Genomic DNA, 113391 nt, shown 5'->3' on the forward strand with positions numbered 1-113391 from the left:
CGCCATGGGATACCGCGAGCGTGCACTTGCCCTATGGGGTCGCCGTGCGTCGTTTTGGCGATGGGAAAAGGTTGCGTTCAATCCGGACGAACTAGCGGCGCGCTGAGGTGGGGGATTTGTCGGCGGGCAGGGCCGAGGCTGACACCCGCGCCCGCCGCCGATCCAGATATGCGGCAGGGAATGGCAAAAGAGGCCAAGCCAATCCGAGTGTAAAAATGACCGCGATGATCGACAGGAGGAACCAGCCAATGCCAAATCGCAGGAAATATAATGGGCCAAGGATCAACTGCGTAAAGGTGATCGGAGGCTGATTTTCTGGGACGTAGCCGGTCGCCGCAAGCGCGATCAGTCGCTGGACCTCGACATAGAGGGTGGGAAATTCGTCACTGGCGACCGTGCAGACCATTTCGGAGCCTTCGGTCGTCCTGATAGTCACCGCCGTCCTGCCCCGCCGCCCGGCGATTGATCCGACGATTGCCCCGGCTGCGCCGAATGTCATTGCGCCGAGCGCGGCACCCCCAAGAGAACCGGCCGGATCGGTCGCACCTCCGTCAAGGCGATCCATCGATACCGGCAGGTGCAACCTGCCACGGTATCGGATGCCTTTCTTTTGCACAGTCGCGATCCGAACTTTGTTGTGGCCCTCGATGACATGAAGTGTAAGCATTCGCCCTCCGATAGAGACTATAGTCTCTATTCATAGGCAGATAATTGCTCGAAGCGAACAGCAAAAGCGCTGACTCCCCGGCATGAGGCAAACTTCATGATGGGGACTATAGTCCCTCGTCGATTGAGTCCGGCGCGGGTTCATGCTCTCCAATGGATTGGAATCAGATCGTTGGTGATAACGTGCGGAGGTTGCGGGGTAAGCGCGGCCTTACCCAAGAGCAGCTTGCCCATGACGCCGAGATTGATGTGACCTACCTTCGGGGGATAGAAAGCCGCCGTCGCAACCCGTCCGTTGCAGTGATCGGAAAAATTGCTGCCGCCCTCGGTGCTCATCCGCGCGATCTCTTTGAAAAATAATTGTATTTTATGCGAATTTTGCATGTTCAGCTCGATTAAAGACTTATCGAGGCCGTGCGTTCTCGCTGACGATCGAAATAGACCTCGCCTAGTGCTGCAAAACTTTCATTTTTGACGTTCTCCTTCATATATTTGCAGCGCGACCTTGTCGTCGCACCTTGTCAGTCGCAAGGCGTTGAGGATAGATAGCGGGAGGGGGAATCGTGTCCGCATTCTATAATTTCATTTCAGCGCTCGACTGGCGCCAAATCCTTTTTGGCGGCGCCATCGGAGCGCTGACGCTTGGATTTCGAACAGTGATCCAAGCGCCGATTAAGGCGCTTACACAGCATGCACTTGCGATCCGATACTTAGGCTGGCTATCTCCTCAGGAGCCTTTTAGCGGCCGGTGGGAAGTTGCCTGGCACGTTGACAGTAGCCGTTTTCCAAATATTAATATCGATACGGTCCGTATCCATTGTTTGTTTGGAAGTGTGACATTCACGACATCCACCAAACTACGTGACGGCACACCGGAAACATGCGTCTTTGTGGGTAAACTTATCGACCGAACGTTAACCGGTCGTTGGTACGATCCTAAGGACCAGGAGCGCGGCTACTATGGCGTTTTTCAGGTCCGGCTTCATGGCGGGCTCCGAGAAGGCCAGGGCGCGTGGTCGGGATGGACGAGCGAGGGAACTGTGCAATCCGATTCCATGACGTTGCGCAAAATCGAAGGGTAAGGACTACTAATATGACCGAGCCTATCGCTTATGCGGACGCGAATGCCAGTCGAGCATTTTTTGTGCAGATGCTGACCCGAGACATTACGCTCGAAGATTGCGTACTCGACCTGCTCGACAATAGCGTGGACGGCGCATGGCGATCCATTGGGCATATCGCGCCAACCCTGGATGATGGTGCTGATCTCAGTCCCTTCTGCATCGATATTCGAGCCGATGAGGGCGGCTTTTGGATGAGCGATAATTGTGGTGGAATGGACCTGCAACGAGCTGAGAACCATGCCTTCACATTCGGTCGAAAGGATGATGACGACGAAGACCGTACCGGAGATTACCGTATCGGTGTTTATGGTATCGGAATGAAGAGAGCCATCTTCAAGCTTGGGTGGAAGGTTAAAATAAACAGCACTTACTGCGATAACGGAATTGCAAAAGCTTTCTTCGTTCCAATCGATGTTAGGGCTTGGATGGCCCAAGCTGATACGGACTGGAAATTTGAAATATTCAACGCCGAACCTGCGAAATCGCAGGGGGTGGCGATCGAAGTGACGGATCTTACGCGCGGGACAAAGAGCGCCTTCGGAAATCCCTCGTTCCAGCAGAACCTGCGGCGTGTCATCGCTAGGGACTACGCGCTTCACCTACACCGTGGTCTTACGATTGTCCTGAACGGTGTGGCAGTCGATGCTTCTCTAATAACGCTGCTCGAAAGCGCTGAGTTCGCCCCTCTCCGGAAGAGTTGGGACGTCGCTGCCGAAGGTGGATCGGTGCACATCGAGATACTTGCCGGCGCCTCTGCTGCTCCACCGGATGACGAGGCTCCCGACGAGGACGACCGGGGAGAAGAGCGCTACGGGTGGTATGTCGCTTGCAATGGGCGGATCGTTCTTGCCGGAGATAAGTCCACGACCTCAATTTGGGGGCTCGAAGGGTTTCCGATTTGGCACCGGCAATATCGAGGTTTCATAGGTTTGATTCTGTTTACCTCGGATGAAACTGAACTACTCCCCCTTACTACCACAAAGCGGAGTGTCGATCTATCTTCTGAGGTGTTCCGCAGCGCTCGGCCAACCATGCGTGAGGTAACGCGTGCGTGGATCGACTACACCGGAGCAAGGAAGCAGGCTCGTGAAGTGGCGAAGGTTGCTGAGCAAGCTGCAAAGTCTGTCTCGCTTTTTTCAATCGCACAGAATCCGGTAATCGTCACGCCGACACTTCCGGCAAAGCCGAAGATAAAGACTAGCACAATCCAATATTCAATGGCGGTGACTAGGATACGTGCCTTGGCTACTGAATTTGGAAATGTAAACCTCTCTGCGAGAGAGGTTGGAATGCGGTCATTCGATTATGCTTATGATGACATGGTTGGAGAGGAGTAGTGCCCTCATTCGACGCTGTAAATTATAGCTTGAGGCCAAATAAAACTATTCAGCGCGCGATAGTTTTTGAAGGACTTCGGTCATTGTCATATGCGCTCGATTGGTCGAGCGCTGCATACATCGGATTTGGGTCAATTTGGTTCGCTGATTTTGTGATGGCTCATAAGCGATTAGGTATCGAGCGAATGATATCTATTGAATCCGACCAAATCGGTTTCCGACGCGCTGAATACAATAGGCCATTTCGTACAGTCACCGTCCTGAATGGACTATCTTATGAAATTATACCCGAGTTTTATGACGATCCCGTGATGATGTCTCAGCCTTGGGTTATATGGTTAGATTACGACTCCGAGCTTTCGGATGATGCGACGCACGAGCTACGCGGGGTCGTCGAGCGAGCACCTGCGAACAGCGCTTTAATGGTTACAGTCAATGCCTCAGGGAAAAAATACGGTGCCGATCCATCGCAAAAGCGCGAGCGTTTACGCGTCCTGCTTGGCGATGTCGTTCCTGATGCGCTTACTCGGGAACAATTGCGGGACCCTGACGCATTTGCGCTGACGATGGCAGACCTTCTTCAGCAATTTTTACAGGCAACGGCAGAAAACTGTGCACGACCGGGCGGTTTTGTTCCGGCTTTTAGAGCGGCTTACAGGGATAAGGCTTCCATGATTACCGTAGGCGGGATTCTGCCAACGATAGAGAGACGAGACGCCGTATCCACGTTGGTTACCGAAGATCGCTGGGAAGGCTTTTCCGATCTCGCGATCATCGCACCTCATTTGACATTAAAAGAACTCGCTGTTCTACAGGCGCAGATGCCCCGATCTGAAGTTATGGATCGCACTGTAGTGCAAGAACTTGGCTTTGACCTGGGCGAGGATCAAATTGAGATATTCAGACGCTATTATCGGCATTATCCCGCTTTCGCGCAGCTGAGCGCCTAAGCCTACCGACTATCATATTATTCCACCGCCTGATGTAGATCCTCGCCTTCGATCATTTGATCATGTTTCGGAAAATTTCCGACTTTCAAACGGATCGCTTCAAAAACAGCCTTGGCGATAATGGGCGAGACGCTGTTTCCGATCATTCTGAAGCTGTGCCACACAGTGGGATGGAAAATATGAGTGTCGGGGAAACCCTGCAGCCTTGCGGCCTCGCGAACGGTAATGACACGGTTTTCTGAAGGATGGATCGGCCTGACCGATTGGTACGATCCGCGATCGGCACCAGTTCCGGCCCGAAGCGTGGGGCATTGCCCCTCCCATGCCAATCGGGGATGCCGACCAATCTTATCCATACTTCCCGGCTTAACGCGAGAGAAGCGCTCGACTACGCTTTCAGTGTGTGAGGTGAACCTGTGACCGGTAAACTGCCCGTTGCTAGATCGAAGCTGGCGCGCATAGCTGGACATAGAGCCTCGCTGCATAATCTTCCAGTGATCGAAACCGTCTTGGTCGTTGAGTTTGCGAGCGCCCTGCAAATCTAGAATTGCGTCCCGAACCGTCGCCGCTGGTCGCCTGAAAATATCCATGTCTTCAGGTGCAAACGGATCACACCGCTCCCGGTCAATCCCGATAATGAAAATGCGGGGCCTCTTGGTCGGCGCACCGAATTGGGATGCATCCCATACTTGCGGACCGATCACATCATATGACCCGGCCACAACGGCGATCGCGTCATTCAGCTCGGATCGAGCGTCTTCATATGCAAGACCCAGGACGTTCTCCATTACGAAAAACGCAGGCTTCAGTTCACTTACCAGACGGAAGAAATGTCCTAGCAACGTTCGACGGACGTCCGTCGAATCACGGCGTCCGATGCTGCTAAAGCCTTGGCAGGGGGGGCCGCCGAAGACGCCGTCGATTGGAGCGCCCACCGATTTTGCAACCTGCTGGCCTGACAGTTGGGCAATGTCTACGAGGTGGAGTTGCGTGTTCTGAAAGTTGCGAGTGTACGACGATGTGAGAATTGGGTCGATGTCGTAGGCAGCGGCTACCTTGAAGCCCGCCTGATGGGCGCCAAGTGAAAATCCACCGCTACCGCAAAAAAGATCGACCAGCTTCATCGCATTCGTACCCACTCCCTCTACGGACGCCTTGCCGAACATCTTGCCCTAGGAAACCTCCTAGGAACAGGCGGTCCGATAAAATGCGGTACCTATACGGTACTCAACCCTTTTCGAGGCCTTCTGTTAACTCTCAGGAACAACTTAAATAATTAATATGTAACAATAATTATGGTGCCGGCTAGAGGATTCGAACCCCTGACCCCCTGATTACAAATCAGGTGCTCTACCAACTGAGCTAAGCCGGCCCTTTGCGTGCGACCGATCGTGCGGGCATGCGCAGCCGCGCTCTTAGCGTCATGTGACGCCGAAGGTCCAGCCTTCGGTTTGCGCGAGGTGGCGATCCAGGCCGCGGGGACGCCATGCGCCGGGATCGCGTTGCGCGCGGTGCAGCCAGGCGGCGGTGATCAGCGCGTCGGTCGCGTGGTCGTCGTAGCGGGCGAGCAGCGGCGGTGCAGGTTCGTCCACTGCCGCGAACAGCGCCTCCAGGCGTTCGCGGCTGCGCACCTTGCTGCGGCCCTTGGGCAGGCCCAGCTGCACCGCCGCGATGCTGGTGTAGATTTCCACGATCGCCGGGCCATGCGCGGGCAGCGGGTCCATCGGCCAGATCGCGATGCGCCCGGCCAGTCGGTGGAGCAGCCGCATCGCGGTGAGGCTCGCCTTGCCGACTTGCGCGGCGCCGACGAGGTTGAGGCTGCAGTAAGGGTTGGCGAGGCCCGCCTCGCGACTGGCGATTTCCACCCGCCGCAGCCGCCCGCCGGGCGCCGCGCCATACCGGTCGCCCAGCCGCCCGGTCTGACGGAAGTATCGCCCGGCTTCGGCATGCGCGACGAAGGCATTGGCGGCAAAGTGCGGTTCGTCGGTGGCGTGGCGCTCGACCAGTGCCCACAACGCGCGGGCGGTGGCGGGGGTTTCGTCCCATCCGGGAAAGTAGGCGCCGGTATCGAGGAACGGCAGCCCGACCGACACGTCGAGCCCGATCAGGATGTCGTCGCGCGCCGCGATGCGCGCTTCGATCCAGGCGAGCGCGCGGGCGCGGCTCCAGCCGCCGGGCGGTTCGATCAGGGCAGGGGCCTTGCCCGCCTGCTTGATCGCCAGCGCCATGCCGGGAAGCCGTTCGCCCACCGCGCCCGACCAGTCGAACACGGCAGCGGCAGCAAATTGGCGGGTCATGGCTTGCGCGCCGTCAACGCCCCTGCATCTCGCGGCGCTTGCCGTCCCAGAATGCCAGGCGCTCGCGCAGCTTGGCCTCGAACCCGCGTTCCACCGGGGCGTAGTAGGTTTGCGGTGCCATCTCTTCGGGCCAGTAGTCCGCGCCCGAAAACCCGTCGGACGCGTCGTGGTCGTACGCATAGCCTTCGCCATAGCCGATCTGTTTCATCAGCTTGGTCGGGGCGTTGAGGATCGAGGGCGGCGGCATCAGCGATCCGGTTTCTTTTGCGCTGCGCCACGCCGCGCCCATCGCCTTGTAGGCGGCGTTCGATTTGGGTGCGGTGGCGCAGTACAGGCAGGCCTGCACGATCGCCAGTTCGCCCTCCGGCGAGCCGAGGAATTCATACGCATCCTTGGCGGCAAGGCACTGCACCAGCGCCTGCGGATCGGCGAGGCCGATGTCCTCGCTGGCGAACCGCGTCAGGCGGCGCAGCACGTACAGCGGCTCCTCCCCCGCAGTCAGCATCCGCGCCATGTAGTACAGTGCGGCCTGCGGATCGGACCCGCGCAAGGATTTGTGCAGCGCCGAGATCAGGTTGTAATGGCCGTCGCGATCCTTGTCGTACACCGCCACGCGGCGCTGCAGGAACGCACCGAGCGCGGCGGGATCGAGCGGGGCGCCCACTTCGGTGTCGAACAAAGTCTCTGCCTGGTTGAGCAGGAACCGCCCGTCGCCATCGGCCGACGCGACCAGCGCGGCGCGGGCGTCCGCCGTCACCGGCAGTTGGCGGCCGACGAGCGCTTCGGCCTTGGCCAGCAGGCGTTCCAGCGCGTCGGCATCGAGCCGGTGGAGGATCAGCACTTGCGCACGGCTGAGCAGCGCGGCGTTGAGCGCGAAGCTGGGGTTCTCGGTCGTCGCGCCGACCAGCGTCACCGTGCCGCGCTCGACATACGGCAGAAACCCGTCCTGTTGCGCGCGGTTGAAGCGGTGAATCTCGTCCACGAACAGAAGTGTCCTGCGGCCAGCCAGCATGCCCACCTCGGCCTCGGCGAACACTTTCTTGAGGTCCGCCACGCCCGAAAACACCGCGCTGATCGCGGCAAAGCGCAATCCCACGGCATCGGCCAGCAGCCGGGCGATGCTGGTCTTGCCCGTGCCGGGCGGCCCCCACAGGATCATCGAGGAAAGCTTACCCGCCGCGACCATGCGCCCGATCGCGCCGTCGGGGCCGGTGAGGTGCTCCTGCCCGACCACCTCTGCCAGCGCGGCGGGGCGCAGGCGATCGGCCAGCGGCGCATCGTCGGCCACCGTCTCGCGCGGCTGGTCTGCGGGATCGTGGGGCGGGGTGTCTGCAAAAAGATCGGCCATCGCGGGCAAGATAGGGGCACGGCGGGCCGGATGCGAAAAATTTTCACACAGGCCTTGCCAAGATGCAATTAAGATATATCTTAGATGCATCATGAAAAGGATGAAACAGATGCACAGGCATTCTCACGGTCCCCACGGGGGACATCACGACAACAACGGCTGCGGCGAAGGTCGCGAGGATCGGGGACGACACAGCGAAGGTCGCCGCGCAGAAGGTCGGCACGGCGAAGGTCGGCATGGCGAGGGTCGGCATGACCAGCGCGGCGCATGGTTCGCCGCGCGCTTCGGTGGTGGCTGGCCGGGTGGGCTCGCGGGCGGTTTCGCCCACGATTTCGCCCATGATTTCGCACGCGAATTCGGTCGAGGCTTCGGTGGTCCCGGCGGCCCCCGAGGGCGCGGCGGCCCTGACGGTCCGGGCGGCAGGGGTGGCCGGCGCGGTCCGCGCGGACGCATGTTCGGTGGCGGCGAACTGCGCCTGTTGCTGCTCGCGCTCGTCGCCGAACAGCCGCGCCACGGTTACGAGCTGATCAAGGCGATCGAGGATCTGGCGGGAGGGCAGTATGCCCCCAGTCCGGGCGTAGTCTATCCCACGCTCAGCCTGCTGGTGGACGAAGGCATGATCGCCGAAAGCGCCGCCGACGGACCGCGCAAGGCGTTCACCGTGACCGAAGCCGGGCAGGCCGAACTCGCCACCCGCGCGGACGAAGCGGCGGGCTTGCGGGCGCGGCTCGCGGAACTGGGCGCGGCGCAGGATCATGAGGCGGCCCCCCCGGTGCGTCGCGCCATCGGCAACCTGTTCGCTGCGCTGCGTGCGGGAGCGGCGGCCGAGGGCTTCGACCGCGAAAAGGCGCACCAGATCGCCGATATTCTCGACGAGGCGGCGCGCAAGATCGAGCGGTTGTAACCCGACGCCGACGCAAACCTGAACCACACCTAACCTCACATTGCCCAACCCGGGCGGAGCGTGATATGCTCCGTCCGGGTCCACTGGCTTGGGGAGAGGCGACGATGGAACTTGCCAGCGACACGCGCAACGCGGCACCGTGGCACTTGTGGGCGATCGGCACGATCAGCCTGCTGTGGAACAGTTTCGGCTGCTACGATTACACGATGACCAACTTGCGCGATGCGAAATACCTCGCGCAGTTCCCGCCCGAAGTGATCGGTTATCTCGACACCATGCCCGGGTGGCTGACCGCCTTCTGGGCGCTGGGCGTGTGGGGGTCGATCGCGGGGTCGGTGTTGCTGCTGCTACGCTCGCGCCATGCGGTGACCGCGTTTGCCGTCTCGCTGCTCGGACTGGCGGTGAGCCAGGGCTACCAGTTCGTCACCGGCCGTCCCGACGCGATGAAGGGCTCGGCCATGCTGGTGATGACCGTGGTCATCTGGGGCGCGCTGATCTTCTTCCTGTGGTACGCCGCGCGGATGAAGCGGCAGGGCGTGCTGGGGTAGCGCAGGCCCGGCTCGGACTGGAACCGGTTCAGGCCGGAACCGACCACCGCCGCGCCTGCTTCTGGCGGATCAGCCGCAAGTAGGTGTCGGCCACCGCCTGGTTGATCTGGTCCCAGCCGAATTCCCCCGCGCGCGCCTCACCTGCTGCGCCGTGGCGCGCGCGCAAGGCGGGATCCTCGATGTAGCAGCGCAAGGCTTCGGCGAAGTTGCGCACCGCGCCCGGCGTGATCAGGCGGCCCGAAACGTGGTCGTCGACCAGGCTCTGGCTGCCGGTCGCGGCGGCGGCGACCACGGGCAGGCTGCAGGCCATCGCCTCCAGCGTGACGTTGCCGAACGTCTCGGTCACGCTGGGGTTGAACAGCACATCCATGCTGGCCACTGCGCGGCCCAGGTCCATGCCGCCCTGAAAGCCGGCGAACACCGCCTGCGGCAGCCGCGCGGCGAACCATTCGCGCGCCGGGCCTTCACCCACGATCAGCACGCGATGGCGCACGCCGCGCCGCGCGAGCATGTCGATCGAGTCCGAAAACACGTCGAGCCCCTTTTCCATCACCAGCCGGCCGAGGAACCCGATCACGATCTCGTCGTCGGCGATGCCCAGCTCCTGCCGCCACGCATTGCTGCGGCGACCGGGGTGGAAGATGTCACGGTCCACCCCGCGCGACCAGATGTCGATGTCATAGTTCATGCGCTGCGCGCGCAGCATCTGCGCCATCGATTCCGACGGCGCGACCAGCGCGTCGCAGCGGCGGTAGAACCGGCGCAGGCCCGCTTCGACCACGGGTTCGAGGAACGCCATGTTGTAATAGCGCGGATACGTCTCGAACCGGGTGTGGACCGAGGCGAGGATCGGGAGCTTCTTGGCGCGCGCCCAGCTGACCGCGCGATGGCCGACGATGTCGGGCGAGGAGACGTGGATCACGTTCGGCGCAAAATCGCGCAAGTCACGGCGCACGCGCGGGCTGAGCGCCAGCGGCAGCCGGTATTCGGCGCGGCCGGGAATGGGCAGCGACGGCACGCCCACCAGCCGGCCCTTGGAAGGGAACGCCGGATGCGCGACCTTGGGTGCATAGACCCGCACATGTGCGCCCTGCCGCTGCAAGTAGCCCACCAGCCGGTTGAGCGCCTGGTTCGCGCCATCGCGCACATAGTTGTAGTTGCCGCTGAACAGCGCCACGCGCAAGTCGCTAAGCTCCGGGGCGGTGTTTTCTGCATCGCGCGGACCGGTGGGCGAATGTTCTGCGAGATCGGCCATGGTCGGGCGCCATACTGCCGTCGCGGTCGCTTGGCGAGCGCGAAGCACGACGCGGCGCACTGTCCCAGATGGGAAACTCCGATGAACAGGTACGGGCGGCTTGCCCAAGCGCGCCGCCCGTTCCGTCAATCCGGCTTACCAGCCGCGATGGTGTCCGCGTCCTTCGCCACGACCGCCCCAGCCGCGCCGATCGCCGTCATGGTCCCAGCCGCGACGGTCGCGGCGCCAGTCGCGGTCGCGGTAATAGTTGCCGCGATAGGCGGGGTACGAATTGTAGTAGTAATAGCTGCCACGATAGCGCGGATAATAGCCGCGATCGTAGTAGTAGCCGTCGTCGTAATCGCGATGGTCCGATGCCAGCGCGGCGCCGAGCGCGAGGCCGACCACACCCGCGCCGATCGCGATGGCGGCATCGTCGCCACCGCCACGGTGGCGGTAATAATCGCGCGCTTCGGCCGGTGCCGCCGCGGTCAACGCACTCGCCGCAAAAGCAGCAGTCAGCGCAGCCTTGCCAAACAGGTTCATGTTGCGTCTCCAGACATTTCCGGACGGCAGCCCGCGACCCATCCGCCGACTCGCCGGAATTGTATATCCGGATTGGAGCATTCCAGCGGTGAACCGCCGATTAACTCGCTGTTGATGTGTGTCTTGATTGCAACAGTTGCTCAGAATGGACCAATAGGCCGGGAACGGCTCGTGCATTGGATGCTTTGGATGTTCGATGGCGCTGGCCATCGCGAGCTTGATCACAAAGGAATTCACATGAGCACCTTCCATTGTATTGCGTGGCCGCTGGCTGCTGCCTCCGCAATGCTGGCATTCCCGGCCATGGCGCAGGACAATACTTTCAACCGCGACAAGCATTTCGATGGTCCGTATATCTCGGGCACGGTCGGCGTCGCGGCGCAGCCCAACGATCCCGGCGATACCCTGATGTTCGACACCGGCAGCGGCAGCTATAACGACACCGTCACCACGGCGGCTGGCGGAAACGCGTTCTCGCCCGGGTTCTGCAACGGTCGCTTCACCAGCACCGCGCCGGGCACCGGCTGTTCGAACGACAAGGACCGCGTCGCCTATTCGGGCCGCATCGGTTACGACAAGCGGATGGGCAGCAACATCGCGATCGGCGCGCTGGTCGAAGGTTCGGGCAACAACGCGCTCGACGGGACCTCGGCGTTCAGCACCACGCCGGCGGCGTATGAAATCACGCGCGGTCTTGACTATGCCATCTCGGCGCGGGCGCGTGCCGGGTTCACTCCCGGCGGCGGCGCGCTGTTCTATGGCACCGGCGGCATCAGCTATGCCAAGATCGCGCACAGCTTCCGCACCACCAACACCGCCAACACGTTCACGCCGAACCGCGACGGCAAGATGGTGTTCGGCTACCAGGCCGGCGGCGGCACCGAAGTGATGCTGACCGACCACATCTCGCTGGGGCTGGAATACCTGTTCAACCGCTACAAGGACAACAAGTACTACGTCCAGGTCGGGCAGGGCACGGCGGCGGCCACCAACCCGTTCATTCTGAACGGCCGGACCACCCGCATCCGCCAGGGCAGCGAGAACCTGACGTTCCACACGCTGAGCGCCACGATGAGCTATCGCTTCTGAACGCAACCCGCGTTACCGAAGCCTGCAACGAAGGGCCGTCTCCTGCGGGAGGCCGCCCTTTTCGCATGGTGGCCCGCAAGGTGCCGGACAAAACAAATCCCCCGGAACCTTGCAGCCCCGGGGGATCGGTAATTCAGGTCAGGCCCGATCTGGCTCGCGGACCGGGCCGGACTTCAGCGATCAGTCGTCGTCGCGGTCATGGCTGCGGTGCTGGTTGTAGCCGCGGTTGTCATATCCGCGACGATCGTAGCCACGGTCATAGCCGTTGTTGTAGCCATTGTAGCCGTTGTTGTAATAGCCGTTGTTGTAGCCGTTATAACCGTTGTTGTAGTAACCGTTGTTATAGCCATTGCTGTAGTAACCACGGTTGCTGCCGTTGCTGTAATAGCCCCGGTCGCGATCGCGATGATGGTTGTTGCCCGATGCCACGGCGGCACCGATGGCCAGGCCGATGATCCCGCCGACAACGGCGCCGGCAACGGCATCGCCGCCGCCGTCATGGTATCCGCGAGCCTGCGCGGCAGGGGCGGTGGTGGCGAGCGCGGTGGCTCCAAGGGCCAGACCCAGGGCAGCCTTCTTGAACATGGTCTTCATCATTCATCTCCTCGGTCCGGTGCGCCGCGCTTGTGCGTCGCGTTCCGTGGCCTCGAAGATGGTTATGGATGATTCGTCCTGAACGGTCGCGGCACAACCGTGGCAGCTTTCGTTCAGGAAAGTAAAAAGTTGTATTAACGGCGTTTCATGTGCGTTGACCGGTCCCTGACTTCGTCAGCGATCTTGCGCGGCATCGGTCCGCGCGGTTGGTTTTGTGTTTCAGCGAGGCTGAAACAGAGCGGGCCGGTGCCGCCCCCGCCGTGAGGCGGGAAAAAGCGCGTCGGCCCGCGAACCCTTACGCAGCCTTCTTGCGGCCGGCCTTCTTGCGATCGTTGGGATCGAGCAGCGCCTTGCGGATGCGGATCGACTTGGGGGTGACTTCGACCATCTCGTCGTCGTCGATGTAGGCGATGGCCTGTTCCAGCGTCATGATCTTCGGCGGGGTCAGGCGGATCGCGTCGTCCTTGCCCGTCGAGCGGAAGTTGGTCAGCTGCTTCGACTTCATCGGGTTGACTTCGAGATCGTCGGGCTTGGCGTTCTCGCCGATGATCATGCCTTCGTACAAAGGCTCACCCGCGCCGACGAACAGGATGCCGCGTTCCTCGAGCGGGCCGAGCGCGTAGGCCACCGCTTCGCCCGCGCCGTTGGAGATCAGCACGCCGTTCTTGCGGCCTTCGATCTTGCCCTTGTGCGGCCCGTACTTCTCGAACAGCCGGTTCATGATCCCGGTGCCGCGCGTGTCGGACAGGAATTCGCCGTGGTAGCCGATCAGCCCGCGCGACGGGGCGGAGAAGGTGATGCGGGTCTTGCCGCCGCCTGAGGGACGCATGTCGGTCATCTCGCCCTTGCGGGTGGCCATCTTCTCGACGACGGTACCGGCGTATTCGTCGTCCACGTCGATCACGGTGGTTTCGTACGGTTCGGTCTGCTTGCCGTCCTCGTCGGTGCGATAGAGCACGCGCGGACGGCTGATGCCCAGCTCGAAGCCTTCGCGACGCATCGTTTCAATCAGCACGCCCAGCTGCAGTTCCCCGCGCCCGGCCACTTCGAAGCTGTCCTTGTCGGCGCTTTCGGTCACCTTGATCGCGACGTTCGATTCGGCTTCGCGGGCCAGACGGTCACGGATCATGCGGCTGGTGACCTTGCTGCCCTCGCGGCCCGCCATCGGCGAATCGTTCACGGCAAAGCGCATCGACAGCGTCGGCGGATCGATCGGCTGCGCGTGCAGCGGCTCGGTCACCGAAGGATCGCAGATGGTGTTGGCGACGGTCGCCTCGGTCAGCCCGGCGATCGAGATGATGTCGCCCGCCTTGGCTTCGTCCACCGGCACGCGTTCGAGCCCGCGGAACGCCATCAGCTTGGAGGCGCGGCCGGTCTCGATGATGTTGCCGTCGTTATCCAGCGCGTGGATCGGGCCGTTGACCTTGATCGTGCCCGACTGGACCTTGCCGGTCAGGATGCGGCCAAGGAAGTTGTCGCGATCGAGCAGCGTGACGAGGAACTTGAACGGTCCGTCGACATCGGCGGCCGGCGGCGGCACATGCTCGACGATCTTGGCGAACAGCGGCTTCAGGTCGCCTTCGCGGGCTTCCATATCCTCGCTGGCGTAACCGTTGCGGCCCGAGGCGTAGAGCACGGGGAAATCGAGCTGTTCGTCGTTGGCATCAAGGCTGACGAACAAGTCGAACACTTCGTCGAGCACTTCCTGTGCGCGGCCGTCCTGGCGATCGATCTTGTTGACCACCACGATCGGCTTGAGACCCAGCGCCAGCGCCTTGCCGGTGACGAACTTGGTCTGCGGCATCGCGCCTTCGGAGCTGTCGACCAGCAGGATCACGCCATCGACCATCGACAGGATGCGCTCCACCTCGCCGCCGAAATCGGCGTGGCCGGGGGTGTCGACGATGTTGATGTGCGTGGTGTGGCCGTTGTGGTCATCCCATTCGACCGAGGTGCACTTGGCGAGAATGGTGATCCCGCGTTCCTTTTCGAGGTCGTTCGAATCCATCGCCCGCTCCTCGACCCGCTGATTCTCGCGGAAGGTGCCCGACTGGCGGAACAACTGATCGACCAGAGTGGTCTTGCCGTGATCGACGTGCGCAATGATTGCGATGTTGCGCATGGGGGTTGGGGCGGACATGGGACGCTTTCAAAAATGTGATGGCAAAAGGTGTTGGCGATTGCGGGTGTTCGGCGGACGCTACGACCCGCTCATTCCAAGGGCGCGCGCTTAGCCGCAATTGTGCGCTGCGGCAAGGCTTGGTGCAGGGGTGGTCCCACTGAAACCTGTGTCAATAAGGCAACAATCGGTGGTTATGCGCCACGGATTGCGATTTGGCGATTGTGCGGATTCGCGTCGAATTCTACAAAATCGGTCGGGACCAGGATGTATCAGACCACAACGGCCGCTTCTGTGCGGAACATCCCGGTCAGTCGTTGAGAAGGATATCCACGCATCATGAAGATCGTCTTCGCGGGCCGCCGCGCCTCTGCCGTTGACTCGCTCGCCCGTCCGGCCCTGCTGGCCGGGGCCGCCGGCTTGGCGCTCGCCATCGCCGCGCAGGCCCATGCGCAGGCGCCCGCCGCGCAACCTGCCGAGGAAATGGCGCAACCCGCCGCCGATGCGCCGTCCGCTGCCACCGGCGAAGGCAACGAGATCATCGTTACCGCGACCAAGCGCGAGCAAACGCTGCAGGATATCCCGGTGGCAGTCAGCGTGACCACGGCGCAGACTCTGGAGCGCGCCCAGATCCGCGATATTCAGGATCTGCAAAGCGTGGTTCCGTCGCTCCGCGTCAATCAGCTGCAAAGCTCGGCCAACACCAACTTCTTCATCCGCGGCTTCGGCAACGGCGCCAACAACGCGGGCATCGAACCTTCGGTCGGCGTGTTCATCGATGGCGTCTACCGTTCGCGGTCAGCGGGGCAGGTCGGCGATTTCCCCGACGTGCAGCGCATCGAAGTGCTGCGCGGACCCCAGTCCACGCTGTTCGGCAAGAACGCGTCGGTCGGCGTGATCTCGATCGTCACCAAGGCGCCGCAGTTCACGCTCGGCGGCAACGTCGAGGCGAGCTACGGCAACTACAACGCGGTGGTGCTTAAGGGTGTTATCACCGGCCCGATCACCAAGGACCTCGCGGTCAGCCTGGCAGGCGGGTACAACCGCCGCGACGGTTACAACGAGGATCTGGGCACCGGCAACAAGACCAACGAGCGCAACCGCTGGTTCGTGCGCGGGCAGGCGCTGTACGAGCCCACCTCGCAGCTCAAGATCCGGCTGATCGGCGATTACGCCAAGGTCAATGAAAACTGCTGCGGCGTGGTGAATCTCCAGCCGTCGGCAGCCACCGCGATCATCAGGGCGCTGGGCGGCAACGTCAATGCGACCAGCGATCGTTTTGGCAACCACGTTTACGACAACTTCGATTCGACCAACAAGATCGAGAACTACGGCCTGTCGGGCCAGGTCGATTATGAAGCCGGTCCGCTGACCTTCACCTCGATCACTGCCTATCGCCGCACCAACGCGGTGACCAACCAGGATTCGGACTTCTCCAGCGCCGATCTGATCGGGCGCAACTTCCAGGATCTGCGGATCAAGACGTTCACCCAGGAACTGCGGCTTGCGACCAACCTCGAAGGTCCGCTCAACTTCCTGCTCGGCGGCTACTACTTCAACGAAAACATCAAGCAGGCCAACCAGATTACGCTGGGCACGCAGTTCCGGCCTTATGGCAATGCGCTGGTGCAGGGCGCGACCGGTGGGGCGCTCAGCCTTCCGGTGCTCGAAGGCACGTTCGGCGCGCTTGAAGGCAATCCCGGCAAATATATCGGCCAGTTCTTCGCCACGGGTCAGGGCCTGGACGAACACTATCGCCTGAAGGACGAGGCGTTCTCGGTCTTTGCGCAGGCCGATTTCAAGATCGGTGACCGGCTGACGCTGACCGGCGGTGTGAACTACACCAAAGACAAGAAGAACTTCGGCATCAACGTCAACACCACCGACGCGTTTTCCCAGATCAATCTGGACAATCCGGCCTATGCGCCGTTCCGCAAGGCGCTGCTGCTGGGCGGGGCGTTGCAATCGGCCGGGATCGACCCCAACAACGCTGCGGCGGTAGGAGCATTCGCGACCAACCCGGCTACCGCGCCGATCTTTGCAGCGTTCAACGCCTTTGCCACGGCCAACCAGAACAACCCGGCGGCCAACCCGCTGAATGCGCTCAAGGGCTTTCAATTCCTGCCACCGGGCGTGCCTGTGCCCAACGCAGTGGAGCCGGGCAAGACGAGCGATGACAAGTTCACCTACCTTGCCCGCGCGGCCTACAAGATCACCGATCAGGTCAACGTCTACGCCAGCTTCGCCACGGGGTTCAAAGCCAGCTCGATCAACCTTTCGCGTGACAGTCGCCCGTTCCCGTCGGATGCGGCGGCGCTGTCGGCTGCCGGGCTGACCCAGGTCAACCAGACATTCACCACGCGCTTTGCACAGCCGGAAAATTCCACGGTCTATGAACTGGGGCTCAAGGCCAACTGGGGCGTGGTTTCGGTCAACATCGCGGCGTTCGACCAGATCATCAGGAATTTCCAGTCCAACGTATTCACCGGTCTGGGCTTTGTCCTGACCAACGCCGGCAAGCAGTCGGTCAAGGGCTTCGAATTCGAAGGCACCGCCAGGCCGACCCCTGAACTGACGCTGTCGATGGCGCTGACCTACCTGAAGCCCAAGTATGACCAGTTCAACCTGTCGGCGCTGGGCAACCTGTCGGGTACGCGACCTGCGGGCATCCCGGCGATTTCCGCCACCTGGGGCGCGCAATACGATCACGGCTTCGCCAACGACGATCACCTGATCGCGCACCTCGACTATCACTATGAATCGCCCGTGCTGACCGAGGAAGGCCTGCCCAACTTCCTTGACGCCAAACTGCCCGATGGCGGGACGGCCAACGCGATCGCGGCATCGCGCCAGTTCATGGCCGAAGTCAGCGAACTCAACGCTTCGCTGACCTACGCCATGCACAACGGCATGGAATTGAGCGTATGGGGCCGCAACCTGACCGATCACCGCTACCTGCTGAACATCTTCCCTTCGGTGGCGCAGCTGACCTCGGTGTCGGGCTACACCAGCCCGCCGCGCACGTATGGCGTGTCCGGCCGCTATCGCTTCTGACCTTAACGGATACATCCTGGGGAGAGGATGGGAAGGGGGCCGCTCGCGGCCCCCTTTTTCGTGCGCGCAACAGGCACGCCCGGCCTGCCTTTCGGCGGCGATCGCCCGTTTTTCTTGCAGCGGCGCACATTTCGTGTCTCATTCATGCCGGGAGCGACCTGCAAGGGGCGCGCTGCAAGGGGACCGATCATGGAATGGATGCTGTTGCCGTATCGCCGGTACTTCGAATTTACCGGGCGGTCGCGCCGCAAGGAATACTGGATGTTCGTGCTCTTCTCGATCCTGGTGCAGATCGCGATCGGCATCGTGTTCGGTCGCACCACCACCACCACGTATGGCCCGACGGGGATCGGCGGCGGGTTCTACACCTCGCTGACGGGCGGCGGCAACATCGTGTCGAGCCTGTTCAGCCTGGCCAACTTCATTCCCAGCCTGGCCGTGGCGGTGCGGCGGCTGCACGATCAGGACAAGTCGGGCTGGCTGATGCTGCTGGTGTTCATCCCGCTGCTGGGGTGGATCGCGCTGCTGGTGCTGATGTGCCTGGAAGGAACGCGCGGCCCCAATCGCTTTGGTGACGATCCCAAGGGCGTCGGCGGCGCGGCGGTGTTCGAATAGGCGGCGGGCGCAACCCGCTGAACAAACCGGTGTCCCCGCGAAAGCGGGGGCCTCGTTCGGTGAGGCGGTGAAGGCCTGAGGTTCCCGCCTTCGCGGGGATGCAGGTTCGGGAGGCGTTACAACTCGCGCAGCACCGCGGCGGGCCGGGTGCGCAGCGCGCCCAGCGATCCGCCCACCGCCAGCCCGATCACCAGCGCCAGTCCGGTTCCGAGCACCGCCAGGATCCGGCCCCAGTTCGGCAGCCACGCAAAGTCGAACAGTTCGACGATCACCAGCCACGCCGCGCCGCTGCCCAGCGCCAGTGCCAGCACCGCAAGCACGCCCGCCAGCACTGCGTATTCGGCCAGCAGCAGCGTCAGCAGCTGCCGTCGGCTGGCCCCCAGCACCCGCAGGATGACGTTGTCATAGGCGCGCGCTTCCCGCGCGGCGGCGATCGCGCCGGCCAGCACCGCCAGCCCCGCCAGGATCGCCACGCTGGCCGCCGACAGGATCGCGGTGCCCATCTGGCCAAGGATGTGGCGCGCCTGCGCAATCACCGGGCCGACCTCGATCACCGATGTCGACGGGAACCCGCGCACCAGCCCGGTGAGCAGCGCGCGGCGCACCGGCGCGGTTTTTTCGGATGCGGGCAGTTCGATCGTCGCGGCCAGGTTGTGCGGCGCGTCGGCGATCGCGTTGGGGCTGAACACCAGCACATAGTTGAAGCCCATGCTGTCCCAGTCGATCCGCCGCAGCGAGGCGATGCGCGCGGTGCGCTCGATCCCCAGCAGGCTGATCGTCAGTTCGTCGCCGATCGACAGATTGAGCGCCTGCGCCAGCTTCTCGTCGATCGAGACCAGCGGCGGACCCGCATAGTCGGCGGGCCACCACTGCCCGGCGGTGAGCGAATTGCCGTCGGGCACGGTGGCGGCATAGGTCAGCCCGCGCTCGCCGCGCAACGGCCAGGCATCGTCGGGGATCTTCGCCATGTCGGCCACGCGGATCATGCGTCCGGCCGGGCCATAGGCGGTGATCGTGCCGCGCAAGGCGGGCACCATGCGCACGTCGGCGCGGGGCGCGGCGGCGTGGACCGCCTTGCCGAACGCCTCGGCCTGCGGGCGCGGTACGTCGAGCACGAAGTAATCGGGCGCGCGTGCCGGCACGCGTTGCGCGATGTTGGCATCGAGGCTGGTCTCGACGCCGGCCAGCAGCACGAATGCCGACAGCCCGAAGCCCAGCGCCACCACCAGCGCGCCGGTCTGCGCACCGGGGCGGTGGAGGTTGGCCAGCGCCATCCGCGCGATGCTGTTTTTGGGGCGGGGGCTGCGCGCGGCGAGCCACGACACGCTAAAGCCCAGCGCGGCGAGCAGCACGAACAGCGCCGCCGCTCCGCCCAGGAACCCGGCGGCGAGCCACGGCTGCGGCGAGGTGCCGATGGCCAGCGCGGCAATCCCGGCAAGGCTTGCCCCGACCGGCAGCACCGCCGCGCGCCAGCCGCGCGCCATCGGGCTCACCCGCGCGCGCATCAGCGTCATCGCGGGGAAATCGCGCGCGCGCAGCAGCGGCGGCGCGGCGAAGGTCAGCGCGATCAGTGCGCCATAGGCCGCCGCGATGGCCAGCGCGCGCGGATCGAACACCACGCCCGGCGCAATCGGCAGCAGCCCCGACAGCGCCCAGCCGAGCACCGGCGTCACCGCCAGCCCGATCGCCAGCCCCGCCACGATCGCCAGCGCGGTCGTCACGCCCAGTTGCAGCAGATAGATCCGCGCGATGTCGCCGCCGGTTGCGCCCAGGATCTTGAGCGTGGCGATGCTGCCGCGCCGCGCCTCGAGATACGATGTCACGCCGTTGCCGATGCCGATCCCGGCAATCGCCAGCGCGGCCAGTGCGACCAGCACGAGGAACTGGCCCATCCGCTCGATGAAATTGTACAGGCCCGGCACGGCGCGTTCGCGCGTGCGCACGTCGAATCCAGCGGCGGGGAACTCGTGCTTGATCCGTGCCGAGACCACGTCGGGATCGCTGGCGGGTGGCAGGCGCAGCCGGTACTTGGCCTTGGCCATGCTGCCCGGCTGAACCAGCCCGCTGGCATCGAGCGCGGCGCGGCTGACGATCACCGTGGGGCCGAGCGAGAACCCTTCGCCCAGCCGGTCGGGCTCATCGGCGACGATGCCGCCCACGCTGAGCGTTGCGTTGCCGATCAGCAGCCGGTCGCCCGGCTTCACGCGCAGGCGGTCGGCCACGCCGGGCGCGATCCATGCGGACAGGCCTTGCGGGGCGGATGCGTTGTGCGCAGCGCCGTCCGGCCCGGTCACGGTGAGCGTGCCGTACAGCGGCCAGGCGGCGTCGACCTGCTTCAGCTCGATCGGCACCGCCAGCGTATCGTTGCCCGGAACGCGCGCTATCGCCTGCAGGCGCATGCCCGCCGAAACCCGCCCCATGCCGTTGAGCGCGGCCAGTTCATCGGGCGCCGCCTCGCGCTGCGAAACCGAGACTTCGACGTCGCCGCCCAGCAGCACCCGGCCGCGCCCCATCAGCTCCTGCTGGATCGCGCCGGTCAGCGTGCCGATCGCGGCAAGCGCGGCGGTGCCCAGCACGAGGCAGGCGATCAGCAGGCGAAGCCCCCTGAACCGCCAGTCGAGCCCGCGCCGCGCGATCGCCCAGGCGCTGCCCCAGCCGAGGCGCGGGGACGCTGCCACGCTCAAATGGGGATCGCTCAAGCGCGCGTGTCCGAAACGATGTGGCCGTCGGCCAGCGTCACTACGCGGCCGCAGCGCGCGGCCAGCGCCGGGTCGTGCGTCACGATCAGCAGCGTCGCACCCGCTTGCGCGGCGCGCGCGAACAGCAGGTCGGACACCGCATCGCCGTTGGCGGCATCAAGGTTGCCGGTGGGCTCGTCGGCGAACAGGATCGCGGGGCGCGGCGCGAGCGCGCGGGCCATCGCCACGCGCTGCTGCTCACCGCCCGAAAGTTGCGCCGGGTAATGCGTCAGCCGGTGACCCAGCCCGACCGCGCCGAGTTCCTCCGCCGCGCGCGAGAAGCCATCGGGCATGCCTGCCAGTTCGAGCGGCGTGGCGACGTTTTCCTGCGCGGTCATCGTCGGCAGCAGGTGGAACGCCTGCAGCACGATGCCGATGCGCCCGCGCCGGGCGGCCGCCAGCCCGTCTTCGTCGAGCGCCATGAAATCGGCGCCCGCCACCTGCAGACTGCCGCCGTCGGCGCGCTCCAGACCGGCCAGCACCGCCAGCAGCGAGGACTTGCCCGAACCCGAAGGCCCCAGCAGCGCCAGCGTCTCACCCCGCCGCACTGCCAGGTCGATCCCGCGCAGGATTGCGACCCGCCCGTCGCCTTCGCCCAGCGACAGGATGAGGCCGCGCGCGTCGATGACCGTTTCGGCTGAGGATGTGGTTGCAGGGGTGGGGGCGAGCGGCGGGAGAGCGGTTTTCACAGTGCACGCGTGCCATGGAATGGTTGCGGTTTGCAACCCGATCGCGGTATCCTGCGACAATGTCGATCAAACTTGGCGTTATCGCCTGCCTCGCCATTCCCTGTCTCGCCATGTCCGGTTGCGGAAAGGGCGACGCGCCGACGTCTCCCGATACCGCATCCGCTGCGCCGCTGGCTTCGGTGTCGGCTGACCCGCTGGCCGGCGCGCCGGTGGTGCTCGCGTTCGGTGACAGCCTTTACGCCGGTTACCAGCTCAAGCCGGGCGAGAGCTATCCCGCCAAGCTGCAGGCGGCGCTGGCCGCGCGCGGAGTGCGGGCGAAGTTCGTCAATGCCGGCGTCTCGGGCGATACCACGGCGGCGGGGCTGGAACGGCTGGCGTTCACGCTCGACAACCAGCCGGTCAAGCCCGTGCTGGTGATGGTCGGGCTGGGCGGCAACGACATGCTGCGCGGGCTGCCGCCCGAACAGACCCGCCAGAACCTCACCGCGATCCTGGCCGAGCTGAAAAAACGGCACTTGCCCGCGATGCTCACCGGGATGCTCGCCGCGCCGAACATGGGCGCGGACTATGTCGCGAAGTTCAACCCGATCTACCCGGCGCTGGCCAACACCTACCATGCGCCGCTGGTGCCGTTCCTGCTCCAGCCGATCTTCACCCACCCCGAACTCAAGCTGGCCGACGGCATCCACCCCAACGCCGCTGGCGTCGACCGGATCGTCGTGGCCACGGTCGATCAGGTGGAAAAAGCGCTGAAGGCGGCGGAGAAGGGTGGGTAGGCCCGGATAGCTTTACCCTCCCCGCTCATCCCGAGCGAAGTCGAGGGATGCTGCGCTGTGTCCGCCGACAACTGAACGTGTCTCGACGACGCTCGACATGAGCGGGGAGGGGTGGCTTATCCAACGAGCTTCACACCCGCTCCACCTGCCCATCCGCCACGCGCCACACCGCCGCCTCGCCCGCGATGTCCGCGAACGGGGCGATCTCCGTCCCGGTCATCCACACTTGCGCGCCGCTGTCGCGCAGCCGGTCGAACAAGGCGGCGCGGCGCAGCGGATCGAGGTGCGCGGCGATCTCGTCGAGCAGCAGCAGGCGCTGGCGACTGTCGGCTGAAGGCTCCGCATGGGCCAGCCCGGCATGCGCCAGCACGATCGCGATCAGCATCGCCTTCTGTTCACCGGTCGAGCAATCGGCGGCGGGCGCGGCCTTGGCGGCGAGCGTGACGACCAGGTCATCGCGGTGTGGCCCCGCCAGCGTCCGCCCCGCCGCGCGTTCGCGCCGCCGTCCGGCGCGCAGGGCGCTGCGCAAGGCGGCCTCGTCGGGCACCACGTCACCGGCATAGACCAGCAGCGGCCGCGCGAACGGGTGCTCGGGCTGGGTCGCCAGCACGGCGGTCAGCGCCGCGACCAGCCCGGCGCGCGCCGTGCCGATCGCCGCGCCGCATTCCGCCAGCTGCACCTCCAGCGCATCGAGCCACGCCGGGTCGGGCTCGGCCGGTTCGGACAGCAGGCGGTTGCGTTCGCGCAGCGCGGTCTCGTAGCGCGCCGACAGCCGCGCGTGGCCGGGGTCGCGCGCCAGCACCATGCGGTCGAGGAAGCGTCGCCGCGCGCCCGGTCCTTCGGCGAACAGGCGGTCCATCGCCGGGGTCAGCCAGTTGATCGAAAGCCATTCGCCCAACCGCGCCGCCGGGCCTTCCGCGCCGTTGATCCGCACCATCCGGCGGTTGGGCGCGGAGGCGAGCGTGGCGGTGGACAGCACCACCGCGCCGTTCTCCAGCTCTGCCGCGACCGAAAATCCGCTGGCCGGTACAACGTCACCGTTGGTTCGCCCGGCCATTTCCGCGGCCTGCGCGCGCCGCAACCCGCGTCCCGGTGCGAACAGCGACAGCGCCTCCAGCACGTTGGTCTTGCCCGCGCCGTTCTCGCCCACCAGCACGTTGAAGCCACGTGTATCGGCCAGCCGCGTGGCCGCGTGGTTGCGGAAATTCTGCAGGGTCAGCCGGTCGAGCGCCATCGTGGGAGTGCTTAGGGCGCGGCGGCGCAAAGGCCTAGGGGTGTTGCGCCGTCCCGGACCTGATCCGGGACCGCTGGCCAACTGGCGCAACCCGGCCACCGGTCCCGGGTCAAGCCCGGGACGACGCCATCAGCCCCCCGCGCGCTCCATCAGCCCGTGCTTCTTCAGGCAGTGGCGCAGCTGGTCGTAAGTGAGGCTCAGCGCCTTGGCGGTGTGGCGCTGGTTGTAGCGGTGCTTGCCCAGCGCATGGACCAGGATCGCGCGTTCGTGCGCATCGACCGCGCCGCGCAAGTCGGCCACGCCGTCGAAGTGGTGTGCCGGTGCGGGGGCGGCGGCCGTGTGGGCAGGCGCGCGGTTCTCGTTCGCAGGGGGCGGGGCAGGGGACGCCACCGGCGCCGCTGCACCGGGTCGCCACGGCGATTCGAACGGATCGAACTGCATGTGCGCGATCGCGTTGTATGGATCGTCCCAGCGGTACACCGCGCGTTCGATCACGTTGCGCAGTTCGCGCACGTTGCCGGGCCAGGGGTGGTCCTCCATCGCCTGCGCGACATGCGGGGCAAAGCCCGGCCACGCATCCCAGCCGATCTCCGCGCCCATCCGCCGCCCGAAATATTCGGCGAGCACGCCGACATCGCCCTCGCGGAAGCGCAGCGGCGGCAGGGTGATGACCTCGAAGCTCAGCCGGTCGAGCAAGTCGGGGCGAAAGCGGCCTTCCTCGGCCAGCTTGGGCAAGTGCTCGTTGGTCGCGGCGACGATGCGTACATCGACGTGGATCGGACGCGATGACCCGATGCGCGTGACTTCGCCGTATTCGACCGCGCGCAGCAGGCGCTCCTGCGCGCCCATCGACAGCGTGGCGAGTTCGTCGAGGAACAGCGTGCCCTTGTCGGCTTCCTCGAACCGGCCGACGCGCGCGCGGGTGGCGCCGGTGAACGCGCCGGCTTCATGCCCGAACAGTTCGGCCTCGATCAGCGTTTCGGGCAGCGCCGCGCAGTTGAGCGTGACCAGCGGTTCGTCCCAGCGCGTGGACAGGCGGTGGAGGCGTTCGGCGATCAGTTCCTTGCCCGTGCCGCGCTCACCGATGACCAGCACTGGGCGGCGCATCGGCGCGGCGCGGCTGGCGCGCTCGACCGCATCGAGGAACGCGCCCGACTGGCCGATGAACTGGACTTCACGATCCATGCCTGACACCCCGAGTCCAACGCCGCGATCCGGCCCAACTCATAGCGGAATTTCCCAATGTTGGGCAATAGACACCATTGAATTTGTCCGCCGCAACGCCGAAATTGGCGGAAATGCGCCGCTCGCGGCAGTTGGCACACGCCTTGCTATATCATGAACAACCAGATCACGGAGACCGATCATGACCACCCGCCCTTTCTTCTCGACCACGCTCGGCCGCGCAGCGCTTGCCAGCATCCTGGCGATGGCGGCGATGAATGGTGTTGCCCTGACCCACCAGTTGCGCGCCCAGCCGGCGTTGCTGGCATCCAGTGCGGCGATCACCGGCGAGCTGGCGTGAGCGAGGAGCTCACCCCCCTCGGTCCCGGGCCCGGTTCAGCGCGGGGCCGCCGTTCCTCGCGCTTCGACGAGGAAGTCGAAGCCTTGCGCACCAACGCCGGTTCGCGCCAGAACGGCGCTTTCGGTTCCGGTCGTTCTTTCACCAGCGGAGTTCAGTTCATGGGCATCTTTTCGCGCACCCGCGATATCATTGCCGCCAATTTCAATGACTTGCTTGACAAAGCAGACGATCCTTCGAAGATGATCCGGATGATCATCCTCGAAATGGAGGAAACGCTGGTCGAAGTGCGCGCCAGCGCCGCCCGCACCATCGCCGATCAGAAGGAAATGCACCGCCACACGGTCAAGCTCGACCGGCTGCAAGCCGACTGGGCGGACAAGGCGCAGCTCGCGCTGAGCAAGGACCGCGAGGATCTGGCCCGCGCCGCGCTGGTCGAGAAGAAGAAGGCGGCCGACATGGCCGACCAGCTGAAGGCCGAGATCACCGTGCTCGACGATGCGCTGCGCGCGTACGAACTCGACATCGAGAAGCTGCAGAACCGCCTGCGCGAAGCCCGCAGCCGCCAGACCGCGATCGCCGCCCGGCTCGAAAGCGCCGAGAACCGCGTCAAACTCCGCACGCTATTGTCGACCGAGCGTGTCGATGAAGCGATGGCCCGTTTTGACCAGCTCGAACGCCGGGTCGATTATGCCGAAGGCCGCGCCGACGCGATGAGCCTGGCCGACAGCTCGACCACGCCGAGCCTGGCCGACCAGATCTCCGCGCTTTCGGGCGGCGACGTGATCGACGACGAGCTGGAAGCGATGAAGGCCGCAATGAACAGCGGCTCCGCCGCACCGAAGGAGGGTTGAGCCATGGGTGACCTGATCCCCATATTCGTCTGCGGGTTCCTGTTCATCGGGCTGCCGTGGATCGTACTACACTACATCACCAAGTGGAAAACCGCCGCCACGCTGACCACCGGCGACGAGACGCTGCTCGATGAGCTGTACCAGCTTGCCCGCCGTCTCGATGAGCGGATGGACACCGTCGAACGCCTCGTTTCCGCCGACAACCCCGAATTCAAGCCGCCGCGGATCATGCACGACCGCGAAGTCGACAATCAGCCGCTGCGCGAAATCGATCGCATGATGGCTGACACCAGGAGGACATCGAAGTGAACAGCGAACGCACCCGCTTCTACCGCGACAAGCTCAACGGCAAGCTGATGGGCGTCTGCGCGGGGATCGCCGATTACACCGGGATCGATACCGTCTGGGTTCGCCTGGCCACCATCATGCTGCTGTTCACGCTCGGCCCGATCCTGCTTGGCGCCTACTTCGCCATCGGCTTCCTGGCCTCGAAAAAGCCGCAGCACTTGTACGTCGACCGGCAGGAACAGCGGTTCTGGCAGGGTGTGCGCCAGTCGCCCGCCCGCACCGCCCGCGAAGTGCGCGCCTCGTTCCGCGACATCGATCGCCGCCTGGCCGATGTGGAAAGCTTCTACGTCAGCAACAACCCGCGCCTTTCGGCCGAAATCGACCGCCTGCGCTGAGCAATCCACAAGGGGGAATGGTCATGGGACCGGATACAATCTGGGTGTTGATCCCGATCTTTGCGATGATGATCCCCATCACCAAGGTGTGGGCCAGCCATCGCCAGAAAATCGTCGAAATGCAGGTCAATGCGACCGCCAGCCTGAGCGCCGAAAAGGCCGCGCAGTACGCCTCGCACAGCCGCGAACTGGAAGAACGGGTACGGGTGCTGGAACGCATCGTCACCGACAAAGGCTACGACGTGGCCACCCAGATCGAGGCGCTGCGCGATGCCAGGTCGATCGAGAACGGGAGCGCACGGCAATGAGTGGCGATTTTGTCTCGACGCTGCCATGGCTGATCGGCGGCGGGCTGGTCATGGGGTTCTCGGGCGTGATCGGGTGGATCTACACCACGCGCCTCAAGATCCATCACGGCTATCCGCTGGAGGGCATGTGGGGCCAGTCGCTCAAGCCCGGTATGGGCAGCGAGGCGGCCGAGCGGGTCAAGCTGCTCAGCCAGGAAAACGCCGCTCTGCGGGCAGAGATCGGATCGATCAAGGACCGGCTGGGCAATGTCGAACGCATCGTGACCGACAGCGGCTATGGCCTGGGCGACCGGATCGAGGCGCTGCGCAACCAGGACGCGGGTCGGCCCGCTGCGATCAAGGACGGGAGCACACGGCAATGAGCCCGGAAGACATGTTCGCGTTTGTCGCGTTGCTGATCGGGCTGGCGATCACGCTGGGGATCTTTTCCGACGTGTACAAGCGCCGCCTGCAGTTCAAGGAGCGCGAGCTGGAACTGCTTTCGCAACACACCGCCGAAAAGGCCGCGCAATATGCCGCGCAGTCCGAACGGCTCGAACAACGGGTGCGCGTGCTCGAACGCATCGCCACCGACAAATCCACCGACGTCGCGCTGCAGATCGAAGGCTTGCGCGATCCGTCGGTGAATTGAACTGGCCCTCGGTCAATTGAACCGGCCGTCGGTCAACTGAACCGGCCAACTGAACCGCGAGCCCATCGGGCTCTGACCTCACAGGAGTGAATGCGTCGTGGGATTCTGGAACGCTGTCGTCATCATCGTCGCGATCGTCGTGTTCGCCAACATGCGCCGCCATCGCCACCTTTCCGGCGGCGACATCGCGCGGCAGCCGTTCGCGCAGCCCGACAGCGGCTACACCCGCGAGTTGGCCAATCGGGACCTGGAGCGCGAAGTGGTCGACTTGCGCAAGCGGCTGGAGGTGCTGGAACGCATCGTCACCGATGAACGCGAGACCAAGCGCCTTGCCCACGAAATCGAATCGCTGCGCGACCGCTGAGGCCGCGCCTGCTTCTCACCCGGAGTGACTTCGCATGAGCACCGAAATCGCCAGCCCCGAAATCCTCGTCATCGCCGCTGCTTCGCTGATCGGACTGGGGGTGATCGCCGCCACGCTGCTCAGGGCCTGGCACGACTGGCTGCAGCTGAAGCGGCTCGAGATCGAGCATGGCCGCGGCGACAGCCTGTCCACTGGCGCGCCCCTGTCGGGTCCAGTCTCCGGCATGGCGCGGATCGAGATGGCCGACCTCAAGGAACGCATCCGCAAGCTGGAAGCGATCGCCAGCGGGGTGGACCTCTGAAATTTTGTCCGCTCATCCTGAGCTTGTCGAGCCGAAGGCGGCCGCAGGCCAACGACGGTCCTTCACTTCGCCACGCCAGGCAGTAAAGAGCGACCCTTCGACAAGCTCAGGGTGGACGGATTTCTGGTGAGGCCTCTCGACGACATTCTCGAAGAATACCTCTTCCTCGACGGCGACGAACGCTATCGCCTGCTGATCGAGCTGGGCCGCGAGCTGGAGCCGATGCCCGATGCGCTGAAGACCGACGCCACGCTGGTGCGCGGCTGTTCGGCCAGCGTGTGGGTCTATCCGGTGCCCAGCGACGCAGGCCGTGGGGGGCAGGGCACATTGCACTTCCTGGCCGACAGCAACGCCGCGATCACCAAGGGCATCGTCGCGCTGGTGCTGTCCGCGGTGCAGGACCGCGCCGCTGCGGACGTGGCGACGATGGACGTCGCCAAGGCGCTTGGCCCGTTCGATCTGAAGAACCAGCTGTCATCCAATCGCACGCAAGGCGTGCCCAACATGATCGCGCTGGTGAAACAGCACGCCGCGCGGCTGGCGGAAATCTAGCGTCGTCCCGGACTTGATCCGGGACCGCAGGCCGTGAAGCGCCCGACCGCCAGCGATCCCGGGTCAAGTCCGGGACGACGCCAGGATTCTCAGCGCTTTTTCTTCGATCCGTTAAGCTCCGCCGACCCACGCACCAGCGCCTGGAACGCCTCAGCGTCGATGTCCCCGCCTTCGTGGATATCGATCGCGCGGCGGGTGTTGCCGTCCAGGCTGGAATTGAACAGCCGCGCCGGATCGTCGAGCGCTGCGCCTTTGGCGAACGTCAGCTTGACCACCGCCTTGTACGTCTCGCCGGTGCAGAGGATGCCGCCGTGTTCCCACACCGGTACGCCGCGCCACTTCCACGTCTCGGTCACGTCGGGCACCGCCGCGTGGATCAGCGCGCGTATGCGGGCGAGCGTGACGCCGCGCCAGTCGCCCAGTTCGCGGATGCGCGCGTCGATCTGGTCTGAGGCAGAGAGTTCGCTCATAGCCTATCCTTCCACCGCCTCGCGCACCACCGCGATCCCTGCCGCCTTCTGCGCCGCCAGTTCGCGCTTGAGCGCCGCGGGATCGCGCGCGATGACGAAGCCGAAGCTGACCCCGCCCGCTTTGCCGATGGTCGCATGGTGCAGCTTGTGCGCCTGCACCAGCCGCTTGGCATAGCCCCGGCGCGGCACCCAGCGGAACCAGCGCTGGTGCACCAGCCCGTCATGCACCAGCGTATAGATCACGCCGTAGAACAACACGCCCAGCCCCAGCCACGTGCCCGGCGCCCACGCCGCAGGCCCGCGCACCAGCGGGCTGCCGCTGGCGAACAGGCCGATGCTCAGCGCGGCGCCGACCAGTGCGAAGCGGTCATTCTTTTCGAGCAGGCGGTCGTGCGGTTCGTGGTGGTCGCGGTGCCAGCCCCAGCCGAACCCGTGCATCACGTACTTGTGGCTGGCCCAGGCGACCAGTTCCATCGCCGCAGCGGCGCCCAGCGTGAGCGCGATGGCGGTCGGAATCGAAAGCTGGGCAGACATCGCGCCACCATAGCGCATCGCGGGCGGACGCGACACAATCTTACAAATCGAGAGGGACCCGTACCTGCACATCGGGCATTCTCCTGCCATCGCAAACCATGCATTGATTGGAGAAAAACGATGCGTAAACAGATTCTTGCCGCGATGCTTCCCGCGCTCATGCTCGGCATTGCCGCCACCCCCGCCGCCGCGCAGGACTGGCGCCACCGTGACGACGACCGGGGCGGCTGGCAGATGACGCCGGCGCGCAACAACCAGATCCGCGCCGATATCTGGGCGCTCGACAACGCCATCGCCCGTGCCCAGTCCAACCGCACGATTTCCCCGCGCGAAGCCTACGGCCTGCGCCGCGACAGCAACCAGATCCGCGCCACGTTCAACGCCTATGCCCGCAACGGGCTCGATCGCGGCGAAGTGGCGCAACTGCAGACCCGCGTGAACCGCGTGCGCCAGTCGCTGCGCATGGAGCGTCGCGACTGGAACAACTGGCGCGGGTAAATCTTTCGCCGGGGCGCAACAAGATTGCGTCCCGGCGGCTCCCGGCGCGCCCATTCCTGCTTGAAAACGTAAGTGGGCGCGCCTAACCGGCTGTTATGACCAGCCCATCCAAAGCGGATATGCCGCGCACGCTGTACGAGAAAATCTGGGACGCGCACGTCGTCGAAACGCGCGACGATGGCACCTGCCTGCTCTACATCGACCGGCATCTCGTGCACGAAGTGACCAGCCCGCAGGCGTTCGAGGCGCTGCGCACATCGGGCCGCACCGTCCGCCGCCCCGATCTGACGCTGGCGGTGCCCGACCACAACCTGCCGACCACCGCGCGCCTTGACGCGGCGGGCAACCCGCTGCCCATCGCCGACGCCGAAAGCGCCGCGCAACTCGCCGCGCTGACCCGCAACGCGCCCGAATTCGGCATCCGCTACATCGGCGCGACCGATGCCGAGCAGGGCATCGTCCACGTCGTCGGGCCCGAGCAGGGCTTCTCGCTGCCCGGCGCGACGATCGTCTGCGGTGACAGCCACACCGCCTGCCACGGCGGCATGGGCGCGCTGGCGTTCGGCATCGGCACCAGCGAGGTCGAGCACGTGCTGGCCACGCAGACGCTGCAGCTCACGCCGTCCAAGACCATGGAAGTGCGCGTCGAGGGCGATCTTTCGTCCGGCATCACGCCCAAGGATCTGATCCTGCACATCATCGGCGTGATCGGCACGGCGGGCGGCACCGGTCACGTCATCGAATATCGCGGCAAGGTGTTCGAGGACATGAGCATCGAGGGCCGGCTGACGGTGTGCAACATGAGCATCGAGGGCGGCGCGCGCGCCGGCCTGATCGCGCCCGACGCCACGACCTACGCGTTCCTCAAGGGCCGCCCTTACGCGCCCACGGGTGCGGATTGGGATGCGGCGGTGGTTTGGTGGGACAGCCTTGCCACCGATCCCGGCGCGACGTTCGACAAGTCGGTGACGATCGACGCCGCCACCATTCTGCCCACCGTGACCTGGGGCACCAGCCCCGAGGACGTCGTGCCGATCGACGGCGTGGTCCCCGCGCCGGAAAGCTTTGCCGACCCGTCCAAGCAGGACGCCGCGCGCGCCAGCCTCGCCTACATGGGGCTGGAGCCGGGGCAGCGGATGGACGCAGTCGAGGTCCAGAACGTGTTCATCGGCAGCTGCACCAACAGCCGGATCGAGGACTTGCGCGCCGCCGCCGACGTGCTGCGCGGGCGGCACAAGGCGGCCAACGTCAAGTGGGCGATCGTCGTGCCCGGATCGGGCCTGGTCAAGCGCCAGGCCGAGGCGGAAGGGCTGGACAAAGTGTTCACCGACGCCGGGCTGGAATGGCGCGAGCCGGGCTGTTCGGCGTGCCTGGGCATGAACCCCGACAAAGTCCCGCCGGGCGAACGCTGCGCCAGCACGTCCAACCGCAACTTCGTCGGGCGGCAGGGCCCGGGAGCGCGCACGCATCTCGTTAGCCCGGCGATGGCGGCGGCGGCGGCGGTCACCGGCCACCTTACCGACGTGCGCGCGCTTGCCCCGGTAGGCTGAGCGGCTTACCCCTGCGTTGGAGTTGCGGCGGAGGGAACGGCGATGGACTTGGTAAAAGGCGTGCGCGTGCCCGAACGCGCCTATCGCATCGTGCTGTGGGTGGTGTCGCTGGTGTTCGCCGGCTTCATCATCGGGCTGGGCAACCTCGTCATCGGCGATCTGCCGATGGTCGAGCAGCAGGTCGTGCCCGAAGTCAGCACGTCGTCGCCGCAGATGGTCCGGCTGCGCAGCGACCTGACCGCCATCGCCGCGCGGCGCGGCCAGATCGATGACAAGCTGGAGATCGCCAAGCTGCAGCTGACGCAGGCGCAGCGCGCCTCGCAGACCGGCAGCGAAACCTTTGCAGCATGGATCGCCGCGCGCACCGCCACCACCGATCCGCAGCAGGACCCCGAAGTGCTCGCCCGCACCCGCCAGCTCGAACAGGCCAAGGCCAGTGAGCGTGCGGTCCAGCAGGCCATCGATGCGCTGGAGGACGAACGCGTCCCGCTCAACCAGCACGAGAGCGCGCTGCTGGCGCAGCAGTCGCAACTGTCCGCCGATGCCATCCCCGCGCAGGAACGCGCGATGTTCTGGCAGGAACTGCGCGTGTTCGCGCTGCGACTGGCGATCACGCTGCCGATGCTGCTGGTCGCGACGTGGCTGGTGGTGAAGAAGCGCCGGTCCGATTACTGGCCGCTGATGCGCGGGTTCGTGCTGGCGGCGGTGTTCGTGTTCTTCGTCGAACTGGTGCCGTACCTGCCCAGCTACGGTGGCTATGTCCGCTATGTCGTGGGCATCGTGCTGACGTTCGCGGCGGGGCATTTCCTGATCAAGAACATGCGTACGTACCTCGCGCGGCGGCAGGCGGCCGAGGCGCAGGCCGAGGACGAGCGCCGCAAGCTGGTCAGCCACGACGAGGCGTTCAAGAAGATGGCGGCCAAGCAATGCCCCGGCTGCGACCGCCCGATCTCCACCACCGACGGCGCGGAAAGCAACTTCTGCGTCCACTGCGGCATGACCCTGTTCAACCACTGCGCCGGCTGCGACGCGCGCAAGATGGCGTTCTACCGCTATTGCATGGCGTGCGGCGTGCCGGCCGAGGCGCCTGCTTGAAGGGCATATCTCGCCTCACCATCACCCTGCTTGTCCAGAGCGGAGTATGCCCATCCCCAATCCCGACCGTCCTGAGCTTGTCGAAGGACTGCTCTTTTTCTACTGTTGCTGAAGTGAAGGACGATCCTTCGACAGGCTCACGATGAGCGGGGTATTGGGGGTAAGTCACTATCAGCACCCGCAAATCCTCGTTCGCCCCCATCACCAGCGCACGCACCCGCTTGCTCATCCTCGGTAGCCTGCCGGGGGAGGCGAGTCTGGCGGCGGCGCGGTATTATGCGCATCCGCAGAACGAGTTCTGGCGGTTGACCGGCGGGGCGATCGGGCAGGACGTGGCCGCGCTCGATTATCCCGCACGGCTGGCCGCGCTCGACGCCGCCGGGATCGGGTTGTGGGACGTGGTCGGCTCGGCGCGGCGCGCAGGCAGCCTCGACACCGCCATCCGCGAAATAGCCGCCAACCCGCTGGCCGACCTCGTCGCCACGCTGCCCCAGTTGCGCGCGGTGGCGTTCAACGGCGGCACCGCCGCCCGCATCGGTCGCCGCCAGCTTGGCCGCCCAGTTGACCTCGCGCTGATCGACCTGCCGTCGAGCAGCGCGGCCTATTGCCGCATACCGTTCGCGCAAAAGCAGGAACGATGGGATGAGTTGCGGATATTCCTCGCGTGACGCTTGCAATGCGGCGGTAACAGGCCAATTTTGGTGCCTGAGAGGAGTTTTTCGTGAACAAGAAGATCGACAAGCCCAGCTGGACCGGCGCCGCCGCCATGGCGGGGGCCGCCATCGGTTCGGCCGCGCTCGCCGCCGCGCTGCTCTACACCTCGCGCCGCAAGGAACGTGCGGAAAGCGCCAGGAAGCCCAAGCTCGATCCGATCGACACCGATTGATCGCAAATGCCGGGCGATCGGCACCCGTTGCACGGGCGGTGGCCGTCGCTATAGCGGTGGCATGGAACCGGTAAACCAGATCGATGGACGGGCTATCCCGTTCGGCCGCAAGAACGTCGACACCGACGTCATCATCCCCGCACGCTGGCTGAAGACGATCAGCCGCGAAGGACTGGGCAAGGGCGCGTTCGAAACGATCCGCGCCGATCCCGACAACATCTTCGACAGCGCCGAATTCGCCGGATCGCCGATCCTGATCGCGGGCGACAATTTCGGCTGCGGGTCCAGCCGCGAGCACGCTGCGTGGGCGCTGCTCGACCTCGGCATCAAGGCGGTGATCGCGCCGAGCTTTTCGGACATCTTCTCGGGCAACGCGTTCAAGAACGGCATCCTCACCGTGGCGCTGCCGCAGGACGAGATCGACCGGTTGATGGAGGTCGCGAAGACCGATCCGGTGCACATCGATCTGGAAGCGCAAAGCGTGACCACACCGTTCCAGGACCGGTTCAGCTTCGAGATCGACCCGTTCCGCAAGGCCTGTCTGCTGGGCGGGCTCGACGAGGTCGGGCTCACGCTGGCGCGCGGCGATGCGATCTCGGCGTTCGAGCAACGTGCAAAAGTGGCGCGGCCGTTCTTGGCGCAGGGTACGGGGATCGCGGCATGAAGGCGCTGCGCACGCATGCCGTCGGCGGGCCCGAGACGCTGACGCTCGACGACATTGCCGATCCGGTGGCGGGCAAGGGCGAAGTGGTGGTCGCGGTGAAAGCCTGCTCGATCAACTTCCCCGACACGCTGATGATCCGCGACATGTACCAGTTCAAGCCGCAACGCCCTTACGCGCCGGGCGGTGAATTCGCCGGCGTGATCGAGAGCGTGGGCGAGGGCGTTTCCGGCTGGAAAGCCGGCGACCGCGTGATCGCGATGACCGGCCATGGCGGGCTCGCCGAAAAGGTCGCGGTCGAGACCGGGCGGCTGTTTCCTCTGCCCGACGGGGTGAGCTTCGAGGTCGGCGCGTCGCTGCTGATGACTTATGCCACCACGATCTACGGGTTGCAGGACCGCGGCCACCTCAAGGCGGGCGACACGCTGCTGGTGCTGGGCGCGGCGGGCGGGGTCGGGCTTTCGGGCATCGAACTGGGCAAGGCGATGGGCGCGCGCGTGGTCGCCGCCGTATCGAGCGAGGTCAAGGCGCAAGTCGCGCGCGAAGCGGGCGCGGACGAAGTGGTGATCTACGGCCGCCCACCGTTCGACAAGGACCAGGCGCGCAGCCTGACCGAAGCGTTCAAGGCCGCCTGCGGCGCCGACGGCGCCAACGTGGTCTACGATATCGTCGGCGGCGAGTATTCCGAGGCCGCGTTGCGCGCCATCGCGTGGGAAGGGCGGTTCCTGGTCGTCGGCTTCCCGGCGGGCATCGCCAAACTGCCGCTGAACCTGACGCTGCTGAAATCGTGCGATGTCTGCGGCGTGTTCTGGGGCGGCTTCATCGCGCGCGATCCGGCGGCCAACGCGGCGCATGTCGCCGAACTGTTCCGCCTGCTCGCCGACGGCAAGATCGCCCCGCGCGTGTCCGAGACGTTCCCGCTGGAACGCGGCGGCGACGCCATCGCCAAACTCGCCAACCGCGAGGCGGTGGGCAAGCTGGTGGTGACGATGGGGTAGCTAACGTCGGCTCAGATCAAGGCGTCGAGGCACCGCAACGACCCGATTCTCTGCTTAATCTGCAAAAAGTGATGTGCTGTCGTGAAGATGTCGTGGTCAAGCAGGCGCCCCGTGCGCAATTTGTCCTGACGAATGACAGGAGGCGTACTTGCAGATCGATCCAGCAAAGCTTGTTGAGGCCCGGATGGCGCGGGCCATGTCGCAAGAAGAAGCGGCCACTGCCGCCGACCTGAGCGCGCGAACGATTCAACGGATCGAGGCCGGGCACCCGGCGTCGCTGGAAAGCACCAAGGCGCTGCTCACGATCTTCGGTGCCGATATCATCCATGAGCCCGAGTCGCAGGTTCCTGGTGTGGAGGCTTCGCCATGGCTGCTGCTGCGATCGCGTGTCGCCCGGGCAATGCGCCGATCGGCCAGCTTTGGCTTCGACGGACTACGGCTGGTTTTCGTGGTGACCTTCCTGCTGATCGCCGCCGCGAAACCGTTCATGCCGGATCGGACCGGCTTGTTCGTCGGCGGCGACGGGGCGATGCTGGGGATGGCCACGCGCCAGCCGACCAGTTCGCATGAAGTGCTAGGCTACTGGATAACGCCACTGCTGGCAATCGTGGCCATCGCCCTGCTGCTCAGCATCGGCCGGTTCCGGCACGCTGCGGCACCCCGGTTGCGCGAGTATTCTTCACGCGTCTGAGCGGGGCCCGTCGCTATCCCCCGCCGCCAAACGCGGGCAATGCCAGCCGCCACCGTATAGCCGCGCCGCGCAAGGCAAAGCCCGCCAGCGCTGCCACCGGCCACACCAGTCCGCGCGGCAGGCCCAGTGCAAACCCGCCCGCGAACAGGCCGGCCGACAGTGCCGCAGCGGTGACGTACAATTCGGGCCGCATCAGGATCGACGGACGGCCCGCCAGCACATCGCGAATGATCCCGCCGACGCAGCCGGTGATCACCCCCATCAGCATCGCCGGGACGGGCGCCACGCCGTAGCCCAGCGCCTTGGCGGTGCCGAGCACGGCATAGGCGGCCAGCCCCAGCGCGTCGGCCCAGTCGAGCAGTCCGTAGGTTTCATCGTCCACCGCCCACCACCGGCGCGGGGAGAACCACGCGACCAGCGCGGTGGCCAGGCACACCGGCGCCACCCACGGATCGCGCACCCAGAACACCGGCGCGCCGATCAGCAGGTCGCGCACCGATCCGCCGCCGACGCCGGTCACCAGCGCGAAGAACGCGCAGGTCACGAACGTCTGCCGCAGCCGCGCGGCGAGCAGCGCGCCGGTCAACGCGAACACCGCGATGCCCGCCAGATCGACCACGTTGACGATCGCGGGCAGGGCCAGTGGCAGCGCATGCGGCAGTATCGCGGGAAGGGCGGCGGCGCTCATCGCATGTCGAGTTCGACCGACGCGGTGCCGGTGCCCCACACCGGCAGGTACAGGCCCTGGCCCGCCGCCTTCAGCGAGCCGGTGCGCACGTTGTCGATCCGTGCGCGGATCACGAAGTTGCCTTCGCGCTTTTCATCGATGGCGCGGCCGATCTTGCCCATCAGATCGTTATAGTCCTTCGCGAAGTTCTGCGCGAGCGCGTCGGCGATGGTCTGCGACAGGCCCGGGGTGTTGGCCAGCTGCAGCAGCAGGTTGGTGCCCGTCCGGTCGGTCACCCCGCTGACCGCCAGATCGGCGAACGAGACCTGTTGCGTGCCCGCCGGGTTGACCGGGGTGCCGGTCAGCCACACGGTGCCGCTCGACTTGCCCAGCCGGTCGGCCGCATCCTGCGCGCTGAAGGTTACCCCCACCGCGATGCGCCCGGCGCCAGGCACGTTTCCAGGGGTGCCATAGATCGTCGCCTTGCCGAACTTGGCGTTGACCGGGCCGACGCCGGGCACCTCGAACGGGCGGGCCTCGCGCTTGCGCAGCGCCTTTTCGATCACCGGTTCCAGCTCGCGATAATCGGCCATGACCGGGATGTAGAACAGCAGCTTGCCCGGCGTGGCGTTCAGTTTTGCCAGCGGGGGCAGCGGCGTGCGCTCGGGGTCCGCCGGGCGATCGCCAACGAAACTCTCGGTCAGCGTCTCCATCCCCAGCCGCAGCACGATCGCGCGGCCTTCGATGGCATAGCCGCCATAGCGCAGCGACTTGGGCGTCAACCGCATCCACACCGGCGGACGCGCATCGTTGAGCTTGAGCGAGGTGAACGCCTTGGCCCAGCTGTCCGCCACTTTCTCATGGAAGTGCAGCTTGGCCAGTTCGCGCGGCAGCGTCTGCTCCAGTCTGGCGATCACGCCCTGCAGCTTCGCGTCGGCCTTGCTGGTGAACTCGATCCGCTGGCCGAGGAAATCGATCCCCGGCTCGCGCGTCCAGTCATAGGCGATGGCGACCTTGCCGCCCAGCGACCAGTCGCGCGCCAGATCCAGCTTCACCACCGCGCGCACTTGCGCATCGCCGGTGGCGGTCTCGCGCTTGAGGATGCCGCCGACGTCGTTGGCGCTGACCGTGGCGTGGATCGGCATGGTCACGACGATGTTCTGCCCCGATCCGCTGACCGTCAGCGGCCCGCGCGTCACCTGGCCGACGATGCGGCAGTGGAGCGTGGGCGTGACCTTCAGCTTGATGCCCAGCAGCTTGACGTGCTGCGGCGGCACGCACGTCTGCCCCGGCTTGTCGATCGTCCACAGCGTGCGCGGGATCGCCTGTTCGAGCGCGGCGGTCAGGTCGGAAATGTCGGCGTGCACCGGCACCGCGATGACCGATGTCTGCGGCGACAGCACGATGGCATCGTCGGCGCGGGGCGGGGCGCCGACGTGGGTCTTGTCAGAACAGCCAGCCAGCGCGATCGCAGCCAGCCCAAGCGCTGCCAAACCGGCTTGCACCGCCGGGCGTCGCCCGATCCGCTGTTCCGTCATTCGCATCGTTTGCCTGTGCCCCGCAGTCCCCATGTCGCGGCTCAACCCGCGAACCGGGACTTGGGTTCCACGGCAGGGCGCCAGTGGCAAACGGCGGTCCGTCCGGTCTGGGGTGGCAGCGCGGTCCGGTGCCGACGATCAGGTGGGCGGGATCAGATGTGGATCGGCTTGCCGTTGACCGCCATCGCCGCTTCCTTCAGCGCCTCGGCATGCGTCGGGTGCGCGTGGCAGGTGTAGGCAATGTCTTCCGACGTCGCGCCGAATTCCATGCCCAGCGCGGCTTCGGCGATCATCGTGCCCGCCACGCTGGCGATGATCCACACGCCCAGCACTTTGTCGGTCTTGGCGTCGGCGATCACCTTGACGAAACCGTCGGTCTCGCGGTTGGTCTTGGCGCGGCTGTTGGCCATCATCGGGAACTTGCCGACCTTGATGTCACCCGCCTCGCGCGCGGCTTCCTCGGTCAGGCCCACGCCGGCGATCTCGGGCATGGTATAGACCACGCTGGGGATCACCGCGTGGTTGACGATGCCGGTCAGCCCGGCGATGTTTTCGGCCACCGCGATGCCCTCGTCCTCGGCCTTGTGCGCCAGCATCGGGCCGGGGATGACATCGCCGATCGCCCACACGCCGTCGATCGTGGTGCGGAAATCGTGGTCGGTCTCGATCTGCCCGCGCTTGTTGGGGGCCAGCCCGATCGCTTCGAGGTTCAGCCCCTCGGTGTTCGGACGCCGCCCGATCGACACCAGCACGCAGTCGGCCTCCAGCGTTTCTGCCGCGCCCCCTGCCGATGGTTCGAGCGTCAGCGTGGCCTTGCCGCCGGACACGGTCGCGCCGGTGACTTTGGTCGACAGGCGCAGCTCCATGCCCTGCTTCTTGAACAGCTTGGCGCTTTCCTTGCGCACTTCGCCGTCCATGCCGGGCAGCAACTGGTCGAGGAATTCCACGACGGTGACCCTGGCACCGAGCCGACGCCATACCGAGCCCAGCTCCAGCCCGATCACGCCGCCGCCAATCACCACCATGTGTTCGGGCACACGATCGAGCGCCAGTCCACCGGTTGAATCGACAATGACGCCCGCATCGTTGTCCACCGCCACGCCGGGCAGCGGGGTCACACTCGATCCGGTGGCGATGACGATGTTCTTCGCGGTGATCGTCTGATCGCCCACGGTGACGGTGTGTGCATCCTTGAACGCGGCGCGGCCCTTGATCCAGGTGACCTTGTTCTTCTTGAACAGGAACGCGATCCCGCCGGTCAGTTCCTTGACCGCCAGCGCCTTTTCGCCCTGCAGCGCGGGCAGGTCGAGTTCGACCGAGCCGAGCTTGACCCCGAACTTGGCCAGCGTGCCATCGTGCGCTTCCTCGAAGAATTCCGAGCCGTGGAGCAGCGCCTTCGACGGAATGCAGCCGACGTTGAGGCAGGTGCCGCCCAGCGTCTCGCGGCTTTCGACGCACGCGGTCTTCAGCCCCAGCTGCGCCGCGCGGATCGCCGCGACATAACCGCCCGGGCCCGAACCTATGATCAGGACGTCGTAGTCGTAGTCAGCCATTTCAAACTCCTGCGTCCCCGCGCAGGCGGGGACCTCGTGCCTTCATGCGGACCGTGGCCGGCCTGAGGCCCCCGCCTGCGCGGGGGCGCACGGCTTTATCACAAATCGATCAGCAGCCGCGTCGGATCCTCGATCGCTTCCTTGATCGTCTTCAACGCGGTCACCGCTTCGCGCCCGTCGATCAGGCGGTGGTCGTAGCTGAGCGCCAGATACATCATCGGGCGGATCACGATCTCGCCATTGCGCACCACGGCGCGGTCCTCGATGCGGTGCAGGCCCAGCACGGCCGACTGCGGAGGATTGATGATCGGGGTGGACATCAGTCCGCCGAACACGCCGCCGTTGGAGATGGTGAAGGTGCCGCCTTTCATGTCGTCCATGGTCAGCGAGCCGTCCTTGGCGCGCTTGCCCAGGTCGCCGATGGCCTTTTCGATCCCGGCGAACGACAGCTTGTCGGCATTGCGCACCACCGGCACGACCAGCCCGTTGGGGGCCGAAACCGCAACCGACAGATCGACGTAATCGAAATAGACGATTTCCTCACCATCGATCTGCGCGTTGACGCTGGGGATGTCCTTCAGCGCGAGGCACGATGCCTTGGCGAAGAAGCTCATGAAGCCCAGCTTCACGCCGTGCTTCTTCTCGAACACGTCCTTGTACTTCTCGCGCGCGGCCATGACCGCGGTCATGTCGACATCGTTGAACGTGGTGAGCAGCGCGGCGGTGTCCTGCGCGCTTTTCAGCCGCTTGGCGATGGTCTGGCGCAGGCGCGTCATCCGCACGCGCTCCTCGCGGCGATCGCCACCGGTGGCAGGCGCGGACGGGGCGGAGGCAGGGGCTGCGGCGACGGGTGCGGGCGCCGGGGCGGGCGCGGCCTGCTTGGCCATTTCCTGCTTCTGGCCGGCGGCGGCGAGCACGTCTTCCTTGGTCAGGCGGCCATCCTTGCCGGTGCCGGTGACGGTGGCCGGGTCGATCCCATGTTCGAGCACGGCACGGCGCACGGCGGGCGAGAGCGCGGCGGCGTCGAACGCGACGGCGGGAGCAGGGGCCGGGGCCGGCGCCGCATCCTTGGGCGGCATCGTGTCCGACGCGGGCGGCTGGGCCTTTTCGTCGCGCGGGGCGATCGGCTCGTTGCCCGCCGGCGCCACGCCGTCCTCGATCGTGGTCAGCAGCGCGCCGACCGACACGGTCTCGCCTTCCTTGACCAGCTGCGCGCCCATCACACCGTTGGCCGGAGCGGTAACCTCGACCGCGACCTTGTCGGTCTCGAGGCTGGCGATCGGCTCGTCGAGCTTGACCGCTTCGCCCGGCTGCTTGAGCCACTGGCCGACGGTCGCCTCGGATACCGATTCACCCAGCGTGGGCACTTTGACTTCGCTCGACATTAGTAAGTTCCCGATCTCAAATCCGTCCGTGCTGAGCTTGTCGAAGCACTGCTTTTTACGTTGGACAGCAGAAGAAGAAAAATCAGTCCTTCGACAAGCTCAGGACGAATGGAGAAAACGCTAGGTTTTTTTGCGGCGGCGAATCTCGCCGCGCACCGACAGGCCCAGCGCATCGGCAACCAGCGCGCCCTGCTCGCTGGCGTGGCGGCTGGCGAGGCCGGTGGCGGGCGAGGCCGAGGCGGTGCGCCCGGCATAGCGCGGGCGCTTCACCTTGGAGCCTGACCCGGTCAGCGCCTGCTCGATGCAGCCTTCGACGAAGAACCAGCCGCCGTTGTTGCGCGGTTCTTCCTGGCACCACACCACGTGTTCGAGGTTGGTCATCCGCGCCAGGCGGATTTCCAGCGCTTCCTCGGGGAACGGATACAGTTGCTCGATCCGCACAATCTGCGTGTCGGTGATGCCCGCCGCATTGCGCGCCTCGATCAGGTCGTAGGCGACCTTGCCCGAACACAGCACCAGCCGTTTGGTGTCCTTGTCGGCGGGCGGGGTCGGATCGGACAGGATGCGCATGAAATGCCCGTCGCCGATGAAATCGGTCGAGGCGCTCTTGGCCATCGGATGGCGCAGCAGCGACTTGGGGCTCATGATCACCAGCGGCTTGCGGAACGGACGGTGCATCTGCCGGCGCAGCACGTGGAAATAGTTTGCCGGGGTGGTGATGTTGCACACCTGCATGTTGTCCTGCGCGCACAGTTGCAGGAACCGTTCGAGCCGCGCCGAACTGTGTTCCGGGCCTTGCCCTTCATAGCCATGCGGCAGCAGCAGCACGAGGCCGTTGGCGCGCAGCCACTTGGCCTCGCCCGCCGCGATGAACTGGTCGATGATCACTTGCGCGCCGTTGGCGAAATCGCCGAACTGGCCTTCCCACAGCACCAGCGACTTGGGATCGGTCAGCGCATAGCCATACTCGAAGCCGAGCACGCCGAATTCGCTGAGCGGGCTGTCCAGCACCTCGAAATGCCCGTGCGGCAGCGTCTTCAACGGAACGTGGCGATGCTCGTCGGTCTGATCGACCCACACCGCGTGGCGCTGGCTGAACGTGCCGCGCCCCGAATCCTGGCCCGACAGGCGCACCCCGAACCCTTCGGTGACGAGGCTGCCGAACGCCAGCGCCTCGCCCGTCGCCCAGTCGAAGCCCATGCCGCTGGCGAACATCTCGCGCTTGGCGTCGATCACGCGCGTCAGCGTCTTGTGGATGGTGAGGTCGGCGGGCACCGTGGTCAGCGTGCGGCCCAGGCTGTCGAACAGCTTGCGGTCGATGCCGGTGGGCACGTTGCGACGAGCGCCGACCGGGTCGGCCGGCTTGTTCAGCCCGCTCCAGCGCCCGGCGAACCAGTCCGCCTCGTTGGGCTTGTAGCTGGCCGCGCCCTGGAATTCCTGTTCGAGCAGCCCGACGAAGCGGTCGGCATTCTCGCCCGCCCAGTTCTTGTCGATCACGCCTTGCGCCACCAGCCGCCCGGCATAGATCGCGCTGACCGGGGGATGCGCGCGGATCTTGGCGTACATCAGCGGCTGGGTGAAGCTGGGCTCGTCGCCCTCGTTGTGGCCGAAGCGGCGGTAGCACCACATGTCGATCACGATGTCGCGGCCGAACTTCTGGCGGTAGTCGATCGCCAGCTTGCACACGAACGTCACCGCCTCGGGATCGTCGCCGTTGACGTGCAGGATCGGCGCCTGCACACCCTTGGCCACGTCGGACGGATAGGGCGAGCTGCGCGCGAACTGCGGGCTGGTGGTGAAGCCGATCTGGTTGTTGATGACGAAGTGCATCGTCCCGCCGGTGTTGTACCCGCGCACGCCCGAAAAGCCGAGGCATTCCCACACGATGCCTTGCCCCGCGAACGCCGCGTCGCCGTGGATCAGCACGGGCAGCACTTGCTGGTGCTTGCCGCGCGCCACGTCGCCGGGGATGCCGTCGCTGGTCTCGTCGCCGATATCGTCACGCAGCGCCTGCGTCGCGCGGACCTTGCCCAGCACCACCGGGTTCACCGCCTCGAGGTGGCTGGGGTTGGGCACGAGGGACATGTGCACCTTGATCCCGTCGAACTCGCGGTCGGTCGACGTGCCGAGGTGGTACTTGACGTCGCCCGAACCGCCGACATCGTCGGGGTTGGCGCTGCCGCCGGAGAATTCGTGGAAGATCACGCGGTAGGGCTTGGCCATGACGTTGGCGAGCACGTTCAGGCGGCCACGGTGGGCCATGCCATAGACGATCTCCTTCACGCCCTGCGCGCCGCCGTACTTGATCATCGCCTCGAGCGCGGGGATCATCGATTCGCCGCCGTCGAGCCCGAACCGCTTGGTGCCGACGTACTTCTTGCCGAGGAACTTCTCGTACTGTTCGCCACGGATCACGGCGGCGAGGATCGCCTTCTTGCCCTCGGGCGTGAAGTCGATGGTCTTGTCCGCGCCTTCCATCCGCTCCTGCAGGAAGCGGCGTTCCTCGACGTCGGCGATGTGCATGTATTCAAGGCCGACCTTGCCGCAATAGTTGGCGCGCAGGATCTCGACCAGATTGCGCACGGTGCCCCAGGTAAGCCCCAGCGTGCCGCCCATGAACACCTTGCGATCGAGCGCGGCGCCGGCAAAGCCGTGGTATTCGGGCGAAAGATCGGCCGGGATCTTCTGGTGCGACAGCCCCAGCGGATCGAGATCGGCGGCAAGGTGCCCGCGCACGCGATAGGTGCGGATCAGCATCATCGCGCGGATCGAATCCGACGCGGCCTGCTCCATCGCGGCTTCGGACAGCGCGGGCGCGCCGGTGTCCTTCACCGCGGCGGCGATCGCCAGCTTCATCGCCATCGGATCGAGCGCGGCGGTCAGATCATCGTCGGCGCCGGCATCCATCAACGGCCAGCGCGCGCTCTGCCACGACGGGCCGGGCTGCGGCGCATCCTGCGCCTCGTTGCCCGATTCGGGAGCGGTGAAGTCGTGCAATTCCTGGCCCATGATCTCGGTCCAATCCTGAGTCCCCGCGAAGGCGGGGACCTCGTGCCTGGGGGTCGAACCGGGGAAAGTCCCTCGCGCCGACCGAGGTCCCCGCCTTCGCGGGGACGCAGCTTGTTTTGTTTCCCCGCCTTGGCCGGGATATGATTAACTCAAACTGGCAGCGTGTCGGTCAGGTCCCGCCAATCGGGGTTCTGACCGGCAATCCGCCGTAACTTCCAGCCCCGGTTCCACTTTTTCATGCGAACCTCGAACTGGCGCGCATCGTGGATGTCGTCGAAACCCTCGAAGCACACCAGCCGCGCACAATTGTAGCGCTTTGAAAAGCCGGCGACCTCGCGTGAACGATGCTGTGCGATCCGTTTGGACAGATCGTCGGTAACGCCAATGTATAAAACACCGTTAGGCTTGTTGATCAGGAGATAGACGTAGCCTGGCTTCAACGCCCGGTTCCCTCAATCCTGCACCTGCTCCCCCGCGAATACGGGGACTCAGGCCCTAACCGAATACCCTCCCGACCGCCCGACGTCCCCGCCTTCGCGGGGACGCAAGGGTGGTCGGGCGTTCAATCACACCAACTCTTTCAGCAACGCCGCCAGCGTGGTGCCCAATTCCGAAGGCGAGGGCGAGACGCGGATGCCCGCGTCTTCCATCGCCGCGATCTTGTCCTCGGCGCCGCCCTGGCCGCCCGAAACGATCGCGCCGGCGTGGCCCATGCGGCGGCCTGGGGGGGCGGTCAGCCCGGCGATGAAGCCGACCATCGGCTTCTTGCGCCCGCGCTTGGCTTCGTCCTTGAGGAACTGTGCCGCTTCTTCTTCGGCCGATCCGCCGATTTCGCCGATCATGATGATCGAGTGCGTGGCGTCGTCGGCCAGGAACAGCTCGAGCATGTCGATGAAGTTGGTGCCGTTGACCGGATCGCCGCCGATGCCAACAGCCGTGGTCTGGCCCAGGCCCGCCATCGTCGTCTGATGCACGGCTTCATAGGTCAGCGTGCCCGAACGCGAGACGACGCCGACGGTGCCCTTGGAGAAGATCGAGCCCGGCATGATGCCGATCTTGCATTCGTTGGGGGTCAGCACGCCGGGGCAGTTGGGCCCGATCAGGCGCGACTTGGAGCCGGTCAGCGCCCGCTTCACGCGGACCATGTCAAGCACCGGAACGCCTTCGGTAATCGCGACGATCAGTTCGATTTCGGCATCGATCGCCTCGAGGATGGCATCGGCGCAGCCGGCAGGCGGCACGTAGACGCAGCTGGCGGTGGCACCGGTGACGGCCTTGGCTTCGGCGACCGTGTCGAACTGCGGCAGGTTGAGGAACGTGGTTCCGCCCTTGCCCGGCGTGACGCCCGCGACCATCTGCGTGCCGTACGCCAGCGCGGCCTCGGTGTGGAAGCTGCCGGTCTTGCCGGTCATGCCTTGGGTGATGACCTTGGTATGCTTGTTGACGAGAATCGACATTCAAAAGTGCTCCTGGGGGAGGATTGCGTCCCCGCGACGGCGGGGACCTCAGGCAGTTCCGGCAACGAACGAGGCCCCCGCTTTCGCGGGGACGCACGCCGTGCGATTTCAGTTCAGGCTGGCATCGATCGCCTTGCAGGCATCCAGCAGTTCCTTGACCGCATCGACCGAGACTTGCAGCCCGGCCTTGTCGGCATCGTCGAGCGCGATCTCGATCACCTGTTCCACGCCGCCCGCACCGATCATCACCGGCACGCCGACATACAGGTCGTTCAACCCGTACTGGCCGCTGACATAGGCGGCGCACGGCAGGATGCGCTTCTGGTCGTTGAGATAGGCTTCGGCCATCGCGATGCCGCTGGCGGCAGGCGCATAGAACGCCGAACCGGTGCCGAGCAGCGCGACGATCTCGCCGCCGCCGCCGCGCGTGCGCTTGACGATGGCGTCGATCTTGTCCTGCGAAGACAGGCCCATCTTGATCAGGTCGGGCACCGGGATGCCGTTGACGGTGGAGTAGCGCACCACCGGGACCATCGTGTCGCCATGGCCGCCGAGCACGAACGTGTTCACGTCGCGCACCGACACTTGGAATTCATCGGCGATGAAGTGGCTGAACCGCGCCGAGTCGAGCACGCCGGCCATGCCCACCACCTTGTTGTGCGGCAGGCCCGAGAATTCACGCAGCGCCCAGACCATCGCGTCGAGCGGGTTGGTGATGCAGATGACGAATGCGCCGGGAGCGTTGGCCTTGATGCCCTCGCCGACGGCCTTCATCACCTTGAGATTGATGCCCAGCAGATCGTCGCGGCTCATGCCCGGCTTGCGCGCTACGCCCGCTGTGACGATGATGACATCGGCGCCGGCGATATCGGCATAATCGTTGGATCCCGTGATCTTGGCGTCGAAACCTTCGACGGGTCCGCACTGCGACAGGTCGAGCGCCTTGCCCTGCGGCACGCCTTCGACAACGTCGAACAGGACGATGTCGCCCAGTTCCTTCTGCGCGGCGAGGTGGGCCAGAGTCCCACCGATATTGCCTGCGCCAATCAGCGCGATCTTCTTGCGTGCCATGCTTAACGGTCCTTCCCGGCTGCGGGAGCTGCCACTACGCGACCGGCCCTGCGCTTTCCTCCCCAGCCCCGCATGACGGGAGGAGCGCTTGGCGGATGCGGACCCCCTAAGCGGCACAACCGGCGATTGCAACCGACAAAAAGTCCCTACACGGCGTTAAGTTTGATAACGGTTCGCAATAGCAAAAGGGCGCGTGGCATGGGTCGGGTGCGGCTCACGCGCGGGGCGCGCGGTTCCTCCGGCGATCCTGCCGCACGCAGTCGCGCGCCAGCCGGGCGTCGAGCGTGTGGCACACTTCGAGCCACCAGTCATAGCCCGCCGCATCGCCTGCGCCACGCGCCGCTTCGGCGGATTCACGCGCCCGCACGGCTGCCGAAAGCCCGTGCGCGCCGAACAGGCGCAGCGCGGCGGACAGCACCGCATCGCCATGGCCAAGCTCGCTGAGCATGCGCCCGTTGTCATTGGCGGCGCGCAGCGGATGGCGGACGAGCCGGTGCGAAAGGCTGGCCGAGGGCCAGCCATGGGCGGGCGAAAAACGCAGCATGATCAGGGGGCTCTCCGTGTTTGCGGCTTGGCCCCCTGAATACCCACAGCGGACTAACATCCGGTTCGGTGACAAGGTGGATGAGGTGTTAACGCCTGCCGCGTGGCGTGGGTGGGGCACGGGTGGGCGCGTATCGGCGCGGCATTGGTGGATTGCCCGAACCCGAAACAGCTGTGATCGCCCGCGAAGGCGGGGGTCTCAGACGGAGGGTGGATCACTTGCGCTGCAAGGCCTGAGGTCCCCGCTTTCGCGGGTACGCAGTGGAATGGAACGAGGCCCTAACCCGCAGGCTGGGCGATCCATTTGCCGCTGTTCTCGTACTGCGGCAGCACGCCCGACGATCCGCTTGATGTCGTTCCGGCGCCCGATCCGGCTGGCGCCTGCGCGCGGTACAAGGCGTCGCCGCCGCGTTGCGCAACCGATGGCGTATAGGCGGGGGCATACGCTGGCGCCGCGTCACCGTGGGCCAGCGGGGCCTGCCCGAACGAACCGGCAGGCTGGCCCAGCGCGCCGCCACCCGATTGCAGCGCGGCCTGGTGCAGCGCGGCGGCGCGGGCTTCGTCATAGGCGCGGGCGATCGCGATCGGGTCGGTCGCTTCGGGCGGTTGCGGGGTCCAGGTGCGCGGATGCGGCCCGGCCACCGGCTCGGCCCCGGAATAGGCCGCGTTGAACGCGGCGGGACGTCCTGCCGCTCCCTGCCAGCGATAGAACCGGTGCGCGCCGATCGTGCCGATGAACTGCAGGCTGTCGGCCCAGTATGGATGGATCGCGCTGGTGTGATAGTGGGTGGCGAGGCCGACCGGCGCATAGACATAGCCCGCCAGCGCGGCTTCGGCGACGCGGCGCGCGCGGTCCCAGTATTGCGCCATGGGGCGGCGCGCCATCGATCCGTCGCAGGCGAAGCTGAACTGGCAGCCCGTTCGTTCGGACCCCTGGTAGACCACGCCGCACACGCTGTGCGGGAAGGCGGGGTGCGCCACGCGGTTGAGCACGACTTGCGCCACCGCGCGCTGGCCGCCGTCGGGTTCGGACGCGGCTTCGTAATAGATCGCCGCGGTCAGGCACTGCAGCGCGCGATAGCGGTTCTCGCCCTCGGTGGCCATCAACGGCCGCGCGGCAGGGCCGGCGGGGGCAGAGGCCTGCGCTACGGTATCGTCGTCGCGGTGCACGTCCCACGCCTTGGCCGCGATATCGGGCGCGACCAGCCCGGGCGCCGAAACGTCGAGCGCAGATAGTGGCGCGGCGATCGCATCGTCGCGGTGGATCGCGGGGAGTACGCTGGCGAGCGCACCGCCGCCCTGCTGCGCGCGCGCCGCCTCGATCCCGGCGCTGCCCCAGCCGAGCGGGCCGAGCACCATGCCCAACGCTGCCAGCACCGCGATGCCGGCGGCGCGCTGGCGCAGGACGATATGCTTGGCCTTGCGGTGGAGGCGTCCGATCCCGGTGAAATCGCGGCGACGGATGCGGGCGGTGAAGTCGCGCGGCCGCTCTGTCGCGGGCAGGATCGCTCCTGCGGCAGGAACCGAAGGGCGCGCTTGCGACCGCCGCTCGGGCGGCAGAACGATGGGGCGGTAGGTGATCTCGAGCGGCATGGACTGAAGCTAAACTCCTGTGCCATCCCCGCTAGACCGGGGGTTTGCCCCCCGCATCCGTCGATTTCGCACCGTACCGATCCGGCACACACCACCGCTCTAGCGTAAACCGGTTAAGATGCGGCGAACCGGGCACGCGCATGGCAATCGCTCATGATCAGACCGTCCCTCGATCGTCATCCTGAACTTGTTTCAGGATCCATCGTGCCATAGGCGCGGAGCATGAAAAGGCGCGCAAGGCAGCGGCTCGCGCCACCTTGCTCCGTGCGGTCGGAGGAATGGATCCTGAAACAAGTTCAGGATGACGAAACTGGGTTTGATCCGGCCCCATGTGATTGCCCTGCGGTCTGTGATTGCCCTGCGGCAACGGGCTCGCCCTTGCATTTTGTTGCAACGCGGCATAGGAGCGCCGCCGACGCCATCGGTGGCCTTAGGCGTTTCGACGCCAACGGGCCCCTGAGGGAATCCCGGTGCAAATCCGGAGCTGCCCCCGCAACTGTAACCGGTGAGCGGCCTGTCCAATATGCCACTGGCCCCCGCGCCTTTTTCAGGTTTGGGGGGCTGGGAAGGCGGACAGACCCGCGATGACCCGGAAAGCCAGGAGACCTGCCGGTGTGTGGTCGTTCCGCGAGCCGGGCGGGGTGTACCGGACGCAAGCGGCAGGCGCGCAATCCCGCACGCCTTCCGCCTTGGGCGACATTCGCTCAAGGCCGGAGGTTTGCCCGTGAAGTACCTGTTTTCCGTTAGTATTATTGCCGTTTCTGCCGTTTCATCGCCCGCGTTCGCGCAGGACGCGTCGGACCTGATCGCAGCCCCACCCCGCATCGTGACCACCGTCGTCGCCACCGGCAGCGAGACTCACCTCGACCAGACCGGGCAAGCCATCACGGTCATCACCCAAGGCGAGATCGACGCCGTCCAGGGCCCCGACCTCACCCGCGTGCTCGAACGCGCGCCCGGCGTGACCATCACCCGCAACGGCGGGCTGGGCAGCTTCACCGGCGTGCGCGTGCGCGGCGCGGAGGCCGAGCAGGTGCTGGTGCTGATCGACGGCGTGCGCGTGGCCGATGTCGCCTCGCCCGGCGGCGGCTATGACTTCGGCGGCCTGTTCTCGGGCGGGATCGGCAAAGTCGAACTGCTGCGCGGTTCCAACTCGGTGGTGTGGGGCAGCGCGGCGATCGGCGGCGTGATCGCGCTGACCAGCCGCGAGGTCAACGGCATCGAGGCGAGCGCCGAGGGCGGATCGCACGGCAGCTTCACCGGCGACGCCACCGCCGGGCTGGTGCTCGATCGCACCTCGATCAACCTCAATGGCGGCTACACCCGCACCGACGGCATCTCGTCCGCAGCCACGGGCACCGAGCCCGACGGCTTTCGCCAGTGGCACGTCGGCGGGCGTGGCCGCTTCGCGCTGACCGACAGCCTCGCGCTGGTCGCGGTCGGCCGCTATGCCGACAGCCGGCTCGACATCGACGGTTTCGCGCCGCCGACCTTCAGCTTTGGCGACACCCCCGAATACCAGACCACGCGCGAAGCATCGGGCCGGGTCGGCGCGGAATACCGCTCCAACCTGCTCGACCTCAACGCCGGTTATGCGCTGTCCGACACGCGCCGCGCCTACTTCGATGCGCCCGCGATCGCCGCGCCGAACTACACCACGCAGGGCCGCAGCGAGCGCGCGGACGTGACCGGCACGTTGCGCCCGGTCGCGCACGTCACGCTCGATTTCGGCGCGGACAGCGAGCGGACGCGGTTCTCCACGCTGTTCGATGCCGAAAAGCACGCACGGCTCACCAGCGGCCATGCGCTGCTGGGTTACCATGACGACGGGCTGGACGTGGCCGCAGGCGTGCGGATCGACGATCACAGCCGGTTCGGCAGCGCGACCACGCTGGGCGCCAACGCCAGCTATCGCCTGGCACCGGGGCTGCGCGTGCGCGCCAGCTATGGCGAAGGGTTCAAGGCGCCGACGCTGTTCCAGTTGCTGTCAGATTTCGGCAACACCGGGCTCGTCCCCGAACGCAGCCGCAGCTATGACGCGGGCGTGGAATACGGCACGCAGGATTCCACCTTCCACGCCGCGCTCACCGCGTTCCGCCGCGACAGCCGCAACCTGATCGACTTCGCCTCGTGCTTCGGGATCAGCACCGGCATCTGCACCAACCGTCCGTTCGGCACGTACGACAACATCGGCAAGGCGCGCGCCGAAGGGTTCGAGCTGGAACTGGGCCTGCGTCCCAGCGCGGTGTTCGGCGTGCAGGCGGCCTACACCTACCTCAAAGCCACCAACCGCACGCCGGGCGCGGCCAACCAGGGCAACGACCTGGCCCGCCGCCCGCGCAACGCGCTGACCGTGTCGGCCGACTGGACGCCCGATGTGGCGGGGATGGCCAAGGGCCTGACGCTGGGCGCGGACGTGCGGTTGGTGAGCGACAGCTACGACAACGCCAGCAACTTCACCCGGCTCGACGGTTATGAAGTGACCACGCTGCGCGCAGCGGTGCCGCTGGGTGACCGGCTGGAACTGTTCGGGCGGATCGAGAACCTGTTCGACAGCCAGTACCAGACGGCGGCGGGCTACGGCACGTATGGCCGCACGGCCTACGCCGGGGTGAGGGTGCGCTATTGAGGCAGCGGGCGCTCCAGATCCTGGGCATCACCGGGCTGCTGTTGCTGGCGTCGCTGGCGCTGGCGAACTGCTCGGCGATTCCGCTGCCCGTCGATGTGGAGCGCCCGCACCCCACCATCGTCTCGCTCAACCCGTGCAGCGACGCGATCCTGGCGGACGTGGCCGATCCCGCGCAGATCCTGGCAATATCGAGCTACAGCCACGATCCGCGATCGAGCTCGATGGACAGGACGCTGGCGCGGCGGTTCCGCGCGACCGGCGGCACGGTCGAGGAAGTCGCCGCGCTGCATCCCGACGTGGTGGTGGCGGGCACGTTCCTGGGCCCGGCCACCGGCGCGGCGTTCGCGCGGATGGGGCTGACGCTGGATGCGCTGCCGATCGCCAACACCGTGCCGCAGGCGCGCGAACAGGTGCGCCATCTCGCCGCGCTGGTGGGCCATCCCGATCGCGGCGAGGCGCTGGTGGCGCGGATCGACGCCGCGCTGGCGCAAGCCGCGCCGCCGCCGGGCTGGCGCGCGGTGCCCACGGTGATCTGGGAATCGGGCGGGATGGTCGCGGGTGACGGCACGCTGATCGCCGACCTCCTGCGCCGCACCGGCTTCACCAACTTCGCCGCCGCGCGCGGGTTGGGGCAGGCCGATGTGCTGCCGCTGGAAGCGATGCTCGCCGATCCGCCCGCGCTGATCCTGTCGACCGGCGACCCACGCAGCAACGAGGACCGCATGCTGGCGCATCCTGTGCTGGCGGCCATGACCGGAACGGCGCACGCCGGGCTGGACGCCACCCTTCTGTACTGCGGCGGGCCGACGATCATCCGCGCGGCCAGGCGGCTGGCAGCAGTGCGCGCCATCTTGCGTCCCCGCGCCGGCGGGGCCCTCGGGCGGTCATCCGCAGCGTATGGATCACGTCCTTCGACAGGCTCAGGACGAGCGGGTCTTTTCAGGGTTATTCACCCACACCCGCTCATGCTGAGCCTGTCGAAGCATGCTCGCAGCCTCGCCGAAGGTTATGTCCCGAACGCCGCCGTACCGCACACCCCCAACACCAGCCCCACAACATGACTCGCCCCACGCTCCTCCTCATCCTCGCGCTCGTCATCACCGTGCCGCTGTCGCTGCTGGCGGGCCGGGTGTGGATCGATCCGTTCCACCCTGCGATCCCCAACGCCACCGCCATCCTGATGCAGTTGCGCCTGCCGCGCGCGGTGCTGGCGCTGGTGGTGGGGGCGGGGCTGGGCGCTTCGGGGGCGGCGATGCAGGGGTATCTGCGCAATCCGCTGGCCGATCCCGGCCTGTTCGGCATCGCGCCCGGCGCAGCGCTCGGCGCGGTGCTGTCGCTGTACTTCGGCTATGCGGCGCAAGGCTTCCTGCTGCCCGCGTTTGCGCTGGTCGGGGCGGGGAGCGCGATGGCGCTGCTCGCGCTGATCGCGGGCCGCGATGCCGGCGTCGCGCTGTTCACGCTGGCGGGGATGATGCTGGCCAGCCTGGCCGGCGCGTTGACCAGCCTGGCGATCAGTCTGTCGCCCAACCCGTTCGCGCTGTCGGAGATCGTCACCTGGCTGATGGGCGCGCTGACCGATCGCGGCTGGCACGAAGTGGCGATCGCCGCGCCGCTGACCGCCGCGGGCATCGCGCTGTTGTGGACCGCGCGGCGCGGCCTCGATGCGCTGACGCTGGGCGAAGCGGCAGCGCGCTCGCTGGGGATCGAGCCGGCGCGGCTGCAGTGGCTGATGGTCGCGGGCGTGGGGCTGTGCGTGGGCGCGGGCGTGGCGGTGGCGGGGATCATCGGCTTCGTCGGGCTGATCGTGCCGCATCTGGTGCGGGGCCTGACCGATGGCCGCCCATCGACGCTGCTGGTGCCGAGCGCGCTGGCGGGGGCGCTGCTGCTGCTGGTGGCCGACGTGGTGTGCCGTCTGCTGCCGATGGCGACCGAGCTGCGGCTGGGCATCGCGCTGTCGCTGGTCGGCGCGCCGTTCTTCCTGGCGCTGCTGCTGCGGATGCGGAAAGGCCTCGCATGAGCGCGGCTATCGTGACGCTCGCCGCCGAGGCCCTGACGCTGCAACTGGGCACGGCGCGCGTGCTCGACGGGGTGAGCGCCGGGTTCTTGCCGGGTGAGGTCACCGCGATTTGCGGACCCAACGGCGCGGGCAAATCCAGCCTGCTCGCTTGCCTGGCCGCGCTGCACGCGCCGACGCAGGGCCGGGTCACGCTCGACGGGGCGGCGCTGTCCGCCTTGCCCGCGCAGGCCCGCGCCCGCGCCATCGGTTACTTGCCGCAAGCCCCCGAAGTGGCGTGGTCGATCTCGGTCGAAACGCTGGCCGGGCTGGGCCGCCTGCCGTGGCGCACCGGGGCGGTCGAGGATGCCGCCGCCGTGGCCGCCGCGCTCGCCGCGCTCGATCTTGGCGGTTTTGCGCGCCGGAGCGTCGCCACGCTTTCGGGCGGGGAACGGGCGCGGGCGCTGCTGGCGCGGGTGCTGGCGGGGCGGCCGCGCTGGATCCTTGCCGACGAGCCACTCGCCGCGCTCGATCTGGCGCACCAACTTGCCTTGCTCGGGCAGTTGCGGGTGCAGGCGCTGGGTGGGACCGGGGTGGTGCTGGTGCTGCACGACCTGGCGCTGGCGATGAACCACGCGGCGCGGGTGGTGGTGCTCGATGCGGGGCGCATCGTCGCCGATGGCCCGCCGGAGGTGGCGCTGTCGGAAAGCGTGATCGCGCGGGTTTGGGGGGTGACCGCGCGCTGGCTGGGCGAACCGGGCGCCCGCGCGCTCAGCGCCGGGGGCGGTATCGACCGCTGAGGTTCAGTGCCGCACGTGCTCGCGGCGCAGGCGTTGCCAGGCGGACTGGCCGCCATCGGCCAGCATTTCGCGCAGCGCGGCGTCGCTCAGCGCCGCATCGCGGGGCGTGCCTTGCCGACGCAGTTCGGGGCCGAGCAATTCTTCCAGCCACACGCGGAACGGGTCGCTGGCGGGGCGCAGATCGCCAATGGGGTCTGCGGCGTTCGCAACTGGGCGGCGCAAGGACATGGGCTGAAATCCGTCGAAAGGGTGTCCGGCGCCGGCCGTGGTCCGGCACGGTTCGAACCGTCGCCGGTCAGGCGGCGTGCGGCAGGTCGCTGTTGCGGGCTTCCTTCAGCGCCACGGCAAACTCGATCACGAAGTGCTCGGCAAAGCTGGCGCGTTCTTCCATCGAGATGGCGGGGCGGGGGGTGCGGGGGGCGTCGGTCGAGCGGCAGAACAGGCTCTGCCGCGACAGGTTGCGATAGTCTTCCATCTTGATAACCATGAACTTTTTCCATCCGTGCGGGCAACGACGCACCCGGACGCATTTTCCAATGTTGCCAACCTGACATGGTTGGCAGGCGATTAATTGTATCGACACGACAAAATTGCCGATGTCCGACGATGAAACACAAGATTGCGCGGTGACTAACGTTGTGGCGTCGTCACCGCGCCGGGCGGAAAGGCCGGGCGCGGGTGACTGGTCCACGCCGCTGCCGCTCCGCCACTGGTTTCATCGGCGGGGGGGTGTTGCCGATGACCATTCACTAGGCGCATCGAGCCCCGGTTTCTTGGCAACGCGGGGGAAACTTGCTGTGCCAGAATCTTTCCAGAATTGATCTGGTTAAGCCCGATGCCCGAAACACGCCCAAGTCATCGGCCAAATACATGAACTGCGAAGACTATCGCGGTCAACGCGGCGTTCGATCCGCGCGGCTTGCACTGTCGCGCGGTGGATTGACGGCATGGCGATTGAAGCGAAGTATTTGCGCATAACAGGGTTGCGAGTCGGGATTACCTGTCTGTCACCGGGGCCATGCGGCCGGCAACCTGCTTTTGCCTTCCGTTCGTCACCTGCGATCCGGCCGGTCATCCGTTCTATCGCGTCCGTGTCGGGACGTCTGTGCTGGGGGATCGACCGTGACCGTAATCAACCGCAAGTTCTTCTTCGACTATGTGCGCAGCCACGCGTTCGACGGCGCGCTCGCCGCGAGCCAGGTCGCCGGGCTCGGCGCGATCCTCGATGTGTGGGAGGCAGCCAGCGCCGCCGGGCAAGCCACTGGAGGAGCGGGGGCGGGCGACGACCGCTGGCTCGCCTACATGCTGGCGACCGCCTACCACGAGACCGACCGCAAGATGCAGCCGATCCACGAATACGGTTCGACCGGCTATTTCGACAAACGCTATGGTCCGCCGCCGGTGGGGCAGAAGCCCGCGCTGGCCAGGTCGCTGGGCAACACCCAGCAAGGCGATGGGTCGCGCTATGCCGGGCGCGGCTTCGTCCAGCTGACCGGGCGGCGCAACTACCATGACTGGGGGCAGCGGCTGAACATCGATCTCGAAGGCCACCCCGACATGGCGATGCAGGCCCCCGTCGCCACGCGCATCCTGTTCGAAGGATCGGTCCACGGGACCTTCACGGGGCGCAAGCTGGCCGATTATTTCAGCCCGACCAAGGAAGACTGGGTCAACGCCCGCCGGATCATCAACGGCACCGACAAAGCCAACCTGATCGCCGGCTACGGCAAGTTGTTCTACGCCGCGATCAGCCATAAAGCCTGACGTTCCGGGCCTGACGGTCCGGGCCGGACGTTTTGGCGGCTGAGGGGGCGGTTGCCGCCGGGAAAGGAGCCTGCGCATGGACCTGTCGCCCGATCGTCCGCATGCCCGCGACCTCACGCGCGGCCCGCGCAACATCATCCTGTTCTCGGATGGCACCGGCAACAGCAGCGGCAAGCTGCAGAAGACCAACGTCTGGCGGCTGTATGAAGCGCTCGATCTGGGCTATCCCGTCGCCAACGGCCTGCCGGTGCAGATCGCCTATTACGACAACGGCGTGGGCACGTCGGCTTTCCAGCTGTTCGCCGCGCTGGGCGGCGTGTTCGGCTTCGGCCTCGCGCGCAATATCCGCACGATCTACAAATTCCTGTGCCGCAACTACCAGCCGGGCGACCGCATCTACCTGTTCGGGTTCAGTCGCGGCGCGTTCACCGTCCGGCTGCTGGGTGCGCTGATCACCGCGCTGGGCGTGGTCACCGATCTTGGCGAGGAATCGCTCGACATGGCCGCGCACGACACCTGGCGCGAATTCCGCCGCGGGTTCCATACCAACAACGAGCTGACCGATCTGGGCGTGCGGCTGGGCATGGCCACCACCTTTGCGATCCTGCGCCTGGTCCGCTCCGATCTCGACGACAACGCCGATCTCGGCGAGAAGCCCGACCACGGTGCGGCCGGGAAAGCCTGGTGGTATGCCCGCCGCGCAGGCCGGTGGGTGGCGCGGCGGCTGACCGGAGCACACGGCACGTTCGTGCGGCGCGCCGATGGCGGATGGTCGGCGCTGCACGACTGGTACGAACACTGGAACCGCCCGCTCGATCAGCGGCGCATGCCCGAATTCGTTGCCGCGCGCGGCATCCACCACACCCCCGACATCGAGTTCGTGGGCGTGTGGGATACCGTCGCGGCGTATGGCGGGCCGCTGGTCGAGATCACGCGCGGCATCGACGAGTGGATCTGGCCGCTGACGATGCCGACCTACGACCTGTCGCACAAGGTCAAGCGCGCGCGCCATGCGCTGTCGATCGACGACAAGCGCGATTCGTTCCAGCCGCTGCTGTGGGACGAAGTGAACGAACAGGCGCTGGCCGCGAAGTATCGCCATGCGGCGAACGGCGCTGGCAAGCCGGTGGACGACGAGCACCGCGCGCTTGCGCTGCGGTTCTGCCACGAAGAGCGCCCGCGCCTGCAGCAAGTGTGGTTCGCCGGGATGCACGCCGATGTCGGCGGCGGCTATGCCGATGAATCGCTCAGCTTCGTCTCGCTGTGGTGGATGATCGAACACGCCAAGGAAATGGCGCCCGAAGACGATCTGTCCATCGCCGCCTACGATGCGCTGCCCGACGCGGGCAAGGCGCTGACCTCGGACCCGCGCCGCCGGGGCCTGCGCCTGATCCCCGAGTTCGAGCACCGCATCGAAACCTTCCGCAACGTGTACGGGCCATTGCACGACAGCCGGGGCGGGGCGGGCATGTTCTATCGCTACCAGCCGCGCTACATCGGCGCGTGGGTCAATCGCGCGGCGGACGACACGGGCAGCCACGTCAAGCCGGCGACGCAGCAGTTCCGCGATCCCACGATCGCGCAAGGGCGCTACCGGCGGCACGGGCTGCTGCAAGCGCCGATCCGGCTGCATCTCAGCGTCGAGGAACGGCTGCGCATGGCGACCGACGGCTATGCCCCGATCAACATCCCGCGCGACTATCACATCGACAACGGCGTGCACGAAGCGCCCGAACCCGAAGGCGCCAGCATCGACGCGACGCTCGACCAGACCTACCTCGATGCGCTGACGGTGCGGATCAAGCTGCGCCGGTTCTGGTATTTCCTGCAGATGTTCCTGGTGTTCCTGCTGCTGATCAAGCCGCTGTGGCCGCACATCAAGGGTCTGGCGATGTTCGCGGGCCAGGTCGACGCACGCACCAATTCGCAAGTGCTGGAAACCGCGATCAATGCGTTCGTGCCGTCGTTCCTGGCGACGTGGACCCATGCGATCGCCGCCGATCCGTTCAACTCGCTGCTGTTCTTTGCGGTGATGGGCGTCGTCGCGATGGTCGGCGCGACGCATGAACAGGGGCTCGCGGACATTTCGCGGCGGATGTGGGCGGCGCGGTTCGGCCAGAGCCTGCCGCCGCTGCCCACGCTCAACTGGTTCAACCGCTTTTTCTACCGCAGGACCGACGAGCTGGCGAAAAGCGAGGCGGCGCAATCGGTGCTGGCGCGGCTGAAGTGGCGCATCGTGCCGTTCTTCGTCGGCGGCATCATGTGGCTGGGCATCGCCTATGCGGTGGTCGCCGGGGTGACACAGGGCTGGCTGGCGTGGGCCGAATCCGATCCGCGCATCTGCGTGGCGAAGGGCGGAGCGAACCCGATCGGCCCGATGACGTGGACCGATCCGGTGTTCGCGGCCGAAGCCTGCCACGATCTCAACATCGAGGTGAAGCCCAACACCAGCTATCGCATCGTGCTCAAGGTCCGGTCGAGCGGGTACATCGTCACGCGCGACCGCACGGTGCCCGGCGGCAAGACGTTGTCGGGGCCGACGCCGCTGTTCTTCGACGGCGCACTGCCCGCAACGCCGCAGGGCTGGGCGGTCGATGGCCTGAAATTCAGGGCGGTCCATGGCGTCTCGCGCTATTTCCGGCGCGTGGCGCGGGCGCCGGTGATGGCCCCGGTGTTCGAGATCCGCCATCGCGGCGCGGACGTTCCGGAGACATTCCATGTGCTGTCGCTGCACAGCTGGGCGAACCTGCTGCTCGGCTTGCGCGGAGAGCCCAACTACATGGTCGTGCCGCCGCTGGTCCACAGCCTGCTGCCGGGGCACGAGGACGAATGGACCGGCACGCTGCGCACTCCCGATGCCGGTGCCCGCGTGTTCCGCTCGCTCGAATACGCGGCGACCGGTTCGGGCGACGAGGCGGTGCCGGGTCGGCTGTTCGTGTTCCTGAACGATGCGGTGCTGCCGATCGACCATGCGCAACTGCAGCCCGACGATGCCACGCTGCCGTCGGGTCCGCTGTGGCTGCCGCCGACGCAGCAGCTGGCCACGCTCAACCACGATTGCCCGACGCTGCCCGGCCGCTGGCTGACCTCGTGGATTCCGCTGCTGCACCGGGCGCGGGTGCTCGATTTGTGCAGCCGTTACGCCAACAACCGGGGCAGCTACACGCTGTCGCTGTCGCCGCTGAACGATACGGTGGAAGGCGCGGCGCCGTTACCGGCGGCCCCGCGCAACTGACCCGCTGCGGCGGCGGCAGTCTGGCCGGTGGCCAGTCCGGTCAGTTGTCGCAGGCGGAATAATCGCCGTCGCGGCAGGCGGCGACCGCGCGGCGCCATGACGCCATGTCGCGTTCGTAGCGTGCCCGTTCGCGCGCATAGTCGGCCTGCGATCGATCCGCTTCGGCATATTCGGAGCGACTGCCCTGTTCGCCGCGCCCGTCGCGCCAGTCGCTCCAGCCTTGCGCATAGCGGGCATCGCGCGCCTGCGTCCGGGCCAGCTCGTCGCGGTTGAGCTGGCGCACCACGTCGCGATCGTGCGCCCGCGCGGCAGCGCTGCGCATCGCCGGATCGTGCGGATCGTCGGCGTGCGCCACGGCAGGAACCATCGCGACGCCCAGCGCCGCACACATCGTCAACATTACCCGCATGTTTTTCCGTCCCGAACTTCAACGTTCTAGCTATCAGACCCATGCCCCACCGCTCATGGTGAGGAGGGGCTGAGCTTGTCGAAGCCCCGTCTCGAACCACAGCATACGCGGTCCTTCGAGACGCCGTTTCGACAGGCTCAACGGATCCTCAGGATGAGCGGTCGATCCTGTGAGCACGACACCGCGCGCCCTTTGCGATTTATCAGTGTGTTACGCACTCCGGCACCATCAATGCGACAGGCCGTTGGCGGTTTGTCGCACTCCGCGCGCGCACTGCCTTGCAGAGGCGGCTTGTATCCCCGCTACCCGGCCCCATTTTAGCGCTGAGATGCCGCACGGCGGTCTTGCTACATCCGAACAAATATGGAACACCGCCGCGCATGTCTCTTACCCAGATTTCCGTCCGCGGTGCCCGTGAGCACAACCTCAAGGGCATCGACGTGGATCTTCCGCGCGACAGCCTGATCGTCATCACCGGGCTGTCGGGCTCGGGCAAGTCATCGCTGGCGTTCGACACGATCTATGCCGAAGGGCAGCGGCGCTACGTCGAATCGCTCTCGGCTTACGCGCGCCAGTTCCTCGAGATGATGCAGAAGCCCGATGTCGAACATATCGACGGGCTGTCTCCCGCGATCTCGATCGAGCAGAAGACCACCAGCCGCAACCCGCGTTCTACCGTGGCCACGGTGACCGAAATCTACGACTACATGCGCCTGCTGTGGGCCCGCGTCGGCACGCCATACTCGCCCGCCACCGGCCTGGCGATCACCGCGCAGACCGTCAGCATGATGGTCGACCGGGTGATGGACCTGCCCGAAGGTACACGCGCCTACCTGCTCGCGCCCGCCGTGCGCGGCCGCAAGGGCGAATACCGCAAGGAATTGGCCGAATGGCAGAAGGCGGGCTACACCCGCGTGCGCATCGACGGCGAATTTTACGCGATCGAGGACGCCCCCGCGCTCGACAAGAAGTACAAGCACGACATCGAGGTCGTGGTCGATCGCATCGCGGTGCGCGACGGCATCCAGACCCGGCTGGCCGACAGTTTCGAACAGGCGCTGAAACTGGCCGACGGGCTGGCGTATATCGACCTGGCGGATACGACGGTGGCGGCGCTCCCGGTTAAGTCCCCTTCCCCTTCAGGGCAGGGAGAACCGCGCGCTGCCTCCCCTCTCCCAACCCTCTCCCCTGAAGGGGAGAGGGCGAGTGGCATGAAAGGCGCAGGCCTCCCCGCCAACCGCATCGTCTTCTCCGAGAAGTTCGCCTGCCCGGTCTCGGGCTTCACCCTGGAGGCGATCGAGCCGCGCCTGTTCAGCTTCAACGCCCCGCAAGGCGCGTGTCCGGCGTGCGATGGGCTGGGCGAAAAGCTGCTGTTCGATGCCGAACTGGTGGTGCCCAACGAAGCGCTCAGCCTCAAGCAGGGGGCGATCGTGCCGTGGGCCAAGTCCAACCCGCCGTCGCCTTACTACATGCAGGTGCTCGCCAGCCTCGGCGCGGAATTCGGGTTCGAGCTGACCACGCCCTGGGCCGAACTGCCGGGCGAGGTGCAGCTGATCATCCTCCACGGCACCGGCGGCAAGGCGATCCCGCTCACGTTCAAGGACGGGCGCAAGAGCTACACCGTGAAGAAGGCGTTCGAGGGGGTGATCGGCAACCTAAACCGCCGCCTGCTGCAGACCGAAAGCGCGTGGATGCGCGAGGAACTGGGCAAGTACCAGACCGCGCAGGCCTGCGAGACGTGCCACGGCGCCCGGCTCAAGCCCGAGGCGCTCAGCGTCAAGATCGCGATGCAGGATATTTCCGGCCCCACGCGCATGTCGGTCACCGATGCGCTCGAATGGTTCTCCACGCTCGAACCCAAGCTGACCAGCCAGCAGCAGCAGATCGCCAAGGCCATTCTCAAGGAAATCAACGAGCGGCTGGGCTTCCTCAACAACGTCGGGCTCGATTACCTCAATCTCGATCGCACCAGCGGCACGCTCTCGGGCGGCGAAAGCCAGCGTATCCGTCTTGCCAGCCAGATCGGCTCGGGCCTGTCGGGCGTGCTCTACGTGCTCGACGAACCCAGCATCGGCCTGCATCAGCGCGATAACGACATGCTGCTCGCCACGCTGCGGCGCCTGCGCGATCTGGGCAACACCGTGATCGTGGTCGAACATGACGAGGACGCGATCCGCACCGCCGATCATGTCGTTGATCTCGGCCCCGGCGCGGGCGTGCATGGGGGCGAGATCGTGGCGCAGGGCACGCTCGCCGATATCCTCGCCTGCGACGCCAGCCTCACCGGCCAGTACCTGTCGGGCAAGCGCCGCATCGATGTGCCCGCCACCCGCCGCAAGGGCAACGGCCACAAGATCACGGTCAAGAACGCGCGCGCCAACAACCTCAAGAACGTCACCGCCTCGATCCCGCTGGGCACGTTCACCTGCGTCACCGGCGTCTCCGGATCGGGCAAGTCGAGCTTCACCATCGACACGCTCCACGCCGGCGCCGCCCGCGCCCTGAACGGCGCGCGCGTCATCGCCGGGGCGCACGATGCCATCACCGGGCTGGAACACTGCGACAAGGTGATCGAGATCGACCAGTCGCCGATCGGCCGCACCCCGCGCTCCAACCCCGCCACCTACACCGGCGCGTTCACCCAGATCCGCGACTGGTTCGCCGGCCTGCCCGAAAGCGCCGAGCGCGGGTACAAGCCCGGCCGCTTCAGCTTCAACGTCAAGGGCGGGCGGTGCGAGGTGTGCCAGGGCGATGGCCTGATCAAGATCGAGATGCACTTCCTGCCCGACGTCTACGTCACTTGCGAGGAATGCAACGGCAAGCGCTACAACCGCGAAACGCTGGAAGTGAAATTCCGCGGCCACTCGATCGCCGACGTGCTGGACATGACGATCGAGGATGCCGAAGGCTTCTTCAAGGCCGTGCCCCCCATTCGTGACAAGATGCAGATGTTGGGCGAAGTCGGCCTCGGCTACGTCAAGGTCGGCCAGCAGGCCACCACGCTGTCAGGCGGAGAGGCGCAGCGCGTCAAGCTCGCCAAGGAATTGAGCCGCCGCTCCACCGGGCAGACGCTGTACATCCTCGATGAACCCACCACCGGGCTGCATTTCGAAGACGTGCGCAAACTCCTGGAAGTGCTCCACCGCCTGGTCGACCAGGGCAACTCGGTGGTGGTGATCGAACACAACCTCGACGTGATCAAGACCGCCGACTGGGTGCTCGATCTCGGCCCCGAAGGCGGCGTGCGCGGCGGCGAGATCGTCGCCGAAGGCACCCCCGAACAAGTCGCCGCCAGCCCGCGCAGCTTCACCGGCCACTACCTCGCCCCGCTGCTGGAGGTGCAGCGCACCGAACGCGCCGCGCCCAAGCCCAAGCAGAAACAGCTGTTCCCCCAAACCAAAGCCGCCGCCAAACGCGAACGCGCGGCGGCCCGGGAGAAGGCGGCAGAGGTGAAGGCCGCACCCAAGGCGCGAAAACGCGCTGTAACATCCTCGTCCTGAACCCTTGATCGTCATCCTGAACTTGTTTCAGGATCCATCCCTCGCCCCACCCGGAGCAAGCGGTTGCGCGCACCGCAGTCTTGCGCGCCATTCGACACGCCGCGCCTGCGTCCCGATGGATGCTGAAACGCGTTCAGCATGACGAGGTTGGTTATGGGTCAAAAAGTGAACGCGCCCCCGTGGCCGACGTCCGAAACCGCCCCTGCGGTTAAAGCAGGTACCGCGATGCTCGCGTTCGCGGCAGCAATACCAAACCCTACCCCCATCGTCATCCTGAACTCGTTTCAGGATCCATCCCTCGGCCCACCCGGAGCAAGCGGTTGCGCGCACCGCAGCCTTGCGCGCCATTCGACACGTCGCGCCCGCCGCCCGATGGATGTTGAAACAAGTTCGGCATGACGAGGTTGCGCGCCCACACGAAGCAGGGCATCCCCCGTCGCGGAGGCTCCATGACCAACACGCTCTTTTATGGTGACAATCTTCAGGTGCTGCGCGAGCATGTGAAGGATGACAGCGTGGACCTGATCTATCTTGATCCGCCGTTCAATTCGAACGCCAACTACAACATCCTGTTCAAATCGCCCGAGGGGCAGAACAGCGACGCGCAGATCGAGGCGTTCGAGGATACCTGGCACTGGAACGACACCGCCGAACACGCTTTCGATGAAGTCATGCGGTCGGGCAACACCAAGGCGTTCGACCTGCTGCGCGCGATGCGCGATTTTCTGGGCGACAACGACATGATGGCGTACCTCGCCATGATGGCGGTGCGGCTGCTCGAACTGCACCGCGTGCTCAAACCCACCGGCAGCCTGTATCTGCACTGCGATCCGACTGCGAGCCACTACCTCAAGCTGCTGCTGGACGGGGTGTTTGGGGCGGATAAGTTCGTCAACGAAATCACTTGGAAGCGGTCACACGCGCATAGCGACGCAAAGCAGGGAGCACAGCATTTCGGTCGTTTGACTGATACGATTTTGTTCTATTCCAAAGGCTCGAAACGCATTTGGAACGTGCTCTATACGCCATACGATCAGGGATACATTGATCGAGACTATCGTCGCCTAGAACCCGATGGCCGCCGCTATCGCTTGGATAACATTCAGGGACCGGGCGGAGCAGAAAAGGGCAACCCCTATTACGAAGTGATGGGTGTCTCACGCCATTGGCGATATTCTCGGGAGAAGATGGCCGCACTCATCGAACAAGGTAGGATTATCCAGACGCAGCCGGGCGCGGTTCCACAATACAAGCGATACTTGGACGAAATGCCGGGAGTGCCGCTCCAGAATCTTTGGGCAGACCTCCCAATAATCAATAATAGATCAAGTGAGGGCCTCGGCTATCCCACGCAAAAACCGCTGGCGCTGCTCGAACGGATCATCGCCGCCTCGTCAAACGAGGGCGACGTGGTGCTCGATCCGTTCTGCGGCTGCGGCACCGCGATCCACGCCGCCGAAAAACTCCACCGCCAGTGGATCGGCATCGACGTTACCCATCTGGCGATCACGCTGATCGAAAAGCGGATGAAGGATGCCTTCCCCGGCATCGCCATGCAGGTGGAAGGCACGCCCAAGGACCTCAACGCCGCGATGGATCTGGCGGCGCGCGACAAGTACCAGTTCCAGTGGTGGGCGTGCAGTCTGGTCGATGCGCACCCCTATGGCGGCAAGAAAAAAGGCGCCGACGGCGGGGTGGACGGGATCATCTATTTCAAGCCCGACGGCAAGCGCACCGAAAAGGCGCTGGTCTCGGTCAAGGGCGGCGACAACGTGGACGTGAAGATGATCCGCGACCTGCATTCCGCGATGGAGCGCGAGAAAGCGCCGATCGGCATCTTCATCTGCAAGGGCCTGCCGACCAAGCCGATGCGCACCGAAGCCGCCGCCGTGGGCGTGCTCAACAGCGAAGTCACCGGCAAGGCCCACCCGCGCCTGCAAATCCTGACGCTGGCCGAACTGTTCCAGGGCAAAAAGCCCGACATCCCATGGGTGGACGCCAGCGTGCTGAAAAGCGCCAAGCGCGAGGACCGCAGCCAGCAGGGGACGTTGTTGTAGGGGGCGTCCCCACACTCATCGCCATCCTCGCACTGTCATCCTGAACTTGTTTCAGAGTCCATTTCTCGGTCCGCGCGGAGCAAGCGGTGGCAGGCCCAGCCCCGGAGCCAGATCGTGCCAGTCGGGGTTGTCCGTCTGGATCAGCGTGATCTTCCACGGCCTGTGCCAGTTCTTCAACTGCTTCTCGCGCGCAATGGCGAGGTCCATGTCGCCGAACAGTTCGTAGCGAACGAGGCGATAGATCGCGTAACGGTCAGAGAAGCCCGGCAACGCGCCGTTGCGGTGCTGCCACAGGCGGCGGACAAGATCGGACGTCACCCCGATATACAGTGTGCCGTAGGGCCTGCTGGCAAGAATATAGGTGCAGGGCTGGCGGTCCGCACGGCTCATGGCTTCGGCGCTTGCGGCACGATGGATGCTGAAACAAGTTCAGCATGACGCCGATTTGGCGGAATCGGTATCCCGCCTCGTCACCCTGAAACGCGTTCAGCATGACGGGGGTCTGGTGTAACTGCCTGTCTCACTGTCATCCTGAACTTGTTTCAGGACCCATCCCTCCGCCCACGCGAAGCAAGAGGGTGCACACGCCTTTGCCGCGCGCGCTATTCGACGCTCCGCGCGTGCGGCACGATGGATGCTGAAACAAGTTCAGCATGACGATTTCCATTTTCCTACACGCCCCCACCCCGCTACACCCACCTGTTCCCTTAATGTTCCAAGGAGCAGGCGCATGGTTGATCGGGCTGATCGCGGTTTCGGGCGCGGGTGGGTGCCGGAGGAGCGGTTCGACGATGACTGGGGTGCGGCCTCGGCCCCCCGGATCAACAGCAGTGGCACCGGCAAGGCGCGCACCCAGACTACGGGTGGGGCAACGGGTGGGGCTGCGGGCGGGCGCAGGCGCAAGCCTTCGGCGCTGGAGCTGGAAGCGGCGGCCGATCCGTTCGGCGCGGCGGCGCGCGCGCTGGCGCATGAGGCCGAACTGCTGGGGCATGACGCTGCGGACGCCGATGCGCCGCTGACCGGCCCGCGCGCCGTGCCGCCGCCGGGGGACTGGCGCGAGCGGTTCCTGAGCGAGACCGATGCGGCGTTCAGGGGTGATGGCGCGGGCCCACCCCCGGCGCCTCCCGCAGGCGGGAGCGGGGACGATGCCGCGTCTGCGCCTCCCCCGGCGCGCCATGACGGGTGGACGCCGGCGCGGCAGGTGCGGTTTCTGGCAGCGCTGGCGCGCGGCGGCAATGTGCGCGTCGCCGCCGCGCGCGTCGCGCTGTCGGCGCAGGCGGCCTATGTCTTGCGCCGCCGCGATCCGGTGTTCGCGCAAGGCTGGGACGGGGCGCTGGTGCTGGCGCGCGAGGCGGCCGAGCAAGTGCTGGCCGAACGCGCGATCGACGGGGTGGTCGAGACGGTGTTCTATCGCGGCGAGCCGGTCGGCGCGAAACGGCGCTTCGACGGCAAGCTGCTGCTGGCGCACCTGGCGCGGCTCGATGCGCGCGCGGGCGACGAACTGGCCTGCGCCACCGCCGCGCGGTTCGACGAACTGCTCGCCGCGATCGCCGATGGCCAGACCGAGTGCGGCGAATATGCCGCGCAAGGCTGGCAACCGGCCACCCCGGCGCGGCCCGAATTCATCCACGATGCGCTGCTCGATTACTCCGACGCCTGCGCCGGGGCAGAGGATGGCGAGGGGGCGGAGCCGGACGGGGCGGGCGAGCCGGGTGACGCGCAGGATGGCCCCGAAACCGGGGATGACGATACCGGGGACGACGATCCGCGCACCGCGCAATTCCGCGCGGTGCAGGATGCCGCCGCCGCGACCTGGGACGCGCGCTTTGCCGCGGTGCTGGCGCGGGTGGATGCCATCGAGGCGGGCGGGGATGGTGAGGCGGACGGATGGGGGCCGATCGAGTTCAAGTCGTGCGATGCGGGCGGCGATCGGTCAGAGCGCGATGAAATCGCCCAAACTCCGTTCATGTCGAGCGAAGTCGAGACACGTCTTGCCACCACTGGATGTGGCGCAACATCCCTCGACTTCGCTCTGGATGAGCGGAGTGGGGGTGGATCCATCCAATTTCATCGCGATGTAGCGGGGGCTGGGCCGGTTCGGCGGGGGGCCGCGAACTTTGCGACCGGGTGTGTCAACTTCGTCAACTTCGCGGCGCCGGCCCGCGCGCGTTGGGGCCATTGGGGTGCTGATCAATGCGCCAGTGGGCGCGGGCGCGCGATGGGGTAGGTTCGCATTGCCGGCGGGGGCAGAGACGGGGGCTGCGCTCCGCACGGCTCCGCGCGGTCGATCCGGCGCGGGACCGTTCCCGCAGCGGCCGGACGGAGGGGATGTCCGATGACTGCATTGTCACCCAAAGTGCTGGGGCTGTTCGCTTTTCTGGTCGTGACCCAAGTGCTCGGCTCGTCGCTGCTGCCGCGCACCGAAGGCTTTCGCAACCCCGCCTGGACCGGCGCGTGCCTGGCCGTCTACCTCGTCTCGTTCTGGTCGCTGGCCGAACTGATCCGCGGCGGCGCGCCGCTGGGCACGGTCATCCCGTTGCTGGCGGCGGTGGTCCCGCTGGTGGTGATCGGCGTGGGCGTGACGATCTACCACGAACCGGCGTCGTGGGCGCGGATCGGCATCCTGTCGGTCGCCTGCCTGCTGGTGGGGTATGCCAGCACGGTGTGACGGGGCGCGGGTCGGGTTTGAAGTGCGGGCGGGGCGGGTGTAGCCTGCCGGGCGGAACGGGGGGTGCGAATCCGCCCCGTCCGTCCGGGACTGCGATGCTTTCGAGGAGATCCGTGATGAACCGTTTGTTGTCGTCGATGACCCTGCCGCTGGCCACGGTGCTGCTGCCGGCCAGCGCCCTGGCGGCGCCGGTGGTGCTCACCGCCACGCTGACCGGCGCGGCGGAAACCGCCGGCGGCGATGCCGATGGCGCCGGCACTTTCCGCGCCGAGGCCGATCCCGATTCGGGCGATTTCTGCTACAAGCTCACCGGCGACAAGATCGCCAAGCCGACCATGGCGCATGTCCACACCGGCGCGGCGGGCGCCGACGGCCCGCCGCTCGCCACGATCGACGTCACCGGCCCCAAGGACGACGAATGCGTGGCGATGGAGCCCGCCAAGATCAAGGACATCGTCGCCAATCCGGCCGGTTACTACGTCAACATCCACACCGCCGACTACCCCAAGGGCGCGCTGCGCGGCCAGCTGGCGAAGCAGTAGCGGGAGGCGTTATTGAGCGGAAGGCGGGGAATGACCGGAAAGTGGGGGAGCCCAACGAAAATGAGGGCCGGCATCGCTGCCGGCCCCCACGCTCGCCCACCACTGGCGGATTGCCACTTTGCCTGCACCGATGTCCGTGTGCGGATTGCCTTCGGGGCACGAAGCCCCTGGGCCGCTGCCGTCCGGGTTTTCAAGCCGTCGGGCCGCTATCCGCTTCGGTTCAACCGGCTGCCGGTCTTGCGACCGGCGCGGCGAAGCGCGTTTCACCGGCCTCTCGGCCTGGGGTTGGCGTCGATCTTTTTCCCGCAGCACCGCTCCTGCTGTCACGACACCTTGCGGCGCCTTTCGGGCAGACGGCCTTCCACGAGGAAAGGATCGCTTCGGTTCTGGTTTTCGGGCCTGTTCCGCCATTGTCAGGATGATCGAAATCATCCTGCCGACCGGCGTTCGAAAGTCCGCGTTCCATGGCCGTCCGGCACCAGCTTTTCCGTTGATTCTCTGGCCGTGAAGTTCGTGCCGGAACACGATTTTCAGGGCCGTTGAAGACGGTTGACTTGTACCGCATCGATGCGAAAATTTCGCTGTAAGTTCAGTGGTTTGCACCTCGATCTTCAGTTCGGTTTCTCGCTCCGACACAGGAATGCTGCGCTCTGTTGACGAGTCGTGCAAGCAGAAAATGCGCGCACTTATCCACAGGCAGTCCGATTGCGGTGGACAACCGTTTTGATGCGTTGATTCGAGTGGAATTTACCGGTCGCGCTGGGCCAGCAGGCGCAACCGCAGCGCGTTAAGGCGGATGAAGCCCGCCGCGTCCTTCTGGTCGTAGGCGCCGGCGTCATCCTCGAACGTCACGTGGCGCTCGGAGTACAGGCTGTCGGGCGATTTGCGGCCGACCACTTGCGCCATGCCCTTGTACAGCTTGAGCCGCACGGTGCCGTTGACCCCGGCCTGGCTGTGATCGATCGCGGCCTGCAGCATCTCGCGCTCCGGAGCGAACCAGAAGCCGTTGTAGATCAGCTCGGCATACTTGGGCATCAACTCGTCCTTGAGGTGCGCGGCCCCCCGGTCGAGCGTAATCTGTTCGATACCGCGATGGGCGCGGGCGTAGATTTCGCCGCCCGGCGTCTCGTACATGCCGCGGCTTTTCATGCCGACGAAGCGGTTCTCGACCAGGTCGAGCCGGCCGATGCCGTGCTTGCGGCCAAGCTCGTTGAGCGCGGTGAGCAGCGTTGCCGGGCTCATTGCCGTGCCGTTCAACGCCACGCCGTCGCCGCGTTCGAAATCGACCGTGATGTATTCGGGCACATCCGGCGCGTCCTCGGGGTTGACCGTGCGGCTATAGACGTAGTCGGGCACTTCCTCCCACGGATCCTCGAGCACCTTGCCCTCGGACGAGGTGTGCAGGAGGTTGGCGTCGGTCGAGAACGGGCTTTCGCCGCGCTTGTCCTTGGGCACGGGGATCTGATGCTGTTCGGCCCAGGCGATCAGCGCGGTGCGGCTGGTGAGATCCCATTCACGCCACGGTGCGATGACCTTGAGATCGGGCGCCAGCGCGGCGACGCCAAGCTCGAAGCGAACCTGATCGTTGCCCTTGCCGGTAGCGCCATGGGCGACCGCGTCGGCGCCGGTCTCGCGGGCGATCTCGACCAGCCGCTTGGAGATCAGCGGGCGGGCGATCGAGGTGCCGAGCAGATAGTCGCCCTCATAACGGGCGTTGGCGCGCATCATCGGGAACACGAAGTCGCGCACGAATTCCTCGCGCACATCGTCGATGTAGATATGCTCGGGCTTCACCCCCATCAGCACCGCCTTCTCGCGCGCCGGTTCCAACTCGCCTTCCTGGCCGAGATCGGCGGTGAAGGTCACCACCTCGCAATTATAGGTGACCTGCAGCCACTTGAGGATGACGGAGGTGTCGAGGCCGCCCGAATAGGCAAGGACGACACGCTTGATCGGCTCGGACATCGTGGGCAGGCTCCGGCAGGAAAAGGGCGCCCTTCCGGCAACGGAACGGCGCGCGCCGCCTAACAGCCCGCTTCCAACATCGCAACCGCTGGCGGTGCGTGCGGCAGTCCCGTTGGCGCTATTCTGCCGCCTCGCGCACGTCGGCGGCAAGGTGCCAGGCGGGCGCGACGTCGGCGGCGCGCAGGCGGGCGCTTTCCTCGACGATCCAGTCGCGCGTCATCGGAATGGCGTCGCGCCGCTTCACGTACTGGATCTGCCAGTTGACCAGCCCGCCGTAGCGGAACGCCTGCTGGGCGCCGGCGAGGTAGAATTCCCACATCCGGTAGAACCGCTCGTCATACAGCGCGGTGATCTCGGCGCGGTGCTGCTGGGTGCGGTTGTACCATTCCTCCAGCGTCAGCGAATAGTGGAAGCGCATCGCCTCGACATCGGTGACTTCCCAGCCGTACTTCTCGCTTTGCCCGACTAGTTCGGACAGCGCGGGAATATAACCGCCGGGGAAGATGTACTTGCGCGTCCAGGCGTCGGTCACCCCGGGCGGGCCGGCGCGGCCGCAGCAGTGCGAAAACATCACCCCGTCGGGCTTGAGCAGCCGCGCGGTGGTTTCGTAGAACGCGGGATATTGCGGCGTGCCGACATGTTCGAGCAGGCCGACCGAAGTGATCCGGTCGAACTGCCCGGTCACGTCGCGGTAGTCCATCAGCTCGAACTTCACGCGATCGCTGACCCCGGCCTGCACGGCGCGTTCGCGGCAGAATTCGATCTGGTCGGGCGCCAGCGCCACGCCCAGCACATCGACGTCGTAATGCTTGTGCAGGTACAGCGCGAGGCCGCCCCAGCCGCAGCCAATATCGAGCACGCGCTTGCCGGAGCTGGTGGCGCGGTCGAGATACAGCTTGGCGGCGATGTGCGCCTTCTTGTCGAGCTGCGCCTGTTCCAGGCTCATCGCCGGATCGCGGTAATAGGCCATGGTGTACTGGCGGTCCTCGTCGAGGAACAGCTCGTACAGCTGGCGGGTGAGGTTGTAGGTGTATTCGGCATTCCGGCGCGCCGAACGCTGGTTGTTGAAGCTGTCGATCTTGGCGGCGGTGCGATCGACCAGCTTGCGCAGCGGGCCCTTGGCGTTGAAATGCTTGTTGTGCTCGCCCTCGGCATTGGCGGCCACGAACAGGATCAGGTCGCGGATGTCGTGCGGGGGTTCGATTACCAGCCGCCCGTCCATGTACGCCTCGCCCGCGCCGACGCGGGGGTAGCGGGCGATGTGGTTTCCGGCGCCCTTGTCGGTCAGCCGCGCACGGATGGGGCCGCGCGAATCCATGCCTTCGGGTCCGGGGCCGAACGTGGCCACCTTGCCGTCATGATCGGTAATGATGAGCTGTCCTTTGCGGATCGCCCGGCGAAGCATCTGTTCAAGCAGCCACATGGGTGTGCAGACTATGGACGCAATCGAGTGTTGCAAGTCCAAATCGCAAGTCGAACCGGGGCGGGCCGGAGACGGGCGGAAAATCGGTTTCCTACAGGCGCCTGACGTGGCAGTCCTTGCGCCATGCCCGCCGCATGTAACCCGCACCAACGACCAAGCCGCCGCTTGCCCTTTGCGGGATGCGACGCGGCTTTTCGAAAAACGCCGGTGTCGTTTGCGCGCCGGGACCCGGACTGCCCGGCGAAGGGTGTGTAAACTTCGTCAACTTCGTTTCGTTTCAGGATCTTCGCCATGCGCATCAGCCTTCCGAATCTTCGCAACCTGCTGCTTGCCTCCGCGCTGCCGATGGCGGCGGCACTCAGCTCCGCCCCTGCGCTTGCCGACGAGGGGATGTGGACGTTCGATGCGTTTCCCGCCGAGCAGATGCGCAAGGATTATGGCTTTGCGCCCGACCGGCAATGGCTCGACCGGGTGCGCGCCTCGGCAGTGCGGCTGACGGGCGGCTGTTCGGCCAGCTTCGTGTCGCCGGCCGGGTTGATCCTGACCAACCATCACTGCGTCGTCGATTGCGCGCAGAACCTGTCGACGCAGGACAAGGATCTGGTCGCCAGGGGCTTCATCGCCGCCACCCGGACCGAGGAACGCAAGTGCCCCGGCCAGCAGGCCGAAGTGGTCACCGCGATCAGCGACGTCAGCGGCGCGGTCAAGGGCGCGATGGGCACGCTGGAGGGTGAGGCGCGGATCAAGGCGCGCGATGGCAAGATCGCCGAAATCGAAAAGGCCGGCTGCACCGATACCGCGACCACGCGCTGCCAGGTGGTGACGCTGTTCGGCGGCGGGCAGTACAAGCTGTACACCTACCGCAAGTATTCCGACGTGCGGCTGGTGTGGGCGCCCGAATTCCAGGCGGCGTTCTTCGGCGGCGATCCCGACAACTTCAACTACCCGCGCTATGCGCTCGATGCCTCGTTCCTGCGCGCTTACGAGAACGGCAAGCCGGTGAAAGTCGCCAGCTTCCTCAAGTGGAGCCCGCGCGCGCCCAAGGTAGGCGAGGCGACGTTCGTGGTCGGCAACCCCGGCTCGACCCAGCGGTTGTTCACGTCCGACCAGCTGGCGTTCCAGCGCGAGGTGTCGCTGCCGATCACGCTGGCCGTCTATTCCGAACTGCGCGGCCGGCTGCTCACCGCGATGGAGCAGAGCGCGGAGAAAAAGCGCGAGGGCGCCGACACGCTGTTCGGCATCGAGAACAGCCTGAAGGTGTTCATCGGCCGCCAGAAGGCGCTCAACGATCCCGGTTTCGTCAAGACGCTGGCCGACAACGAGGCGACGCTGAAGCAGCGCAGCGCGGGCAATGCCGCGATCGGCGATCCGTGGGGCGATGTCGCCAAGTCGGTGGGCGCCTACCGCGAGGTCTACCTGCCCTACCGCTTCATCAACCCGCAGAGCGACCTTTACGATTATGCCCACACGCTGGTGCGCGTCGCGATCGAGCGGACCAAGCCCAATGGCGAACGGCTGCCGGGCTACACCGATTCCGCGCTGCCGCTGCTGGAAAAGCAGTTGCTCGACGAGCGGCCGATCTATCCGTGGCTCGAACAGCTGCGATTGGAGTGGAGCTTTTCCAAGGCGCGCGAATATCTGGGCGCCGACGATCCGGATACCAGGCTGATGCTGGGCAGCGAATCGCCCGAAGGCCTGGCCGAACGGCTGGTCGGCGGCAGCACGCTGGCCGATCCGGCGGTGCGCAAGGCGCTGCTGGAAGGCGGAGAAGCGGCGATCGAGGCGTCGAAGGATCCGTTGATCGTTTATGCGCGGCTGATCGAGGCGCGTGACCGGGCGTTGCAGAAGCTGGTCGACGAGCGCTACCAGGGCCCGCTAAGCGCCGCCGGGGCCAAGCTCGCCGACGCACGCTTTGCCGCTTATGGCGACACGCTCTACCCCGACGCCACGTTCACGCTGCGTGTCAGCTACGGCAAGGTGCAGGGCTGGAAGGAACGCGGGCAGGAGGTCACGCCGGTGACCACGATGGGCGGCGCGTTCGAACGGGCCACGGGCAATGAACCGTTCGTGCTGGCCAGCGCGTTCACCGCCAACGCGGCGAAGATCGACAAGGCCACGCCGTACGATTTCGTGACCACCAACGACATCATCGGCGGCAATTCGGGATCGCCCGTGGTCGATCGCACCGGCGCGGTGATCGGCGCGGCGTTCGACGGCAACATCCACTCGCTGGGCGGCAACTATGGTTATCAGGGCGACGTCAACCGCACCGTGGTGGTCAGCACCGCTGCGGTCGAACAGGCGCTTGAGACCATCTATCCGGCGCCGGCGCTGGTCCGCGAGCTAAAAGGTCGCTGACCGTTCGAGCACGGGCGCAGGCCCGGCGGAGTGCTGGCGGGCAGTGCGAAAGCCGGCCTCGTTCGCGGCTATGTAGTCACGGGTCAGCGGCAGCGCCCAGCGCGAGCGGACGTACTGCAGCTGGAAGTTGACCAGCCCGCCATCCTCGAACGCGGTGGCGGCACCGGCGAGGTAGAACAGCCACATGCGGTAGAACCGCTCGTCGTAGACCTCCACGATGCGGCGCTTCTGCGCCACGCAGCGGCGATACCATTCGAGCAAGGTCTTGGCGTAGTGGACGCGCAGAATCTCGACGTCGGACAGCATCAGCTTGTTGGGCTCGCTCGCCGCCACGGTCTCGCTCAGCGCGGGGATGTAGCCGCCGGGGAAGATGTACTTGCGGGTGAAATCGTCGGTGGCGCCGGGCGGGTCGGCGCGACCGATGGTGTGCAGCAGCATCACGCCGTCGTCGGCGAGCAGATCGTGGCACTTGGCAAAGAACGCGCCGAAATTGGGAGCGCCGACATGTTCGAACATGCCGACCGAGACGATGCGATCGAACCGACCGCCATCTTGAGTTCCGGGCACGTCGCGGTAGTCGGTAAGCCCGAACGTGACTTTGTCCGCCACGCCTTCCCGGCTCGCCCAGGCCTTGGCGTAGGTGATCTGCTCCTTGCTCAGCGTCACGCCGTGCACTTCGACCCCGGCGATGCGGTGGAGATGCAGCGCCATCCCGCCCCAGCCGCAGCCGATATCGAGCACGCGCATCCCCGGCTCCAGCTGCAACTTGGCGGCGATGTGGTCCATCTTGGCGATCTGTGCGGTGTCGAGATCGGTGACCCCGTCCTCCCAGTAGGCGCAGCTGTACTGGCGGTTGGCGTCGAGGAACAGGTCGTAGAGCCGGTCGTCGAGATCGTAGTGGTGCGCGACGTGGGCGCGGGCGGCGTTGCGGCCATTGAACTGGTCGAGCCGGCTGGCGATCAGCTTGGTGGTGCGATGCAGCCAGCCCGGCGGATCGATGTCGCCGGGCTGTTCCCACGGCGTGTTGCGACGGATGAACCGGATGAAGTCCATGATGTCGCCGCCCTCGATCTCGACGCGGCCGTCCATGAACGCCTCGCCCATGCCGATGCGGGGGTGGAGCGCCAGGAAGCGCGTGACCTTGGTGTCGTTGATCCGCAGCCCCAGGTCGGGCCAACCGGGCTGCGCCACCCCGTAGTGCCAGGTGCGGCCCGACGGTTCATGAACCGTCAGCGTGCCGTGCCGGACCAGCCGCTTCAGCGTCCGGTCGAGAAGGTGCATGGACATGGCCAAATCTCCCGTCGCCAGAATTCGCGACGAAAACGCAGACGGCCGTCCGGCGTTCCCGCCGCTCGCAAACTGTCCCCTGCGCCGCGCTCAGTCCAGCGCGGCCTGCTTTTCCTCGGCCAGCCGGTCGAGCTCGGCGCGGCTCTTCTTTTCCGCCGCCGTCTTGAGCTGGCCGCAGGCGGCGTCGATGTCGCGACCGCGCGGCGTGCGCACCGGTGCGCTGATGCCGCCGTCGAACACGATCTGGGCAAACGCCTTGATCCGTTCGGGGCTGGAACATTCATACGGCGCGCCGGGCCAGGGGTTGAACGGGATCAGGTTGACCTTGGCCGGCAGGCGGTATTGCTTGATCAGCCGCACCAGTTCGCGCGCGTCGGCATCGCTGTCGTTCTTGCCGTCAAGCATGACATACTCGAACGTGATCCGCCGCGCGTTGGAGGCGCCGGGGTAATCGGCGCAGGCCTGGAGCAGTTCCTCGATACCGTACTTGCGGTTGATCGGCACGATCTCGTCGCGCACGTCCTTGTTGGTGGCGTGGAGCGAGACCGCCAGGTTCACGCCGATTTCCTCGCCGGCGCGGGCCATCATCGGCACCACGCCGCTGGTCGACAGGGTGATCCGCCGCTTCGACAGCGCCAGCCCGTCGCCGTCCATCACCAGCTTGAGCGCGTCGCGCACATGCTCGAAATTGTAGAGCGGCTCGCCCATGCCCATCATCACGATGTTGGTCAGCAGGCGCCCGTCGGAGGTGTAGTCGCTTTCGCTTTCCTCCTCGGCGACGTCCATCCGGCCCTTGGGCCATTCGCCCAGCGCGTCGCGCGCCAGCATGACCTGGCCCACGATCTCGCCCGGGGTCAGGTTGCGCACCAGCCGCATCGTGCCGGTGTGGCAGAACCGGCAGTTGAGCGTGCAGCCGACCTGGCTCGACACGCACAGCGTGCCGCGATCGGCGTCGGGGATGAACACCATCTCGAAGTCGTGCGCGTCGGCGGTGCGCAACAGCCACTTGCGCGTGCCGTCGGTGGAAACTTGCGCCTCGACCACTTCGGGCCGGCCAATCACGAACCGCTCGGTCAGCCACGGCCGCATCGGCTTGGCGATGTCGGTCATCGCCTCGAACTCGGTCACGCCGCGATGGTACAGCCAGTGGTACACCTGCCGCGAGCGCAGCTTGGCCGCCTTGGCATCGAGCCCGGCCTCGGCGAACAGCGCGGCGATGGCGGCGCGGGGCAGGCCGATCAGATCGACGCGGCCATCGTCGCGCGCGGTGATCGCATCGCGGGGTACGGTCACGGGATCGACGTGGCCGGGAATGGTCATCAGGGAGGTGGCGCTCATCGCCGCGATATAGGCAGCCGCGCCCCCAAGCGCAAAGGATACGCGCGAACGGCGCGCTCATCGCCGGGTTCCCGCCGCCGGTCGGCTTGAAAGCCGCGCTCCATCGCAACGATGTTGCAGAAATACATCAACTTTTTCGTTGTGTGAGGTTCATGAAACCAGCCGCGCTCCCAGCCATTCTGAGGGTCCTGTCGGGTCGCAAAGCCGACAGCATAATGGTTGATTGGAGTATTTTATGAAGACGATTCTCGCGATCCTCGCCGCCGGCACTGCGCTGGTGGCCGTTCCCGCGATGGCGCAAGGCGCCCCCGACGATGCCGGCTCAACCTTCACCGGTCCGCGGGTTGGCGCCATCATCGGCTACGACAAGAGCAAGTCGGGCAGCAGTGTCGACAACGATGCGTTGCGCGACCGCGACCAGTCGATCGATGGGCTGCTGTACGGCGGCGACATCGGTTACGACGTCCCGCTCGGCCAGAACCTGCGGCTTGGTGCAGAAGCCGAACTGACCGGCAGCACCGCCAAGGTGAACAACGCGGTCAACGCCGCCAGCTTCAACCTCGGTCGGGTGAAGGCGGGCCGCGACATCTATGCCGGTGCGCGCCTTGGTTACGTCATCTCGCCGCGCACGATGCTCTACGTGAAGGGCGGCTACACCAACGCGCGGTACAATCTGCTCGGCACCGACGGCACCACCAACCTCAACCAGCGGCTCGACACCGATGGTTACCGGGTGGGCGCGGGCGCGGAAATGGCGCTGAGCCGCAACGCCTATGCCAAGGTGGAGTACCGCTATTCGAACTACCGCCGCGCCGAGTTCGATTTCAACGGGCAGACGCCGGACAGCAGCCGCTTCCGGATCGACACCGACCGTCACCAGGTCGTGGTCGGCGCGGGTGTGCGCTTCTGATCGGGCGTTGCGTCTGACGATCAACTGACGAACGGCGGGCCGGAGAGCGATCTTCGGCCCGCTTCGCGTCCAGTCTCGCACGGCTCAACCTTGCGCGCAGCCCAGACTGGCGGCGTCGATCGCGCTGCCCGCGCCCGACAGGCGGTAGCTGTCGCGCACCGCGCGGCCATCCGCCGCACGTGCGGTCACGGTCATGCCGGTGGCCGATCGCATGGCGGCGACGATCGCTGCGTCCATGCGCTTGTCCTGCGCCCAGGCGTCGCCCTGTCCGGTGGCGAGATCGAAGCTCTGGTCGCCGATGCGCAAGCGGGCCGGCGATCCGGCGGCCAGGCGGCGTGACAGGCGGAAATGGACTTCGTTGCGCAAGCCCTGCTTCGGCCACAGGCCGACCGTGGCGAAAGGCTGGAAATCGTTCTTCCGCCCGCGCGATCCGGCCGCCATGGCGATGGCATAGCAGCGCGGCACATTCGGATCGCGAAACGCACCCCAGTCGTCGAAAATGCCCAGTCCGTCGCGCGCCAGCGCAGGGGTTGCGGGCAGGGCGCACAGGGCCAGCAGCGCGGTCGCGAAACGAAAGTGACGCACCACCCTCATCCGTCGATCAGGGCGAGATAGGCGACCACGTCGTTATCGGTGGCGATGAACAGGCCGTCCTGCACCTCTTCGGGCTGCTCGGCGGCGATGCGCAGCGCTTCGGTCAGCGGACCGTAGAACAGCGTGGCCGCCGCCCCGCCTTCGGGCGTGGCATCGAGATGGTAGAGCCGCACGGTGGCGCCGTCGAACGTGGTGCGCATCAGTCCCGTTCCGCCTCTGGCGCCACACGTTGCGCGCCGTCGATCAGCCGGTCGGCGAGGTCGCGGGCTTGTTCGTCGCGCTGCTTTTCGGCCGTGGTCCGCCCGAACCTGGCGCGGTTGGTCGCGGCCAGCGCTTGCGCCGCGTTGCGCTGGCGGGCCTTGCGGGCGGTGCGCAAGTTGATCACATCGCCGCTCATGCGTGTTCGATCCCGCGTTCGGCGCCCAGCAGCACCGTCTCGCGCCCGTTCTCGACGCCCACCTCGATCATCGCGATCGAGCCTTGCACCAATGACGGCGCGATCGGCACGCCGTATGTCGGATGGACCGGATAGCGCGCCATCATCCCGCGCAGCACCCGGCTGGAAATGCCGTGCATCACTACGATGTGATCGCCGCCGGCAAGTTGAGCATCGGCGACGGAGCCAAGCCAGCGCGCCAGCCGCGCGGCGATGGCGGGGTAATCTTCGCCGTCGGGCGCGGGGGTGAGCAAGTGGTCGGCGTCCATGATCGGGCCGAACTCGGCCTCGACATCGCCGTAACTGCGGCCGCACCAGCTGCCCATGTCGATTTCCCACAGCGCCACATCGCGGCGCGCGGCGAACCAGTCGAAGTCCAGTTCCTGGCACAGCAGCGACGCCGTCTGCAACGTGCGCCCGGTTTCCGAGACGTGGAGGGCAGCCTGCGGGGCAGGGCCGAGCGCAGCGCGCAACGCCACGCCCATCGTCACCGCCTGCGCGCAGCCCAGCGCGGTCAGCGGCGTGTGCATGGTGTTCGACTGCAGCCGGTGCGTTGCGTTGTACACGGTCTCGCCGTGGCGCATGATGAAGAAGCGGCCCGTGGTCATCGCCGCGCTGCTATCAGGCCGCGCCGCCCAAGCCAACCTCGACCGCCACTCCGTCGTCCGCAGGCACCGCGCCCGCTAGCGGATAGGCGATGGCCACGACTTCCCATTCCTTCTCTCCGCCGGGCAGCGTCACCCGCCGCACGTCGCCCACCGCCGCGCCGCGCAAGCCCCGCGCGAGTGGAGAGCTCCAGCCGATGCGTGCCGCCGTGGCGTCCTGCTCGTCGTCGCCCACCAGCGTGACCGTGCGGTGGTTGTCGTCGTCGTCGGCCACGGTGACGGTCGCACCGAAAAACACGCGCGTGCGGTCGGGCTGCTGCGCCGGATCGAGCACGCGCGCCGCTTTCATCCGCTTGGCCAGCCATGTCAGTTCGCGGTCGATCTCGCGCGTCCGCTTGCGGCCATAAAGGTAGTCGCCGTTCTCCGACCGGTCGCCATTGCCCGCCGCCCAGCTGACGATCTCGGTGATCGCCGGCCGCTCGGTGCCGAGCAGATGGTCGTAGCGCGCACGCAGCGCGGCGAACCCCGCCGGGGTGATCGGGTTGCCGTCGGGCTTCATGTCTGCCGCTATCTAGCCCGGGGTGCGCTTGCCAAGGAAATGGCTGAGCGGATTGGGGCCGTTGTACGTGGCATGATCAGGGTTCATCGCTTCATAGACCACCGCGTTTTCCATCACGTGCTGGACGTAGCCGCGCGTCTCGGTGATCGGGATGCGCTCGACCCATTCGATCCAGCCGATCCCGCCATTGCGCGGATCGCCGTTGCTGCGCAGCCACTTGTTCACGTTGCCCGCCCCGGCGTTGTAGGCCGCGACAGCCAGCGGCAGGCTGCCGCCGAAGTAATCGACCAGCCGCTGGAAATAGGCCGATCCGACGCGGATGTTGAATGTGGGATCGTCCATCAGCGCGTTCGAACTGTACGAAAGGCCCAGCTTGTTGGCCTGTTCGTTGGCGGTGCCGGGCATCAACTGCATCAGCCCGCGCGCGCCGGCGTGGCTCAGCGCGTTCTGCGCGAACTGGCTTTCCTGCCGGGTGATGGCGTGGACCATCGTCCAGTTGTTCTGCGCATCGGCAGGCACCGGGATCAGCGGGAACGCGATGTGCTGGAAATCGAGGTAGCCGCGCGCACCCGCCGCGCCGCCCACGATCACGCCCAGATCGCGCCTGCCCAGGTTGCGGGCCAGTTCGGCCACCAGCAAGTGCTGGCCCTCGGTCACCTGACGCTCCGATATCTCCTTGAAGAAGCGGATGCTGGTCTTCCAGTCGGCGCTGCGCGCCACTTCGCGCACCGCTTGCGTCAGCGGAGCGGCCTGGAACGCGGCCCGTTCCTCGGGCGTCGGGGTGACCGTTGGCTGCGCGGTGAAGTGCGGCACCGGCTGGCCCAGCCGTTCGAGCGAAAGCTGGCCGTAGAACTGGTCGCCATAGCGCGCTGCGGCGGCGAAATAGCCCTGTGCATCGGCGCTGCGCCCGGCTTGCGCCGAGGCATAGCCCGCCCAGTAGAACCCTTTCGACTTCGTGCCCGGCGTGCGCGCGGCGGCGCCGTAGCGATAGAACAGCGGCGCGGCATCGGCGGGCGAACCGGCCTGCCACAGCGCCTGCGAGCCGCCCAGCCACATCAGTGAGGTGTAGTCGTCGCGCAAGTCGAACGCCATCTGGCTGATATCCTCGCCCGGCGAGAACGCGTCGTCGATGCTCGCGGCGATGCGGATCGCGCTGCGGGCGCTGCCCGACGCTGCCGCCGAACGCGCGTTGACCAGCAGCTCATCGACCCACTTGTCGCGGTTGAGCGGCTGGCGCGCCAGCCGGGGCCGCGTCGCCAGCAGGCTTTGCGCGGCCATGCCCTGGCCGGTCTTGCGCAGCTGCCGCACGCGCAGATATATATAGCCTGGATCGCTGTTGAGCGCGGTGGCGTCCACCGGCGTACCGGTCGAAAACGGATCGGCGCCCGCCAGCGTGGCCAGGCGCGCCGCGTCGATCCCGCGCCGCGCGGGCGAGACGAGGCCCAACTGGCGTTCGGCCTGCGGCTGCGCGCCCGCCCACAACAGCGCGTCCATCCGCGCGTCCTGATCGTCAGGGGTGAAGCTGGCGCCATACGTGGAGACGAGCGCAGCTTCGGCGGTATCGCTCATCGGCCCGCCGCGCCACGCCGCACGCGCCACGCTGGCAGCCTCGGGTCGGCCCATCGACCGCAGCGCCAGCGCATATTGCGCGCGCGCCGGGTTGGTCAGCGGCGGCGCGCGGTCGAAGAAGGCGACCAGCCGGCTGGGCTGGGTGGTGCCCGTGTCCAGCGCGGCTTCGGCATTGCGGCGCAGCTTGTCCTCGTCGGGAAAGCCGGGGTAGGCCAGCACGAACCCGGCATAGTCATCGAACGAGAAGCGGTTGGAACTGGTCAGCAACTGCCAGCGCTGAACCGCCTGGCCCATCGCGCCGGGCTGCGAGGCGATCAGCGCGTTGCGCGCCCGGTCCCACTCGCTGCCGTCGCTGGCGTGGCAGGCGACCGACGCCAGCAGCGAGGGCAGCAGCACCATGGCAAAAGCCAGCGCGCGGCCGCTGCGGAACAACGGGCGCAGTACAGGCGGGTTCACGTCCATGCTGGACATTGTGTGGCGTCGCTCCTTATCAGGCGCTGAATGAAAGGCCCCCCGGTGGGCAGCGCGATGGCGCGCTGGTTCCACCTGTGCGGCAGATTGAGGGATATTGTCCATGTTCTCGGGCTCGATACCGGCTCTCGTGACTCCTTTTCGCGATGGAGCGATCGACGAAAAGGCGTTTCGCCGGCTGGTCGACTGGCAGATCGACAACGGATCGAAGGCGCTGGTGCCGTGTGGCACCACCGGCGAGGCTTCGACGCTGAGCAATGCCGAGCACCATCGCGTGATCGAAATCTGCGTGGAACAGGCGGCGGGCCGGGTGCCGGTGATTGCCGGCTGCGGCAGTAACGACACCATGAACGCGCTGCTCCACATGACATTCTCTAAGAAGTGCGGCGCGCAGGCCGTGCTGTGCGTCGCGCCTTACTACAACCGGCCCAATCAGGAAGGCCTGATCGCGCACTATTCGTACCTGGCCACGCACAACGACCTGCCGATCGTGCTCTACAACGTGCCGGGTCGCACGGTAACCGACATCAAGCCCGAAACGGTGTGCGAACTGGCCACGCGCTTTCCCGACAAGATCATCGGCATCAAGGACGCGTCGGGCGATCTCAGCCGCGTGACCGACCACCGCATGGGCATCGGCAAGCAGTTCTGCCAGCTTTCGGGCGATGACGAACTGGCGCTGCCGTTCAACGCGGCGGGCGGGGTCGGCTGCATCTCGGTCACCGCCAACGTCGCCCCGGCGCTGTGCGCGGAATTCCAGCAGGCCTGCGCCGACAACGACATCGCCCTGGCGCGCGACTTAAACGACAAGCTTTATCCGCTGCACTACGCGATGTTCGAGGATGCCTCGCCCGGCCCGGTCAAGTACGCACTGACCTGCGTCCACGACTGGCTGACCGAGGACATGCGCCTGCCGCTGACCCCGTGCAGCGACGCCGCGCGCAAGGCCGTGGACGCGGCGCTGGTGCATGCCGGACTGGTGTGACGCTGGGGCGGTTTGCCCAGATCCTGTCCCTGCTGGCGGCGCTTGCCGGATGCAGCGACGGCCCGGGCCACTACGCGAAGGACTGCCACTTCCCGCCCGCGCGCTGGCACTATCCGGCGGGCCAGCCCGGGCTGCTGGTGATCCAGGTGCGGATGCTGGCGGACGGGCACATCTTCTACGGTGATCGCCCGTCGAGCGCCGACGACATCGCCGGGTTCGCGAAGATCGCCTCGACCTTCAACCCGGTGCCGATGCTGCTGCTCCATGTCGATCCGGCCGCACCGTGCGACGCGGTGACCGCGCTGCGCCGCAAGATGAACGAGGCGCCGATGTGTGCGCCGGGCAGCAACTGCGCCGAAGGGCCCTTGTATGTTTCGTCGTATGTTTCCTCGCATGTTTCCGCGCCAGCGCCCGTGCAGAGCGCCCCGCCACAATAACCTGACATGGTCCTTTCGCTTCGCATCGCAACACCCTACATCCGCGTTCACCATGGCCCGTCCCAAACTCCCCGAATTCGACAAGCAGAAGACCGTCGCCGAAAACCGGCGCGCGCGGTTCGAGTATTTCATCGAGGACGTGTACGAGGCGGGCATCGCGCTGACCGGCACCGAAGTGAAGTCCTTGCGCTTCGGCGAAGGCTCGATCGCCGAAAGCTATGCCGAAGTGAAGAACGGCGAAGTCTGGCTGGTCAACGCCAACGTCCCCGAATTCAGCCACGGCAACCGCCACAACCATGTGCCCAGGCGCCCGCGCAAGCTGCTGCTGCGCGAGCGCGAGATCGCCCGCCTGCACGGCGCGGTGGAGCGCAAGGGCATGACGCTGGTGCCGCTGTCGGTCTATTTCAACGGTCGGGGCCGCGCCAAGGTCGAGCTCGCGCTCGCCAAGGGTAAGAACAACGCCGACAAGCGCCAGACGGTCAAGGATCGCGACTGGCAGCGCGACAAGGCCCGAATCATGCGCGACAATTCATGACCACGTTTGCCGATCGCTCCCTGGCGTGGGCGCAAAGCCACGTGCCGACCCGCGAAAAGCTGGAGCAGAACCGCTTCGTCAAGCCGTTCGCGCATCTCATCCTGCGGTCCGAACTGTGGCGGTTCACGCGCCGCTCGGTGCCGCGCGGGGTGGCGCTGGGGCTGTTCGTGGGGGTGATGATCCCGCTGGCGCACTTCGTCGTCGCCGCGTTCCTGGCGGTGTTCGTGCGCGCCAACATTCCGGCGGCGCTTGCCGCCACGTTCGTCGGCTTTCCGGTGATCTACATCGCGCTGGTCGCGCTGGCGTACAAGATCGGCAACGCGCTGCTGCACGTCGATGCGATGACCGCAATCCAGCCGATCTCGCACACCATGCAGACCACGCAGACCGACCACCTGCTGCAGCAGATCACCGGCAAGGGCCTGTCCACCGCGTTTGGCCTGTTCGTGATCGCCACGGTGCTGTCATCGATCGGCTATCTCGCGTCGAGCTTCTTTCTGCGCTGGTGGATCCCGCGCAAGCGGCGGATGCGGCTGGCCCGCGCCCGTGCCCGTGTGATCGACCAGACGACTGCCGGCTGACCATGGCAGTGACGGAAAGTACGGCGTCCACCGGCGCGGGTGACCATGTTCCCGTGCGCGAATGGGCGTTCGCCGCCGCAGCGGTGCTGGTTACGGCGCTGGCGCTGTGGCTGGTGTCGCGCCAGCCGCTGCTGGCGGTCGCGTTCGTGGGCAGTTTCGCCGGGCTGGGGCTGCTCGCGCGGATCGTGATCCGCGCGCGTCCCGATGCGGCGGTGGCCGATTTCGCCGCGCCTGACTGGTCGGTGACCCACGCCGCGATCCAGCGCACCGACATGGCGATGGCCATCACCGATCGCGCCGGGCGGCTGGTCTGCGCCAATTCGCGCTTCGGCGAATGGTTCGGTGCCGGTACAGTGCCGCCACGCCTGCCGTTCGACCCGGCGTCGCTCGAACGGCTCGAGTCTGCGGGCCGCGCGGCATGGCGCGACGGGGCAGGCGCTGCCGAAAACCTTGATTCCGCCGACCGCCGCTGGCGTGCCGACGTCAGCCGTGCCGGGCGCGCGGAGGATTACCTCGTCTGGCGCATTGCCCCGCTGGTCGCCGGAAACCTGCTGGCCGACATGGCCGGCCATGTCGGCGGCAAGCTGGGCCGGGCGCTGGCCCGCGAGGGCATTCAGGCGGCGGTGGTCGCGCCCGAAGGCACGATCCACGCCGCCAACTCCGCGTTCGCATCGCGCGCCACGGGGGACGAGTTCGGACCGGTCGCGGGCAGCGATTTCGTCGCGTTCTTCCGCTCGGACGATCAGGAGCGCGTCTACTACTCCCGCGAAGGCCGCAAGGGCGTGCCCTTGCGCATCGTCCATCTGCCCGTGACCGATCCCGACGATCCGGTCCGTGCCGATCCCGCGCAAGTTCCGTCGCTGTTCCTGCTGCTCGACAACGAGGGCGGCGTCGGCGATGCGCGCACCGGCCTGCCGCAGATCGAGGCGTTGCTGTCGCGCCTGCCGCTCGGCCTCGCCATGACCGACCGCGACGGGCGCTTCCAGTTCGCCAACGAGGCATTCCTGCGCGCCGCCGGGCATGATGACAACACCCCGCCGCCCTATCCGTCGGACCTCGTCATCCGCGAGGACAAGGGCGCGCTGGCCGATGCGGTGCGCCGTTACGCGCAAGGCGCGCCGACCGCCGGCGATGTCGCGGTGCGGCTGCGCAGCGCGCCCGAAGAACCGGTATCGCTGAGCCTGGCCGGGGTGCGCGGGCTGGGCGAGGGTGCGGTGCTGCTCAGCCTCAAGGATTCCTCGGAGGAAACCCGGCTCAAGCGCGAGATCGCGCAAGCCACCAAGATGCAGGCGGTGGGCCAGCTGGCCGGCGGCGTGGCGCACGATTTCAACAACGTGCTGACCGCAATCATCGGCTATTGCGACCTCATGCTGATGCGCCACACGCCGGGCGACAGCGATTACGACGATATCCAGCAGATCCGCGCCAATTCGAACCGCGCCGCCTCGCTCACCCGCCAGCTGCTCGCGTTCTCGCGCCAGCAGACGCTGCGGCCCGAAGTGCTGCAACTGCCCGATGTGGTGTCCGAAGTTTCGACCCTGCTGAAGCGCCTGCTGGGCGAAAAGGTCGGGCTGGTGGTCACGCACGATCGCGATCTCGGGCTGGTACGCGCCGACCCGACCCAGCTCGAGCAGGTTCTGCTCAATCTGGCGGTCAACGCGCGCGATGCGCTCGCCGGGCGATCGGGCGGCCAGCTGCGCATCATCACCCGCCGCATTTCCGCTGCCGACGTGCGCGCGATGAAAAGCGAGATCCTGCCCGAAGGCGACTACACCGCGCTGGTGGTCGAGGATAACGGGCAGGGCATCAAGCCGGCGCTGCTCGGCAAGATCTTCGAACCGTTCTTCACCACCAAGGAAAAGGGCAAGGGCACCGGGCTCGGCCTGTCGACCGTTTATGGCATCGTCAAGCAATCGGGCGGGTTCATCTTTGCCGAAAGCGAGCAGGCCAAGGGCACGCGGTTCACCATCTACCTGCCCGTCCATGTGCCCGATGCCGCCGAAGCCGCAGCGATCGCGCAACTGCCCGACAAGGCCTCGCGCGTCGAACCGTTGCGCGAATGGTCGGGCGGCGGCCGCATCCTGCTGGTGGAGGACGAGGACACCGTCCGCGCCGTGGCCGAACGCGCGCTGGCGCGGCAGGGCTACGAAGTGACCGCCACCGCCGATGGCGAGGAAGGGCTGGAGGCGATCGTCAACGGCGGCGAATTCGACATGGTGGTCAGCGACGTGGTCATGCCCAGCATGGACGGCCCGGCGATGGCGCGCGAGATTCGCAAGCTGCGCCCCACGCTGCCGGTGCTGTTCATGTCGGGCTATGCCGAGGAACAGCTGCGCCGCGACATCGATATCCCCAACATGCACTTTCTCGCCAAGCCGTTCTCGGTGCAGCAGATCGCGGATGCCGTGGAACACGTTTTGCGGTCGAAATAACGCCTATCATTCAATGCCATGGAGAAACTTCTGCCGATGTGGTGGAATGTTGGAGTTCTCCTCTTGTTCTTACGGAACAAAGTGAATACAAAGCTGCCTGTTGACGGTTCATACCACCCATCACTAGGCAAGGGATCACAGCCATGGCAGCGCAGCTCAAGCTGATTCAGGAAGGCAAAGATTCGAAGATGAAGGGGGATGACCGCCAGAAGGCGCTCGACGCCGCGCTCGCGCAGATTGACCGCGCGTTCGGCAAGGGTTCGGCGATGAAGCTGGGCTCGAAAGAGACGATGCAGGTGGAAACGATTCCTACCGGCTCGCTCGGGCTCGACATCGCGCTCGGCGTCGGCGGCTTGCCGCGCGGCCGGGTGATCGAGATTTACGGGCCGGAAAGCTCGGGCAAGACCACGCTGGCGCTGCACGTGATTGCCGAAGCGCAGCGCGGCGGCGGCACCGCCGCGTTCGTCGATGCCGAACACGCGCTCGATCCGGTCTATGCGAAGAAGCTGGGCGTCGATATCGACGAACTGATCGTGTCGCAGCCCGATACCGGCGAGCAGGCGCTCGAGATCGTCGATACGCTCGTCCGCTCGAACGCGATCGACGTGCTGGTGATCGATTCGGTCGCCGCACTGGTGCCCCGCGCCGAAATCGAGGGCGAGATGGGTGACAGCCACGTCGGCCTGCAGGCGCGCCTGATGTCGCAGTCGTTGCGCAAGCTGACCGGCTCGATCAGCCGTTCGCGCTGCATGGTGATCTTCATCAACCAGCTGCGCATGAAGATCGGCGTGATGTACGGCAATCCGGAAACCACCACCGGCGGCAACGCGCTCAAGTTCTACGCCTCGGTCCGCCTCGACATCCGCCGCACCGGCCAGATCAAGGACCGCGACGAGATCGTCGGGAACGCCACACGGGTGAAGGTGGTGAAGAACAAGGTCGCGCCGCCGTTCAAGCAGGTCGAATTCGACATCATGTACGGCGAAGGCATCTCCAAGATCGGCGAGATTCTCGATCTCGGGGTCAAGGCCGGGCTGGTCGAGAAATCGGGTGCGTGGTTCAGCTACGACAGCATCCGCATCGGTCAGGGTCGCGAGAACGCCAAGACCTTTCTCAAGGAAAACAAGGAACTTTGCGACCGGCTGGAAGCTGCCATCCGCAGCCGAACCGACAAGGTCGCCGAGGAAATGATGGCAGGTCCGGACGCGGACGACGACATCTGATCCTCAACCGCATCGCGCCGGGGTGTTCCAGGTCTCCCCGTCCGCGGTACGCTAAGCAACGGAACGGCGCGCTCCCCGGCAGGAGCGCGCCGTTTCCCTTTGGCGATCAGGCGGCCGCCATCGCCCGCGACTTCACCACCTCGTCGGCCTGCTTGCCCGCCAGCTCCGCCAGATGATCGAACGCGGCGGTAAAGCTTGCCAGCCCCTGGCTCAGCGAGCGCAGTTCGGCATCGAGCCCATGCAGCCCCGCCTCGGGCAGCGTCGCCTCGATCCGTTCCCAACGGTCCCATTCGGGGTGCGGACCCAGCCCCAGGATCTGGCCCCGGCGCGCAGACAGCACCGATCCCGCCTTCGATCCGGTTCCGGCGGGGGTATCGATGGCGATCCGGCAGACCGGCTCGAGCAGGTACGCCGCCGCCTTGTCGAGCGCTTCGGCCATCGCCAGCCGCCCCGCGACACGAAACGCCAGCTCCGAACTGTCGACCGAATGGTACGAACCGTCGATCAGGCTGACCGCGACGTCGACCACGGGAAAACCCAGCGGGCCTTTCTCCATCGCATCGCGCAGACCTGCCTCCACCGCCGGAATCCATTGGCGGGGAATGACGCCGCCGGTGATGCGATCCTCGAACGCGAAGCCTTCGCCGCGCGCCAGCGGGCGGATCTCGATCACCGCATCGCCGTACTGGCCATGGCCGCCCGACTGCTTCTTGTGCCGCCCGCGCGCCGATGCCGGCCGACCGATTGATTCGCGATAGGCAATGCGCGGCGCGCGTGCTTCCACGGCCACGCCATAGCGCCGCTGCAACCGCGCGATCACCACCGAAAGGTGCTCGTCGTTGACCCCGCGCAGCAGCGTTTCGTGCGTCGCATCGTCCTGCGTCCATGCGAGCGCCGGGTCCTCCTCGCACAGGCGGTGCAGCGCGGTGGACAGCTTGACGTCGTCCTTGCGGTCGCGCGTGGTGATCGCCAGCGTCGCATTGCGCGCCGGATAGACCGCCGGCGACGGCTGACCTGCCGATGCGCCGCGCATCGTCAGCATCATGCCGCTGCGTGCCGCGTCGATCTTGGCGACCGCCACCACATCGCCGGGCTGCGCAACAGACTGCTTCACGGTCTTGTCCCCCTGGAGAAAAAACAGCGATCCGGTCCGCGCCGGCTCGCCGCCGATGACCAGTTCATCGCCTTCGCTGATCGGCGAGCCGAGCACGCGGCCCAGCGCCAGCCGCCCCATCGCGCCGCCATGCACCACCTTGAACACGTGCAGCGCGCGGCTGTCCGCAACGCCCAGTCGCTCCTGCGCGGCATCGGCGGCGGGCGCTTCATGGCGCAACAGCTTGAGCAGCCGCCGGATCCCGCCATCGTGGAGCGCCGACCCGAACAGCACCGGCACGACCTTGTTGCCGGCCGTATCGGCGGCAAGGTCGGCCAACACCACGTCCTGCCCCGGCTCCTCGTCCATCAGCAGCGCTTCCATCAGCGCGTCGTCGAAATCGGCGAGTGTTTCCAGCAGGTGCCGGCGTTCATCCTGCTCGCGCGCCGCCAGCTCGGGCGGAATGGCGATCAGTTCGGACGGTCGCCCGGGCTTGTAGCGAAACGCGCGTTCCAGGGCGACGTCGACATAGCCGATCACCGCATCGCCCTGGCGGATGGGGAATTGCCGCAGCGCCAGCGGTTCGCGGCTCAGCGGCTGCAGCGCGGCAAGCAGGTCGCGCATCGAACCGGCACGCGCGCCGTCCATCTTGTTGACGAAAATCGCGTGCGGCAGCCCCAGTTCATCGAGCCGCCGCAGGATCGGCCCGGCCAGCGCGGCGCGGTCGGGGCCGGGATCGACCACCACCACCGCCATGTCGCAGCTGGCCAGCGCGACGAACCCGTCGGCGGAAAATCCGACGCCGCCGGGGGTGTCGATCAGAGCGAAGCGATCGCCCAGGTAACTGAAGTGGCTGAGGTTGATCTCGGTCGATCCGCGCCGGTGGCGCGCTTCGGGACTGGCGTCGCCCACGGTCGTGCCCGCTTCGACGCTGCCTTGTCGGGGGATGGTGCCGCTGGCGAACAGCAGCGCTTCGGCCAAGCTGGTCTTGCCCGTGCCCGCCGGCCCGACCAGCGCAATCGCGCGAGTGTGCGGGGCACGGGACGCCTCATTGCCGGCGGGATTGTTGCCCTTGTTGCTTGCGTTGCCCATCATCCACCTTCCCAAGTCCTGTTGGAAAGCGCGCCGGGCGGCCATGCGCCTGACGCGCAAGATGTTGGCGATGGTCTGCCTCACCCGACCGAGTCGCAAGGACAATCTGAACCATCCGTAACTTGCCGGGAACGCCCCGCCGCCCTAGCGAGGGGGCGTGACGGGTCTCGATGAATGGCAGGGTGGGGTCGGCCGCAACTGGGCGACCCAATGGCGACGCACCGATCGCAGCTTTGCCGCGCTCACCAAACGGCTGATCGCGCGCATCGCCGAACTGCCGGGCAACCGTGTGCTCGACATCGGTTGCGGCGCGGGCGAGCTATCGCTGGCGATTGCGGGGGCCCGGCCGGGCGTGCGGGTCACCGGGGTGGACGTGTCGGATGATCTGGTCGAGGCCGCGCAGGCGCGCGCGCACGCCGGTTCGCTGGCCAACGTCGAATTTCTGGTCGAGGATGCGGCACGGTGGAGTGACCCGCAATCGCCGCCCAACCTGGTCGTATCGCGCCACGGGGTGATGTTCTTCGACGATCCGCCGGCCGCCTTTGCCCACCTCGCCACGACGGTGCGCCCCGGTGCGCAGCTGGTGTTTTCGTGCTTTCGCGCGGCGAGCGAAAATCCTTGGGCGAGCGAGATCGCCGGGCTGATTCCGCAGGCATCGGTGACGACCCCTCCCGATCGCTTTGCGCCGGGCCCGTTCGCGTTCGCCGATCCGGCGCATGTCGAGGCGGTGCTGGCGGCGGGCGGGTGGCAGGGCATCGCGTTCGAGCCGGTCGATTTCACTTACGTTGCGGGCGAGGGCGCCGATCCTGTGGCCGACGCACTTGCGTTTTTCTGCCATATCGGCCCCGCCGCCGCAGCCCTGCGCGCGCTGGCGACCGGCGATCGACCGGGGATCGATGGGCGCCGGGAGATCGAGGAACGCCTGGTCGAACTGCTCGAACGCCGTCGCGAAGGGTCGCGCGTGAGCTTTCCGGCGGCGGCGTGGATCGTGACGGCGCGGCGCGGCGCCGATTGATGGCGCACAAGATCCCGGTCATCGTCAATTCCAGCGGCGGCACCGCGCGCAAACTGGGGGACAAGCTGGAACCGCAACTGCGGGCGGCGTTCCAGGCCGCCGGCGGTGAACCCGATCTCGCGCTGGTCGAAGGCGGCGACATCGCCAAGGCGATCGAGCGCGCACGCGGCGCAGCAGTGGTGGCGGTGGGCGGCGGCGACGGTACGCAAAGCGGCGCGGCGCAAGTGCTGGCCGGCAGCGATACCGCGCTGGCCGTGCTGCCGCTGGGCACATTGAACCACCTGGCCAAGCAGATCGGCGTTCCCGCAGACCTTGAAGGCGCCGTGAAAGTCGCGGTGTCGGGCCGGGTCGAGCGGATCGACGTGGCGCGCGTGGGCGACATCGTGTTCGTCAACAATGCGTCGATCGGGCTCTACACGCGCATGGTGCGGCACCGCGACGCAAGCCGGCTGCCCAAGTGGCTGGCCACGCTGCCGGCGGCGTGGACCGTGCTCGCCCAGATGAAGCTGAAGCCGATCTGCATCGACATCGGCGATGGCCCGCAAGAGATCGTCAGCCCGCTGCTGTTCGTGGGCAACAACCGCTATTCGTATGAGGGCCGCACGCTGGGCCAGCGTGAATCGATGACCGACGGGGTGCTCTCGGTGTACGCCGTCGCGCCCAAGACGCGAGCGCAGCTGTTCGGCTTTGCCATGCGCGCGCTGGTCGGCCGCGCCGATCCGGAACATGATTTCGAAGCGCTGGCCGAAGTCGAGCATTTCACCGTGAGCGGCGAGGGCTCGATCTGGGTGGCGCACGATGGCGAGGTGGAGCGCATGGCGCTGCCGCTCGAATTCCGGATCATGCCGCGCGCGCTGGCGGTGATGGTGCCGGCCGATGCGCCTGCAACGTCGGGAGCGGCAATCGAGCAGCCCGATCAGGCGAATCGCTGAAACGTGCTTGTTCCGCGCCGAACGCTCGCCTAATTCGCCCAATATGATATCGAACGCCCTGACATCGACCAACGACATCCGCCGGTCCTTCCTCGATTATTTCGCGGGCCACGGCCACGAAGCTGTGCCCTCGGCACCGCTGGTGCCGTACAACGATCCCACGCTGATGTTCGTCAACGCCGGGATGGTGCCGTTCAAGAACGTGTTCACCGGGCTGGAAACGCGCGCCACGCCGCGCGCCGCCTCATCGCAAAAATGCGTACGGGCCGGGGGCAAGCACAACGATCTCGACAACGTGGGTTATACCGCGCGTCACCATACGTTCTTCGAAATGCTCGGGAATTTCTCGTTCGGCGACTATTTCAAGGAACAGGCGATCACCCACGCCTGGACCCTGCTGACCAGGGAATGGGGCCTGTCGCCCGACAAGCTGACCGCCACCGTCTATCACACCGATGACGAAGCGTTCGAACTGTGGCGCAAGATCGCCGGGCTGCCGGAAGAGCGGATCATCCGCATCCCCACCTCGGACAACTTCTGGTCGATGGGCGATACCGGGCCGTGCGGGCCATGCTCGGAAATCTTCTACGATCACGGCCCGAACATCCCCGGCGGGCCCCCGGGCAGCCCGGACGAGGACGGTGATCGCTTCATCGAGATCTGGAATCTCGTGTTCATGCAGTTCGAACAGGCCGTCGATGGCAGCCGCACGAACCTGCCCAAGCCGTCGATCGACACCGGCATGGGGCTGGAACGCATCGCGGCGGTGATGCAGGGGGTGCACGACAACTACGACATCGACACCTTCCGCGCGCTGATCGCGGCGTCGGAAAGCCTCATCGGGGTAAAAGCCGCAGGCGCCACGCAGGCCAGCCACCGCGTCATCGCCGATCACTTGCGTTCGACCAGCTTCCTGCTCGCCGATGGCGTGCTGCCGTCGAATGAAGGGCGCGGCTATGTGCTGCGCCGGATCATGCGCCGCGCGATGCGCCACGCGCATCTGCTGGGCGCGAAAGACCCGTTGATGCACCGGCTGGTGCCCGCGCTGGTGACCGAGATGGGCCAGGCCTATCCCGAGCTTGGCCGCGCGCAGCCGCTGATCGAGGAAACCTTGCTGCGCGAGGAAGTGCAGTTCCGGCGGACGCTGCAGAATGGCCTCAAATTGCTGGATGAAGCCGTCAGTTCAATTGAAGAGCATAACAGCCCTGGCGAACTCATGACTCTCAGCGGCAATGTCGCGTTCAAGCTCTACGACACGTTCGGCTTTCCCTACGATCTGACCGAAGACGCCTTGCGCGCGCGGGGCATTGGCGTCGATCGCGCCGGGTTCGATGCGGCGATGGCGCAGCAGAAGGCCGCTGCGCGCGCCGCGTGGAAGGGTTCGGGCCAGGCCGCCGACGGCGAAGTGTGGTTCGACATCGCCGAACGCGAGGGCGCCAGCGAATTCACCGGTTACAACGCCACCAGCGGCGAGGGCCGCGTCGTGGCGCTGGTCATGGGCGGCAAGGAAGTCGCCTCGGCCTCGGCAGGCGACGAGGTGGTCGTGCTGACCAACCAGACGCCGTTCTACGGCGAAAGCGGCGGGCAGGCGGGCGACGCCGGCACGATCACCGGCACCGACGGACTGGTGCTGACGGTGACCGACACCGCCAAGCCGCTGGGCCGGCTCCACGCGATGCACGCCACAGTATCGGCCGGGCAGATCGCGACGGGCGATGTGGTGCATCTGGCGGTGGACGTGGCGCGCCGCGATGCGATCCGCGCCAACCATTCGGCCACGCATTTGTTGCACGCCGCGCTGCGCCACCGGCTGGGCGGGCATGTGACGCAGAAGGGTTCGCTGGTTGCGCCCGACCGCCTGCGCTTCGACTTCTCGCAGCCGGTCGCACTCACCGCCGAGGACATCGCGGCGGTCGAGGCCGAAGTGAACGCCGAAATCCGCGCCAACGAGCCGGTCACCACGCGGCTGATGAGCCCCGACGATGCGATCGAGGCGGGCGCGATGGCGCTGTTCGGCGAAAAGTACGGCGACGAAGTGCGGGTGCTCAGCATGGGCCGGCTGACCGACGGCTACTACTCTGTCGAACTGTGCGGCGGCACCCACGTGCGCGCGCTGGGCGACATCGGCGTGTTCCGCATCGTGTCCGAAAGTGCGGTGTCCTCGGGCGTGCGCCGGATCGAGGCGCTGACCGGCGAAGCCGCGCGGCGCTGGCTGGTGAACCGCGAGGATGCGCTGAAGGGCGCTGCCGGGCTGCTGCGCACCACGCCCGACGACGTCGAGGCGCGCGTCGCCGCGCTGCTCGACGAACGCCGCAAGCTGGAACGCGAACTAGCCGAGGCGAAGAAAGCGCTGGCACTCGGTGGCGGCGGCGGAGCGAAAGCCGAAGCCGCCGACGAGGACATCGGCGGGGTCACGTTCTCAGGCCAGGTGATCGAGGGGCTCGATGCCAAGGAACTGCGCGGGTTGCTCGACCAGGCCAAGCAGCGCATGGGTTCGGGCGTGGCGGCGATCTGCGCAGTCAACGACGGGCGCGGCGCGTTCGCGGTGGCAGTGACCGACGATCTGACATCGCGGTTCAGCGCGGTCGATCTGGTCAAGCTTGGCGTCGAAACGCTGGGCGGCAAGGGTGGCGGCGGGCGCCCCGACATGGCGCAAGGCGGCGGGCCCGATGGCACGAAGGCGGCAGACGCGATCGCGGCGGTAAGGGCCGCGCTGGCTGGGTAGATCCAACGCTGATCCCCCGCGAAGGCGGGGGTCTCGGAATGATGCGCTGGACGCTTGTGCTTGACCGCCCGAGGTCCCCGCCTGCGCGGGGACGCAAGTACCTGCTAAACCGTCTTCTCGCGCAGTTTGCTCGTCTTCAGCTTGGGCATTTCGGTCAGCTGGCCTTCCTCCATGATCTGCGCGCGGAATTCGTCGCGCTTTTCGTGGATCGAGGCGATCACCGGGCCCATCGCAAAGCCGAGATCGACCAGCACCGCTTCGGACAGCTGGAGCGAGCTTTCCAGCGTTTCGGGCACGGCATGGCTCGCGCCGATGCGATAGAGTTCGGCGGCGTGGCGGGTGTCGCGCGCGCGCACGATGATCGGCAGGTTGGGCAGTTCCGCGCGCAGCTTCTTGACCACGCGGCTGACCAGCACCGGCTCGTCCATCGTCACGATCAGCGCGCGCGCCTTGGGTAGCTCCAGCTTGTCGATCATCGCTTCGTTGGCGACATTGCCGAACATCACCGGGAACCCTTCGGCGCGGCCTTCCCCGACCAGCGTCGGGTCCGAATCGATCGCCACGAACGGGGCGCCGTGGACGTTGAGCATTTCCCCGATCAGCCGGCCGACGCGGCCGAAGCCGAAGATCACCGCGCGGTCGGCATCGTCGGCAGCGTCGGGCGCATCGGCACGCGCCGATTCCACGCCTTCGATCCGCCGCGCCACATTGTGCCCCAGCTTGGCCAGCATCGGCGTGATCGTCAGGCCGATGGCGGTCACGATCTGCCAGAACTGCGCGGTGGCGGGCTGGATCAGCTGCGCCTCGGTCGCCGCCGCCAGCACGATCAGCGTGGTTTCGGACGGGCTGGACATCAGGATGCCGGTTTCGGTCGCGGTGCCCCGGGTTGCTCCGGTCACGCGCAGCAGGAAGCCGGTGACCAGCGCCTTGATCACGACCACGCCGATCACGCCTGCCGCCAGCGGCCCGGCGTTCTGCCACACCACGCGCAAGTCGATGCCCATGCCGATGGTGATGAGGAACACGCCCAGCGCCAGGCCCTTGAACGGCGCGGTGATGACCTCGACCTCGCCATGGTATTCGGTCTCGGCGATCAGCAGCCCGGCGAGCAGAGCTCCCATGATCGGTGAGAGGCCGACGGCCGAGGTCGCCAGCGCGGCGGCGATCACCACCAGCAGCGTCGCGGCGAGGAACAGTTCTGGGCTTTTGGTCCGCGCCGCCTGGCTGAACAACCGGGGCAGGGCAAAGCGCCCGAACACCAGCATCACCAGGATCACCAGAGCGCCGCTCCACAGCGTGTCGAACAAGCTCGGCGTGCCTTCGGCCGCCGCATAAGGCGCCAGTGCGCCCAGCAGGAAGATGATCGGCACCAGCGCGATATCCTCGAACAGCAGCATGCCCAGCGCGGCCTTGCCGACCGGCGTGTGCGTGCCCGCGATCGGCAGCACCAGCGCGGTGGACGACAGCGCCAGCGCCAGCCCCAGCCCCGCCGCGCCGGCCAGCGGCTGGCCCATCATCATCAGCACCAGCCCGAGCAGCGCGGCGGCGGTGAACAGTTCCAGCGCACCGATGCCGAACACCAGCCGCCGCATCGCCCACAGCCGGTCGAACGACAGTTCCAGCCCGATCTCGAACAGCAGCAGGATGATGCCGAATTCGGCGAACGGCGCGATCGCATCGGGGTTGGTGATGGTGACGTAGCCCAGCCACGGGGTGCTCTCCACCATCGCGCCAAGGCCGTACGGGCCGACCAGCAGGCCGACCAGGATAAACCCGATCACCGGGGTGATGCGGAACCGCGCGAACGCCGGGATCACGATCCCCGCCGCGCCGAGAATCACCAGCGCATCAGACAGGGCGGAGGCGGGCGAAAGGGTGCTGGGGCCGGACATGCGTGCAACTAACCGCAGGTCGCACTATTTGTCACGGCATGGAACACGAACAGGCAGGCAATATGGCCGACCATCGGTCTGGCAATGTGGTCATCGTCGGTGGCGGTCCGGCGGGGATGATGGCGGGTTTCCTGCTCGCACGCGCCGGTGTCGCGGTCACGGTGCTGGAAAAGCACGCCGATTTCTTCCGCGATTTTCGGGGCGATACCGTCCACCCCTCGACCATGCAGGCCTTGAGCGAACTTGGGCTGCTGGAGCGTTTCCTCGCCCGGCCGCACCACCGTATCGATGGCGCGGAAATATCGTACAACGGCACGCTGTTGCAGATCGGCGATCTGTCGCACCTGAACATGGCGGCGCCGTTCATCGCGATGATGCCGCAATGGCATTTCCTCGATTTCCTGCGCGACGAGGCCGCCGCATTTCCCGCGTTCGACTTGCGCATGAACGCGCCGGTGGCGGCGTTTGTCGAGCGCGACGAGCGAATCGCCGGGATTCGACTCGAAGACGGCACCACGCTGGATGCGCGGCTGGTGATCGCAGCGGACGGGCGCGATTCGATCGTGCGACGCACCAATGCGCTGCCACTGGAAGACCTTGGCGCGCCGATCGACGTGTTCTGGTTCGCGGTGCCCAAGGCCGAGGTCGGCAACCGCCTGCGTGGCGCCATTCGCGGCCACCGCCTGATCGTGCTGATCGACCGGGGCGATTACTGGCAGTGCGCGTTCGTGATTGCCAAGGGCAGCGCGACCACGGTGATCGCGCGCGGGATCGCGGCCTTCCGCGATGATGTGCGCGCCGCCGCGCCCGACTTGCCCGATCTTGCGGCCGCGCTGCCCGATTTCGATGCGGTGAAACTGCTGTCGGTGTCGCTCGACCGGCTGACGTCATGGCACCGTCCGGGCCTGCTGGCGATCGGCGATGCGGCGCACGCGATGAGCCCGGTGGGCGGGATCGGCATCAACCTGGCGATCCAGGACGCGGTCTGCGCCGCCAACACGCTGGCCGCGCCGCTGGCGGCGGGCGAGGACGTCGATGCACTGCTGCACAAGGTCCAGGACCGGCGGATGCTGCCCACGCGCCTGATTCAGGGCGCGCAACGCCAGGCGCACGAACGGATACTGCAGCCGTTGATCGCAGGGAACGGCGGGCTTCCGGGTGAACCGCCAGCACTGCTGCGCCTGCTGAACCGCTTCCCGCTGCTGCGCCAGATTCCGGGCTACCTGATCGGCCACGGCATCCGCATGGAACACGTCCGCTCGCCGATTGGCTGATTGGGGGGAGGCCTGACCGGGCGCTGATTGAACGACACACCAATTGCCGTTCGTGTCGAGCGAAGTCGAGACATGTCGCGCGGTGTCTCGACTACGCTCGACACGAACGGACGCAGGGTCTCAGACTCAATCTGAAACAGGAAATCGTGGGTTGAAGCGCAACAGTCGGGCTGCCCGGTTAAGGGCAGCCCGCGTTTGTCAGTCGGCCATCGCGGTTTCGAGGTTCTCGACGATCGCGTCGAAGAACTTCTCGGTGGTCATCCACGGCTGGTCGGGACCAATCAGGATCGCGAGATCCTTGGTCATCTTGCCGCTTTCGACGGTATCGACGCAGACCTTTTCGAGCGTTTCGGCAAAGCGCACCACTTCGGGCGTATCGTCGAACTTGCCGCGATAGATCAGGCCGCGCGTCCACGCGAAGATCGAGGCGATCGGGTTGGTCGAGGTCGCCTTGCCCTGCTGGTGCATGCGATAGTGGCGCGTCACGGTGCCGTGCGCCGCTTCGGCCTCGATCGTCTTGCCATCGGGCGACAGCAGCACCGAGGTCATCAGGCCCAGCGAGCCGAAGCCCTGCGCCACGGTATCGGACTGCACGTCGCCGTCGTAGTTCTTGCACGCCCACACGAACTTGCCGCTCCACTTCAGGGCGGAGGCGACCATGTCGTCGATCAGGCGGTGTTCGTAGGTGATGCCGGCAGCCTTGAACTTTTCGGCGAATTCGTTCTCGAACACTTCGGCGAACAGGTCCTTGAAACGCCCGTCATAGGCCTTGAGGATGGTGTTCTTGGTCGAAAGGTACAGCGGCCAGCCGCAATCGAGCGCGTAGTTCATGCTGGCGCGGGCGAAATCGGCGATTGAATCGTCGAGGTTGTACATCGCCAAAGCCACGCCGGACGAGGGGAACTGGAACACTTCCTCGTCGATCACGGTGCCGTCGTCGCCTTCGAACACGAGGCGCAGCTTGCCGGGGCCGGGTACGCGATAGTCGGTGGCCTTGTACTGATCGCCAAACGCATGGCGGCCGACCACGATCGGGTCGGTCCAGCCGGGCACCAGCCGGGGCACGTTCTGCATCACGATCGGTTCGCGGAACACCACGCCGCCCAGGATGTTGCGGATCGTGCCGTTCGGGCTCTTCCACATTTTCTTGAGCTTGAATTCCTCGACCCGGGCTTCGTCGGGGGTGATCGTGGCGCACTTCACGCCCACGCCGTACTGCTTGATCGCGTTGGACGCATCGACCGTGATCTTGTCGTTGGTTTCGTCGCGCTTTTCGACCGAGAGATCGTAATACTTCAGGTCAACATCGAGATAGGGCAGGATCAGCCGCTCGCGGATCCATTCCCAGATGATGCGCGTCATCTCGTCGCCATCGATTTCGACGATCGGGTTTTTCACCTTGATCTTGGCCATGTCCGTCCTGTCTCTTGCCCCGGGGATTACCGCCGCTTTAGCACGCGAGCGTCGCCTTGCAAGGCGGGGCGGCGCGAGAAATCGCGGCATTTCGGGCTGGACAGGCGCGGCGGATCGCGTGCAAGGTTTAACCGATCGATTAAACCGACGGCGTGGGAGTGGACATGATGAGCGAACCCGAAGTGCTAACCGAAGTTGCCGACGGTGTCCTTATCGTCACCATCAACCGCCCCGAAGCGAAAAACGCGATGACCAAGGCTGCGGCCGAAGGAATCTCGGCGGCAATGGACCGGCTTGAGGCGGATGCCGATCTGCGCGTTGCGATCCTCACCGGCGCGGGCGGCACATTCTGTTCGGGCATGGACCTCAAGGGCTTCCTGCGCGGTGAATCGCCGGTGGTCGAAGGGCGCGGGTTCGGTGCGCTGTCATCATGGACTCCGCAGAAGCCGGTGATCGCGGCGGTCGATGGCTTTGCGCTGGCGGGCGGCATGGAACTGGCGCTGTCGTGCGACCTGATCGTCGCCAGCGCGGGCGCGAAGTTCGGCATCCCCGAAGCCAAGCGCGGGCTGGCAGCGGCGGCGGGCGGGCTGATCAAGCTGCCGCGCCAGATTCCCCCGCGCATCGCGATGGAACTGGCGCTGACGGGCGATTTCATCGACGCGCGCCGCGCTTATGAACTGGGCTTCGTCAACCGCGTGACCGAAGGCCCGGCGCTCGAAGGTGCCATGGAACTGGCCGCGCGGATCGCCCAGAACGGGCCGCTGGCGCTGATCGCCGCCAAGGGCGTGATCCGCGATTCGCACACGTGGTCGGATGCCGAGATGTGGACGAAGCAGGACGAATACATCCGCCCGGTGTTCGCCTCGGCCGACGCGCGCGAAGGCGCCACCGCCTTTGCCGAAAAGCGCAAGCCGAACTGGTCGGGGCAGTAGCGCCGGGGCCATGGCGTGCAGGCGGCGAGGGCCCCTGCCGCGCAACGAAAAAGGCCCCGCAGTGCGGGGCCTTTTCTTCAACCGTTGCCGGTCTTGCGAATGGTGGGCGTAGCAAGGATTGAACTTGCGACCCCTACGATGTCAACATAGTGCTCTACCACTGAGCTATACGCCCGAACCAGTCGCGTCGCGACGCCTTCCGGCGCGGCGAAGCAGCCCCTTAGCGAGCGGGAAGCAAGCTTGCAAGGGCGCTTGGGTGCCGTCAAATGCGCCTGCAGCGCATTTGACGGCAATCCCGTTAAATCGACCCCGTCATCGCCTGGTCCTCGAACACACGTTCCACTTCCAGCACCAGGTCGCGCAAGTGGAACGGCTTGGACAGCACCCGCGCACGCGGCGCCTCGCGGTTGGCCTTCAGGGTTACCGCTGCAAAGCCGGTGATGAACATGACTTTGGTCGATGGGCTGATCTCGGCACAGCGCTGCGCCAGCTCGATGCCATCCATTTCGGGCATAACGATGTCGGACAGCAGCAGGTCGAAATGCTCGGCCTCGAGCAGCGGCACGGCCGCGGTCCCGCGATCGACCGCCGTCACGCTATAGCCGGCGTTCTCCAGCGCGCGTGCCAGGTAGGCCCGCATGGCCTCTTCGTCTTCGGCGAGAAGTATCCGCAGCATTGGCACCCTGCATTGTTGGTTTGGCGTGTTGGTCGGGCGGCGAAGCACGGCATCGGGCGCGTAGCGGGCGATCGATTCCGGCTGGTTCGAAACGTCATACACCTGTTGAAGTTAAAATTCTGCCATCTTGGTTATAGTGTCGGTGTGACGGTGGCCATCTTTGACACGGGCGCGAATCATCGGCAGCGTCGGTCCATGACCAAGGCGAGTGACAACGCGGACGATTCGCAGCTGGTGCAGGGCGGTATCGTCCCCGGCCATCCCGGCGTTCCCGCCTACTCGTTGCGGCGCAGCGCGGCATCGCCGATCCCGGTGCTGATCGCGGTGCCGCACGCGGGCCGCGCCTATGCCTCCACGCTGCTCGACCGGATGCGCAATCCCGCGTTCGCCGCGCCACGGCTGGAAGACCGCTTTGTCGATCTCCTGGCCGATGCTGTGGCGCGCCGCACCGGGGCGGCGCTGCTGGTCGCCCATGCCCCGCGCGCGCTGATCGACCTCAACCGCGCGACCGACGATATCGACTGGGACATGATGGGCATGCCCGCGCCCGATGCCTCGGCTATGCCCGTCGCCTCGTTCGGCCGCCGCGCGCGCAGCGGGCTGGGGCTGGTGCCGCGCCGGCTGCCCGGTCTGGGCGAGTTGTGGAAGCGCCGCATGGACCACGCCGAGCTCGACGATCGCATTGCCGGCGTCCACGTTCCCTATCACGCCGCGCTGGCCGAAACGCTGCACGCGCTGCATGCGCGCTGGGGCGCCGCGTTGCTGATCGACCTGCATTCGATGCCGCCGCTGCCCGCGCGTAGCAACGAACCGTCGCCCGAATTCGTCGTGGGTGACCGATTCGGCGTGGCCTGCGACGGCGCCCTGATCGCCGAGGCATTTTCCTATTTCGCCGAGATTGGCCGCCGCGCGGCGCACAACCGGCCGTATGCCGGCGGATATGTGCTGGAACGCCATGCCCGGCGCGGCGAGGGCGTCCATGCGTTGCAGCTGGAGATCGATCGCCAGTGCTATCTCGATTCGCGGCTGGCCGAGCCGGGCCCGCGCTTTGCCGAAATGGTCGATCTGCTGGTGGGGCTGGTACAGCGGCTGGCGGGCGATGTCGCAGCGCTGGGTGGCGACGCTGGCGGCGCGCCCATGATCCGCGACGCCGCAGAATAACACTGCGGCGCCCTGCAATCGGGCGAGTCGCGAGCGTGATCGAGGTGAACGGTCCCGCCGTCCCCGGCCAGTACCAAGAAAAAACCACCTGGTGCGTTAACACCAGGTGGCCAAGGTTCAGGGAGGAGGTGCACAAAGTGCACCAGTCACACCGGGCCATGAGGGGAGCACCGGCGCAACACCCACTAGATAGTCCGGCGTATCTGCCGGCGCAAGGGGTCAATTGTCACTGTTCGTCGCAAGCGAAACTTGTTGGCGGCCAATACCGACAATGTTCGTGCTTGATACGATTGTGAACTTTTTGTTTCAGACGGTTTCGGGGATCACGATCTGCGGCACGGGGCCGGTGCCCTGGGCCACCTGCATGCCGAAGATGTTGCTCATCAGCTCAAGCGAGAAGATGTGCGCATACAGCAGCGGCAGCAGCCCGCTTTGCGACCAGCCGCGCAGGACGTCGCCGCGCATCTCGCGCAGCTTGTCCTGGTTCACCATCTGGAACCCGCGATAGATGTAGGGCTGTTCGATGCCGGGCTGCTGGATGGCGACTTCGCCTTCCATCAGCAGGTCGTGCTTGACCAGTTCGTCGATGAACGCCTGCGTGCGCTGGCCAGCCTGTTCGAACTGTTCGCAGAACGCCAGCGCGCTCTTGGTCGCTTCGGACGGCTGGTCGCCGTCAAACAGCGCCTCGCCGTCACCGCCTTCGCCGATCAGGTTGGTGGTGGGATCGAAACACAGCGAAAGCTCGTCCGATTCAGGGTTCAGCTTGGCCAGCAGGAACGGATAGCGGCGCGCGTAAGCGGGCAGGTACACGGGCTGCGTCACCTTGCCAGTGGCATCGACGAACACGTTGACGCCTTCGTTGAGGCCCATCAGGCCCAACGGCACCGGGTTGTCGCCGCTGGCGAAGATGATCGGGAAGTGACGGCCTGCCTGCGGAAATTCTTCGGCGGTGAGCGGGATGGCGTGAAAGCCGACCAGCCACGGGGCGGTTTCGCTGCCCTGCATCTTCCAGTTCGCGTGATCGCGGCTGTTGAGCGGCATCAGGTCGTTATAGAACATCGGCAGGTTGGCTTGCGGCGCGCTGGCCATTGTCGTCTCTCCGGAAAAATCAGCATCGCGACCAGCATGGCGTTTCGCTGGCGGACGGGGAGCGGCGGCTATTAGGGATATGGCGGGCCTAGCGCAAGGTTTGCGCGGTGCGCGCCTGTTTCAGCCAAGCTGACATGCTGCCGTTTTCCCCACCTGCGGAAACATCGCTACAGCAGCTTGCCCGGGTTGAGCAGCCCCTGCGGGTCGAGCGCGGCCTTCACGCGGCGCATCAGCGACAGCGCCACCGGATCGCCCAGCCGCGCCAGTTCGTCGCGCTTGAGCTGCCCGATGCCATGCTCGGCGGAAATCGAGCCGCCCCACTGGGTGACGATGTCGTGCACCTCCCGGCTGATCGCCTTGCCGTCGCCTGCCTGCCACGCGACCGGATCGGCACCCAGCGGCGCGATCACATGGAAGTGGATGTTGCCGTCGCCAAGATGGCCGAAGCCGACCGCGCGCGTCCCCGGCCACGCCGCCTCGATCGCCGGGACCGCGGCGTCCACGAACGCGGGCATCCGGTCGACCGGCACGGAAATGTCGTGCTGCACCGCCGGGCCCTGCGCGCGTTCGGCGGGCGCCACGCTTTCGCGCAGCAGCCACAGGCGCTCGGCCTGGTCCTCGCTCGCCGCGATCGTGGCGTCGGCAATCAGGCCTTGCTCGAACGCGGTTTCGAGCAACTGTTCGGCGCGGGCCGGCAGCACATCGCCGCCATCGGCATCGGCGACCAGTTCAATCAGCGCGTGCCAGTTATGCTCGCCCGCCAGCGGCGCGCGCGCGCCGGGAAGGTGGGCGATCACCGCCGCCAGGCTATGCGCCGGCATCACTTCGAACCCTTCGAGCGCCGGGCCCGCCTGCCGCTGTGCCAGCAGCAGCAGCTCGCGCGCCTTGGCCAGCGAATCGAGCCCCGCCCACAACACGGCGCGCGCGGCGATCGCCGGTTCCAGCTTGAGCGCGGCGGCGGTGACGATGCCCAGCGTGCCTTCGGACCCGATCAGCAACTGCTTGAGATCGAACCCGCGATTGTCTTTCTTCAGCGGCACCAGCGCATCGAACACCGCGCCATCGGCCAGCACCGCTTCCAGTCCCAGCACCAACGCGCGCATCGATCCATGGCGCAGCACTTGCGTGCCGCCGGCGTTGGTCGAGATCAGGCCGCCGACGGTGGCCGATCCCTTGCCGCCCAGCGACAGCGGAAAGCGCAAGCCTTGCGCCTCGGCTGCTTCGTGCAGCACTTGCAGGATTACGCCCGCTTCGCAGGTTGCGGTCCGCGCTGCCGGGTCGATCTGCCGAATCGCCGCCATGCGCCGCAGCGATACGATCAACGCGACACCGCTCTCATCCGGCGTTGCTCCGCCCGACATGCCGCTGTTGCCGCCTTGCGGCACGATGGGCACGCCATGGCTGGCGCACAGTTTGACCAGCGCGGAAAGCTCGGCGGTGCTGGCGGGCGAGGCCATCGCCAGCGCCCGCCCGGTGAAGCGCCCGCGCCAGTCGGTCAGCCACGGCGCCATCGCATCGGCATCGTCGGTCAGACCCTTGGGGCCAAGCAGCGCCGCTGCCTGTTGAAGAAACGCCTCGCGCATTGGGGATGGCTACGGTCACGTCGTGCCGGCGGCAATTCCTTTTTATTCCGCGCGAAGTTAAGCGGGTGTTCAAGCGCACGATGTATGCGGGCAGCTTCGCATGCGAACCGTAAGGGGCGGTTCGCGCGACATGAATCGAGAAGAGCCGCCAGAGCACCGATGCCCAGCCTTGTCCACTTCCTTGCGCCGCTGGCGCTGCTGCTGCCGGTTCCGCCCGGCGACGGGGCGACGACTCCGGGTGCCGGGATCGCGTTGGGTGGCGGGCTGCTGGACCAATCGGACGACGCATCGCTGGTCGATCCGTGGCCGGGCGCGAGCGAGGCCGATGGCCCGCCGCTGGCTTCGCCCGATGGCCCGGCGCGGGGCATGATGTCGGACGCGATGGCGCAGGATCGCTGGGACCAGGTCCGCATCGAACAGCGCATGATCATCCGCATCGCCCCGCGCGGACCCGGTGGACCGGGCTTCCCGATGCGCGACATGTTCGCCGGCATGCCCGATCTGCCGTCCGGTCCCCGGTTCTACGAACGCAAGACCGCAAAATGCCTGTCGGTGGGCGGCATCGCCGGGGTGCAGATCGGTGAGAACGACCGGCTCATGCTGTTTATGCGCGACCAGCGCACGATCGGCGCCAGCCTGGAAAAAAGCTGCAACGCCCGCGACTTCTATTCGGGCTTTTACCTTGAGCGCACCGCCGACGGGATGTTGTGCGCCGGGCGCGACATGCTCCATTCACGCGCCGGGGCCAGCTGTTCGATCAGCCGCTTCCGCGAACTGATCCCCGGCGACTGAACCGGCGCATGGTGCGTGGTCCGGATCGGCGGCAACCGCGCCCGCTTCCTTGACTTTCGCGCGATAATCGTCATAGCGCGCAATTGAAGCGCTGCGGTCTTTATCCGCAGGCGGCGGGCATGCGCGAACCGAATTGCGCGCGACCTGTCCATTCCGGAAATACTAGCACATGAAATTTGCCGATCTCGGCCTGTCAGACGAATTGCTCAAGTCGGTTACCGATGCCGGCTATGAAACGCCCACGCCGATCCAGGCGCAGGCGATCCCCAGCGTGCTGATGATGCGCGACATCATCGGCATCGCGCAGACCGGCACGGGCAAGACCGCCAGCTTCGTGCTGCCGATGATCGATGTCCTGTCGCACGGCCGCGCCCGCGCGCGCATGCCGCGCTCGCTGATTCTCGAGCCCACGCGCGAACTTGCGGCGCAAGTTGCAGAGAATTTCGAGAAGTACGGCGCCAACAGCAAGCTGTCGATGGCGCTGCTGATCGGCGGCGTGCAGATGGGCGACCAGGTCAAGGCGCTGGAAAAGGGCGTCGACGTGCTGATCGCGACGCCGGGCCGGCTGATGGACCTGTTCGGTCGCGGCAAGATCCTGCTCAACGACTGCAATCTGCTGGTGATCGACGAAGCCGATCGCATGCTCGACATGGGGTTCATCCCCGATATCGAGGAAATCTGCACCAAGCTGCCGGCCAACCGCCAGACGCTGCTGTTCTCGGCCACGATGCCGCCGCCGATCAAGAAGCTGGCGGACAAGTTCCTCAGCAACCCCAAGTACATCGAGGTCTCTCGTCCGGCGAGTTCGAACCTCAACATCGCCCAGCACAAGGTCAAGGTCACCTCGCGCGGCAAGCGCGATGTGCTGCGTACGCTGCTCAAGACCGACAACGTCACCACCGCGATCGTGTTCTGCAACCGCAAGACCACGGTGCGCGAACTGGCCAAGAGCCTGAAAAGCTACGGCTTCATGGCGGGTGAAATCCATGGCGACATGGACCAGTCGTCACGCATTGCCGAACTGAACCGGTTCAAGGACGGCTCGATCAACATCCTCGTCGCGTCCGACGTCGCCGCGCGCGGGCTGGACGTGAAGGGCGTGAGCCACGTGTTCAACTTCGACACGCCGTGGCACCCCGACGACTACGTCCACCGCATCGGCCGCACGGGCCGGGCCGGGGCCACCGGTCGCGCGTTCACGTTCGTCGCGCCTGAAGATGCCGAAGCGATCGACAATGTCGAAAAGCTGACCGGCGGCAAGATCCCCGAATACACGCTCGGTGGTTCTGGCGACGGCGCGGCTGCTGCCGAACCGGCATCGGGCGACAGCGAGCGCGAAAAGCCCGCCCGCAGCGCCCGCGCCCCGCGTGAACCCCGCGCGCCCAGGGCTGAAAGAGAACCAAGGGCCGAGCGCGAGCCTCGGGCTGAACGTGAACCGCGTGCCGAGCGCGAACCCCGGCCAGAACGTGCACCGCGTGCCGAACGTGCGCCGCGCGCTGCCGATGTCGAGGCCGATCTGGTGATCGACAGCCCGGTCGATCGCCCCATGGAAAACATCGAGCCTGAACTCGTGACCGCGCAAGCGTCAGCCGAACGTCCCCGCCGCGCACCGCGCGCCGATCGTCCGCGCCGTGACGCGATCATCGCCGATGCCGTACCCGCGCCGCGTCCCGCTGCCAGCATGGTGGCCGATACCGAGACGTGGAACGGCCCGGTCCCGGGCTTCCTCAACGTCTCGGCGCTGTAAGGCCTAGCGAGGCGTTTGCTGCGGCCCCCGCGAAGGCGGGGGCGTCAGGCGGAAACGGGCTTCAAATGCCTGAGGTCCCCGCCTTCGCGGGGACGCATGACACGTCGGTCAAGTCCGCACGGGTGTCACGCCAGCTTCACGAAGCTGTCGATCACGCGCTTGCGGCCGGCGCTTTCGAAGTCGATCTCCAGCTTGTTGCCTTCCTGCGCCGCGACGGTGCCGTACCCGAACTTGTCGTGGAACACGCGCGCGCCCACCGCGATGTCGGCCCGTGGCTTGGCGGCGAAGCTGGCGGCGCTGCGTCCGGGTTCGGCCAAGCGTTTGGGCGTGGCATCGTAGCCGGTCGCGACCGCGCGCTGCCAGCCCGGACCGCGCGTTTGCGTGCGACCCGGTGCGTCGCGGGCAAGGTGCGCGAACGGATCGCCCTGTTCGGACCAGTTGGCGCGCCATAGCGATGCCCCGCCCGACAGCGTGGTCTCCTGCTCGACATGGTCCTGCGGCAATTCGGCGATGAAGCGCGAGGGGATCGAACTGGTCCACTGGCCATAGATGCGGCGGTTGGCCGCGTGCAGGATCGTGCAGCGCCGCCGCGCGCGGGTGATCGCGACATAGGCGAGGCGGCGTTCCTCCTCGAGGCTGGCGAGGCCGCCTTCGTCGAGCGCGCGTTGCGACGGGAACACGCCCTCTTCCCAGCCGGGCAGGAACACGTGGTCGAACTCCAGCCCTTTGGCGGCGTGGATCGTCATCACCGTGATCCGTTCGGCGCTGGCGTCGGCCTCGTTGTCCATCACCAGACTGACGTGTTCGAGAAAATCGCCCAGCGTTGCGTATTCCTCCATCGCGCGCGCGAGTTCGGACAGGTTTTCCAGCCGTCCCGACGCCTCCACGCTGCGCTCAGCCTGCAATGCGGTGGTGTAGCCGCTCTCGTCGAGGATCGTGCGCACCAGTTCGGCGGGGACCAGCGTGGCGGCGGCATCGCGCCAGCGCAGGAAGTCGCGCATCAGCGCGCCCAGCGTGTTGCGCGCGCGCGTCGGCAGTTCATCGGTGTCGCACAGTTCGAGCGCTGCGGCGGCCAGCGGCATCTGCCGCGCGCGGGCGTGGCGGTGCATCTTTTCCAACGTCTTGTCGCCCAACCCGCGCTTGGGGGTGTTGTAGATCCGCTCGAACGCCAGATCGTCGGCGGGCTGCGCCACCAGCCGCAGATAGGCCAGCGCATCGCGGATCTCGGCACGTTCGTAGAAACGAAAACCACCTACTATCCGGTAGTTGAGGCCGATTTGTATGAAACGATCTTCGAACTCGCGGGTCTGGAACGAGGCGCGCACGAGGATCGCCAACGCATCAAGGCTGGCGCCTTCGCGTTCGAGCCGCTCCATCTCCTCGCCCACCCGGCGCGCTTCCTCCGGGCCGTCCCACACCCCGATCACGCGGACCTTGTCGCCGCCGCTCGCCTCGGTCCACAACGTCTTGCCGAGCCGTTCCGAATTGGCCCCGATCAGGCCGGAGGCCGCCGCCAGGATATCGGGCGTGGAGCGGTAGTTCTGTTCCAGCTTGACCACCTTGGCGCCGGTAAAATCCTTTTCGAACCGCAGGATATTGGCCACTTCTGCGCCGCGCCATGAATAGATCGACTGGTCGTCGTCACCCACCACGCAGATGTTCTTGCGCGCCTGCGCCAGCAGCCGCAGCCACAGGTACTGCACCGCGTTGGTGTCCTGGTATTCGTCCACCATGATGTACTTGAAGCGCTGCTGATATTGCTCGAGCACGTCGCGGTGGGTGCGGAAAATGTTGAGCATGTGCAGCAGCAGATCGCCGAAATCGCAGGCGTTGAGCGTCTTGAGCCGGTCCTGGTACAGGCGATAGAATTCCTGCCCGCGCCCGTTGGCATACGCCTCGTTCTCGCCCGCATCGAGATCGGCGGGATTGAGCCCGCGGTTCTTCCAGCGATCGATCAGCCCGGCCAGCTGCTTGGGCGGCCAGCGCTTTTCGTCCAGCCCTTCGGCCTGGATCAGCTGCTTCAGCAGGCGCAGCTGGTCGTCGGTGTCGATGATCGTGTAGTTGGACTGCAAACCGACCAGTTCGGCATGGCGGCGCAGCATCTTGGCGGCGACCGAGTGGAACGTGCCCAGCCACGGCACGCCTTCCACCCCCGGGCCGATCAGCCGGCCCACGCGCTCGCGCATTTCGCGCGCCGCCTTGTTGGTGAAGGTCACGCACAGGATCTCGCTCGGCCAGGCGAGGCGCGAGCGCAGGATGTGCGCCAGCCGTGCGGTCAGCGCGGCGGTCTTGCCGGTGCCCGCGCCCGCCAGCATCAGCACCGGGCCTTCGGTGGCGAGCACGGCGTCGCGCTGCGGCGCGTTCAGTCCCGCGATCAACGGGTCGGTCTGTTCTGCAGGTAAAGTCACCTGGAACGATTAGGGAACGTGGGCGCGCTCTACAAGGGGCGTGCGATCAATAGTTTTGGTCGTAGTCCCGCACATAATCGTCGCGCGTGTGCACGCTGGCCTCGCGATTGGCGATCTCGTTGTGCTGTTTCAGCTCGTATTCGTCGGCGCGCTTGCCGACACGGTGGGCCAGTTCCGACTTGCTTGCGGCATCCACCGCATATCCGGCGCCCGCGCCCAGCAGCACGCACGATCCAATGGACAGCAGCCACACCAACGCGATCGCGGCGAACATGTACCTGGCAATCTGTCTTACGATGTCCACCGACGCCCCCGCCTTTTCGAACAAGCCCGATCTAGTGCGCAGGGTTTAATTTTTGGTACCCGCATTGGATGCCAATCTGGTTCGGGTCGGACCTCGGACTGAAGTCATTTCGTCCCGATCGACCACTGCAGCTGGTCGCGACGATCCACCGGTCCGCCGAGAACGCGGAACCGTACCGCTTGCCCAGCGTATTTCGTGCAAATCCTCAGATCGCATGGAGATTAAAAAATGCGCAAATTTCTTTGCGTGAGCGCGCTTGCGCTCGCCGCAGCCACCCTGCCGTCGGTCGCCGGCGCCCAGTCTTCTTCCCCCGCGCCGGCCGCTGCCGCCGCACCCGCCATGACGGCGGCGCAGAAAGCGACATACAGCGGTTGGCCGGCGGACCTCAAGGCCAAGTACGATGCCTGGCCGGCGACCTATCAGGGCTATTTCTGGACGCTTTCGGCCACCCAGCAGAAAGGCTGGTGGGCGCTGACCGATGAACAGCGCGGCCAGATATATGCCATGACGCCCGATCAGCGCACCACGACGTGGACGTCGATCGAGGCGCAACTTGCCGGATCGCCGCCGCCCGCCGCAGCTGGTGCCGCGCCCGCTGCCAGCGCCGCCGCTGCGCCGGCCCCGGCTGCCGGTGCCGACGCTGCCGCAACGCCGCCGGGCTCGGCGCCGATGGCCGACAGCACCGCTCCGGTGCCAGCAGCGCCCGACAGCGCCGCACCGACCGAGATGGCTTCGAACGATGCCACACCGCAAATGCAGGCCAACCCGGTGGGATCGGACCAGGCGGCCACGGCTACCCCGCCTGCTCCGGCGACCGCTGACAGTGCTGTGCCGCCCGCCCAGCCTGCGGACCCCGGCTATGCCGCCGGGCCTTACAAGGGCGCGCTGACGCAGGCTCCGGCCGAAGCGATGAACAAGAGCTATCCGATCTGCACCAGCAAGGGGCAGGACAATTGCCAGAACCCCGGTGAAGGGGGCGCGCCCGGCAAGAGTCGCGCCGTCAATCACAAGCGGCACAGGGCGTAAAACCTCCTGAAGCTGATGTAAGAGCCCTTCACAGGGTCGCAGGGAAGGGCGTCGGGCAACCGGCGCCCTTTTCGCTGTCCTACTCGCCGTGCCGCTGCCAAGGTGGCGGGATGCATGATCGTCTTTCGCCTGTTCGACACGCGCCGCACGGCCCCGGAATGGGCGGTTCGGGGGAGGGCTCGATCGCTGGGCAGGGGTGTGTAAACTTCGTCAACTTCGACGCAATTGCGCGGTTTGTGGCGATCCGATTGCCGGGTATCGGGGCGCGCCGGTGGTGACCGATTCGCCGCGCGGACCGCTGCGCACCCACGCCCGTATCCTTACCGCCAGCCTCTCCGGGACGGCGGTGGAGTTCTACGATTTCTATATCTACGCCACCGCCGCCGCGCTGGTGTTCGGGCCGCTGTTCTTTCCGGCGGAATCGGCCCAGGCGCAAAAGCTGTTCGCGTTCATGAGCTTTGGGCTGGCGTTCGTCGCCCGTCCGGTGGGGGCGATCGCGTTCGGCCATTTCGGCGATCGCATCGGGCGCAAATCGACGCTGGTCGCCTCACTGATGCTGATGGGCGGATCGACGCTGCTGATCGCGTTCCTGCCGACGTATGCGATGGTCGGCGGGCTGGCGCCGCTGCTGCTGTGCGTGCTGCGCTTCGGGCAGGGTTTCGGGCTGGGTGGCGAATGGGGCGGCGCATCGCTGCTCGCGGTGGAAAACGCGCCGCCGGGCTGGGAAAACCGGTTCGGCTCGGCCCCGCCGCTCGGCGCGCCGGTGGGGTTCCTGGCTGCCAATGGCTTGTTCCTGCTGCTCGGCGCCTGCTTGAGCGAAGCGGACTTCGCGGCGTGGGGCTGGCGCATCCCGTTCCTCGCCAGCGCGTTGCTGGTCGGCCTGGGGCTGTGGGTGCGGCTGCGCATCGCCGAAACGCCCGCGTTCCGGGCAGCGCTGGCGCACGAGCCGCCGCCGCCCGTACCGCTCGGCCGCGTGCTGCGCGATCATCCGCTGGCGCTGCTGGCGGGCAGCGCGGGCGCGATCGCCGCCTTTGCGATCTTCTACCTCTCGACCGCGTTTGCGCTGTCGTATGGCACGACGACGCTGGGCTATCCGCGTGAGAGGTTTCTGGCGGTGCAGCTGGCAGCCAACCTGTTCCTCGCGCTGGGTATCGTGGTGGCCGGGATCACGGCCGATCGCATCAGCGTGCGACGCGTGCTCATCGCCGGCGCGGTGCTGACGATCGTGCTGGGGCTGGTGTTCGGCAGCGGCCTGTCGAGCGGATCGCTTGGTGCGGTGTTCCTGACGCTGGCGGGTGCGTTGTTCGTGATGGGCATGGTCTATGGCCCGCTGGGTGCGTGGTTGCCCACGCTGTTTCCGGTGCCGGTGCGCTACACCGGCGTATCGATCGCGTTCAGCGCGGGCGGGATCGTCGGCGGCGGGCTGGCGCCGATCGCGGCGCAAGTGCTGTCGGTGCAGGGTGGGGCGGGGCCCGTCGGACTGCTGCTCAGCGCTGCCGGGGTGATGACGCTGGCGGGCGTGCTGCTGGCGCGCCCCTTTGCGACAAGGATCAGGCCTTCGGTTTCAGCCGCAACAGGCTGATCCTGGCCTTGCCCACCTTGCGGTCCGCCTCGATCGTGAATGACTTGGTATCGACCACTTCGTCGATATGCGTT

Annotated in this window: 104 protein-coding genes, 2 tRNA genes, 1 pseudogene and 1 riboswitch (1 of these 108 only partly in view); of the genes and pseudogenes, 57 read left to right on the top strand and 50 right to left on the bottom strand. The window is 66.4% G+C overall.

What is annotated here, in order from left to right:
* Positions 1–91: 91 nt before the first annotated feature.
* The gene (locus tag NL2_RS09260; RefSeq protein WP_068074032.1) at positions 92–667 is read right to left on the bottom strand and encodes a hypothetical protein; all 576 of its coding nucleotides are present in this window, start codon (positions 665–667) and stop codon (positions 92–94) included.
* A gap of 152 nt (positions 668–819) precedes the next feature.
* Here NL2_RS09260 and NL2_RS09265 point away from each other — a divergent pair, with 152 nt between their 5' ends.
* The 4 genes from NL2_RS09265 (at position 820) to NL2_RS21150 (ending at position 4077) form a co-directional block, all read left to right on the top strand.
* On the top strand, positions 820–1026 hold the full coding sequence (locus tag NL2_RS09265; RefSeq protein WP_068074034.1) for a helix-turn-helix domain-containing protein: 207 nt from the start codon (positions 820–822) through the stop codon (positions 1024–1026).
* Positions 1027–1229: 203 nt separating this feature from the next.
* The gene (locus tag NL2_RS21145) at positions 1230–1748 is read left to right on the top strand and encodes a hypothetical protein (RefSeq protein WP_157083121.1); all 519 of its coding nucleotides are present in this window, start codon (positions 1230–1232) and stop codon (positions 1746–1748) included.
* A gap of 11 nt (positions 1749–1759) precedes the next feature.
* Entirely contained in the window at positions 1760–3127 is a 1368-nt protein-coding gene (locus NL2_RS09270) for an ATP-binding protein (RefSeq protein WP_068074036.1), read from the top strand.
* On the top strand, positions 3127–4077 hold the full coding sequence (locus NL2_RS21150) for an O-methyltransferase (RefSeq protein ID WP_157083122.1): 951 nt from the start codon (positions 3127–3129) through the stop codon (positions 4075–4077). The genes NL2_RS09270 and NL2_RS21150 overlap by 1 nt, the downstream gene beginning before the upstream one ends.
* Positions 4078–4094: 17 nt before the next feature.
* On the opposite strand, the gene NL2_RS09280 is transcribed toward NL2_RS21150, so the two are convergent.
* The 5 genes from NL2_RS09280 to NL2_RS21625 all read right to left on the bottom strand — a co-directional run bounded on the left by NL2_RS09280 (position 4095) and on the right by NL2_RS21625 (position 8236).
* The gene (locus tag NL2_RS09280; protein ID WP_068074359.1) at positions 4095–5201 is read right to left on the bottom strand and encodes a DNA cytosine methyltransferase; all 1107 of its coding nucleotides are present in this window, start codon (positions 5199–5201) and stop codon (positions 4095–4097) included.
* Between the two features lie 172 nt (positions 5202–5373).
* Positions 5374–5449, bottom strand: a tRNA-Thr gene (locus tag NL2_RS09285).
* Positions 5450–5498: 49 nt separating this feature from the next.
* Positions 5499–6374, bottom strand: a complete 876-nt coding sequence (locus NL2_RS09290) for a hypothetical protein (RefSeq protein WP_068074040.1) — start codon at positions 6372–6374, stop codon at positions 5499–5501.
* A gap of 13 nt (positions 6375–6387) precedes the next feature.
* The gene (locus NL2_RS09295; RefSeq protein WP_068074042.1) at positions 6388–7722 is read right to left on the bottom strand and encodes a replication-associated recombination protein A; all 1335 of its coding nucleotides are present in this window, start codon (positions 7720–7722) and stop codon (positions 6388–6390) included.
* 43 nt (positions 7723–7765) lie between these two features.
* On the bottom strand, positions 7766–8236 hold the full coding sequence (locus NL2_RS21625) for a hypothetical protein (RefSeq protein ID WP_245647633.1): 471 nt from the start codon (positions 8234–8236) through the stop codon (positions 7766–7768).
* Between NL2_RS21625 and NL2_RS21630 the strand changes: the two genes are divergently transcribed.
* The gene (locus NL2_RS21630; RefSeq protein ID WP_245647634.1) at positions 8201–8626 is read left to right on the top strand and encodes a PadR family transcriptional regulator; all 426 of its coding nucleotides are present in this window, start codon (positions 8201–8203) and stop codon (positions 8624–8626) included. The two genes, NL2_RS21625 and NL2_RS21630, sit on opposite strands and share 36 nt — an antisense overlap.
* A gap of 104 nt (positions 8627–8730) precedes the next feature.
* Positions 8731–9174, top strand: a complete 444-nt coding sequence (locus tag NL2_RS09310; protein ID WP_068074048.1) for a hypothetical protein — start codon at positions 8731–8733, stop codon at positions 9172–9174.
* A gap of 28 nt (positions 9175–9202) precedes the next feature.
* On the opposite strand, the gene NL2_RS09315 is transcribed toward NL2_RS09310, so the two are convergent.
* Both NL2_RS09315 and NL2_RS09320 read right to left on the bottom strand, forming a co-directional pair.
* A complete protein-coding gene (locus NL2_RS09315; RefSeq protein WP_068074050.1) occupies positions 9203–10429 on the bottom strand; it encodes a glycosyltransferase family 4 protein in 1227 nt (408 codons plus the stop codon).
* Positions 10430–10564: 135 nt separating this feature from the next.
* Entirely contained in the window at positions 10565–10954 is a 390-nt protein-coding gene (locus tag NL2_RS09320; RefSeq protein WP_068074052.1) for a hypothetical protein, read from the bottom strand.
* 237 nt (positions 10955–11191) lie between these two features.
* Here NL2_RS09320 and NL2_RS09325 point away from each other — a divergent pair, with 237 nt between their 5' ends.
* Complete coding sequence (locus tag NL2_RS09325; RefSeq protein ID WP_068074361.1) at positions 11192–12043, top strand: outer membrane protein; 852 nt, start codon at positions 11192–11194, stop codon at positions 12041–12043.
* A gap of 180 nt (positions 12044–12223) precedes the next feature.
* Here the strand turns inward: NL2_RS09325 and NL2_RS09330 are convergent, their stop codons facing one another.
* On the bottom strand, positions 12224–12637 hold the full coding sequence (locus NL2_RS09330; RefSeq protein ID WP_068074054.1) for a hypothetical protein: 414 nt from the start codon (positions 12635–12637) through the stop codon (positions 12224–12226).
* A gap of 295 nt (positions 12638–12932) precedes the next feature.
* Entirely contained in the window at positions 12933–14777 is a 1845-nt protein-coding gene (gene typA, locus NL2_RS09335) for a translational GTPase TypA (RefSeq protein WP_174522603.1), read from the bottom strand.
* Positions 14778–15095: 318 nt separating this feature from the next.
* Here typA and NL2_RS09340 point away from each other — a divergent pair, with 318 nt between their 5' ends.
* Positions 15096–17810 (top strand): TonB-dependent receptor, encoded by a 2715-nt coding sequence (locus NL2_RS09340; protein WP_068074058.1) that lies wholly within the window; start codon positions 15096–15098, stop codon positions 17808–17810.
* 189 nt (positions 17811–17999) lie between these two features.
* Positions 18000–18425: a DUF805 domain-containing protein gene (locus NL2_RS09345; RefSeq protein ID WP_068074367.1), complete on the top strand. Its 426-nt coding sequence runs from the start codon at positions 18000–18002 to the stop codon at positions 18423–18425.
* A 116-nt stretch (positions 18426–18541) separates the two neighbouring features.
* Here NL2_RS09345 and NL2_RS09350 read toward each other — a convergent pair whose 3' ends face one another.
* Together NL2_RS09350 and NL2_RS09355 are read right to left on the bottom strand one after the other, a co-directional pair.
* On the bottom strand, positions 18542–21124 hold the full coding sequence (locus NL2_RS09350) for an ABC transporter permease (RefSeq protein WP_245647635.1): 2583 nt from the start codon (positions 21122–21124) through the stop codon (positions 18542–18544).
* Positions 21121–21852, bottom strand: coding sequence for an ABC transporter ATP-binding protein (locus tag NL2_RS09355; protein WP_068074369.1), 732 nt, complete (start codon positions 21850–21852; stop codon positions 21121–21123). Before NL2_RS09355 ends, NL2_RS09350 begins: the two co-directional genes overlap by 4 nt.
* 59 nt (positions 21853–21911) lie before the next feature.
* On the opposite strand from NL2_RS09355, the gene NL2_RS09360 reads away from it, so the two are divergent.
* The gene (locus tag NL2_RS09360) at positions 21912–22628 is read left to right on the top strand and encodes an arylesterase (protein WP_068074062.1); all 717 of its coding nucleotides are present in this window, start codon (positions 21912–21914) and stop codon (positions 22626–22628) included.
* Between the two features lie 130 nt (positions 22629–22758).
* Here NL2_RS09360 and recF read toward each other — a convergent pair whose 3' ends face one another.
* Together recF and pspF are read right to left on the bottom strand one after the other, a co-directional pair.
* Positions 22759–23862: a DNA replication/repair protein RecF gene (gene recF, locus NL2_RS09365; protein WP_068074064.1), complete on the bottom strand. Its 1104-nt coding sequence runs from the start codon at positions 23860–23862 to the stop codon at positions 22759–22761.
* 129 nt (positions 23863–23991) lie between these two features.
* Positions 23992–25047 (bottom strand): phage shock protein operon transcriptional activator, encoded by a 1056-nt coding sequence (gene pspF / locus NL2_RS09370; protein ID WP_068074066.1) that lies wholly within the window; start codon positions 25045–25047, stop codon positions 23992–23994.
* A gap of 181 nt (positions 25048–25228) precedes the next feature.
* Here pspF and NL2_RS21420 point away from each other — a divergent pair, with 181 nt between their 5' ends.
* The 10 genes from NL2_RS21420 (at position 25229) to NL2_RS09415 (ending at position 29077) form a co-directional block, all read left to right on the top strand.
* Positions 25229–25387 carry a hypothetical protein gene (locus tag NL2_RS21420; protein ID WP_169799500.1) on the top strand — a complete coding sequence of 53 codons (159 nt, stop codon included), beginning with the start codon at positions 25229–25231 and terminating at the stop codon, positions 25385–25387.
* On the top strand, positions 25384–26238 hold the full coding sequence (gene pspA, locus NL2_RS09375; RefSeq protein WP_245647636.1) for a phage shock protein PspA: 855 nt from the start codon (positions 25384–25386) through the stop codon (positions 26236–26238). Before NL2_RS21420 ends, pspA begins: the two co-directional genes overlap by 4 nt.
* Before the next feature lie 3 nt (positions 26239–26241).
* Entirely contained in the window at positions 26242–26547 is a 306-nt protein-coding gene (gene pspB, locus NL2_RS09380; RefSeq protein WP_068074068.1) for an envelope stress response membrane protein PspB, read from the top strand.
* Positions 26544–26921, top strand: coding sequence for an envelope stress response membrane protein PspC (gene pspC / locus NL2_RS09385; protein WP_068074070.1), 378 nt, complete (start codon positions 26544–26546; stop codon positions 26919–26921). The genes pspB and pspC overlap by 4 nt, the downstream gene beginning before the upstream one ends.
* A gap of 23 nt (positions 26922–26944) precedes the next feature.
* A complete protein-coding gene (locus NL2_RS09390; RefSeq protein WP_068074372.1) occupies positions 26945–27229 on the top strand; it encodes a hypothetical protein in 285 nt (94 codons plus the stop codon).
* Positions 27226–27591, top strand: coding sequence for a hypothetical protein (locus NL2_RS09395; protein ID WP_068074072.1), 366 nt, complete (start codon positions 27226–27228; stop codon positions 27589–27591). The genes NL2_RS09390 and NL2_RS09395 overlap by 4 nt, the downstream gene beginning before the upstream one ends.
* Complete coding sequence (locus NL2_RS09400) at positions 27588–27860, top strand: hypothetical protein (RefSeq protein WP_068074074.1); 273 nt, start codon at positions 27588–27590, stop codon at positions 27858–27860. The genes NL2_RS09395 and NL2_RS09400 overlap by 4 nt, the downstream gene beginning before the upstream one ends.
* Positions 27861–27957: 97 nt before the next feature.
* Positions 27958–28224 (top strand): hypothetical protein, encoded by a 267-nt coding sequence (locus NL2_RS09405; RefSeq protein WP_068074076.1) that lies wholly within the window; start codon positions 27958–27960, stop codon positions 28222–28224.
* A 34-nt stretch (positions 28225–28258) separates the two neighbouring features.
* Complete coding sequence (locus tag NL2_RS09410; protein WP_068074078.1) at positions 28259–28525, top strand: hypothetical protein; 267 nt, start codon at positions 28259–28261, stop codon at positions 28523–28525.
* Positions 28526–28651: 126 nt separating this feature from the next.
* Positions 28652–29077 (top strand): SufE family protein, encoded by a 426-nt coding sequence (locus NL2_RS09415; RefSeq protein WP_068074080.1) that lies wholly within the window; start codon positions 28652–28654, stop codon positions 29075–29077.
* An 89-nt stretch (positions 29078–29166) separates the two neighbouring features.
* On the opposite strand, the gene NL2_RS09420 is transcribed toward NL2_RS09415, so the two are convergent.
* Together NL2_RS09420 and NL2_RS09425 are read right to left on the bottom strand one after the other, a co-directional pair.
* Positions 29167–29547, bottom strand: coding sequence for a DUF1801 domain-containing protein (locus NL2_RS09420; RefSeq protein ID WP_068074082.1), 381 nt, complete (start codon positions 29545–29547; stop codon positions 29167–29169).
* Between the two features lie 3 nt (positions 29548–29550).
* Entirely contained in the window at positions 29551–30081 is a 531-nt protein-coding gene (locus NL2_RS09425; RefSeq protein WP_068074378.1) for a sterol desaturase family protein, read from the bottom strand.
* 120 nt (positions 30082–30201) lie between these two features.
* On the opposite strand from NL2_RS09425, the gene NL2_RS09430 reads away from it, so the two are divergent.
* The 8 genes from NL2_RS09430 (at position 30202) to NL2_RS09460 (ending at position 36460) form a co-directional block, all read left to right on the top strand.
* On the top strand, positions 30202–30579 hold the full coding sequence (locus NL2_RS09430; protein WP_157083124.1) for a hypothetical protein: 378 nt from the start codon (positions 30202–30204) through the stop codon (positions 30577–30579).
* A 119-nt stretch (positions 30580–30698) separates the two neighbouring features.
* Positions 30699–32129 carry a 3-isopropylmalate dehydratase large subunit gene (leuC, locus tag NL2_RS09435; RefSeq protein ID WP_068074380.1) on the top strand — a complete coding sequence of 477 codons (1431 nt, stop codon included), beginning with the start codon at positions 30699–30701 and terminating at the stop codon, positions 32127–32129.
* 42 nt (positions 32130–32171) lie between these two features.
* Complete coding sequence (locus NL2_RS09440) at positions 32172–33224, top strand: zinc ribbon domain-containing protein (RefSeq protein ID WP_245647637.1); 1053 nt, start codon at positions 32172–32174, stop codon at positions 33222–33224.
* Between the two features lie 200 nt (positions 33225–33424).
* Positions 33425–33892: a DNA-deoxyinosine glycosylase gene (locus NL2_RS09445; protein WP_369405443.1), complete on the top strand. Its 468-nt coding sequence runs from the start codon at positions 33425–33427 to the stop codon at positions 33890–33892.
* A gap of 53 nt (positions 33893–33945) precedes the next feature.
* On the top strand, positions 33946–34110 hold the full coding sequence (locus NL2_RS21425) for a hypothetical protein (RefSeq protein WP_169799501.1): 165 nt from the start codon (positions 33946–33948) through the stop codon (positions 34108–34110).
* A 61-nt stretch (positions 34111–34171) separates the two neighbouring features.
* Positions 34172–34774, top strand: a complete 603-nt coding sequence (gene leuD / locus NL2_RS09450; protein WP_068074088.1) for a 3-isopropylmalate dehydratase small subunit — start codon at positions 34172–34174, stop codon at positions 34772–34774.
* On the top strand, positions 34771–35769 hold the full coding sequence (locus tag NL2_RS09455) for an NADPH:quinone oxidoreductase family protein (protein WP_068074090.1): 999 nt from the start codon (positions 34771–34773) through the stop codon (positions 35767–35769). The genes leuD and NL2_RS09455 overlap by 4 nt, the downstream gene beginning before the upstream one ends.
* A gap of 148 nt (positions 35770–35917) precedes the next feature.
* Positions 35918–36460, top strand: a complete 543-nt coding sequence (locus NL2_RS09460; RefSeq protein WP_157083125.1) for a helix-turn-helix domain-containing protein — start codon at positions 35918–35920, stop codon at positions 36458–36460.
* A 13-nt stretch (positions 36461–36473) separates the two neighbouring features.
* On the opposite strand, the gene NL2_RS09465 is transcribed toward NL2_RS09460, so the two are convergent.
* The 10 genes from NL2_RS09465 to NL2_RS09510 all read right to left on the bottom strand — a co-directional run bounded on the left by NL2_RS09465 (position 36474) and on the right by NL2_RS09510 (position 49276).
* Positions 36474–37148, bottom strand: coding sequence for a trimeric intracellular cation channel family protein (locus tag NL2_RS09465; RefSeq protein ID WP_068074094.1), 675 nt, complete (start codon positions 37146–37148; stop codon positions 36474–36476).
* Positions 37145–38665 (bottom strand): DUF4403 family protein, encoded by a 1521-nt coding sequence (locus NL2_RS09470; RefSeq protein ID WP_068074096.1) that lies wholly within the window; start codon positions 38663–38665, stop codon positions 37145–37147. Before NL2_RS09470 ends, NL2_RS09465 begins: the two co-directional genes overlap by 4 nt.
* A gap of 152 nt (positions 38666–38817) precedes the next feature.
* Positions 38818–40218 carry a dihydrolipoyl dehydrogenase gene (gene lpdA / locus NL2_RS09475; RefSeq protein ID WP_068074098.1) on the bottom strand — a complete coding sequence of 467 codons (1401 nt, stop codon included), beginning with the start codon at positions 40216–40218 and terminating at the stop codon, positions 38818–38820.
* A 98-nt stretch (positions 40219–40316) separates the two neighbouring features.
* On the bottom strand, positions 40317–41603 hold the full coding sequence (gene odhB, locus NL2_RS09480) for a 2-oxoglutarate dehydrogenase complex dihydrolipoyllysine-residue succinyltransferase (RefSeq protein ID WP_068074100.1): 1287 nt from the start codon (positions 41601–41603) through the stop codon (positions 40317–40319).
* Between the two features lie 120 nt (positions 41604–41723).
* A complete protein-coding gene (locus tag NL2_RS09485) occupies positions 41724–44612 on the bottom strand; it encodes a 2-oxoglutarate dehydrogenase E1 component (RefSeq protein ID WP_068074102.1) in 2889 nt (962 codons plus the stop codon).
* Between the two features lie 149 nt (positions 44613–44761).
* Positions 44762–45052 carry a GIY-YIG nuclease family protein gene (locus NL2_RS09490; protein ID WP_068074104.1) on the bottom strand — a complete coding sequence of 97 codons (291 nt, stop codon included), beginning with the start codon at positions 45050–45052 and terminating at the stop codon, positions 44762–44764.
* Between the two features lie 126 nt (positions 45053–45178).
* Positions 45179–46069, bottom strand: coding sequence for a succinate--CoA ligase subunit alpha (gene sucD, locus NL2_RS09495; RefSeq protein ID WP_068074106.1), 891 nt, complete (start codon positions 46067–46069; stop codon positions 45179–45181).
* Positions 46070–46177: 108 nt separating this feature from the next.
* Positions 46178–47140 carry a malate dehydrogenase gene (gene mdh, locus NL2_RS09500; RefSeq protein WP_068074108.1) on the bottom strand — a complete coding sequence of 321 codons (963 nt, stop codon included), beginning with the start codon at positions 47138–47140 and terminating at the stop codon, positions 46178–46180.
* A 214-nt stretch (positions 47141–47354) separates the two neighbouring features.
* On the bottom strand, positions 47355–47684 hold the full coding sequence (locus NL2_RS09505) for a hypothetical protein (RefSeq protein WP_068074110.1): 330 nt from the start codon (positions 47682–47684) through the stop codon (positions 47355–47357).
* Positions 47685–47962: 278 nt separating this feature from the next.
* Positions 47963–49276 carry a cell wall hydrolase gene (locus NL2_RS09510; RefSeq protein ID WP_068074112.1) on the bottom strand — a complete coding sequence of 438 codons (1314 nt, stop codon included), beginning with the start codon at positions 49274–49276 and terminating at the stop codon, positions 47963–47965.
* A 405-nt stretch (positions 49277–49681) separates the two neighbouring features.
* Positions 49682–49903: riboswitch (cobalamin riboswitch) on the top strand.
* Between the two features lie 97 nt (positions 49904–50000).
* On the opposite strand from NL2_RS09510, the gene NL2_RS09515 reads away from it, so the two are divergent.
* The 4 genes from NL2_RS09515 to NL2_RS09530 are packed head-to-tail and all read left to right on the top strand — an operon-like array spanning position 50001 to position 54698.
* A complete protein-coding gene (locus NL2_RS09515) occupies positions 50001–51905 on the top strand; it encodes a TonB-dependent receptor plug domain-containing protein (RefSeq protein WP_068074114.1) in 1905 nt (634 codons plus the stop codon).
* Positions 51902–52966 (top strand): ABC transporter substrate-binding protein, encoded by a 1065-nt coding sequence (locus NL2_RS09520; protein ID WP_084356005.1) that lies wholly within the window; start codon positions 51902–51904, stop codon positions 52964–52966. Before NL2_RS09515 ends, NL2_RS09520 begins: the two co-directional genes overlap by 4 nt.
* The gene (locus NL2_RS09525; protein ID WP_068074116.1) at positions 52963–53922 is read left to right on the top strand and encodes a FecCD family ABC transporter permease; all 960 of its coding nucleotides are present in this window, start codon (positions 52963–52965) and stop codon (positions 53920–53922) included. The genes NL2_RS09520 and NL2_RS09525 overlap by 4 nt, the downstream gene beginning before the upstream one ends.
* The gene (locus NL2_RS09530) at positions 53919–54698 is read left to right on the top strand and encodes an ABC transporter ATP-binding protein (RefSeq protein WP_084356006.1); all 780 of its coding nucleotides are present in this window, start codon (positions 53919–53921) and stop codon (positions 54696–54698) included. The genes NL2_RS09525 and NL2_RS09530 overlap by 4 nt, the downstream gene beginning before the upstream one ends.
* A gap of 3 nt (positions 54699–54701) precedes the next feature.
* Here NL2_RS09530 and NL2_RS09535 read toward each other — a convergent pair whose 3' ends face one another.
* On the bottom strand, positions 54702–54926 hold the full coding sequence (locus tag NL2_RS09535) for a hypothetical protein (RefSeq protein WP_068074118.1): 225 nt from the start codon (positions 54924–54926) through the stop codon (positions 54702–54704).
* Between the two features lie 67 nt (positions 54927–54993).
* Entirely contained in the window at positions 54994–55185 is a 192-nt protein-coding gene (locus tag NL2_RS09540) for a hypothetical protein (protein ID WP_068074120.1), read from the bottom strand.
* A gap of 635 nt (positions 55186–55820) precedes the next feature.
* Between NL2_RS09540 and NL2_RS09545 the strand changes: the two genes are divergently transcribed.
* Positions 55821–56462 (top strand): glycoside hydrolase family 19 protein, encoded by a 642-nt coding sequence (locus tag NL2_RS09545; protein WP_218006106.1) that lies wholly within the window; start codon positions 55821–55823, stop codon positions 56460–56462.
* Between the two features lie 76 nt (positions 56463–56538).
* Positions 56539–59697, top strand: coding sequence for a T6SS phospholipase effector Tle1-like catalytic domain-containing protein (locus NL2_RS09550; RefSeq protein ID WP_068074122.1), 3159 nt, complete (start codon positions 56539–56541; stop codon positions 59695–59697).
* A 40-nt stretch (positions 59698–59737) separates the two neighbouring features.
* Here NL2_RS09550 and NL2_RS09555 read toward each other — a convergent pair whose 3' ends face one another.
* The gene (locus NL2_RS09555; protein WP_068074124.1) at positions 59738–60106 is read right to left on the bottom strand and encodes a hypothetical protein; all 369 of its coding nucleotides are present in this window, start codon (positions 60104–60106) and stop codon (positions 59738–59740) included.
* Between the two features lie 380 nt (positions 60107–60486).
* Here NL2_RS09555 and uvrA point away from each other — a divergent pair.
* Positions 60487–63441, top strand: a pseudogene (gene uvrA, locus NL2_RS09560) (excinuclease ABC subunit UvrA); the annotation flags it as partial.
* Between the two features lie 614 nt (positions 63442–64055).
* Positions 64056–65663: a DNA methyltransferase gene (locus NL2_RS09565; RefSeq protein ID WP_068074126.1), complete on the top strand. Its 1608-nt coding sequence runs from the start codon at positions 64056–64058 to the stop codon at positions 65661–65663.
* A 51-nt stretch (positions 65664–65714) separates the two neighbouring features.
* On the opposite strand, the gene NL2_RS09570 is transcribed toward NL2_RS09565, so the two are convergent.
* Complete coding sequence (locus NL2_RS09570) at positions 65715–66053, bottom strand: GIY-YIG nuclease family protein (protein ID WP_068074128.1); 339 nt, start codon at positions 66051–66053, stop codon at positions 65715–65717.
* Between the two features lie 340 nt (positions 66054–66393).
* On the opposite strand from NL2_RS09570, the gene NL2_RS09575 reads away from it, so the two are divergent.
* The 3 genes from NL2_RS09575 (at position 66394) to NL2_RS21160 (ending at position 68873) form a co-directional block, all read left to right on the top strand.
* Entirely contained in the window at positions 66394–67890 is a 1497-nt protein-coding gene (locus NL2_RS09575; RefSeq protein WP_068074130.1) for a hypothetical protein, read from the top strand.
* A 108-nt stretch (positions 67891–67998) separates the two neighbouring features.
* Positions 67999–68331 carry a DMT family transporter gene (locus tag NL2_RS21155; protein ID WP_068074132.1) on the top strand — a complete coding sequence of 111 codons (333 nt, stop codon included), beginning with the start codon at positions 67999–68001 and terminating at the stop codon, positions 68329–68331.
* Positions 68332–68447: 116 nt separating this feature from the next.
* Positions 68448–68873 (top strand): CHRD domain-containing protein, encoded by a 426-nt coding sequence (locus NL2_RS21160; protein WP_068074134.1) that lies wholly within the window; start codon positions 68448–68450, stop codon positions 68871–68873.
* 747 nt (positions 68874–69620) lie between these two features.
* On the opposite strand, the gene NL2_RS09590 is transcribed toward NL2_RS21160, so the two are convergent.
* A complete protein-coding gene (locus tag NL2_RS09590; protein WP_068074136.1) occupies positions 69621–70838 on the bottom strand; it encodes an argininosuccinate synthase in 1218 nt (405 codons plus the stop codon).
* 118 nt (positions 70839–70956) lie between these two features.
* Positions 70957–72261, bottom strand: a complete 1305-nt coding sequence (locus NL2_RS09595) for an SAM-dependent methyltransferase (RefSeq protein WP_068074138.1) — start codon at positions 72259–72261, stop codon at positions 70957–70959.
* A gap of 291 nt (positions 72262–72552) precedes the next feature.
* Between NL2_RS09595 and NL2_RS09600 the strand changes: the two genes are divergently transcribed.
* Positions 72553–74619 carry a S46 family peptidase gene (locus NL2_RS09600; protein ID WP_068074140.1) on the top strand — a complete coding sequence of 689 codons (2067 nt, stop codon included), beginning with the start codon at positions 72553–72555 and terminating at the stop codon, positions 74617–74619.
* On the opposite strand, the gene NL2_RS09605 is transcribed toward NL2_RS09600, so the two are convergent.
* Together NL2_RS09605 and rlmN are read right to left on the bottom strand one after the other, a co-directional pair.
* Positions 74605–75900: an SAM-dependent methyltransferase gene (locus NL2_RS09605; RefSeq protein WP_068074388.1), complete on the bottom strand. Its 1296-nt coding sequence runs from the start codon at positions 75898–75900 to the stop codon at positions 74605–74607. The genes NL2_RS09600 and NL2_RS09605 overlap by 15 nt on opposite strands.
* A 96-nt stretch (positions 75901–75996) precedes the next feature.
* On the bottom strand, positions 75997–77244 hold the full coding sequence (gene rlmN, locus NL2_RS09610) for a dual-specificity RNA methyltransferase RlmN (RefSeq protein ID WP_068074142.1): 1248 nt from the start codon (positions 77242–77244) through the stop codon (positions 75997–75999).
* A gap of 235 nt (positions 77245–77479) precedes the next feature.
* Between rlmN and NL2_RS09615 the strand changes: the two genes are divergently transcribed.
* Positions 77480–78154, top strand: coding sequence for an outer membrane protein (locus tag NL2_RS09615; RefSeq protein WP_068074144.1), 675 nt, complete (start codon positions 77480–77482; stop codon positions 78152–78154).
* A gap of 84 nt (positions 78155–78238) precedes the next feature.
* Here NL2_RS09615 and NL2_RS09620 read toward each other — a convergent pair whose 3' ends face one another.
* Genes NL2_RS09620 through NL2_RS09645 form a run of 6 tightly spaced genes read right to left on the bottom strand, consistent with a single transcriptional unit; the run spans position 78239 to position 82388 of the window.
* Positions 78239–78748, bottom strand: coding sequence for an invasion associated locus B family protein (locus NL2_RS09620; RefSeq protein ID WP_068074146.1), 510 nt, complete (start codon positions 78746–78748; stop codon positions 78239–78241).
* Complete coding sequence (locus NL2_RS09625; protein ID WP_068074148.1) at positions 78745–78948, bottom strand: hypothetical protein; 204 nt, start codon at positions 78946–78948, stop codon at positions 78745–78747. Before NL2_RS09625 ends, NL2_RS09620 begins: the two co-directional genes overlap by 4 nt.
* Positions 78948–79145, bottom strand: coding sequence for a DUF4169 family protein (locus tag NL2_RS09630; protein ID WP_068074151.1), 198 nt, complete (start codon positions 79143–79145; stop codon positions 78948–78950). The genes NL2_RS09625 and NL2_RS09630 overlap by 1 nt, the downstream gene beginning before the upstream one ends.
* A complete protein-coding gene (locus NL2_RS09635; protein WP_068074153.1) occupies positions 79142–79792 on the bottom strand; it encodes a histidine phosphatase family protein in 651 nt (216 codons plus the stop codon). The genes NL2_RS09630 and NL2_RS09635 overlap by 4 nt, the downstream gene beginning before the upstream one ends.
* Positions 79793–79805: 13 nt before the next feature.
* Positions 79806–80348: a GreA/GreB family elongation factor gene (locus tag NL2_RS09640; protein ID WP_068074156.1), complete on the bottom strand. Its 543-nt coding sequence runs from the start codon at positions 80346–80348 to the stop codon at positions 79806–79808.
* Between the two features lie 12 nt (positions 80349–80360).
* Positions 80361–82388: a lytic transglycosylase domain-containing protein gene (locus NL2_RS09645; protein WP_068074157.1), complete on the bottom strand. Its 2028-nt coding sequence runs from the start codon at positions 82386–82388 to the stop codon at positions 80361–80363.
* Positions 82389–82491: 103 nt separating this feature from the next.
* On the opposite strand from NL2_RS09645, the gene dapA reads away from it, so the two are divergent.
* The 6 genes from dapA (at position 82492) to recA (ending at position 88581) form a co-directional block, all read left to right on the top strand.
* Entirely contained in the window at positions 82492–83373 is an 882-nt protein-coding gene (gene dapA / locus NL2_RS09650; protein ID WP_068074158.1) for a 4-hydroxy-tetrahydrodipicolinate synthase, read from the top strand.
* Positions 83370–83810 (top strand): hypothetical protein, encoded by a 441-nt coding sequence (locus NL2_RS09655; protein ID WP_068074160.1) that lies wholly within the window; start codon positions 83370–83372, stop codon positions 83808–83810. The genes dapA and NL2_RS09655 overlap by 4 nt, the downstream gene beginning before the upstream one ends.
* Positions 83811–83862: 52 nt before the next feature.
* Positions 83863–84345: an SsrA-binding protein SmpB gene (gene smpB / locus NL2_RS09660; protein ID WP_068074162.1), complete on the top strand. Its 483-nt coding sequence runs from the start codon at positions 83863–83865 to the stop codon at positions 84343–84345.
* Entirely contained in the window at positions 84342–84926 is a 585-nt protein-coding gene (locus NL2_RS09665) for a DUF2062 domain-containing protein (protein WP_245647640.1), read from the top strand. Before smpB ends, NL2_RS09665 begins: the two co-directional genes overlap by 4 nt.
* A 2-nt stretch (positions 84927–84928) precedes the next feature.
* Complete coding sequence (locus NL2_RS09670) at positions 84929–87358, top strand: hybrid sensor histidine kinase/response regulator (RefSeq protein ID WP_084356009.1); 2430 nt, start codon at positions 84929–84931, stop codon at positions 87356–87358.
* 143 nt (positions 87359–87501) lie between these two features.
* Complete coding sequence (gene recA, locus NL2_RS09675; protein ID WP_068074166.1) at positions 87502–88581, top strand: recombinase RecA; 1080 nt, start codon at positions 87502–87504, stop codon at positions 88579–88581.
* Between the two features lie 106 nt (positions 88582–88687).
* Here the strand turns inward: recA and NL2_RS09680 are convergent, their stop codons facing one another.
* Entirely contained in the window at positions 88688–90769 is a 2082-nt protein-coding gene (locus NL2_RS09680; protein ID WP_369405442.1) for an elongation factor G, read from the bottom strand.
* Positions 90770–90923: 154 nt separating this feature from the next.
* Between NL2_RS09680 and NL2_RS09685 the strand changes: the two genes are divergently transcribed.
* Genes NL2_RS09685 through alaS form a run of 3 tightly spaced genes read left to right on the top strand, consistent with a single transcriptional unit; the run spans position 90924 to position 95438 of the window.
* A complete protein-coding gene (locus NL2_RS09685) occupies positions 90924–91781 on the top strand; it encodes a class I SAM-dependent methyltransferase (RefSeq protein WP_068074168.1) in 858 nt (285 codons plus the stop codon).
* Entirely contained in the window at positions 91781–92713 is a 933-nt protein-coding gene (locus NL2_RS09690; protein ID WP_068074170.1) for a diacylglycerol/lipid kinase family protein, read from the top strand. Before NL2_RS09685 ends, NL2_RS09690 begins: the two co-directional genes overlap by 1 nt.
* 58 nt (positions 92714–92771) lie before the next feature.
* Positions 92772–95438: an alanine--tRNA ligase gene (gene alaS / locus NL2_RS09695; RefSeq protein WP_068074397.1), complete on the top strand. Its 2667-nt coding sequence runs from the start codon at positions 92772–92774 to the stop codon at positions 95436–95438.
* A gap of 104 nt (positions 95439–95542) precedes the next feature.
* Here alaS and NL2_RS09700 read toward each other — a convergent pair whose 3' ends face one another.
* Complete coding sequence (locus NL2_RS09700; RefSeq protein ID WP_068074172.1) at positions 95543–97330, bottom strand: cation:proton antiporter domain-containing protein; 1788 nt, start codon at positions 97328–97330, stop codon at positions 95543–95545.
* Between the two features lie 62 nt (positions 97331–97392).
* On the opposite strand from NL2_RS09700, the gene NL2_RS09705 reads away from it, so the two are divergent.
* Entirely contained in the window at positions 97393–98604 is a 1212-nt protein-coding gene (locus NL2_RS09705) for an FAD-dependent oxidoreductase (RefSeq protein ID WP_068074400.1), read from the top strand.
* 198 nt (positions 98605–98802) lie between these two features.
* Here NL2_RS09705 and NL2_RS09710 read toward each other — a convergent pair whose 3' ends face one another.
* Positions 98803–100017: an NADP-dependent isocitrate dehydrogenase gene (locus NL2_RS09710; protein ID WP_068074175.1), complete on the bottom strand. Its 1215-nt coding sequence runs from the start codon at positions 100015–100017 to the stop codon at positions 98803–98805.
* Between the two features lie 167 nt (positions 100018–100184).
* Between NL2_RS09710 and NL2_RS09715 the strand changes: the two genes are divergently transcribed.
* Positions 100185–100949, top strand: coding sequence for a crotonase/enoyl-CoA hydratase family protein (locus tag NL2_RS09715; RefSeq protein WP_068074404.1), 765 nt, complete (start codon positions 100185–100187; stop codon positions 100947–100949).
* Between the two features lie 100 nt (positions 100950–101049).
* Here NL2_RS09715 and NL2_RS09720 read toward each other — a convergent pair.
* Together NL2_RS09720 and cpdR are read right to left on the bottom strand one after the other, a co-directional pair.
* Positions 101050–101124 (bottom strand) — tRNA-Val (locus NL2_RS09720).
* Positions 101125–101247: 123 nt separating this feature from the next.
* A complete protein-coding gene (cpdR, locus tag NL2_RS09725) occupies positions 101248–101625 on the bottom strand; it encodes a cell cycle two-component system response regulator CpdR (RefSeq protein WP_068074407.1) in 378 nt (125 codons plus the stop codon).
* Between the two features lie 195 nt (positions 101626–101820).
* Here cpdR and NL2_RS09730 point away from each other — a divergent pair, with 195 nt between their 5' ends.
* Positions 101821–102786, top strand: coding sequence for an N-formylglutamate amidohydrolase (locus NL2_RS09730; RefSeq protein WP_068074177.1), 966 nt, complete (start codon positions 101821–101823; stop codon positions 102784–102786).
* A 306-nt stretch (positions 102787–103092) separates the two neighbouring features.
* Here the strand turns inward: NL2_RS09730 and NL2_RS09735 are convergent, their stop codons facing one another.
* Together NL2_RS09735 and NL2_RS09740 are read right to left on the bottom strand one after the other, a co-directional pair.
* On the bottom strand, positions 103093–103875 hold the full coding sequence (locus tag NL2_RS09735; protein ID WP_068074180.1) for a SapC family protein: 783 nt from the start codon (positions 103873–103875) through the stop codon (positions 103093–103095).
* Positions 103876–104042: 167 nt separating this feature from the next.
* Entirely contained in the window at positions 104043–105458 is a 1416-nt protein-coding gene (locus NL2_RS09740) for an FAD-binding oxidoreductase (protein WP_068074182.1), read from the bottom strand.
* 159 nt (positions 105459–105617) lie between these two features.
* Here NL2_RS09740 and NL2_RS09745 point away from each other — a divergent pair, with 159 nt between their 5' ends.
* Together NL2_RS09745 and NL2_RS09750 are read left to right on the top strand one after the other, a co-directional pair.
* Entirely contained in the window at positions 105618–106250 is a 633-nt protein-coding gene (locus NL2_RS09745) for a hypothetical protein (protein WP_068074184.1), read from the top strand.
* 169 nt (positions 106251–106419) lie between these two features.
* Positions 106420–107997, top strand: coding sequence for a DEAD/DEAH box helicase (locus tag NL2_RS09750; RefSeq protein ID WP_068074186.1), 1578 nt, complete (start codon positions 106420–106422; stop codon positions 107995–107997).
* A 125-nt stretch (positions 107998–108122) separates the two neighbouring features.
* Here NL2_RS09750 and NL2_RS09755 read toward each other — a convergent pair whose 3' ends face one another.
* Together NL2_RS09755 and NL2_RS09760 are read right to left on the bottom strand one after the other, a co-directional pair.
* On the bottom strand, positions 108123–110375 hold the full coding sequence (locus NL2_RS09755) for an ATP-dependent helicase (RefSeq protein ID WP_245647641.1): 2253 nt from the start codon (positions 110373–110375) through the stop codon (positions 108123–108125).
* Between the two features lie 76 nt (positions 110376–110451).
* A complete protein-coding gene (locus NL2_RS09760; protein WP_068074190.1) occupies positions 110452–110679 on the bottom strand; it encodes a hypothetical protein in 228 nt (75 codons plus the stop codon).
* Between the two features lie 258 nt (positions 110680–110937).
* Here NL2_RS09760 and NL2_RS09765 point away from each other — a divergent pair, with 258 nt between their 5' ends.
* Together NL2_RS09765 and NL2_RS09770 are read left to right on the top strand one after the other, a co-directional pair.
* Positions 110938–111735, top strand: coding sequence for a hypothetical protein (locus NL2_RS09765; RefSeq protein ID WP_068074192.1), 798 nt, complete (start codon positions 110938–110940; stop codon positions 111733–111735).
* 274 nt (positions 111736–112009) lie between these two features.
* Positions 112010–113317, top strand: a complete 1308-nt coding sequence (locus NL2_RS09770; protein WP_068074413.1) for an MFS transporter — start codon at positions 112010–112012, stop codon at positions 113315–113317.
* Here NL2_RS09770 and rsmD read toward each other — a convergent pair.
* A protein-coding gene (rsmD, locus tag NL2_RS09775) for a 16S rRNA (guanine(966)-N(2))-methyltransferase RsmD (protein WP_068074194.1) crosses the window boundary here: on the bottom strand, positions 113286–113391 show its final stretch. 446 nt of this gene lie beyond the right edge of the window; only the last 106 of its 552 coding nucleotides appear in the window; its start codon lies off the right edge, out of view — the gene reads right to left on this strand; its stop codon occupies positions 113286–113288. The two genes, NL2_RS09770 and rsmD, sit on opposite strands and share 32 nt — an antisense overlap.

It is taken from the genome of Novosphingobium lentum NBRC 107847 (assembly GCF_001590965.1).
Classification (GTDB): domain Bacteria; phylum Pseudomonadota; class Alphaproteobacteria; order Sphingomonadales; family Sphingomonadaceae; genus Novosphingobium; species Novosphingobium lentum.

What these genes read in the sequence shown, in the direction of transcription:
- NL2_RS09530 (WP_084356006.1), top strand. Translation starts at nt 53,919, where the DNA reads ATGAGCGCGGCTATCGTGACGCTCGCCGCCGAGGCCCTGACGCTGCAA.
- NL2_RS09320 (WP_068074052.1), bottom strand. Translation starts at nt 10,954, where the DNA reads ATGAACCTGTTTGGCAAGGCTGCGCTGACTGCTGCTTTTGCGGCGAGT.
- NL2_RS09260 (WP_068074032.1), bottom strand. Translation starts at nt 667, where the DNA reads ATGCTTACACTTCATGTCATCGAGGGCCACAACAAAGTTCGGATCGCG.
- odhB (WP_068074100.1), bottom strand. Translation starts at nt 41,603, where the DNA reads ATGTCGAGCGAAGTCAAAGTGCCCACGCTGGGTGAATCGGTATCCGAG.
- NL2_RS09680 (WP_369405442.1), bottom strand. Translation starts at nt 90,769, where the DNA reads ATGATGGGCAACGCAAGCAACAAGGGCAACAATCCCGCCGGCAATGAG.
- cpdR (WP_068074407.1), bottom strand. Translation starts at nt 101,625, where the DNA reads ATGCTGCGGATACTTCTCGCCGAAGACGAAGAGGCCATGCGGGCCTAC.
- leuC (WP_068074380.1), top strand. Translation starts at nt 30,699, where the DNA reads ATGCCGCGCACGCTGTACGAGAAAATCTGGGACGCGCACGTCGTCGAA.
- sucD (WP_068074106.1), bottom strand. Translation starts at nt 46,069, where the DNA reads ATGTCGATTCTCGTCAACAAGCATACCAAGGTCATCACCCAAGGCATG.
- NL2_RS09565 (WP_068074126.1), top strand. Translation starts at nt 64,056, where the DNA reads ATGACCAACACGCTCTTTTATGGTGACAATCTTCAGGTGCTGCGCGAG.
- NL2_RS09620 (WP_068074146.1), bottom strand. Translation starts at nt 78,748, where the DNA reads ATGAGGGTGGTGCGTCACTTTCGTTTCGCGACCGCGCTGCTGGCCCTG.
- NL2_RS09605 (WP_068074388.1), bottom strand. Translation starts at nt 75,900, where the DNA reads ATGCACCTTCTCGACCGGACGCTGAAGCGGCTGGTCCGGCACGGCACG.
- NL2_RS21160 (WP_068074134.1), top strand. Translation starts at nt 68,448, where the DNA reads ATGAACCGTTTGTTGTCGTCGATGACCCTGCCGCTGGCCACGGTGCTG.
- NL2_RS09510 (WP_068074112.1), bottom strand. Translation starts at nt 49,276, where the DNA reads ATGCCGCTCGAGATCACCTACCGCCCCATCGTTCTGCCGCCCGAGCGG.
- NL2_RS09455 (WP_068074090.1), top strand. Translation starts at nt 34,771, where the DNA reads ATGAAGGCGCTGCGCACGCATGCCGTCGGCGGGCCCGAGACGCTGACG.
- NL2_RS09360 (WP_068074062.1), top strand. Translation starts at nt 21,912, where the DNA reads ATGTCGATCAAACTTGGCGTTATCGCCTGCCTCGCCATTCCCTGTCTC.
- NL2_RS09535 (WP_068074118.1), bottom strand. Translation starts at nt 54,926, where the DNA reads ATGTCCTTGCGCCGCCCAGTTGCGAACGCCGCAGACCCCATTGGCGAT.
- NL2_RS09390 (WP_068074372.1), top strand. Translation starts at nt 26,945, where the DNA reads ATGGGACCGGATACAATCTGGGTGTTGATCCCGATCTTTGCGATGATG.
- NL2_RS09310 (WP_068074048.1), top strand. Translation starts at nt 8,731, where the DNA reads ATGGAACTTGCCAGCGACACGCGCAACGCGGCACCGTGGCACTTGTGG.
- NL2_RS09470 (WP_068074096.1), bottom strand. Translation starts at nt 38,665, where the DNA reads ATGACGGAACAGCGGATCGGGCGACGCCCGGCGGTGCAAGCCGGTTTG.
- NL2_RS09735 (WP_068074180.1), bottom strand. Translation starts at nt 103,875, where the DNA reads ATGGCCAGCGCGCCGCAAGCCAACCTGCCGATGTTCTATAACGACCTG.
- NL2_RS21155 (WP_068074132.1), top strand. Translation starts at nt 67,999, where the DNA reads ATGACTGCATTGTCACCCAAAGTGCTGGGGCTGTTCGCTTTTCTGGTC.
- NL2_RS09550 (WP_068074122.1), top strand. Translation starts at nt 56,539, where the DNA reads ATGGACCTGTCGCCCGATCGTCCGCATGCCCGCGACCTCACGCGCGGC.
- NL2_RS09465 (WP_068074094.1), bottom strand. Translation starts at nt 37,148, where the DNA reads ATGAGCGCCGCCGCCCTTCCCGCGATACTGCCGCATGCGCTGCCACTG.
- NL2_RS09670 (WP_084356009.1), top strand. Translation starts at nt 84,929, where the DNA reads ATGGCAGTGACGGAAAGTACGGCGTCCACCGGCGCGGGTGACCATGTT.
- dapA (WP_068074158.1), top strand. Translation starts at nt 82,492, where the DNA reads ATGTTCTCGGGCTCGATACCGGCTCTCGTGACTCCTTTTCGCGATGGA.
- NL2_RS09760 (WP_068074190.1), bottom strand. Translation starts at nt 110,679, where the DNA reads ATGTTCGCCGCGATCGCGTTGGTGTGGCTGCTGTCCATTGGATCGTGC.
- NL2_RS09700 (WP_068074172.1), bottom strand. Translation starts at nt 97,330, where the DNA reads ATGTCCGGCCCCAGCACCCTTTCGCCCGCCTCCGCCCTGTCTGATGCG.
- NL2_RS09635 (WP_068074153.1), bottom strand. Translation starts at nt 79,792, where the DNA reads ATGACCACGGGCCGCTTCTTCATCATGCGCCACGGCGAGACCGTGTAC.
- NL2_RS09645 (WP_068074157.1), bottom strand. Translation starts at nt 82,388, where the DNA reads ATGTCCAGCATGGACGTGAACCCGCCTGTACTGCGCCCGTTGTTCCGC.
- NL2_RS09420 (WP_068074082.1), bottom strand. Translation starts at nt 29,547, where the DNA reads ATGAGCGAACTCTCTGCCTCAGACCAGATCGACGCGCGCATCCGCGAA.
- NL2_RS09555 (WP_068074124.1), bottom strand. Translation starts at nt 60,106, where the DNA reads ATGCGGGTAATGTTGACGATGTGTGCGGCGCTGGGCGTCGCGATGGTT.
- NL2_RS09395 (WP_068074072.1), top strand. Translation starts at nt 27,226, where the DNA reads ATGAGTGGCGATTTTGTCTCGACGCTGCCATGGCTGATCGGCGGCGGG.
- NL2_RS09345 (WP_068074367.1), top strand. Translation starts at nt 18,000, where the DNA reads ATGGAATGGATGCTGTTGCCGTATCGCCGGTACTTCGAATTTACCGGG.
- NL2_RS09690 (WP_068074170.1), top strand. Translation starts at nt 91,781, where the DNA reads ATGGCGCACAAGATCCCGGTCATCGTCAATTCCAGCGGCGGCACCGCG.
- NL2_RS09340 (WP_068074058.1), top strand. Translation starts at nt 15,096, where the DNA reads ATGAAGATCGTCTTCGCGGGCCGCCGCGCCTCTGCCGTTGACTCGCTC.
- rlmN (WP_068074142.1), bottom strand. Translation starts at nt 77,244, where the DNA reads ATGAGCGCCACCTCCCTGATGACCATTCCCGGCCACGTCGATCCCGTG.
- NL2_RS09640 (WP_068074156.1), bottom strand. Translation starts at nt 80,348, where the DNA reads ATGAAGCCCGACGGCAACCCGATCACCCCGGCGGGGTTCGCCGCGCTG.
- NL2_RS09270 (WP_068074036.1), top strand. Translation starts at nt 1,760, where the DNA reads ATGACCGAGCCTATCGCTTATGCGGACGCGAATGCCAGTCGAGCATTT.
- NL2_RS09430 (WP_157083124.1), top strand. Translation starts at nt 30,202, where the DNA reads ATGCGTAAACAGATTCTTGCCGCGATGCTTCCCGCGCTCATGCTCGGC.
- NL2_RS09265 (WP_068074034.1), top strand. Translation starts at nt 820, where the DNA reads ATGGATTGGAATCAGATCGTTGGTGATAACGTGCGGAGGTTGCGGGGT.
- NL2_RS09730 (WP_068074177.1), top strand. Translation starts at nt 101,821, where the DNA reads ATGACCAAGGCGAGTGACAACGCGGACGATTCGCAGCTGGTGCAGGGC.
- NL2_RS09750 (WP_068074186.1), top strand. Translation starts at nt 106,420, where the DNA reads ATGAAATTTGCCGATCTCGGCCTGTCAGACGAATTGCTCAAGTCGGTT.
- NL2_RS09330 (WP_068074054.1), bottom strand. Translation starts at nt 12,637, where the DNA reads ATGAAGACCATGTTCAAGAAGGCTGCCCTGGGTCTGGCCCTTGGAGCC.
- NL2_RS09615 (WP_068074144.1), top strand. Translation starts at nt 77,480, where the DNA reads ATGAAGACGATTCTCGCGATCCTCGCCGCCGGCACTGCGCTGGTGGCC.
- NL2_RS09705 (WP_068074400.1), top strand. Translation starts at nt 97,393, where the DNA reads ATGGCCGACCATCGGTCTGGCAATGTGGTCATCGTCGGTGGCGGTCCG.
- NL2_RS09295 (WP_068074042.1), bottom strand. Translation starts at nt 7,722, where the DNA reads ATGGCCGATCTTTTTGCAGACACCCCGCCCCACGATCCCGCAGACCAG.
- NL2_RS09570 (WP_068074128.1), bottom strand. Translation starts at nt 66,053, where the DNA reads ATGAGCCGTGCGGACCGCCAGCCCTGCACCTATATTCTTGCCAGCAGG.
- NL2_RS09505 (WP_068074110.1), bottom strand. Translation starts at nt 47,684, where the DNA reads ATGCTGCGTTTTTCGCCCGCCCATGGCTGGCCCTCGGCCAGCCTTTCG.
- NL2_RS09400 (WP_068074074.1), top strand. Translation starts at nt 27,588, where the DNA reads ATGAGCCCGGAAGACATGTTCGCGTTTGTCGCGTTGCTGATCGGGCTG.
- NL2_RS21420 (WP_169799500.1), top strand. Translation starts at nt 25,229, where the DNA reads ATGACCACCCGCCCTTTCTTCTCGACCACGCTCGGCCGCGCAGCGCTT.
- NL2_RS09715 (WP_068074404.1), top strand. Translation starts at nt 100,185, where the DNA reads ATGAGCGAACCCGAAGTGCTAACCGAAGTTGCCGACGGTGTCCTTATC.
- NL2_RS09595 (WP_068074138.1), bottom strand. Translation starts at nt 72,261, where the DNA reads ATGTGGCTGCTTGAACAGATGCTTCGCCGGGCGATCCGCAAAGGACAG.
- NL2_RS09630 (WP_068074151.1), bottom strand. Translation starts at nt 79,145, where the DNA reads ATGAGCGGCGATGTGATCAACTTGCGCACCGCCCGCAAGGCCCGCCAG.
- NL2_RS09315 (WP_068074050.1), bottom strand. Translation starts at nt 10,429, where the DNA reads ATGGCCGATCTCGCAGAACATTCGCCCACCGGTCCGCGCGATGCAGAA.
- NL2_RS09600 (WP_068074140.1), top strand. Translation starts at nt 72,553, where the DNA reads ATGCGCATCAGCCTTCCGAATCTTCGCAACCTGCTGCTTGCCTCCGCG.
- leuD (WP_068074088.1), top strand. Translation starts at nt 34,172, where the DNA reads ATGGAACCGGTAAACCAGATCGATGGACGGGCTATCCCGTTCGGCCGC.
- NL2_RS09525 (WP_068074116.1), top strand. Translation starts at nt 52,963, where the DNA reads ATGACTCGCCCCACGCTCCTCCTCATCCTCGCGCTCGTCATCACCGTG.
- recF (WP_068074064.1), bottom strand. Translation starts at nt 23,862, where the DNA reads ATGGCGCTCGACCGGCTGACCCTGCAGAATTTCCGCAACCACGCGGCC.
- NL2_RS09290 (WP_068074040.1), bottom strand. Translation starts at nt 6,374, where the DNA reads ATGACCCGCCAATTTGCTGCCGCTGCCGTGTTCGACTGGTCGGGCGCG.
- NL2_RS09710 (WP_068074175.1), bottom strand. Translation starts at nt 100,017, where the DNA reads ATGGCCAAGATCAAGGTGAAAAACCCGATCGTCGAAATCGATGGCGAC.
- NL2_RS09325 (WP_068074361.1), top strand. Translation starts at nt 11,192, where the DNA reads ATGAGCACCTTCCATTGTATTGCGTGGCCGCTGGCTGCTGCCTCCGCA.
- mdh (WP_068074108.1), bottom strand. Translation starts at nt 47,140, where the DNA reads ATGGCACGCAAGAAGATCGCGCTGATTGGCGCAGGCAATATCGGTGGG.
- NL2_RS09575 (WP_068074130.1), top strand. Translation starts at nt 66,394, where the DNA reads ATGGTTGATCGGGCTGATCGCGGTTTCGGGCGCGGGTGGGTGCCGGAG.
- NL2_RS09540 (WP_068074120.1), bottom strand. Translation starts at nt 55,185, where the DNA reads ATGGTTATCAAGATGGAAGACTATCGCAACCTGTCGCGGCAGAGCCTG.
- lpdA (WP_068074098.1), bottom strand. Translation starts at nt 40,218, where the DNA reads ATGGCTGACTACGACTACGACGTCCTGATCATAGGTTCGGGCCCGGGC.
- NL2_RS09745 (WP_068074184.1), top strand. Translation starts at nt 105,618, where the DNA reads ATGCCCAGCCTTGTCCACTTCCTTGCGCCGCTGGCGCTGCTGCTGCCG.
- NL2_RS09625 (WP_068074148.1), bottom strand. Translation starts at nt 78,948, where the DNA reads ATGCGCACCACGTTCGACGGCGCCACCGTGCGGCTCTACCATCTCGAT.
- NL2_RS09410 (WP_068074078.1), top strand. Translation starts at nt 28,259, where the DNA reads ATGAGCACCGAAATCGCCAGCCCCGAAATCCTCGTCATCGCCGCTGCT.
- pspF (WP_068074066.1), bottom strand. Translation starts at nt 25,047, where the DNA reads ATGGATCGTGAAGTCCAGTTCATCGGCCAGTCGGGCGCGTTCCTCGAT.
- NL2_RS09665 (WP_245647640.1), top strand. Translation starts at nt 84,342, where the DNA reads ATGACCACGTTTGCCGATCGCTCCCTGGCGTGGGCGCAAAGCCACGTG.
- smpB (WP_068074162.1), top strand. Translation starts at nt 83,863, where the DNA reads ATGGCCCGTCCCAAACTCCCCGAATTCGACAAGCAGAAGACCGTCGCC.
- NL2_RS09590 (WP_068074136.1), bottom strand. Translation starts at nt 70,838, where the DNA reads ATGTCCGAGCCGATCAAGCGTGTCGTCCTTGCCTATTCGGGCGGCCTC.
- NL2_RS09485 (WP_068074102.1), bottom strand. Translation starts at nt 44,612, where the DNA reads ATGGGCCAGGAATTGCACGACTTCACCGCTCCCGAATCGGGCAACGAG.
- NL2_RS09765 (WP_068074192.1), top strand. Translation starts at nt 110,938, where the DNA reads ATGCGCAAATTTCTTTGCGTGAGCGCGCTTGCGCTCGCCGCAGCCACC.
- typA (WP_174522603.1), bottom strand. Translation starts at nt 14,777, where the DNA reads ATGTCCGCCCCAACCCCCATGCGCAACATCGCAATCATTGCGCACGTC.
- NL2_RS09440 (WP_245647637.1), top strand. Translation starts at nt 32,172, where the DNA reads ATGGACTTGGTAAAAGGCGTGCGCGTGCCCGAACGCGCCTATCGCATC.
- recA (WP_068074166.1), top strand. Translation starts at nt 87,502, where the DNA reads ATGGCAGCGCAGCTCAAGCTGATTCAGGAAGGCAAAGATTCGAAGATG.
- NL2_RS09280 (WP_068074359.1), bottom strand. Translation starts at nt 5,201, where the DNA reads ATGAAGCTGGTCGATCTTTTTTGCGGTAGCGGTGGATTTTCACTTGGC.
- NL2_RS09425 (WP_068074378.1), bottom strand. Translation starts at nt 30,081, where the DNA reads ATGTCTGCCCAGCTTTCGATTCCGACCGCCATCGCGCTCACGCTGGGC.
- NL2_RS09740 (WP_068074182.1), bottom strand. Translation starts at nt 105,458, where the DNA reads ATGCGCGAGGCGTTTCTTCAACAGGCAGCGGCGCTGCTTGGCCCCAAG.
- pspB (WP_068074068.1), top strand. Translation starts at nt 26,242, where the DNA reads ATGGGTGACCTGATCCCCATATTCGTCTGCGGGTTCCTGTTCATCGGG.